The sequence below is a fragment of the Streptomyces morookaense genome, assembly GCF_013030945.1.
Taxonomy (GTDB): domain Bacteria; phylum Actinomycetota; class Actinomycetes; order Streptomycetales; family Streptomycetaceae; genus Streptomyces; species Streptomyces morookaensis.
In genome coordinates, this window is record NZ_JABBXF010000029.1 from 1 (window position 1) to 115,343 (window position 115,343).

Sequence of the window (115,343 nt, forward strand, 5' to 3'; positions counted from 1 at the left end):
GCACTGGCTGGGCGCCGAGGGCATGCCCCGCCGGTACGCCGACTATCTCGCCTCGGACGGCTTCACCGCGCTGAACACCATCTCCACCATCGGTTCCTTCCTCCTCGGCCTGTCGCTGCTGCCGTTCTTCTACAACGTCTGGAAGACCGCCAAGTACGGCAAGAAGGTCGAGGTCGACGACCCGTGGGGCTTCGGCCGCTCCCTGGAATGGGCCACCTCCTGCCCGCCGCCGCGGCACAACTTCGTGAGTCTGCCGCGCATCCGGTCCGAGTCCCCCGCGCTGGACCTGCACCGGCCGGAGATCGCCGCAGCCGAACTGACGCGCCGCTGAAGGAGGAGATGGACCACATGCCGCGCACTCTCCTCGCCCTCGGCGCCGCGGTGATCGGCGCAGCCGGCTGCGTCTGGTATCTGCCGGCCCTGTCCGACCTCCGGGCCGGCGACGACCGGCCGCCTGCCCTGCGGACCGCGGCCCTCGCCTGCCTGACGGGGTGGGGAACTCTTGCCGCCGTCGTGCTCCTGCTGCTCGCGCAGGCCCCGTGGCGCGTTGCCGGAGCCGTTGCCGCGGTCGGGGCGGCGGCCGCCTCGTCCCTCGCCGTGCGCGCCGGGCTGCTGCGGCGCCGCGACCGGCGCGAGGCCGGGCAGTGGGCGGAGCAGCTCGGGGCGCCGCCGGTCGCCGCCCCCGGGCGGCCCGGCCGGACCGCTCTGGCGTGGGGGCTGTCGGGGGTTGCCCTCGCGGCCGCGGGAACGCCGTTCCTGGTGCGGCAGTTGCTCTTGGCCTAGCGGCACCTCGCGTCAGGTGTGACCTGGTGGCGGGGTCCCCCGCAGCCCGATGCGCACGCAAGTGAGGCCCCGGGGACATTGCGTCCGCGGGGCCTTTCGTCATCCTGTCGGCACCGCCGAGGAATGGTGGTTGACGATGAACCACTTGCCCCGGCACCGCTCGTAGACGAACGTGTAGCGGGCGTCGACCTTCGACTTGCTGCCGTCCTTGTTGGTCAGCGTGAACTCGTACAGTCCGCTGTCGACGGCATCGTTGCGACCCAGGATCTTGATGTGCCGCTCCTGGATGCGGCCGACCGGCTTGCTCTCCAGGAAATGCTTGAAGTAGTCGACCCGCGCCGCCCGCGTGGTGCGGATCTCGGAGGAGACGGTCGGCAGCAGCACGGCGTCGGGGGCGTACAGGTCTGCGACACGGTTCGCATTGCCGGTGGCCAGAGCCGCGTTCCAGCGATCGAACAGGGCCTTGACCTGCCCCTTGGTGGGATGGTGCTTCCCGGTTCTCGATTCCGCGGCGTGCGCCGTCCCGGCTCCGGTGAACAGCGGCAGCGCCAGCACGGCGACGGTGGCGACAGCGGTCGAGGCGGAATGCCTGCGCCTCAGCATGGAATACCTCCTGCGTAGGAACAGGGTCAGCTTCCCCCGGCGCAGTCGATCCTGCATGTCGGCGCAGCAGCCGGGGGAACGGCCGGTTCCGTCGGGCGGGTCTGCGCCCAGTCAGGGGCGCGGGGAACTCCGCGCCCGCACGGCGGAGCTGTCCCTTACGGTGCCCCGCCCCACCCGCGTCGCGGGGCCCGGGTGCCCAGGCCGGGTTCGCGGGTGCGGTAGACGATGTAGGGGCGCCACAGGTAGCCCACGGGTGCCGTCAGCATGTGGACGAGCCGGGTGAAGGGCCAGAAGGCGAACAGCAACAGTGCGCTGACGGCGTGCAGTTGGAAGAGCACGGGTGCCCCGCTCATCAGCTGTGGGTCGGGGTGCAGGACGAACAGGGAGCGGAACCAGGGCGAGATGGTGCTCCGGTAGTCGTACCCCTCCCCCACCAGGTTGGCGACGACGGTGGCGGCCAGGCCGAGTGCGATCGTCGTGGTGAGCGAGAGGTACATGGCCTTGTCGTTGCGCGTCGTGGCGGAGAGGACCGGGCCGACGGTGCGGCGGCGGTGGACGAGGACGGCGAGGCCGCCCAGGGTGCAGACCCCGGCGGCCGTGCCGAGCGCGACGGCCGTGACGTGGTAGGTGTGCTCGCCGATGCCGGCGGCCTCGGTCCAGGTCTTGGGGACGATCAGGCCGCCGATGTGGCCGGCCAGGACGAGCAGGATGCCGAAGTGGAAGACGGGGCTGCCGATGCGCAGCAGGCGGTTCTCGTAGAGCTGGGAGGACCGGGTGGTCCATCCGAACTTGTCGTAGCGGTAGCGCCAGACGTGGCCGAGGACGAAGACGAGGAGGACGAGGTAGGGCAGGACCACCCACAGGAGCGTCTGCCAGATGGTCGGCGTGTGGCGCATCAGAGGCCTCTTGCGGGGTCGGGTGCGAAGGGGGCCAGACCCACCTGTTCCTCCGGGGGGCCTTCGGCTGCGAGGCGGGCGACGGCGGTGTGTTCGCCGCCGGTCAGTCGGGGCAGCGTGGCGCGGACGGAGTCGAGCACGTGGGACCAGGGCGAGCCGGTCTCGCGCAGGGCCAGGCGCAGGAGTTCGATGCCGGCGCGGTGGTCGCGGAGCAGGCGGCTGCCGTCGCGGGTGCCGACGGCGGCGGCGAATTCCAGGACGACGGCGAGGTGGTCGGGCAGTTCCTCGTCCGTCAGATGCCAACCGGCCGCGGCGTAGGTGCGTTTCAGGCGCAGCAGGGCGAGGCCTCGTTTGCGGGTGTCGCCGTGGGCGTAGTAGGTCAGGAACAGGCAGCAGCGCTTGCGGTGGTCGAAGGTGGCGACATACTCGGCGGCGGTGTCCTCCTGTGTCCGGCCGTCGAGGTGCTCGGCGAAGGCCAGCAGGGGGGCGCCGGCCCGGTCCGGCAGTGTGGCGGCGGCCCGGCGGGCCAGGGGCAGGCGGTGCTGCCGGAAGTGGTCGTCGGGGTAGGCCAGCAGCAGGGACTGGGTCTGCCAGGCGCGCGGCATCCAGGCGTCGGGCGGGGTCATGGCCGGGGTTCGCTCTCATCGTCCGTAGCGGAGGGCGGGAAGAGGCCGGCGGGCTGTCCCTTGCCGTCCCAGTTGAGCAGGTTGACGCGGCCGGTCCGGCCGGCGGGCGTGGTGGGGGCGTCGGAGGTCTGCCGCTCGTGCAGCGCCCGGAAGTTCTCGACGGCGACCGGCGCCGGGCCGCCGGAGGATTCCCCGAACGGGCCGGAGCCGCCCATGCCGGGGCCGCCCTCGTAATCCAGGGCGCACTCGGTGACCGACTCCTCCAGTGCGTGGGCCTGTTCGGCGTGCGCGGGCGGGATCACATACCGCTCGTCGTACTTGGCCAGGGCCAGCAGCCGGTACATGTCGTGGAGCTGTTCGCCGTTCATGCCGACGGCCTCCGGAATGGTGTCGTCGGGGTTCCTGCCGAGGTTGATGTCCCTCATGTACGCGCGCATGGCGGCCAGTCGCCCGAGCACCGCCTTGACCGGTGCGGGGTCTCCGGCGGTGAAGAGCTGCGCGAGGTAGTCGACGGGAATGCGCAGGGCGTCGACGGCGGCGAAGAGGTTGTGCCGGTCCTCGGCGTCGTGGCCGGTGGCGCGCAGGGCGTCGGCCACCGGGGAGAGCGGGGGGATGTACCAGACCATGGGCAGGGTGCGGTACTCCGGGTGCAGGGGCAGGGCCACTTTGTACCGGTTGATCAGTGCGTGGACCGGGGAGCGCTGTGCGGCGTCGATCCAGTCGCGCGGGATGCCGGCGCGTTCGGCCTCGCGGACGACCTGCGGGTCGGCGGGGTCGAGGAGGACCGAACGCTGGGCCTCGTACAGCCCGGTGGCCTCGGGGGTGGAGGCGGCGGCGAGGACGCGGTCGGCGTCGTAGAGGACGAGTCCGATGTACCGCAGGCGGCCGACGCATGTCTCCGAGCACACGGTGGGAAGGCCCACTTCGACGCGGGGGAAGCAGAAGGTGCACTTCTCCGCCTTGCCGGTGCGGTGGTTGAAGTAGACCTTCTTGTACGGGCAGCCCGTCACGCACATGCGCCACCCGCGGCAGCGGTCCTGGTCGACCAGGACGATGCCGTCCTCCTCCCGCTTGTAGATCGCGCCGGACGGGCAGGAGGCGGCGCAGGACGGGTTGAGGCAGTGTTCGCAGATGCGCGGCAGGTAGAACATGAAGGTCTGCTCGAACTCGAAGCGGATCTTCTCCGAGAGGTTCTTCAGCAGGACGTCCTTGTCACCGTGGTCGATCGAGCCGCCGAGGTCGTCGTCCCAGTTGGCCGACCAGGTGATCCTGGTGTCCTTGCCGGAGATCAGCGATGTGGGGCGGGCGACGGGCGTGTGCTCCTGGAGCGGGGCGCTGGTGAGGGTCTCGTAGTCGTAGGTCCAGGGTTCGTAGTAGTCGTCGAGGGCGGGCAGCCTGGGGTTGGAGAAGATCGTCAGGAGCTTCCTCAGCCTTCCGCCGCCCTTGAGAACGAGCCGGTTCCTGCTGTTCAGTTCCCATCCGCCGCGCCACGTCTCCTGGTCCTCGTAGCGGCGCGGGTAGCCCTGGCCGGGCCGGGTCTCGACGTTGTTGAACCACACGTACTCCACGCCGGTGCGGTTGGTCCATGCCTGCTTGCAGGTGACCGAACAGGTGTGACAGCCGATGCACTTGTCGAGGTTCATCACCATGGCCATCTGGGCCATCACCCTCATCAGTACTGCACCTCCTGCGAGCGGCGGCGGATCACGGTGATCTCGTCGCGCTGGTTGCCGGTGGGTCCCAGGTAGTTGAAGGCGTAGGAGAGCTGGGCGTAGCCGCCGATGAGGTGGGTGGGTTTGATCAGCAGCCGGGTCAGGGAGTTGTGGATGCCGCCGCGGCGGCCGGTGGTCTCGGTGCGGGGGACGTCGATGAGGCGGTCCTGGGCGTGGTGCATGTAGACGGTGCCCTCGGGCATCCGGTGCGAGACGACGGCCCGGGCGACGACGACGCCGTTGCGGTTGACGGCCTCGATCCAGTCGTTGTCGTGGATGCCCGTCTTCCCGGCGTCTTGCGCGCTCATCCAGATGGTCGGGCCGCCCCGGGAGAGGGAGAGCATGAAGAGGTTGTCCTGGTATTCGGAGTGGATGGACCACTTGTTGTGCGGGGTCAGGTAGCGCACGGTGAGGCCGAGTTCGCCGTTGTCGCCGATCTGCGGTTCACCGAAGAGGGCGTGCATGTTCAGCGGCGGCCGGTAGACGGGCAGTTGTTCGCCGAGTGCGGCGATCCAGTCGTGGTCGAGGTAGAAGTGCTGGCGCCCGGTGAGGGTGTGCCACGGCTTGAGGCGTTCGACGTTGACGGTGAAGGGCGCGTAGCGGCGTCCTCCGGCCTCGGAGCCGGACCACTCGGGCGAGGTGATGACGGGGACGGGCGCGCTCTGGGTGTCGGCGAAGGCGATCCGTTTCCCCTCGTGTTCGGCGGCGAGGTCGGCCAGCCGGGTGCCGGTGCGGGCCTGAAGGGTGCGGAACCCCTGGGTGGCCAGGCGGCCGTTGGTGGTGCCGGACAGGGCCAGGATCGCCTCGCAGGCGTCCACGTCGCGGGCGAGGGACGGGCGCCCGTCGGCGACTCCGCCGCGCACGGTGCCGTTCTTGCGGCGCAGGTGCTCGAGTTCGGCCTCCACCCGGTAGGTGATGCCCTTGGTGGTCAGCCCCCGGGTGTCCGGCAGCGGGCCGAGGGCGGCCATCTTCTCGGCGACGGCGGCGTAGTCGCGCTCGACGACCAGCAGTTTCGGCATGGTGCGGCCGGGCACCGGATCGCATTCCCCGGCCTTCCAGTCGCGGACGCGGCCGTGCGGGGTGGCCAGGGCGTCGGGGGTGTCGTGCGTCAGGGGTGCGGCGACGAGGTCCTGCCGGGTGCCCAGGTGGCCGGCGGCGAGGCGGCTGAAGGCGCGGGCGAGTGCGTGGAAGGCGTCCCAGTCGGTGCGGGTCTGCCAGGGCGGGGCGATGGCCGGGTTGAAGGAGTGGACGAAGGGGTGCATGTCCGTGGTGCTCAGGTCGTGCTTCTCGTACCAGGTGGCGGCGGGGAGCACGATGTCCGAGTGGACGGTGGTGCTGGTCATCCGGAAGTCCAGGGTGAGCAGCAGGTCGAGTTTGCCGGTGGGGGCCTCCTCCCGCCAGACCACGTCGCGGGGGCGGGCGCGGGGCGGGGTCTCGGTGGCGCGGACGGCCGAGTCGGTGCCCAGGAGGTGTTTGAGGAAGTATTCGTTGCCCTTGGCGGAGGAGCCCAGGAGGTTGGCGCGCCACACGGTCAGGACGCGGGGGAAGTTGCGCGGGTCGTCAGGGTCCTCGCCCGCGAACCGCAGCCTTCGTGCGGTGAGTTCGGCGACGACGTGGTCGGCGGGGCTGCGTCCGGCCGCCGTGGCCTCGTCGGCGAGGTCGAGGGGGTTGCGGTCGAAGGTGGGGTAGGAGGGCATCCAGCCCATACGGGCGGACGCGGCGATGACGTCGGCGGTGGACAGGCCCGCGAAGGGTGTGCCGCGGCCGGCTGCGGCGAGGGTGTCGGCGCCGAAGTGGTCGTAGCGGAACTGGTCGGTGTGCAGGTACCAGTAGGCGGTCTGGATCATCTGGCGGGCGGGCCGGTTCCAGTCGGACGCGGTGGCCAGCATGGAATAGCCGGTGACGGGACGGACCTTCTCCTGTCCGACGTAGTGGGCCCAGCCGCCGCCGTTGACGCCCTGGCAGCCGGTGAGGGTCGTGAGGGTGAGGAAGGCGCGGTAGATGGTGTCGGAGTGGAACCAGTGGTTCGTCCCCGCCCCCATGATGATCATTGAACGCCCTTGGGACTCCTCGGCGTTGGCGGCGAACTCCCGGGCGATGCGGGCGGCCACGGCGGCGGGTACGCCGGTGACCGTCTCCTGCCAGGCCGGGGTGTACGGCTGGTCCGGGTCGCCGTAGCCCGCGGGCCACGTCCCGGGCAGTCCGTCGCGGGCCACTCCGTACTGTGCGAGGAGCAGGTCGTACACGGTGGTCACCAGGCGGCCGCCGACGCGGCGTACGGGGACGCCGCGCAGCAGGCCGGCCGCTGCGCCGTCGGCCGCGTCGAAGCGCGGCAGCCGCACCGGCACCGCGCCGTCCGGTCCCCCGGCCGCCGACAGCAGCGGGTCGATGCCGCCGAGGTCGAGGTTCCAGCGCCCGGCCCCTGACTCGCCGAACCGGTCGCCCAGCGTGCCGTTGGGCACGACGGGCCGGCCGGTGGCGGAGTCCAGCAGCACGGTGCGGAAGGCGGCGTGCTCCGCACGGGCCGCCTCACCGCCGAGGTCCTCGGCGGTGAGGAACTTGCCGGGAACGTACGCCCCTTGGCCGTTCTCCTCCAGCGCGACGAGGAAGGGCAAGTCGGTGTACTGCTTGACGTAGCCGTCGAAGTAGGCGCACTGCCGGTCGGTGAAGAACTCCTTGAGGACGACATGTCCCATGGCCATCGCGAGCGCACCGTCGGTGCCGGGGCGGGCGGCCAGCCATTCGTCGGCGAACTTGACGTTGTCGGCGTAGTCCGGTGAGACGGCGACGACCTTCTGGCCGCGGTAGCGGGCCTCGGCCATCCAGTGCGCGTCCGGCGTACGGGTCACCGGCAGATTGGAGCCCCACATGATCAGGTATCCGGCGTCCCACCAGTCACCGGACTCGGGTACGTCCGTCTGGTCGCCGAAGACCTGCGGCGAGGCGACGGGCAGGTCCGCGTACCAGTCGTAGAACGACAGCATCACCCCGCCGAGCAGCGAGTAGAACCGGGCTCCGGCGGCGTGCGAGACCATCGACATCGCCGGGATCGGCGAGAATCCGGCCAGCCGGTCCGGCCCGTGCCCCTTGATGGTGTGCACATGGGCCGCGGCCGCCATCTCGACCGCCTCGTCCCAGCCCGCCCGCACCAGGCCGCCCCGGCCTCGCGCCGCCTTGTAACGGCGGGAGCGCTCCGGGTCGGAGACGATGTCCGCCCACGCCAGCACCGGGTCGCCGAGCCGGGCCTTGGCCTCGCGGTACATCCGCAGCAGGATGCCGCGCACATAGGGGTATCGGACGCGCGTCGGCGAGTAGGTGTACCAGGAGAAGGCGGCACCGCGGGGGCAGCCCCGGGGTTCGTACTCCGGCCGGTCCGGGCCGACACTGGGGTAGTCCGTCTGCTGGGACTCCCAGGTGATGATGCCGTCCTTGACGTACACCTTCCACGAGCACGAGCCGGTGCAGTTCACCCCGTGCGTGGAGCGCACCACCTTGTCGTGCGACCAGCGGTCCCGGTAGAAGTCGTCCGCCCGCCGCCCGCCCTTCCGGTGGACGGTGCGCAGGTCGTCGGAGATGTCGGCCCGGGTGAGGAACCTGCGGGCCCGCACGAGAGCCTCGGTCAACTCGCCGTCCAGGCGGGCCTGTTCACGGTCCGGCTCGGCGGCCACGGCCTCGCCCTCCTCCGGGCCTCGCGGCCCTTGTCGTCCGCGGCTCGCAGCATGGTGATACGCGAACCTCACGCGTCACCATGCCGCAGCGCCCGCGCTCCGGGGGCGCACGACGCGCTTCGGACCTCCGTTTGCCGGGCCTGCCGCCGTGCTCAGCCGGACGCGGCCGCTGCTCCTGCCGCCGTCGCGCGGGCCGCGTCCTTGCGCACCCGGGTCAGGGTGAAGGCCAGTGCGGCCGCCGCGATGACGGAGAGGAGGGCGAGGCCCAGGGCGTAGGAGCCGTAGGTCCCGTAGAGGGTTCCCATCAGCAGGGGCGGGACGAAGCCGCCCAGGCCGCCGGCGGCACCGACGACACCGGTGACCGAGCCGACCTGGTTCGCCGGTGTCAGCAGGGCGACCAGCGCGAAGGTGGCTCCGCTGCCTGCCCCCAGCGCGGCGGCCATCGCGAGGAACGCGGCCGTGCCCGCCGGCATCAGGGGCGGTGCGGCGGCCTGGGCGGCCGCACCGGCGACGACGACCGCCAGCGACGCGGCCAGGACCCGCGCCGGCCCGATGCGGTCCGACAGCCAGCCGCCCACCGGCCGCATGGCGACGGCGAGCAGCACGAATCCCGCCATGCGGTTGGCCGCGTCGGCCTGGGCGAGGCCATAGCCGGTCTTGAGGTACGTGGGCAGGTAGACGGAGAAGGCCACGTAGCCGCCGAAGGTCACCGCGTACAGGGCGGACGCCTGCCAGGTGACGCCGAGCCGGGCGGTGGCGGCCAGCCGCCGCGCCAGCGGCTCGGTGGGCACCGCGCGGCCGGGGGCGTCCCTGAGCAGGACGAAGGACAGGACCGCGTAGGCGGCCAGGACGCCGGCGGTGATCAGGAAGGGACAGGCCGTGCCGTGCGCGTCGACCAGGCGCACCGTGGTCAGCGCGCTGATGGCCGTGCCGCCCATGCCCGCGCCGAACAGGCCGATCGCCAGGCCGCGCCGCTCGGGCGGGAACCAGGCGCCGACGAAGGGCACGCCCACGGCGAAGGACGTGCCGCCGATGCCGAGGAAGAAGCCTCCGGCCAGCAGGCCCCACAGCGACGAGTGGCCCGAGAGCCCGAGGTACAGCACGGGGACGACGGTGGCGGCCGACACCAGGGGGAACATCACGCGCCCGCCGAACCGGTCGGTGAGCGCCCCGACCGGGATGCGGCCGAGCGACCCCACCACGACCGGTACGGCGACGAGCAGGGACTGTTCGAACGAGCTGAGCTCCAGGATGTCCTTGAACCGGGGGCCGAGCGGGCTGAGCAGTGCCCACGCCCAGAAGTTGACTGCGAACCCGACCGTGGCGAGTACCAGCATGACGCCCGGGCGGGCGGCCGGGGAGGCCCGGCGCGCGTCGGCGGGTCGTGCGTCGTGGGTCAGGTGCTGCGGAGCGCGCATGGCGTCCCTCTCCTCGGATGTGCAAGAGCCTGCCGCGCCGAGCGCGGCAACCCCCCGTATCAGGATCAGCGCGAACACACCGGGACACACGGGCTGAACGGGCCCATTCCCGGCCGGACGGCGGCCCCTTCCCCGGGGCCACCCGGACCATCCACCCGGGCCGAAGGTCCCCGATCTGCACCGGATCGCCCGTGCCGGCCCCTTCCGCGCAGTTTTGAACCAAGGCAAGCCTTACCTTTTCCGTGATCGACGCGGAGGTATCCATGACACTGCACGACTGCGCACCGGGTGTGCGCGTACGGCTGGGCAGGCTCCGCCTGCCCGGGCCCGACCGCCTCAGGCTCTCCGGCCTGGGGTTCCTGCCGGGCCACGAGGTCCTGGTCATCGGGCGGGGTGCGGCAGGAGGCCTGGTGGTGGCCCTCGGGGACGCCCGGTACGCCGTCGACGCGGACACCGCGCGCGGGATACGGGTGACCGCCGTCGTGGACTCCCATGTCTAGGGCGTGTGCCGCGGCCGGCCGCGGCTCCGCCTGCCGGCGCGACGGGGCCGTCCCGGTCGTCGCGCTCGTCGGCGCCCCCAACGTCGGCAAGTCCACCCTCTTCAACGCGCTGACCGGGGCACGCGGGCGCGTCGGCAACTGGCCCGGCACGACGGTCCACGTGGCCCGGGGCACATGGCGCCCGGACGGCGGCGCCCCGGTCGAGTTGCTCGATCTCCCCGGCACCCGCAGCCTCGTCCCGCACTCGCCCGACGAGGCGCTCACCCGGAGCCTGCTGCTCGCCCCGGACGGGGCGGAGCGCCCCGACCTCGTCGTCGTCACGGCCGATGCCGCGAACCTCGCCGGCAGCCTCTGCCTGATCGCCGAAGTGCTCGGGACGGGGGTGCCCTGTGCCGTCGCGCTCACCATGACCGACGTGGCGGCGGCGCGGGGAACCACGGTCGACGCCGGGGCGCTTGCCGCGCTGCTCGGGGTGCCCGTCGTGCCGGTCCTCCCCCGGCGGCGGCGGGGGCTCGCCGGGCTCGGCGACGCCGTGGGCCGTGCGCTCGCCGACGGCGGGACGCTGCCGCAGGACCTGCCCGATGTTCCGGCGTATGCGCCGGACGGTGACGACGACGGGGAAGCCGGCATCGCGCGGGCCGAGGCGCGCTACGCCTGGGCGCACGAGGTTCTCGCACAAGTGCGGACCCGGCAGGGCGCGTTCCGGCCGACCCTCTCCGACCGGGCCGACCGGGTGCTGACCTCCGGCCGGTTCGGCGGCCCGCTCTTCCTCGCCGTCATGTGGCTCGTGTTCACGGCGACCACGACCGTCGCCAAGCCGCTGCAGGACGGCCTGGCCGCGCTCTTCGCCGGGCCGGTGGCCGGGGGCGCCGCCGCGGCGCTCGGTGCGGTGCACGCTCCCGCCTGGCTGTCCGGCCTGGTCGTCGACGGGCTGATCGCGGGCGTCGGCCAACTCCTGTCGTTCGTGCCGCTGATGGTCGTCATGTTCGTCCTGATGGCCGTCCTGGAGGATTCGGGGTACATGGCCCGGGCGGCCTTCGTCGTCGACCGGCTGATGCGGTGGCTGGGCCTGCCCGGACGGGCCTTCCTGCCCGTCGTCGTGGGCTTCGGCTGCAATGTGCCCGCGCTCTCCGCCGTCCGTGTCCTCGGGGACCGGCGGCAGCGCATGCTCGTCGGAATGATCATCCCGTATGTGTCCTGCAGCGCCCGTCTGACGGTCTACGTCCTTCTGGCGAGCATCTTCTTCGGCAGCGCGGCGGGCACCGTGGTGTTCGCCCTGTACGTCCTGTCCGTACTGCTCGTCATCGGGGTCGGCATGCTGCTGCGGCGCACGCTCTTCCGCGAACTGCGCGGCGAGGCCCTGGTGCTGGAGCTGCCGCCCTACCGTCTGCCGGCCGTTCGCGTCGTGGGCGCCCAGACCTGGCAGCGGCTCGTCGCCTTCCTGCGGACCGCCGGCGGGGTCGTCGTCGCGGCCGTCACCGCGGTGTGGCTGTGCTCCGCCGTTCCGCTGGGTGCCGCGCCCGGCACGGAATTCGGTGCCGCCCCGGCCGGACACAGCGTCCTGGGTGCCGCCTCGCGGGCCGTGGCGCCCGCGTTCTCGCCGGCCGGCTTCGGCGACTGGCACGCGGCGGCCGCGCTGGGCACGGGGTTCGTGGCGAAGGAGGCGGTGGTGTCCACGCTCGCGCAGACCTACGGTGCCGACGATGCGGGCCGCCCACGGGAGTTGGGCGCGGAGCTGCGCGCAACCTTCGACCGGGCCTCGGGCGGGCACCCGTTGCCCGCGGTGCTGGCGTTCCTGGTCTTCGTGCTGGCCTACACACCGTGCATGACCACGATCGCCGCGCAGTGGCAGGAGATCGGACCGCGCATGACGCTCACCGCCACAGGGCTGCAACTGGCCGTCGCCTGGCTGCTGTCGGTCGCGGTCTTCCGCATCGGGAGCCTGTGGTGGTGAACCGGCCGGTCAGCCCGCTGCGGCACGTCCTGCAGCAGATCCTCCGGGCGCAGGGCGGTCTGCGCCTGGAGGAGATCGCCGAGCGGGCCGGAATCGCTCCGGACGAGGCCGCCTCGATGGTCGACTACTGGATCGGCCGCGGGCTGCTGACCCGCGAGGCGGTCGACGGCGGGTGCCCGACGGCCGGTTGCGGCGGGTGTGCGCTCGCGCGCTCCTGCGCATCGGCCCGCACCGGCGCGGTCACGCCGCCGCTCCTGCACATCGTCCGGCCGGTGCCGGACGGGCCCGCCGGCTGACCTTCCGGCCCGGGATGCAGTCCGGCCGTGGACGCGGCTCGGCCGTGCGCTTCGTCGGAAGCAGCAGCCCTTCTCATTCGGGTGAATCGGGCTACGGCACCCGGCTCAACGGCCGCAGGAGCCCGCAGGGCACGCTTGGATGACCGCGTGATCATTTCAGCAGCTGCAGAGGGGTCAACGCCCCTCGACCGCAGGGCGGATGGCGTTCTGCCCGTTCACCGCGCCTTCGCGGCCGTCGCACAGCACATGCCGGACGCCACGGCGGTCGTGGAGGAGACCGGCGGACGCTGGTCCTATCGCGAAGTCGGCGCCTGGGCCGCCGAGGTGGCGGCCGCCCTGCGAGGGGCGGGGGCGGGCCCGGGGACCGCGGTCGCGGTGCGGTTGCCCCGCTCGGCTCGGCTGATCGCCGCGCTGCTGGCGGTCTTCGAGACCGGTGCGGCCGCCCTGGTCCTCGATGCGCGCACGCCCGACGAGCGGCTGGCGGCCATCGAGGCCGACGCCGGCTGCACGGCGGTGGTCGTCCCCGCCGAGACGGCCGCCGGACCGGACGGCGCGCGCGGGCCCGTGCCCGTCCCGGTGCCGGCCTCCCCCGGTGCCGCGGCCCTCGGCGCGGTGCTGCCGCCGAGCGGACCGGAGGACGAAGCCGACCGTGTCGCCTGCGTGTTCTACACCTCGGGCTCGACGGGGCGGCCCAAGGGCGTCCAGGTCACCCACCGCAATCTGGGGTGCTTCGCCGCCGACCCGTACTGGGACGGGCCCGGCCACCGGGTCACCGCGCTGGTCTCGGCTCTGGGCTTCGACGCCCTCGGCCACGACCTGTGGCTGCCGCTCACCCGGGGCGGCACCGTCGTCGTCCCGGCCGAGGACCGGGTGGACGCGCACCGGCTGGCCGCCCTGGTCGCCGCGCACGGCGTCACCGGGGTCTTCCTCACCACCGCCTGGTTCAACCAGATCGCCGCCGACGACCCGGGCGCGCTGCGTGGGCTGCACACCGTACTCACCGGCGGCGAGGCCGCCGATCCGCAGGCCTTCGCCCGTGTCCGCGCCGCCTGCCCGGAATTGGCGCTGGGCCACGTCTACGGACCGACCGAGTGCACCACCTTCACCACCCGCCATCCGCTGCCGCCGGGGAAGCCGCTGCCCGGCGGCCGGGTGCCGATCGGCACCGCCCTGCCCGGGGTCACGGTGCGGCTGCTCGGCCCGGACCTGGCCGAAGTCCCCGACGGCGGGACCGGGGAGGTGTACGTCGCCGGGGAACAGGTCGCCCGGGGATATCTGGGCCTTCCCGCCCTCACCGCCGAACGCTTCGTCGCCGACCCGCACGGCCCGGCGGGCACCCGCATGTACCGCACCGGCGACCTCGCCGTGCGCGGGCCCGGCGGAGCGCTGGAGTATCTGGCCCGCGACGACGACCAGGTGAAGATCCGCGGGCATCGGGTCGAGCCGGGCGAGGCGCGCGCCGCTCTCGCCGCCCTGCCCGGGGTGGCGCAGGCGGCCGTGGTGGTGCGGGACGGGCGACTGGTCGGCTACGCGGTTCCCGAACCCGGTGCCGGCGCCACTGCGGAGGAACTGCGCGCCGGGCTGGGCCGGTTGCTGCCCGAGTACCTGGTGCCCTCGGCCGTGGTCCTGCTCGACGGGCTCCCGCTGACCGTGAACGGCAAGCTGGACCGGAAGGCGCTGCCCGCACCCGCAGCCGCCCGGGCCGGTGCAGGTGTGCCGCGCACGCCGGCCGAACAGGCCTTGTGCAGCGCGTTCGCGGAGGTTCTGGGCCTGCCCGGGGCGGGCACCGAGGACGACTTCTTCGTCCTCGGCGGCGACAGCATCACCGCGATGCGTCTGGTCAGCCGGGTCCGCCGGGAGAACGTGGCGATCAGCTCGCAGGATGTCTTCAGGCTGCGCACTCCCGCCGCCCTGGCGGCCGCCGCCCGGGTGGCGGCTCCGGCCGCGGACCTGCTGCACCAGTCGGCCACCGGCGCGTGGGACCTGCCGCCCATCGCGCTCTGGCTGCGCGAACAGGGCGAGGGCACGGCCGAGTTCGTCCAGTCGGTGCTGGTGGAAACCCCCGCCGGCCTGGAGCGCGAGGCGCTCGTCGCGGCCCTGCGGACGGTGCTGGACCGGCACGACGTCCTGCGCACCCGGCTGCCCGACCCGTCGGCCGGGGCCGTGTGGCAGCCCGAAGTGCTGCCGCCGGGCGAGGTGGCGGCGGGAGAGCTGCTGGACGTGGTGGACGTGCGTGCGCTGCCCGGTGCCCCGGCGCCGCGCGCCGTCCAGGAGGCGGTGCGGGGCGCCATGCGGTCGTTGGACCTGCCGGCCGGGCGGACGCTGCGCGCGGTGTGGTGGGACGCCGGTCCCGCGCGGCCGGGCCGGCTGCTGCTGGCCGTGCACCACTTGGTGGTCGACGGGGTCTCGTGGCAGGTGCTGCTGCCGGACCTGGCCCGGGCCGCCGAGGACCCGCGCGCGCTGGGTGCCTGGGGAGCCGCCACGCCCTACCGCCGGTGGGCGGAGGTGCACCATGCCCGGGCCGGCAGCCCAGGCGTACTGGCGACGCTGCCGCACTGGCGGGCGGCCGTCGCCCCGGCTCCCACCCCGTGGCCGGCGCGCGGGCCGCTGGCTCCGGAGCTGGACACCATCGCCGCCTCGCGCACCCTGGAGTCCGTCCTGCCGCCGGAGACCGGCCGGGCCCTGCTGACCACCGCCCCGGCGCATTTCGGTGCCACCACGCAGGAGTTGCTGCTGACCGCCCTGACGGTGGCCGCCGCGCGGTGCGGCGGATCGCGGACACTGGTGCTGGACACCGAGGGGCACGGCCGGGACGCGGCCGAGCCGCCCGTCGACGTCTCCGCCACGGTCGGCTGGTTCACCTGCCTGTATCCGCTCCGGCTGGAATGCCCCGAGCGCGCGGCCCGCCGCACAGAGGACCCGGGCGAGGAGGAGGCGGCCCTCGCCGGGGCCGTGCGCGCGATCCGGTCCCAGTGGCAGCGGGTGCCGGAGGACCGCTCGTCCTACGGGCTGCTGCGCCACCTGCACCCGCAGACCGCCGGCCTGCTGGCCGCCGCGCCGGGCAGGCCGCTGCTCTTCAACTACCTGGGGCGATACGCCGTTCCGGGCCGCGACCCCTGGCCGTACGCCGCCGAGGCGCCCGTGCTGGGCATCCACCGGGCCGCCCGGCAGCCGCTGTCGCACCCGCTGGAGATCAACGCTGTCGTCGACGAGCGCACCGGGGAGCCCCTCCTCACCGCGGTCTGGCGCTGGTCGGCACGGTTGGTGGACGGCACCGACGTGGCGAGCCTGGCCCGGGAGTGGGCCGACGTGCTGGCCTCGCTCGCCCGCATCTCGGCCACCGGCACGCGGGGACGGGCCGCGGGACCGGCCGTTCCGGCCCCGCGCGAGGAGGGTCAATGGCCCTGCTCGCCGCTCCAGGAGGGGCTGCTCTACCACGCCCACCGCGGCGAGGGCGCCCCGGACCCCTACCACGTGCAGACCGTGCTGGACCTGGAGGGACCGGTGAATGCGGCCGCGCTGCGCGCTGCGTTGTCCGCGCTCACCGCCCAGCATCCTGCGCTGCGTGCCGGGTTCCGGTGGAACTGCCGGGGCCAGGCGGTGCAGACCGTTCGCGGGACGGTGGAAGTCCCGCTGCGGGAGGCGGACTTGTCGCGGCTGACGGGGGAAGAGCGGGAAAGGGCTGCCGACGAGGAGGCCCGCCGGGACCGGGACGAACCGTTCGACCTGGCCGAGCCGCCACTGCTGCGGGCCGTACTGCTGCGCCTGGGCGAGGCGCGCTCCCGGCTGCTGCTGAGCTACCACCACATCCTCATGGACGGCTGGTCGATGCAGGTCGCCCTGGCCGACCTGGCCGAGCTCTACGGCCGGGCCGCTTCGGGTGCCGTGCCCACGCCCCTCCCGCGGCCGTCCGCGCTCGGCTACCTGCGCCATGTCGCCGGCCAGGACGCCCGGTTGGCCGGCAAGGCGTGGCAGGAGCTGCTGGCCGGCGTGACCGAGCCGACGCTGCTGACCTCCCCGGGTGGCGAGGAGCACGGCCGCCCGCGCACGGTGCTGCTGGAACTGCCGCCGGAGCGCACCGCAGCCCTGCGGTCCCGGGCGCGCGAGCGGGCCCTCTCGCTCAACACGTTGATCCTGGGCGCCTGGGGGCTGGTGCTGGCGCAGCTGACCGGCCGCAGCGACGTGGTGTTCGGCACGGTCGTCGCCGACCGTCCGCCGCACCTGCCCGGGGTCGAGTCCATGGTCGGGCTGATGAACAACGCGGTGCCGGTACGGGTGGACACCACGTCGGCCGGCGACCGGGGCGGTCTGCTGACGGCTCTTCAGGAGCAGCGCGCCGCGATGATGCCGCACCAGCACCTGGGCCTCGCCGAGATCACCCGGGCTGCCGGGCTGCGCGAGCTCTTCGACACCGTCGCCGTGCTGGAGACGTACACCGACGCGTTCGCCACCGCCTGGGGGAAGGACGTGCGGGTCGTGTCCAGCAGGGTGGAGAACGGCACGCACTATCCGCTGTGCCTGCTGGTCTCGCCCGGCGAACGGATCGCCGTCAGGGTCCAGTACCGGCCGGGGCGGCTGACCGAGGAGGGTGCGCGGGAGGTCGGTGCCCGGCTGCTGGAGGCGTTGGACGCCCTCGCCGGGGACCTGTCCGTGCCCGCCACGCTGCCCGTGGGCGCGGTGCGGCCGTCGGCGGCGGTCGAGCGCGGCCGGGCGGCGGCACCGGTTCCGGTGCTGAAGCGTTTCGCGGCGCAGGTGCGGGTGGCGCCCGGGCGGGCGGCCGTGGTGGACGGGGCCGGGGTGCTGGACTACCGGGGTCTGGACTCGGCATCCGACCGGCTGGCCGGGGAGCTGGCCGCGCGGGGTGTGGGTGCCGAGGACGTGGTGGCGCTGTGCCTGCGGCGCGGCCGGGACGCGGTGGCAGGGATGCTGGCCGTGCTCAAGGCCGGTGCCGCCTACCTGTGGCTGGATCCGCGCCACCCCGCGCAGCGGGTGGGGGTGCTGGCGGCCGAGGGCCGTCCGGCGCTGCTCCTGCACCATGCGGAGTTCGACGACGCCCTGGCGCTGGTCCCCGCCGAGGTGCCCCGGATGCTGCTGGAGCCGCGGCATGTGTCGCCCGGGCCGTCGCCGGCGGGGCACCGGCGGCCGGAGCGCCTGCCGGGTCACCCGGCGTACGTGGTGCACACGTCCGGGACGCAGGGCGTGCCGAAGGCGGTGGTGATGCCCGGCGCCGCCCTGGACCGGCTGGTGGACTGGCACGAGCAGCGCTTCCCGGCCGAACCGGGCGCGGTGACGGCCCAGTTCACCTCGATGGCGTTCGATGTCGCCACGCAGGAGGTCCTCACCGCGCTGTGCACGGGGCGGACGCTCGCGGTGCCGGATGCCGACACGCGTGCCGACGCGGTCGCGTGGACCGCGTGGCTGCGTGCCCACCGGGTGACCGAGCTGTTCGCCCCCACTCCCGTGCTGGCGGCCCTGTGCGAGTTCGCCGACGGAGAGCGGGAGTTGCTGCCCGACCTGCGGCACCTGGTGCAGGCCGGTGAAGCGCTCGTGGTCGGCCCGCAGCTGCGTGCGCTGTGCGCGCGGGGTGGCAAGCGGCTGCACAACCACTACGGCCCCGCCGAGACGCACGTGGTGACCGCGGGCGAGATCGCCGGGGACCCGGCGGACTGGCCCGCGCGGCCCGGAATCGGCGTCCCCGTGCCCGGCTCGCGGGTGATGCTGCTGGACTGCGGGCTGCGGCCGGTGCCCGACGGGCTGACCGGGGAGCTCTGGGTGGCGGGCGACCAACTGGCCCGCGGCTACCTGGGCCGGCCGGGGCCGACGGCCGCGCGGTTCGTCGCCGACCCGTGGGGGCCGCCCGGCTCGCGGATGTACCGCACCGGTGATCTGGCCCGCCGACTCCCGGACGGCACGCTGGAGTTCGTCGGCCGCAACGACGACCAGGTGAAGATCCGCGGGCACCGGATCGAGCCGGACGAGGTACGGGCCGCCCTTGCGGCCGTGCCCGGCGTGGTGCAGGCGGCCGTGGTGGCCCGTCCGGACGGTCGCGGCGGCAAGGAACTGACCGGTTACGCGGTGGTCCCGGACCAGGCCGGGCCGGCGCCGGACGGGGCCGCCCTGCGGGAGGCGCTCGCCGGTGTGCTGCCGGACTTCATGCTGCCCGCCCGGGTGGTGGTGCTGGACCGGATGCCGCTGACCGTCAACGGCAAGGTGGACCGCCGGGCCCTGCCCGAGCCCGACCGCGGGCCGGCCGAGGTGCGCGAGCCGCGCACGGCCGCCGAGCGCGCAGTCGCCGAGGCGTTCGCCGAGGTACTGGGCCTGGAGCAGGTGGACGTGGACGGCAACTTCTTCCACCTGGGCGGTCATTCGCTGCTCGCGGCCCGGCTGCTGCAACGCCTGCGGGAGCGCGTCGATCCCGCGGCCACTCTGTCCCAGGTGATGGAACGGGCCACCCCCGCAGCCCTCGCCGCCGTGCTCGCACCGGCGACTGGCCCGGCCGACGCCCCCACGCCCACCCGGAGTTGAGCACTGCCGGTCCGCCCGGCGCACCGCACATCACCCACCCGAGGAGACCCATGAACCCCTTCGACGACCCCGACGGCGTCTTCGTCGTGCTCGCCAACGACGAGGACCAGCACAGCCTCTGGCCCGCCCGCTTCGCCGTCCCGGACGGCTGGCGCGAGGTGCACCCCCGCGCCGACCGTGCCACCTGTCTGGCCTGGATCGAGACGGCCTGGACCGACCTGCGACCCCGTTCGCTGCGCACCGCCGGGACCGCCCGGTGACCGCCCCGGGCGTGGCGGATGCACCGTCGCTGCGGGTCGCCGTCGTGGCGGCGCTGCCGCAGACCGCTCCCCCGCTGGTCGATGCGCTGCGGGCACGGGGACACCGGGTCCCGGTGGTGATCGGCTTCCGGCGCCCGGCCGACTGGCCCGGGCACGTGCTCGGCGAACACGACCTGCCGCCGGGGGTGGACCTGGCCGTCCCCTCCCGCCCGGAGTCGGTCGCCGCGCTCCTGCGCGCCTACGCCCCGGACGCGGCCGTGAGCTACGGCTACCCGAGGAAGCTGCCGGCGGACGCCGTGTCCGCCCCCCGCCTGGGCACGGTCAACTGCCACCCCTCCGACCTGCCCTCCTACCGGGGGCCGAACCCGGTGGGGTGGGCGGTGCGCAACGGCGAGCGCACGATCGGCGTGACCTGGCACCGGATGGATGCGGAGCTGGACACCGGCTCCGTACTCGCCCGGACGACGATCCCGCTGGACGATGCGGTGTGGTCGTTCACCGGCGTCAACTCCCGTGTGCTGGAGGCGGCTTCGGCCATGCTGCCGCAGGTGCTGCGACGACTGGTGCGCGGGGATGCGGGCGAACCGCAGTCGCAGCGGGAGGGCAGCTGGGCCGGGTTCTTCGGGAAGGACTACGCCACCGTGGACTGGTCGGCCCCGGCTGCGCAGGTTCACACCCAGGTACGGGCGTGGAACATCGCCGGACATCACCCCCGGGTCGAGGGTCCGGTCGCGGTGATCGACGGGACCCGCTGGCGGCTGCGCCGCACCGCGCTGACGCAGCCTCCGCCGGGCACGGGCCGCAGGATCGCCTGCGGCGACGGCGACTTGTGGGTGCTGGCCGCCGACGCACTCGACTGAGCCGGCCCGTCCGCCGGGCCGGCGCGCCGGGGCGCCGCCGTGCGGTGCGCAGTCCGGTCATCCCTCCTTCCGGCTCCGGTACACCAGTGCCGGACGCCGCAGGTAACCGACGGGCGCACTCCACACATGTACGAGGCGGGTGAAGGGCCACACGGCGAACAGCAGGAAGGCGCTCAGGATGTGGAGCTGGAACAGCAGGGGTGCCGAGGCCATGGCATCGGGGTGCGGCTGCAGGGTGAACAGTCCCCGGAACCAGACCGAGATCGTGGCACGGTAGTCGTAGCCGCCTCCGGCCAGGTTGTGCACGGCGGTGGCCGAGACACCCAGCAGGACGGTCGCGAACAGCACCGGGAAGAGCACCCGGTCGCTGCGGTCGGTGGTGCGGCGGACGCGCGCGGACAGCAGGCGCCGGGCGCACAGCATGCCCAGCCCTGCCACCATGGCCGCCCCGGCAACCGAGCCGAGCGCCACCGCCGTGGTGTGGTAGGCGTGTTCGCCGATTCCGGCGGCTTCCGTCCAGGACACGGGTACGGCCAGGCCGACGACGTGTCCGGCGATGACGGCGAAGGCGCCCAGGTGGAACAGCGGGCTGCCGAGGCGCAGCCAGCGGTGTTCCAGCAGCTGGGTGGTGCGGCACGTCCAGCCGAACCGGTCCCGCCGGTACCGCCATATGTGCCCGGCGACGCACACCGTCAGGCAGACGTAGGGGACGGCGACCCACAGAAGGAGCTGCACGGCGGGCGGGGAGGCGTGGTGGTTCATCGGGGGTCTTCCGGGTTCGTGAGGGGGTCCGGCGCGGGCGGCGGCGTTCCGTAGGGGTGCAGGCCCACCCGTTCGCCGGGCGGGCCCTCGGCGGCCAGGCGGAGCACTGCTTCCCGGTCGGCGGCCGTCGGGGGCGGGAGCAGGGCGAGGAGGGCGGCGAGGAGGTGACGGTAGGGGGATTCCAGGTCGTCCAGGGCGTGGTGGATCAGCTGCAGTCCGCGCCGGTGGCGGCGCAGGGGGGCCTCCCCCGGCCCCGGCCCCACCAGGGCTGCGAACTCCAGCGCGACCGGCAGGTGGTCGGGGAGTTCCCCGTCGGCGACCTCCCAGCCGTGGGCGCGGTAGGACTGGGCGAGGGCGAGCAGGGCCATGCCGCGGCGGCGGGTGTCGCCGTGCAGGTAGTAGGTCAGGTGCAGCCCGCTCCGGCGGCGCAGGTCGAAGACCTCGACGTAGTGCATCTCCCGTTCATGGGCCGGCTGTCGGGCGAACCAGTCGGTGAACCGGGACAGGTGCTCGGCGGCGGGCGAGGGCGGCAGCTGCGCGACGGCTGCCGCCAGTTCCGGTGCGGCGGCGGCCAGTTCGGGGTCGGGGTACTGGAGCAGCAGGGACAGCAGGCGCATCGAACGGGCTCGTTCCGCGGTCTGTCGGGGGGTGGGCCGACGGTCGCGGGTGAACAGGCTCACGGCGCGCCCTCGTCCGTGCGGCGCCGGGTGGGCATGCCGAGCGGGGTGGGGCCCTGCCCCGCATCGACCGGGCAGCGGAATCCGGCCGCTCCCTGATCCTCGGTGGCCGCTTCCCGGTGTGCCGTGGGCACGACGAAGCGGTCGGCGTACCGGGCGACGGCCAGCAACCGGTGCAGGTCCTCGGCCTGTTCGGGGGTGAGTCCCACGGCATCGAGCAGGCCCCGGTCGGCCGGGTCGCCGAGGCTGCGGGCCCGCATGTGGCTGCGCAGGGCGGTGAGTTTCATCAGGACGCCGGCGACGGCGTCGGTGTCCCCGGCGGTGAAGAGGTTGGCGAGGTACTCCAGCGGGATGCGCAGCCGGGTGACGGCGGCGAAGACGTGGTCGGGGTCGTCGGCGCTGCCGCCCGCCGCGCCGACGGCGTCGAGGACCGGGGACAGCGGGGGCACGTACCAGACCATCGGGAGGGTGCGGTACTCCGGGTGCAGCGGGAGGGCCACCCGGTATTCGCTGATGAGGGCCCGTACCGGGGAGCGCCGTGCGGCGTCGATCCAGTCCTCGGCGATGCCGTCCGCGCGAGCGGCGGCGGCCACTTCGGGGTCGTAGGGGTCGAGGAAGAGGTCGCGCTGGGCGTCGAGCAGGTCCGTCTCCTCGGGGACGGCGGCCGCCCGTCCCACCCGGTCGGCGTCGTAGAGGACGACGCCGAGGTAGCGCAGCCGGCCGACGCAGGTCTCGGAGCAGATGGTGGGCTGTCCGGCCTCGATGCGCGGGAAGCAGAAGGTGCACTTCTCCGCCTTGCCGGTGGCGTGGTTGGCGTAGACCTTCTTGTAGGGGCAGGCGGAGACGCACATGCGCCAGCCGCGGCAGCGGTCCTGGTCGACGAGGACGATGCCGTCTTCCATACGCTTGTAGAGGGCCCCCGAGGGGCAGGCGGCGACACAGGCGGGGTTGAGGCAGTGCTCGCACAGCCTGGGCAGGTGGAACATGAAGGTCTGCTCGAACTCGAACCGGACCTTCTCCGCCAGGCCGCCGCCGAGGTTGGGGTCCCCGGCTCCGTGCTCCGGTGTACCGCCCAGTCCGTCCTCCCAGTTGGCGCCCCAGGTGACAGCGACGGGGCGGCCCGTGAGCGCCGACCGCGGGCGCGCGACGGGGACGTCCTGGCCTGCGGGGGCGCTGACGAGCGTGTCGTAGTCGTAGGTGACGGGCTCGGCGTAGTCGTCGATCGAGGGCAGTCCGGGGTTGGCGAACAGGGAGGACAGCCGCTTCAGCCGGCTGCCGGAGCGCAGGGCCGGCCGGCCTTTGCGGTCCAGCACCCAGCCGCCCTTCCAGCGTTCCTGGTCCTCGTAGCGGCGGGGGTAGCCCACTCCGGGCTTGGTCTCGACGTTGTTGAACCAGGCGTACTCCACACCGCTGCGGTTGGTCCACGTCTGCTTGCAGGTGACCGAACAGGTATGGCAGCCGATGCACTTGTCGAGGTTCATCACCATGGCCACCTGGGACATCACCCGCATCAGTACTCCACCTCCTGTGAGCGGCGGCGGATCACGGTGACCTCGTCGCGCTGGTTGCCGGTCGGTCCGTAGTAGTTGAAGGCGTAGGTGAACTGGGCGTATCCGCCGGCCAGATGAGTGGGCTTGATCAGCAGCCGGGTGAGGGCGTTGTGGATGCCGCCGCGCCTGCCGCTCACCTCCGTTCTGGGCACGTTCACGGTGCGGTCCTTGGCGTGGTACATGTACACGGTCCCCTCGGGCATGCGGTGGGTGACGACGGCGCGGGCGGCGACGACGCCGTTGCGGTTGTAGGCCTCGACCCAGTCGTTGTCCTCGGCTCCGATACGCGCGGCGTCGGCCGTGCTCATCCAGATCACCGGCCCGCCGCGGGACAGCGCGAGCATGTGGGCGTTGTCCTGATAGGTGGAGTGGACGGACCACTTGGAGTGCGGGGTGAGGTAGCGCACCGTGACCTCCGCGCGGCCGTCCTCGTGCAGGTGCTCGACGCCGTAGTGGCGGCGGGTGTCCAGGGGCGGGCGGAAGACCGGGAGTTGTTCGCCGAGTTCGGCCATCCAGGCGTGGTCGACGAAGAAGTGCTGGCGCCCGGTGAGGGTGTGCCAGGGCTTGCGGTGCTCGACGTTGATGACGAAAGGGGAGTAGCGGCGCCCGCCGGTCTCGCTGCCGGACCACTCGTAGGAGGTCATGACGGCGCGCGGCTGGGTTCGGGTGTCGGCGAAGGTGATGCGTTCCCCTTCCCGTTCGGTGGCGAGGTGGGCCAGTTCGGTGCCGGTGCGCTGTTCGAGGGCGCGGAAGCCTGCGGTGGCGATGCGGCCGTTGGTGGTGCCGGACAGGGCGAGGACGGCCTCGCACATCTCGGAGGCGGTGGCCAGCGAGGGCCGTCCGGCGGCGATGCCGTCGCGCACGGTGCCGCAGCGGCGGCGCAGTTCGTCCAGTTCGGGGCCGACCCGGACGGTGACGCCCTTGGTGGTGGTGCCGAGGTCGTCCAGCAGCGGGCCGATCGCGCGCATCTTCCGGGCGACGGCCGCGTAGTCGCGCTCGACGGTGACGAGCTTCGGCATGGTCCGGCCGGGTACGGGCGCGCAGGCGCCGGACCGCCAGTCCTCGACGGTTCCGCGGGGCTGGGCGAGTTCGTCGGGGGTGTCGTGCTGCAGGGGCACGGCGAGGACGTCGGTGCGGGTGCCCAGGTGCTCGGCGGCGAGTTCGCTGAAGCGGTCGGCGAGGGTGAGGAAGGTGTCGTAGTCGGTGCGGGCCTGCCAGGGCGGCGGGATGGCGGGGGTGAAGGCGTGGACGAAGGGGTGCATGTCCGTGCTGGACAGGTCGTCCTTCTCGTACCAGGTGGCGGCGGGCAGCACCACGTCGGAGTACAGCCCGGTGGAGGTCATGCGGAAGTCGAGGGTGACCAGCAGGTCGAGCTTGCCCTCGGGAGCCTCCTCGTGCCAGGTCACGTCCTTCGGGCGCATGCCGGGCGGCGACTGTTCGGAGCGCACGGCGGCGTCGGCGCCGAGCAGGTGGCGCTGGAAGTACTCGCTTCCCTTGCCGGAGGATCCCAGCAGGTTGGCGCGCCAGACGGTCAGGACGCGGGGGAAGTTGGCCGGGTCGTCGGGGTCCTCGGCGGCGAACTTGAGCCGCCCGGCGGCGAGTTCGTCCGTGATGTGGTCGGCGACGGGGCGGTGTGCGGCGGCGGCCTCGTCGGCGAGGTCCAGGGGGTTGCGGTTGAAGCCCGGGTGGCCGGGTGTCCAGCCGTTCCTGACGGCCTGGGCCAGGCAGTCGGCGAACGCCCGGCCCTCGAAGCGGCCTTCGCCGAGCGGCGACGCGAGTTCCGCGGGACCGAAGGCCTCGTAGCGCCACTGGTCGGTGTTGAGGTACCAGAACGAGGTGCCCGCCATGTGCCGGGTGGGCCGCTGCCAGTCGAAGGCGAAGGCCAGGTGCTGGAAGCCGGTGACGGGGCGGACCTTCTCCTGTCCGACGTAGTGCGCCCAGCCGCCGCCGTTGACGCCCTGGCACCCGGTCATGGTGGTGAGCGCGAGGAATGCCCGGTAGACGGTGTCGGAGTGGAACCAGTGGTTGGTGCCGGCCCCCATCGCGATCATCGAACGGCCGCGGGTGCGCTCCGCGTTGCGGGCGAACTCCCGGGCTATGCGTGCGGCCTGCTCCGCCGGGACGGAGGTGAGTGTCTCCTGCCAGGCGGGGGTGCAGGGCTGCCCCGCGTCGTCGTAGGAGCCGGGCCAGTCGCCCGGGAGTCCGTCCCGGTGCACCCCGTACTGGGCGAGCATCAGGTCGAAGACGGTGGTGACGAGGCGGCCGCCCACCCGGCGGGCGGGTACGCCGCGCACCATGACGGAGCCGCCCTCGGTGGGGCCCTCGTCGAACCGGGGCAGCGCGAGCTCGACGTTCTCCTCGGCCCGCTCCAGCAGGGACAACTCGGGGACGGTGTCGCCGAGTTCGAGGTTCCAGCGGCCTTCGCCGCTCTCGCCCCAGCGGAAGCCGAGGGAGCCGTTGGGGACGACCGGTTCGCCGCCGTCGCGGTCGAGCAGGACGGTCTTGAACTCGGCGTTCTCCTCCTGATGGCCGAGGTCGGCGGCGGTCAGGAAACGGTCCGGGACGTACCGCCCGTCGTCATGGGGGCGGAGGGCGACGAGGAAGGGCGCGTCGGTGAACCGGCGCAGGTAGTCCTCGAAGTACGGGGTCTGCCGGTCGACGAGGAACTCGCGCAGGATCACATGGCCCATGGCCATCGCAAGGGCCCCGTCGGTGCCGGGGTGCGGGGCGAGCCACTCGTCGGCGTGCTTGACGTTGTCGGCGTAGTCCGGGCTGACGGCGACGACCTTGGTGCCGTTGTAGCGCGTCTCGGTGAGGAAGTGGGCGTCGGGGGTGCGGGTGACGGGGATGTTGGAGCCCCACATGACGAGGTAGCCGGCGTTCCACCAGTCCGCCGCCTCGGGCACGTCGGTCTGGTCACCGAAGACCTGCGGGGAGGCGACCGGCAGGTCGGCGTACCAGTCGTAGAAGGACAGCAGCGTGCCGCCGATCAGCGACATGAACCGCGAACCGGCCGCGAAGGAGGCCATGGACATCGCGGGGATCGGGGAGAAGCCGGCCACCCGGTCGGGCCCGTAGGTCTTGACGGTGTGGACGTGGGCGGCGGCGACGAGTTCGGACACCTCGTCCCAATCGGCGCGCACCAGGCCGCCCTTGCCGCGGGCCCTCTTGTAGGCGCGCGCCTTGGCCGGGTCCCCGGTGATCTCGGCCCAGGCCGCCACCGGGTCGCCCAGCCGGCTGCGCGCCTCGCGCCACATCTTCAGCAGCGCGCCGCGCACGTAGGGGTGGCGGACCCGGCTGGGCGAGTAGGTGTACCAGGAGAACGAGGCGCCCCGCGGGCAGCCGCGCGGCTCGTACTCGGGGCAATCGGTGCCGATGGAGGGGTAGTCGGTGGCCTGGTGCTCCCACGTGATGATGCCCTGCTTGACGTGGACCATCCAGGAGCAGGAGCCGGTGCAGTTGACGCCGTGCGTGGAGCGCACGACCTTGTCGTGGGCCCAGCGGCTGCGGTAGAAGCCCTCCCACTGCGGGTCGCCGGGGGCGAACACGGCACGTCCGTCGGCCGAGGTCTCGCGCCGTCTCAGCAGTCTCCGCGCGGCGAGAGGACCGCTCCGCTCCCCGCGGGCACCGGGGTTACCGGCGGTCTCGTCGTTGTCCATGGGGTCGAACGCTAGGCGAGAAGGAAGCGGACAAGGCGGGGCAAAGGGTCCCTGTCCGGGTGGCCGCACGGCCCGGGAAACGGCGCCCGGCACGGGACCAACGGCCCGGGAGAGGGACCGCTCGGCCGCCGCCCGAGGGCACCCGGACACCGCATGCTGGGCGGCAACCGATACGGAGGTTCTCGTGTACGACCGCAGGCAGCGCCGGCCCGGCCACTCCCCCTCACCACCGCCCGGGCGGGCACCGCACGCGGCACGCCACGCGGCACCTCCCGTCGGTCACCGACCGGTCCGCCCGGGCCATGCCGACTCCCGGGCGGCCGGTCACGGCCGGTGGCCGCGATGAGCGCCCGCCGACCGGTGCGCTCGGTGCGCCGGGACGTGACGGACCGGCCGTTCATCGTCATCTGGGAGTCCACCCGGGCCTGTCCGCTCGCCTGCCGTCACTGCCGGGCCGAGGCGGTCCCCGACCGGGACCCCGGCGAACTCGACACGGCCGCCGCCAAGGAACTGCTGGACCAGGTCGCCGCGTTCGGCCGGCCGGCGCCCCTGTTCGTGATCACCGGCGGCGACCCCTTCCAGCGGCCCGACCTCCTGGAGCTGATCGCCTACGGCACCCTGTCCGGGCTGCACGTCGCCGTCGCACCCTCCGGCACACCCACCCTCACCCCCGAGAACCTGCGAGCCGTGCGCAACGCGGGGGCCGTCGGGCTCTCGCTGAGCCTGGACGGGTCGACCGCGGCGCTGCACGACACCTTCCGCGGGGTGCCCGGCGTGTACGACTGGACGCTGGACGCCTGGGACACGGCCCGTCGGCTGGGGCTCAAGGTGCAGATCAACACCACGGTCACCCGCCACAACCTGCTCGACCTGCCGGACATCGTGGCACTCGTGCGCGAGCACGGGGCCATGCTGTGGAGCGCGTTCTTCCTGGTGCCCACCGGACGCGGCCGGCTGCTGGACGCGCTCACGCCCCGCGAGGCGGAGGACGTCCTGAACTTCGTCCACGACGTGGGGCCGGCGGTTCCCGCCAAGACCACCGAGGCACACCACTTCCGCCGCGTCGCCCTGCAGCGCGCGGTGCTGGCGGCCAAGGGCGAGGACCACGTCGCGGCCCTGAGGCTCGGCCCGCTGTACGAGAAGCTGCGCGAGCGCGCCGCCGAACTCGGGCTGGACGTCGCCTCGCGGCACTCCCGGCGTCCCCCGCTGGACGTCAACGCCGGCCGGGGGTTCGCCTTCGTCTCCCACACCGGCACCGTGCACCCGAGCGGCTTCCTGCCGCTCGCCGCGGGCAACGTGCGTGCCCAGCCGCTGACTGAGATCTACCGCACCTCCGAACTGTTCACCGGCCTGCGCGATCCCGACCGGCTCGGCGGCCGGTGCGGCCGGTGCGAATTCCGCACGGTCTGCGGGGGTTCGCGCTCGCGCGCCTACGCCGCCACCGGCGACCCGTACGCCCAGGAGCCCTGGTGCGGTTACCGCCCTGGCTCCTTCCCCCACCGGCAGGAAGTGGCTCAGCTGCTGCTCGCGGCAGGGTGAGCGAGGAACGCGCACCATGAGAACGTCGCCCCTCGACGCCCCTGACCGGGCCCTGCTGCACACCCGGCAACCGGACGAGCGGTGGAACACGGTCCGGCTGGTGTCGGCCGCAGCCGCCCTCCACGGCCGGGCATACTCCCGCGGCCGGCCGGGGACCGCCCGGGCGCTCGCGGTCGCCTCTCTGGTCGGCTCCCGGGGAGCGGTTCTCCTCGCCACCGGGCTGCCGCCCACCTGACGCCCCGCGCGGGGACCCCTCCCGCCACCGACATCCGAACCGAACCGACCGGCCAGGAGGCCTCGTGCAATCAGTGATCATCATCGGCGGCGGCATCAGCGGCCTGACCGCGGCGTGGTACCTCAGGTCCGAGGCCGAGGTCACCGTCGTGGAGTCCGGCCCGCTGCCGGGCGGCATCCTGCGTTCCGGCACCGTCGCCGGCGTCCCCGTCGACGACGGCGCGGAGGCGATGCTGGCCCTGCGCCCGGAGGCGGTGGACCTCGCCGAGGCCGTCGGACTCGGCGACGACCTCGTCGCACCCGCGCGGGCTCCCGTCACCATGTGGACGCGCGGCACGCTGCGCGCGATGCCCGCGGGCCACGTCATGGGCATACCCACGGACCTCACGGCGCTCCGGGACACCGGCCTCCTGTCCGCCGAGGGCCTGGCCAGGCTCGCGCACGAGGAGGAGCTTCCCTCCGCGCCCCTGGACGGCGACACGAGCGTCGGCGCGTATCTCGCGGGCCGGCTGGGCCAGGAGGTGGTGGACCGGCTCGTCGAGCCGCTGCTCGGCGGGATCTACGCGGGGCGGGCGGACCGGATCTCACTGCGCGCCGCGCTGCCCGGGGTCGCGAACATCGCCGCCCGCGGCGGTTCGCTGCTCACCGCCCTGCGGTCCGGTGCGCAGTCGCGGACGGGGGCCCCGCCCGCCGTTATGCAGGGGCTGCGCGGCGGCCTCGCGCGGCTGCCCCGCGCCATCGCCGACACCTGCGGGGCACGGGTGCTCACCCGGACCCGGGTGCGGGAGCTGCACCGCACGCCCGACGGCTGGCGGGTGGTCCTCTCCGGCCCCGCGCCGTGCAGTCTGGAGGCGGACTCCGTGATCCTGGCCGCCCCGGCCTACGCCGCCGCCCCGCTGCTGCGGCCGCACGCGCCCGTGGCCGCGCGCGAGTTGGGCGCGGTCGAGCACGCGAGCATGGCGCTGGTGACCCTGGCCTTCGAGCGCTCGCGGATACCGGCCGGCGTGCCCCGGGGCAACGGCTTCCTCGTCCCGCCCGTCGAGGGCAAGGCCGTCAAGGCGGCCACCTTCCTCACCAACAAGTGGCACTGGCTCGCCGAGGCCCTCCCCGGAACGTTCGTACTGCGCGCCTCCGTCGGCCGGCTGGGCGAGGAATCCCTGCTCGGCCGGGAGGACGGCGAGCTGGCCGCCGTCTGCCTCGCCGAACTGTCCGACATCCTGGGCCCGTTGGGCCGCCCGGTCGACTTCCACGTCTCACGGTGGGCGCGGGGGCTGCCGCAGTACTCCGTGGGACACCTCGACAGGGTGCGCACGATCCGCGGCGCCGTGGCCGGCCTGCCCGGCCTGGAGGTGTGCGGGGCCGCGTACGAGGGCGTGGGCGTCGCCGCCTGTGTCGCGGGGGCGCGGGACGCCGCCCTGCGCACGCTGGGGCACCCCCGGCGGAGCAGCCGATGAACGCCAAGTCCCGTGGATACGCACGGTTCGGCGGTGCCACCGCCGCTGCCCTCGTGCTGGCGGCAGGCGCCGGCTGGTACCTGGGCCGCACGGCCGGGAGGCCGGCGGCCGCCGAACTGCCCGCCGCCGCCCCCGCACACACCTCCGGCGAGGGCGGCACCGTCGTCCCCTACGGCGAAGCCGATGCCGGGCACACCCTTTCCGTCTGGCTCGACCCGCGCTGTCCGTACTGCGCCGTCGTCGAGAAAGGGCTCGGAAAGACTTTCAAGGAACTCGCCGACAAGAAGACGCTCAGGATCGAATACCACTTCGCGACGTTCCTGGACGGCGCCCTCGGCGGCAAGGGATCGAAGCGTGCCCTCAACGCGCTCGGGGCGGCGGTGAACGAGAGCCCCGAGAAGTTCATGGCGTACGCCGACGCCCTGTTCGCCCACCAGCCGGACGACGAGAAGGACGACACGTTCGGTTCGACCGCGACCCTGTTGGAGCTGGCCGACCAGGTCCACGGGTTGCGCACGCCCGCCTTCAACAAGGCCGTCAAGGAACTCACGTACATGCCATGGGCGGAGAAGGTGTCATCCGCCTTCTACAAGAGCGGCGAGAAGGGCACGCCCGTCGTCAAGCTCGACGGGCGGCCCCTGAACGTGCTGTCCGGCGACGGCACTTCCTCCGTCACGCCTGCGGAGTTCACGGAGCTGGTCGGAAAAGCCTCCTGACCGGAAGATACTCACGGCCCGCGGGTGGTGAACCCGCGGGCCGTCGGCATGCTGTGCGCGTCCCCGTCACATCACGACCGCGCCGAGAACCATGAACCCCGTCACCGCGACGAGCAGGATGCCCATCAGCGGTGCCACGAAGCGCAGGTAGCGGTCGTAGCGCACCTTGGACAGGGCCAGGCCGCCCATCACGACCGCGGACGTCGGGGTGACGAGGTTCACCCAGCCCGACGCCGACTGGTACGCGGTGACGACCAGGGACCGGCTCACGCCGGCGAAGTCGGCGAGCGGGGCGAGGATGGGCATGGCCAGGGCCGCATGCCCCGAGGAGGAGGGGACCAGGAAGGCCAGCGGCATGTTGACCAGGAACATCAGCACGGCGAAGAAGCCCGACGACGTGCCCGCGACCACGCTGTGCAGCCCGTCGAGAATGGAGTCGGTGACGCTGGCGTTGTTCATGATGACGGTGACACCGCGCGCCAGCATGATGATGAGAGCCGCCCCGATGAAGTCCCCGGCGCCCGCGACGATGGCGTTCGCCGTGCCCTTCTCGCCGAGTCCCGCGATCAGGCCGACGGCGACGGCGGCGACGATGAACAGGGCGGCGAGTTCGGGGAAGTACCAGCCCAGAGTGGGCAGGAAGGTGACGTGCAAGTCGGCCCAGGGGATCACCGCGAAGATCATGAAGAGGAACGTGGCCCCGAAGACCGCGAGCACCAGCCGCTGCCGTGCCGGGAGCGGGCCCGCGGTGCCGCCCGCCGACTTGAGTTCCTCGTCCTCGGGTGTCGGTGCGATCAGGGAGCGCGAGGGGTCCGCGAACACGCGGTCGGCGTAGCGCACGAGGTACACCGCGGCGACGGCGGTCAGGACGGCCCACATCAGCAGGCGCAGCACGATGCCGTCCCCGGTGCCGATGCCGGCGCTGTCGGATGCCACGCCGGTGGCAAAGGGGTTGACGGTTGAGGCGAGGGTGCCCACTCCGGCGCCGACCATGATGACGGTGGCGCCGACCATCCGGTCGTAGCCGAGTTTGAGCATGAGCGGGATCATCAGCCCGTAGAAGCCGAGTGTCTCCTCGGCCATGCCGTAGGTGGTGCCGCCGAGCGAGAAGAGGGTCAGCAGCACCACGAGCAGCAGGGTCCGGTGGCGGCGGAGCCGTGCGGCGAGCCGGGCCACGCCGCTGGTGAGGGCGCCGGTCCGCAGGGTGACGGTGATGAAGGCGCCGACGGCGAGGACGAACAGGAACACCCCTGCCGCGCCGGCGAACTGGCCGTTGCCGCCCGGTGCGGTGAGTCCGGAGTGTGCGTCGGTGACGCCGTACAGGCCGTTCACGGGCGAGAGGAAGAGGTCCTTGAGCCGGCTCCCGAAGCCCTGGGTCAGTTCCACGGAGTGGTAGGTGCCGGGGACCGGCGCGCCGTCCTCGGTGTCGTAGCGGCCCGGGGGGATGACGAAGGTCAGGCCCCAGACCGCGACGGTCACCGCGGCCAGGACGGTGTAGGCCGAGGGGAAGCGGATTCCGCGCCGTGGCCGGCCCGGCCCGGGTTCCCCGTCCGGGCCCGCCGGGGCCGGTGCGGAGGCGGTGGCGGTCATGACCGGTCCTCCGCATCGTCGTTGCCGTCCTCCGGGTAGCGGCCGCTGGGCGTGACAAGGGTGCCCGCGGTGCCGTCGAGGATGGCCGGTGCGTCGGCGAGGGCGCCGATGGCGGCAAAGCCTCCAGTGAGTTCCACGAACCGGCATACCGCCTCCACCTTGGGTCCCATGGATCCGGCCGGGAACTGTTCCGCGCGCAGCCGGGCGGGGGTCGTGCGGCCGATGCGTTCCGCCTCGGGAGTGCCGTAGCCGCGGACGACTTGGGGCACGTCGGTCAGCAGGAGCAGCGCGTCGGCGTCGAGCGCCTCCGCGAGCAGGGAGGCGGTGAGGTCCTTGTCCACCACGGCTTCCACGCCGGTCAGTCGGCCCTGGTCGTCGCGGATGACGGGGACGCCTCCGCCGCCGGCGCAGACGGCGACCGCTCCGGAGGAGAGCAGGAGGCGGATCAGCCGTGTCTCGACGACGCGTTGGGGGTCGGGGGACGGTACGACCCGGCGCCAGTGCGGGCCGTCGGCCCTGACCGTCCAGTTGCGTTCGGCGGCGAGGCGTTCGGCCTCCTCGCGTTCGTAGACGGGGCCGACGAACTTGGTGGGGGCGGCGAAGGCGGGGTCGGCGGCGGAGACGAGGGTCTGGTTGAGCAGGGCGCAGACCTGGCGGCCGGGGAGGGCGTTCTGCAGGGACTGCAGCAGCCAGTAGCCGATCATGCCCTGGGTCTCGGCGCCGAGGACGTCGAAGGGGTAGGGGGAGGTGAGGGAGCGGTCGGCCGCGCTCTGCAGGGCGAGCAGGCCGACCTGGGGGCCGTTGCCGTGGGTGATGACGAGTTCGTGCTCGCGGGCCAGGGGGGCCAGGGCGGCCACGGCCGCCCTGACGTTGGCGTGCTGCACGGCTGCGTCGGGGCATTCTCCCCTGCGGAGCAGGGCATTTCCGCCGAGGGCGACGACGACGCGCATGGTTCTCTCCTGTGTGCCGGTGGTCAGTGGCCGAGGGTGGCGACGAGGACGGCCTTGATGGTGTGCACGCGGTTCTCGGCCTGGTCGAAGACGATGGAGTGCGCGGACTCGAAGACCTCGTCGGTGACTTCGAGGGCGGTCATGCCGGTGCGGGCCAGCACGTCGGCGCCGACAGTGGTCCCGGCGTCGTGGAAGGCGGGCAGGCAGTGCAGGAACTTCACCCGCGGGTTGCCGGTGGCGGCGAGCACTTCCGAGGTCACCTGGTAGGGCTTGAGCAGGGTGATGCGCTCGTCCCAGATCTCCTTGGGCTCGCCCATGGACACCCACACGTCGGTGTAGAGGAAGTCGGCGCCGGCGACGCCTTCTTCGAGGTTCTCGGTGAGGGTGATCCGGGCTCCGGTGGTCTCGGCGATGCGCCGGGCCTCCTTCTCCACCTCGGGCGCGGTGCGCAGGCTCTCGGGTCCGACCATGCGGACGTCCATGCCGAACATGGCGCCTGCGACCAGCAGGGAGTTGCCGACGTTGTTGCGGGCGTCGCCGAGGTAGGCGAAGGAGACGTCGTGCAGGGGCTTGTCCGTGTGCTCCCACATCGTCAGGACGTCGGCCAGGGACTGGGTGGGGTGCCACTCGTCCGTCAGGCCGTTCCACACGGGCACGCCCGAGTAGTCGGCCAGTTGCTCCACGATGTCCTGGCTGCTGCCGCGGTATTCGATGCCGTCGTACATCCGGCCGAGGACGCGCGCGGTGTCCTTGATGGACTCCTTGTGCCCGATCTGCGATCCGGACGGCTCCAGGTAGGTGACGTGGGCGCCCTGCTGGTGGGCCGCGGTCTCGAAGGCGCAGCGGGTGCGGGTGGAGGTCTTCTCGAAGATCAGGGCGATGTTCCTGCCCTGCAGTCTCTGCTGTTCGCTGCCCGCGCGGCGGGCGGCCTTCAGCTCGGCGGACAGGTCGAGCAGGAAGCGGAGTTCGGCCGGCGTGAAGTCGGTCTCCTTGAGGAAGCTGCGGTGGCGCAGGTTGAGGGCCATGACGGTGTCTCCTTGAGAAGTCGGTACCGGTAAGGGGCGTTCAGACGGCGTCGCGCTCGATGGGGCAGCTCATGCAGCGCGGTCCGCCGCGGCCGCGGCCGAGTTCGCTGCCGCGGATGGTGATGACCTCGATGCCGTTCCTGCGCAGGTGGGTGTTGGAGGTGACGTTGCGCTCGTAGGCGACGACGACGCCGGGTTCGACGGCGAGGACGTTGCAGCCGTCGTCCCACTGCTCGCGTTCGGCGGAATGGATGTCCTGGGTCGCCGTGTGCACGGTGATCGAGGACAGGCCGAGTGCGTCGGCGACGGCGTGGTGCATGTCCTGCGGGGCGTGGTCGGTGATGGTCAGCCTGGCGCCGTCCGTGCCGGGTTCGATGGTGCAGGAGGGCAGCATGCCGAGGCCGGCGTACTGCGTGAAGGTGTCGCCGCTGACCATGGTCATCACGGTGTCGAGGTGCATGAAGCTGCGCTTCTTGGGCATCTCCAGGGCCACGACGCGGCGTGCCGAGCCGGCGGCGAACATCCGCAGGGCCAGGGCCTCGACGGCCTGCGGGGTGGTGCGTTCGCTCATGCCGACCAGGACGGCGCCGTTGCCGATGACGAGGACGTCGCCGCCCTCGATCGTGGACGGGTGGTCGGCCTGGCCACCGGACCAGAGGTGGTGTTCCTGCTTCTCGAAGAGCGGGTGGTGCCGGTAGATCGCCTCGAAGTGCACGGTCTCGCGGCGGCGGGCGCGCTTCTTCATAGGGTTCACGCTCACGCCGTCGTACACCCAGCAGGAGGTGTCGCGGGTGAAGAGATGGTTGGGCAGCGGGGCGAGAACGAAGTCGTCCGGTGCCAGGGTGTGCAGCCGTACGCTGCGGATGGCGCCGAGGCGGTGCACCGCTTCGCGCTTGGTCATGCCGCCGATCAGGTGCTGCGCCATCTCGGCCGGTGCGAGGGCGTCGAAGGCGGTGCGCAGGCGGTCGGTGGCCAGCGGGCCGAAGTCCCGCTCGTCGAAGACACGGCCGAGGACGAGGTCGCGGGCGGCCGGAACGGCCAGTGTCTCGGTGAGCAGTTCGGCCAGGTAGTGGACGTGTACGCCGCGGTCGCGCAGGGTGTCGGCGAAGGCATCGTGCTCCTCGCGGGCCCGCTTGACCCACAGCACGTCGTCGAAGAGGAGGTCGTCCTTGTTGGTGGGGGTCAGGCGCTTGAGTTCCAAGTCGGGCCGGTGCAGGATCACTTGACGCAGCCGGCCGGCCTCGGAATCGACGTGGAAGTTCATGGCTCTCCTGGAACGGGAGCGACGGGCGTCGGCTCCGGTGCGTCGGATGCGCTCGCCCTCCGGAGGTCCGGAATCCGCCCCTGAAAGGGCTGTTTCCGGCTGACACTTGAACCGTGTCACACCGGCACCACCCGAACCGGGCGGCGAACGGGCCCCGGTGGGGGCCTGGCCGGTACCCATCGGGGGACCTGTTCAGCCACATGGCCGGGACCTTTCGGCCCATGTGCCGCACCGGCGGCGGAAATGACGCCCCGCCACAGAGGACAGCGCGAAGAGGCGCACGAGGCGCCTCTTCGTCGAGCCGTGGCCGGGGAACCGGCCGTCGGGTCAGCCGCGCTGCCGGGGCAGCACGGGACGTGCGGGCCGTCCCCCGCCGGCCTCCGGCAGCCGGGTGGCGATCACGGCGGCCTGCACCCGGCGCTCCACGCCCAGCTTGGCCAGCAGCCGGGAGACGTTGTTCTTCACCGTCTTCTCGGCGAGATAGAGCCGTTGGCCGATCTCCCGGTTGGTCAGGCCCGCTCCCACCAGTGCCAGGATCTCCAGCTCGCGCTCGCTGAGGTCGGGCAGGTCCCGTTCCGTTTCCTCCCGTCGGTGCTCACCGCGCAGCCGGGCCATCAGCCGGGTGGTGGTGCCGGGGTCGAGCATCGACTTGCCGGAGGCGACGACGCGCACGGCGCCGACGAGGTCGTTGCCGCTGATCTGCTTGAGGACGTAGCCGGCGGCCCCGGCCAGGACCGCGTCCAGCAGGGCCTCCTCGTCGTCGAAGGAGGTCAGCATCAGGCAGGCGAGTCCGGGCATCCGGGAGCGGAGTTCGCGGCAGACGTCCACCCCGTTGCCGTCGGGCAGACGGACGTCGAGCACGGCGACCCGGGGGCGGAGTGCGGGGATGCGGGCGAGCGCGTCCGCGGCCGTGGCCGCCTCGCCGATCACGGTGATGCCGGGCTCGGCCGACAGCAGGTCGTGGATGCCCCGCCGCACCACTTCGTGGTCGTCCAGGAGGAAGACCGTGACAGGCGCCTGCGCGCCGGTCCCTGCTGTGCTGTCGACCGTCATGACGTGCTCCGTACTCATTGACCGTCCCGGTGGGGCGGGACCCGCCTCATCCTGTCCCGCCGCCGGAACCCGCGGCATGGGCCGACCGGCCCTCCCGCCCGGGCCGGGAGACCTTCCCGCGTCTCCCTGTGCAGATCAGGGCCGGTCTCCAGGCCCTCCGGGCCCCCTGGACCATGGTCCGGAGCGCGCCCGTCGGCAAAGTCTGGGAGCAGCACCCGTACCGGCCGTCACGGCCCAGGAAGGAAGGACTGCGATGCGTGTCCCGGACATCGACGCCGCCGCCGTCGAGACGCTCGTCTCCGCCGCGGTGGCCGCGCCATCGATCCACAATTCCCAGCCGTGGCGGTTCCGGCTGGATCCGGACACCCCCGCCGTGGAGGTCCGTGCCGCGCTGCGGCGCTCGCTGCCGCTGGCGGACCCGGTGCGCCGGGCCCTGCATCTCTCCGTGGGGGCCGCGGTGTTCAACCTCCGGGTGGCGGCCGCGCACCTGGGCTGGGAACCGGACGTGCACCTGCTTCCGGAGGGGGACGATCCCGAACTCCTCGCCACCGTGCGCCTGTCGGCCGCCCGGGGCACCGGCTCCGGCTGTGCGGACCTGTACGACGCCATTGCGCGGCGGCACACCAGCAGGTTGCCGTTCACGGGCCGTCCCGTGGCGGAGCCGGTGGTGGCGGCGATGGCCTCCGCCGTGCGTGCGGAGGGCGCCCAGGTCCACCTTCCGGGCATCGTGGAGACCAAGGCCCTGCTGGGCCTGACCGCCGAGGCCGAGCGGCGCAACCACGCCGACCGCTGGCGCATCGCGGAGAGCCGGGCGTGGGTCGTCCCGTCCGGGGCGGGGCCGTACGGCGTGCCGGTCACGGCACTGGGCTCCTGGGACACCGCGCAGCGGATGCCGATCCGGGACTTCACGGGGGCCGCGGGCACCCCCCGCCTGCCCGCCCTGCGTTTCGAGCGCCATGCGCAGCTGGCGCTGCTGTGGACGCCCGACGACCGGCCGGTGGACTGGCTCCGGGCCGGGCAGGCGCTGGAGCGCATGCTCCTGGTGGCGACCGCGCGCGGCGTGCGGACCTCCGCGCTGCACCAGGCACTCGAGTGGCCGGATCTCCGCGAGCGCCTGATGCGGCGGCGGTCGCGGTACCCGCAGTTCCTGGTCCGCTTCGGCTACGGGCCCGAGGGCGGCCGGACGCCGCGTGCGCGGGTCGGGCCGGTGTGAGGGAGCGGGAGAGGCCGGTGGTGCCCGTCGCCGCGTGCGGGGCGACGGACACCACCGGCCGGCCTGGTGGACGCTCTCACTCCGCGGGCGTCGTCCGGGGAGCTCCGTAGTAGGCGGTCCGCATGATCTCCTGCATGTCGTCGAGCATCGGCATGCGGGGGTTGGCGGGGGCGCACTGGTCCTCGAAGGCGTTCAGGGCCTGGCGCGGCAGTGCACCGGTGAAGACGGTCTCGTCGATGCCGACGGCGCGGAAGGAGGGTTCGATGCCGACCGCGTCCCGCAGCCGTTCGACCGCGGCGGCGTAGGAGGCCACCCCCTCCTCCGGGGTGTCCGCCGGGAGACCCAGCATCCGGGCGATGTCCTGGAAGCGCTGCGGGGCACGGTAGTTCTCGTACTTGGGCCAGCCGGTGAGCTTGCCGGGCACGGTGCCGTTGTAGCGGATGACGTGCGGCAGCAGGATCGCGTTGGTGCGCCCGTGCGCCACGTGGAAGGTGGCGCCGAGGGTGTGGGCCATGGCGTGGACGATGCCGAGGAAGGCGTTGCCGAAGGCCATGCCGGCGATGGTGCTCGCGTTGTGGACCTTCTCCCGCGCGACGGGCTGTGCCGCCCGGTCGTTCACGGCCTGTTCGAGGTTGTCGAAGATCAGCCGGATGGCGTGCAGGGCGAGGCCGTCGGTGAAGTCGTTGGCGTAGACCGACACATACGCCTCGGTGGCGTGGGTGAGGGCGTCGAAGCCGCTGTCCGCGGCCAGGGCCGGGGGCAGGTCCTTGGTGAGCAGCGGGTCGACGATCGCGACGCTCGGGGTGAGCGCGTAGTCCGCCAGCGGGTACTTGCGGCCCGTGGCCGGGTCGGAGATGACCGCGAACGGGGTGACCTCCGCGCCGGTGCCGGAGGTGGTGGGGATGCACACCAGCCGGGCCCGCTTGCCGAGTTCGGGGAAGCGGAAGGCCCGCTTGCGGATGTCGGAGAACTTCTGCCGCATGTCGGAGAAGTCGACGTCCGGCTGTTCGTACAGCAGCCACATGACCTTGGCCGCGTCCATGGGCGAGCCGCCGCCCAGGGCGATGATGGTGTCCGGGCGGAACTCGCGCATCAGGCGGGCTCCGCGCTGGACGGAGTCGATGCTGGGCTCCGGTTCGACGTTGTCGATGATCTGCACCGTGACCGGTTCGGGCCGGTGCTGCAGCACGCGGTTGACGCGGTCGACGTAGCCGAGGCGGGTCATGGTGGCGTCGGTGACGACGGTGACCCTGCGGACCCCGGCCATGGCGGCGAGGTAGCGGATGGCCTGCGGCTCGAAGTAGATCTTCGGCGGCACCTTGAACCACTGGAGGTTGTTCCGCCGGGCGCTGACCCGCTTGATGTTCAGCAGGTTCGCCGCGGAGACGTTGTCGGAGACCGAGGTGTGTCCCCACGACCCGCAGCCCAGGGTCAGCGACGGCAGCAGCTGGTTGTAGACGCCGCCGATCGCTCCTTGCGACGACGGGGCGTTGACGATGATGCGCACGGTCTTCATACGGCGGCCGTACTCCTCCGCCAGTGCCGGGTCGCCGGTGTGGATGACCGCGCTGTGGCCCTGCCCGTGGAAGGCGACCATGTCGGCGGCCAGGTCGAAGCCTTCGTGCTGCGAGCCCGCACGGAGCACGGTCAGCACCGGGCAGAGCTTCTCGCGGGTGAGGGGCTCGTCGGGGCCCACGCGGCCGGCCTCGGCGAGGATGACGGAGGTGTCCGCGGGGACGGTGAAGCCCGCCTGTCCGGCGATCCATGCCGGACTCCGTCCCACCGCGGCGGGGTTGACGCGGGTGCCGTCGGCGCCGGCCGGCGAGACGGGGAAGAGGAAGGCCTCCAGCTTCCGCTTCTCCTCCGCGCTGGCCACGTGGGCGTGCAGCGTGCGGAATTCCGCGAGCGCCTCGTCGTAGATCTCCGTGTCCAGGATGACGGCCTGTTCGGAGGCGCAGATCATGCCGTTGTCGAAGGACTTCGACAGCACCAGGTCGTTCACGGCACGGCGCAGATCGGCGCTGCGGTGCACGTAGGCGGGAACGTTGCCGGCGCCGACGCCGATGGCGGGCTTGCCCGCCGAATAGGCGGCCTTGACCATGCTGTTGCCTCCGGTGGCCAGGATCAGCGCGACTCCGGGATGGTTCATGAGTTCGCCGGTCGCCTCGATGGACGGGGCCTCGATCCACTGCACGCAGTGTTCGGGGGCGCCCGCCGCGACGGCCGCGTCCCGTACGACGCGGGCCGCCTCGGCGCTGCAGCGCTGGGCGGAGGGGTGGAAGGCGAAGACCACGGGGTTGCGGGTCTTCAGCGCGAGGAGGGCCTTGAAGACGGTGGTGGAGGTGGGGTTGGTGACCGGGGTCACCGCGCACACGACGCCCACCGGTTCGGCGATCGCGGTCATGCCGTCGGTGTCGTCGCGGGCGATGACGCCCACGGTCTTCATCCGGGACATGCTGTCCGTGACGTGCTCGCAGGCGAACATGTTCTTGGCGGCCTTGTCCTCGAAGACGCCCCGGCCGGTCTCCTCGACCGCCAGCCGGGCCAGGCCGGTGTGCTGGTCGAGGGCCGCGACCGAGGCCTTCGCGACGATGCGGTCCACCTGTTCCTGGGTGAAGGACTCGTAATCCGCCAGGGCCTTCAGTCCGTTGGTGACCAGGCGGTCGACGGCGATCGCCGTGTCGGAGGGCGCGTTGCCGGCGGCTCGTCGTCCGGTGTCCTGTCGTTTCATGGTGGGCTCTCCGTCGTCGGAAGTGCGCTGCCGGAGACGTCCGGCGCGGCTGTTCCGGGCGGTGTGCCTCGGCGGTCACCGCCCGCGCCCCCAGCGTTGCGCACGCCCCTCCGGTGCCCGGTGGTCCGAAGGTCCCCGGTCGGGGCCCGGTGGTCCGTCGCCGGGGGCCGTCCGTGGACCACCCGGCCCGGCGCTTCGGGCCGCCGGTCGGGGACGCTCGGCCCCTGCATCGGCCGGGCCCGCGCGCGAAGCTGGAAGGACGCCGCGTGTTCGCGGCGCACGAGGATCGGCGAGAGGGAAGGTCTGCGGTGAAGTCCCGGACAGTCGGTGAGGTGATGACGCGCGAGGTCGCCCATGCGTGCGGCGACACCACGTTCGCGGATCTGATGCTTCTGCTCGACCGGCGGCGCGTCAGTGGTGTGCCGGTGGTGGACGACGACGACAAGGTGCTCGGCGTCGTCTCGGAAGCGGACCTGATCCGCCATCAGGCGGCCGGTGTGCGGGCGAACGGCCGGCCCGGCGCGGGGACGGTGCAGGGGCTGATGTCGACCCCTGCCGTCACCGTCCACCCGGAGCAACGGGTCTCGGACGCCGCGCGGGTCATGGAGCGCCACCACGTCAACCGCCTTCCGGTGGTGGACGAGGAGGACCGGCTGATCGGCATCGTCACGCGGCACGACCTGCTGCGGGTCTTCCTGCGGACGGACGAGGAGATCCGCGCCGACGTGGCGGAGATGCTCGGCCGCCCCCTCGGCCCGCCGCCCGGCTCCGTGGCCGTCTCCGTCGCGGACGGGGTGGTCACTCTGGACGGACGCGTGGACCGCGGCCCGGACGCCTGGGCCGCGATCCGGCTCGCCTGGCGGGTGGACGGCGTCATCGGCGTGGTGAACCGGCTGGTTCCCGCCGTGGAAACCGCGGACTGACGGCCCCGGTCGGGTCAGTCCGCCCTGAGCCCGTGCGCCCGGAACTGCTCGCACACCCGCTTCACCAGGTCCGGCTGCGGCGCCGGGGTGTCGCGCAGGGGGAAGGGCAGGCCGAGTGCCGTGTACTTGGCGGCGCCGAGCTTGTGGAACGGCAGGACGTCGACGCGTTCGACGGCGGACAGCCCCGCCACGAAGGCGGCCAGGCCGTCGACGTCGGCCTCCTGGTCGGTCCAGCCGGGGACGAGTACGTACCGCACCCAGACCGGGATCCCGAGCGCGTCCAGTCGCCGGGCGAAGCGCAGGGTGGGCGCCAACTCGCCGCCGGTGAGCCTGCGGTAGCGGGCGCTGTCGAAGGACTTGATGTCGAGCAGCACCAGGTCGGTGTCGCCGAGCAGGGCGTCGCCGGCCCGGTCCCCCAGGTTCCCCGAGGTGTCGAGGGCCGTGTGCAGGCCGGCCTCCTTGCACCGGCGCAGGATCTCGCCGGTGAAGGCGGGCTGGAGCAGGGGTTCGCCGCCGCTGAGGGTCACTCCCCCGCCCGAAGCGGCCAGGAATGCACGGCACTTGGTGATCTCCGCCATCACCTCGTCCACGGTCGTCGTGCGGCCGTCGCGCATGTGCCAGGTGTCGGGGTTCTGGCAGTACAGGCAGCGCAGCGGGCAGCCGCTGGTGAACAGGACGAAGCGGGTACCGGGCCCGTCGACGCCGGTGGACAGGTCCCAGGAGTGGATCCTGCCCACCGGCGGTGCGGCGTTGTTCACGCGGCACCGTGGAAGGTGCGGCTGATGACGTCCTGCTGCTGCTCGCGGGTGAGCCGGACGAAGTTCACGGCGTATCCGGAGACCCGGATGGTCAGGTCCGGGTACTTCTCCGGGTGTTCCATCGCGTCCTCCAGCGTGGCGCGGTCCAGGACGTTGACGTTCATGTGGAAGCCGCCGGAGGCCATGTAGCCGTCGAGCAGGCCCACCAGGTTCGTCACCCTGTCCTCGGGACTGCGTCCGAGACCGGCGGGGGTGATGGTGGAGGTCAGCGAGATGCCGTCGCGGGCCGCCTCGTAGGGGAGTTTGGCCACCGACAGGGCGGAGGCGGCCATGCCGTGCCGGTCCCGGCCGTTCATGGGGTTGGCGCCCGGAGCGAACGGCTGCCCGGCCCGGCGTCCGTCGGGGGTGTTGCCGGTGTGCTTGCCGTAGACGACGTTGGAGGTGATGGTGAGGACGGACTGGGTGTGCTCGGCGTCCCGGTACGTGGGATGCCGACGGATCTTGCCCATGAAGGACCGTACGAGCCCGACGGCGAGCTCGTCGGCACGGTCGTCGTTGTTGCCGTAGGCCGGGTAGTCGCCCTCCACCGCGTAGTCGACCGCGAGCCCGCTCTCGTCGCGGATCACCTTCACGCGCGCGTACTTGACCGCGGAGAGGCTGTCGGCGGCCACCGAGAGCCCGGCGATGCCGCAGGCCATGGTCCGGCGCACCGGGTGGTCGTGCAGCGCCATCTCGATGCGTTCGTAGGCGTACTTGTCGTGCATGAAGTGGATGACGTTGAGGGCGTCGACGTATGTGCCGGCGAGCCAGTCGAGGACACGGCCGTAGGCCTCCGTGAGCTCCTCGTAGTCCAGGTACTCGCCCGTCAACGGGGTCATGGGCGGGGCGACTTGTTCACCCGAGATCTCGTCCCGGCCGCCGTTGACCGCGTACAGCAGCGCCTTGGCGAGGTTGACGCGGGCTCCGAAGAACTGCATCTGCCTGCCCACGGCCATCGCCGACACGCAGCAGGCGATGGCGGTGTCGTCGCCGGTGCAGGGCCGCATCAGCTCGTCGGACTCGTACTGGATGGAGCTGGTGTCGATGGAGACGCGGGCGCAGAAGCGCTTGAAGCCGTCGGGCAGACGGGGCGACCACAGCACGGTGAGGTTGGGCTCGGGTGCCGGTCCCAGGTTGTAGAGGGTCTGCAGGAAGCGGAAGGAGGTGCGGGTGACCAGGGGGCGGCCGTCGGTTCCGATGCCGCCGATGGACTCCGTCACCCAGGTGGGGTCGCCGGAGAACAGCTCGTCGTACTCGGGGGTGCGCAGGAAGCGGACGATGCGCAGCTTGATGACGAAGTCGTCGATCAGTTCCTGGGCACGCTCCTCGTCGATCCGGCCTTCGGCCAGGTCGCGTTCGAGGTAGATGTCGAGGAAGGTCGAGGTGCGGCCGAGCGACATGGCGGCGCCGTTCTGCTCCTTGACCGCCGCCAGGTAGCCCAGGTACAGCCACTGCACGGCCTCATGGGCGGTGGCGGCCGGACGGGAGACGTCGCAGCCGTAGCCGGCGGCCATGCGCGTGAGTTCGTCCAGGGCGCGCAGTTGTTCCGCCAGTTCCTCGCGGTCGCGGATCACGGCCTCGGTGGAGGGCTGGTCGTCGAGCAGTGCCCGTTCGGCCTGCTTGGCCTCGATCAGGCGGTCCACGCCGTACAGCGCCACGCGGCGGTAGTCGCCGATGATCCGGCCGCGGCCGTAGGCGTCGGGCAGCCCGGTGATGATGTGGGCCTTGCGGGCCCGGCGCATCGCGGGGGTGTAGGCGTCGAAGACACCGTCGTTGTGGGTCTTGCGGTAGGTGCCGAAGACCCTGGTGACGAACGGGTCGGGCTCGTACCCGAAGGCGCGGAGGCCGTTCTCCACCATACGCAGGCCGCCGTTGGGCATGATGGCGCGCTTGAGCGGGGCGTCGGTCTGCAGGCCGACGACGAGTTCGCGGTCGCGGTCGATGTAGCCGGGGGCGTGCGCGGTGATGGTGGAGGGCGTGGCGGCGTCGACGTCGAGGACGCCCTTGCGGCGTTCCTCGGGAAACAGTGCGGTCACCTTGCCCCACACGGCCCGGGTGCGCCCGGTCGGGCCTGCCAGGAAGGCGGAATCGCCTTCGTAGGGCGTGTAGTTGGCCTGGATGAAGTCGCGCACGTCCACGTGTTCGCGCCAGCACGTCCCGGCGAAGCCGCGCCAGGGCTGCGCGGAGGTGTCCACGGTCGGTTCGGCCACTGCGGTCATCTTCTGTCTCCGTACTCGTCGGCGACGCCGGTCGCGGCGGTCGGGCCGGCGTCCGCACAGCCGATGCTCGTCGCCCGGCCCCGGCTGCGCACAGGGCCGCCGGGGTCCGGCTCCCCGCCGACCGGTCCCCTTCCGGGGCGCCGGTGGCGGGTCGCAGGTCCCGGGGCGGGAAGGACTTTCGGCCCGGAAGCCGGTCACGGCGTCGGGCCGCTGCGGGTGTCCGGCACGAGCGCCACGGGGCAGTGCGCGTGGTGCAGCAGGGTGTGGGTGACGGGCCCGAGCTGGAGGCCGAGCCGGCGGGCGCGGCGGTGGGCGGAGACCACGACGACGTCGGCCGTCCGGCTCGCCTCGGTGAGCGCGTGCCCGGCACCGAGGCACATGGCCACCGTGTCGACCTCGACCCCGGGGTGTTCGCCGCGCAGGGCGGCGACCGCGTACTCCGGCACGGCCTCGGCGGACTTCGCCAGCAGTTGCACGTCGTCCCACTGCAACGGCGCCGGGGGGCACAGGCTCGGGGCCGCGGGGTAGCGCCAGGCGTGCAGCACGCGCAGAACCGCACCGCGGCGGGCCGCTTCCTCGAAGCCGAAGCGGAGCGCGCCGAGGTCGGCCTCCGACTCCAGGCCCACCAGGACGCAGTTCCGCTCGTTCGTCGCCGAACCGCGGACGACGAGCAGGGGGCCGGTGCAGTGGGCGGCCACGCGCAGGGTGACCGATCCCAGCAGCAGCTCGCCGAAGCCTCCGTGGCCGCGGGTGCCGACGACGGTCAGTGCTGCGGTGCGTCCGGCGCGCACCAGTGCCCTGGCGGCGGGCTCTGTGGTCAGCGTCGGCACGACGGGCAGGTGGCGTGCGCGGCCGTGTACGCGGGTGACGGCCCGGTCCAGGGAGGCGCGGGACAGCTGGTGGAGCGAGGGGCCGCCGGGTGCCATGGCCATGTCGGGAGACCGGTGTCTGCCCCAGGGCCAGCCGCACAGGATCTCCAGGGTGGTTCCGCGCCGTAAGGCCTCGTCGGCGGCGAGGTCCAGCGCGGGAAGGGCGCGTGCCGAGCCGTCGAAGCCGACCAGGACCCGGCTCTTGCGGGCAGTGGTGGCACCGGACATGTCTGTCTCCTCGGGTCCTCGGGACTGAGGTGCGGGACGAGGCCAGCGTCCGCCGCGCGCCCGGAGTGCGGCAGGGGCCGGCCCGGACCGCCGGGTGGGCCGACCGGCCCATGGCGGCTTGTACTGCTTTGGCCCATCCTCGGAAGCAGGAGACGTGCGCAGGGCACGGGAACGAGCCGACGGGAGCCGGGAGCTGTGGACAGGTCAAGGACGTTCTCGGCGGAGCAGCCGGTCCGGGTGTTCCTGCTGGACGACCACGAGGTCGTCCGGCGCGGCATCCAGGATCTGCTGGACGCCGAGGACGACATCACGGTCGTCGGCGACGCGGGCACCATCGCCCAGGCGCTCGTCCGGGGTCCGGCCCTCCGGCCGGACGTCGCGGTGCTGGACGTGCGGCTGCCGGACGGTGACGGCATCACGGTCTGCCGGGAGCTGCGGTCGCGGATGCCCGGTCTGGCCTGCCTGATGCTCACCTCGTTCGACGACGACGACGCGCTGCTCGACGCGATCATGGCGGGGGCCGCCGGCTACGTCCTCAAGCAGATCAAGGGCTCCGACCTGGTGACCGCCGTCCGCACGGTCGCGACCGGCCAGTCGATGCTCGACCCCGCCACCACCGCCCGTCTGATGACCACGCTGCGCGGGGCGCAGGACGCCGGGAGCGAGCCGGAGGACGAGCGGCTGGCAGACCTCTCCCCGCGCGAGCGCGACATCCTCGCGCTGATCGGCGAGGGGCTGACGAACCGTCAGATCGGTGAGCGGCTCTTCCTCTCGGAGAAGACGGTCAAGAACCACATCTCCCGGCTGCTCGCCAAGCTGGGCGTGGAGCGGCGCATCCAGGCGGCCGTGATCGCCACGGAGGCGGCCAAGGGCGGCAACACGCCGTAGGAGGGCGCCCCGTCAGGGGCGCTACCCGGTGAGCGGGATCCGCCAGGTGAGGACCGTGCCGCCGCCGGGGCGCCCGGTGAACTCGAGTGCGCCGCCGTGCTGTTCGGCACGTTCGGCAAGGTTGCGCAGCCCGCTGCGCCGCCCGCCCTCGGGTATGCCGACACCGTTGTCGGCGACGGTCACCACCAGCTGCTCGCCGGTGTTGACGACGGACACGTCCACGGACGTCGCCTGCGCGTGCCGGGCCACGTTGGCCAGCGCCTCCTCCAGCACGGCGGCCGCGTCCTCGGCGGCCGCACGGGGCACCTGCGTGTCCAGCAGGCCTTCCATCCGCAGGCTCGGGGCGAAGCCCAGGATCCGGCCGGCCTCGCCCGTCTTCTGGACGACCCGGGTGCGCAGGCCGTGCTGGGGAGCGGCCTCCCTGGCCCGCAGGCCGAAGATCGCCGACCTGATGATCTTGATCGTCTCGTCCAGGTCGTCGACGGCCCGCCGGACGCGTTCCGACGCCTCGGCATGGTCGATGAACCGGTCGGCGCTCTGCAGCGTCATCCCGGTGGCGAACAGCCGCTGAATGGCCAGATCGTGCAGGTCACGGGCGATCCGGTCGCGGTCCTCGAGCAGCACCAGCTGCTCGGCGTCCGCGCGCCGCTCGGCCAGCTCCAGGGCCAGGGCCGCCTGCCCGGCGAACGAGAGCAGCGGCCCGGTCTCCTGCTCGGAGAAGCCCGGCCGGCCGCTGCCGCGTACCAGGAACAGCACGCCCCGCACCGTGGCACCCGACATGACCGGCACCGCCACCGCGGGCCCGAACCCGGCGAGGACCCGCGATGCCGCGACGGCGCGCGGATCCGCACCGATGTCACGGCTGTGGACCGGCTCCCCGGCCTCGTACGCGGCACCCACCAGCGAGCCGTCGGCCGGCAGCACCAGACCGCGCAGCGCATCGGCCCGGGCGCCCACGGCGACCTCCACGGTCAGTGCGGAGTCCCCGTCCAGCGGCAGGGAGAACGTCGCCAGTTCCGCGCCCGTGATCTCCCTGGCCAGCTCGGCGATCAGGACCATGACATCCGCCGACGGGCTGCCCGACATCAGGCTCGTGGTCACCTCGGCGCTCGCCCGCAGCCACCGCTCGCGCCGCGTGGACTCCTCGTACAGGCGGGCGTTGTCGATCGCCACGCCGGCGGCCACGGCGAGCGTGGAGAGCACCGCCTCGTCCTCGTCCTCGAAGTCCGCGCCACCGCGCTTCTCGGTGAGGTACAGGTTGCCGAAGACCTCGTCGCGCACCCGGATCGGCACCCCCAGGAAGCTGTGCATCGGCGGGTGGTTCGGCGGGAAGCCGTACGAGGCCGGGTGTTCGGAGAGCTTGGGCAGGCGCAGCGGCTCCGGGTGGCGGATCAGCTCGCCGAGGATGCCGTGCCCCTCCGGGAAGGGGCCGATGGCCTCGATCTGCCCGTCGGTCAGGCCCACGGTCAGGAACTGCGACAGCGTGCGGCCGTCCGGCCCGATCACGCCCAGGGCGCCGTACCGGGCGTCCACCAGCACGACGGCCGCCTCCACGATGCGCCGCAGCACATGTTCCAGGTCCAGCTCGCGCCCCACCGAGAGCACGGCCTCCAGCAGGCTGTGCACCCGGTCCCGGGTACCGCGTGCGGCGTCCAGCCGCGCCTGCAGCTCCTCCAGCAGCTCGTCCAGCCTGAGCTGCGGCAGCCGCACCGGCTCTTGCCCGGTGTTCCTCAACACGCCTCCTCCGACCCGTACCCGGCCCACCCCCCTGGTGCAACCGTACCGAGCCCCGGCGCAGGGAACGCCCCGGTATGCCCAAGATCTCCGGATGCCCGGCGGCGTGCCGGGCGGGCCGGGGCCCGGAATGCGCCCGGCGAGGGCCGTTCGCCCTCGCATCGGGACCGGCCGGCCCACCCCGTGGGCACCGGCACCGGCGGAGGCTGGGGGCCGACGGAGGCATCGGGCACGTGGTCGCGGGGCGACCGGGCAGGAGGAGCACAGCCATGGCCAGGACCGGGGTTCTCGCCGCCCTCTCGGCGGACCAGGAGCGGCAGTTGACGGCCCTCGCCCGCGAGGTGTCGTTCCCCGTCGGGACCCGCATCTTCGAGGAGGACGGCGAGGCGGACCGGTTCTGGGTCCTGCGCACGGGCACGGTCCACCTCGACCTCCGGGTGCCGGGCCGCAGGCCCGCCGTCGTCGACAGCGTCGGACCCGGCGGGCTCCTCGGCTGGTCGTGGCTGTGCCCGCCGCACGAGTGGCACCTCGGCGCCGAAGCCGTCAGCCCCGTGCGGGCGTGGGAGTTCGAGGCGGCCCCGGTCCGCGCCCTGTGCGAGCGCGACCCGCTGCTCGACCACGCCCTGCTGACGCATGTCGCCACCGTCATCGGCCGCCGGCTCCGCGCGGCCCGTACGCGGCTGCTCGGCCCCTGAGGCGCGGATTCCCGCTCGCCCGGGGCCGGTTGCGGCCGAAGAGCGCCCAACAGGCCCTCCGGACAAGGCCGGTGGCCTCTGGCGCCCTGGCGCGACACGGCCGATGGTGGGAACGAACCGGCACAGCAGGACCTGGAGGCGGTGGCAACAATGGACCTTCCCGTCGTCGTGGGAACCGACGGATCCCGTGCGAGTCTGGAGGCGGTGGACTGGGCGGCCGACGCGGCCGTCCTCCGCGAACTGCCCCTGTGGATCGTCCATGCAGGCTCGGACGGTACGCGCTCCGGACGTTCCGCGGCACGGGCCGAGGAGGTCTGCGACCTCGCTGCCGAGCGTGCCGCGCTGCGCTCCTCCCGGCTCAAGGTGACGGCCGAATCCGTGTGGGGCGCGGCCACCATGGCCCTGCTGGAGGCCTCGCACGGCGCGTCCCTCGTCGTCGTCGGACACCGCGGACAGGGCGGAGGGGTGACCTCGCTGTTCCTGGGCCCGGTGGCCACGGCGGTCGCGGCCCACGCGCACTGTCCGGCCGTGGTCGTCCGCGGCCGCCCGGACAACGTCCACGGCCGCACCCACCGGATCACCGTGGGGATCAGCAGGCAGCACCCGGAGGAATCGGCCGTGTCCTTCGCCTTCGCCGAGGCGGCGCTGCGGCGGTGCGAGGTGGAAACGGTGTTCGCCTGGTCCGGCACCGGCGGTGACCCGCGGGACGCGGGCCGGCTGCGGCGCGAACACGCCACCGACGAGGCGCTGCGGTCGGCGACCCGGGCCCACCCCGGCGTGCCCCTGCTGGCGTACCCCGTCGGGGGGCCGACGCACACGGCCCTGCTCCGGGCCTCCGCCGCGTCGGACCTGCTCGTGCTGGGCGCACGCCCGCACGGCTCCCCCGGGCCCCGGCTGGGCGTGGTGAACGGCACGGTGCTCCAGCACGCGCACTGCCCGGTCGCTGTCGTCCCGCGCTGGTGAGCCGTCTGCTCACCGGGGCAGCTCGGCCGACCGGTCGGGGACGAACGTCTGGAGGTCCCGGGAGGGCCGCTGGTAGCCGGTGGAGGGCGGGCGGGGCGGGAGTTCGAGGTCGGGCCGGGGGACGTCGTGGTACGGAACCGTCGAGAGCAGGTGGGCGATCATATTGATGCGGGCCGCGCGCTTGTCGTCGCCCTCGACGACGTACCAGGGCGCCTCGGGGATGTCGGTGTGCGCGAACATCTCGTCCTTGGCCCGGGAGTAGGCCTCCCAGCGGGTGATCGACTCCAGGTCCATCGCCGACAGCTTCCAGCGCCGCGTCGGATCCTCCAGCCTGCTGCGGAACCGCTGCTCCTGCACCTCGTCGCTCACCGAGAACCAGTACTTGCGCAACAGGATCCCGTCCTCGACGAGGAGCCGCTCGAAGACCGGGCACTGGCGCAGGAACCGCGCGTGCTCCGCCTCCGTGCAGAAGCCCATGACGCGCTCGACGCCGGCGCGGTTGTACCAGCTGCGGTCGAACAGCACGATCTCCCCCGCGGCCGGCAACTCGGCCGCGTAGCGCTGGAAATACCACTGCGTGCGCTCCCGGTCGTTCGGCACGGGCAGTGCGGCGATCCGGGCGACCCGCGGATTCAGCCGCTCGGTGACCCGCCGGATCGCGCCGCCCTTGCCCGCCGCGTCGCGGCCCTCGAAGACCACGACGAGCCGCTCGCCCTCCGCCCGTACCCACTCCTGCAGCGTGACCAGCTCGGCCTGGAGCCGGCGCAGCTCCCGCTTGTAGGCCCGGCCCGGCAGGTGCTCCGGCCGTTTGTTCCCGGTCACTGCCGCCACCTCCCGTGTGCCCTCCGCCGCCGCGTCAGCGGATGCGGCAGCCGGTGACCATGTCCAGGCTGATGCTGATCACGTGGTCCATCTCCTCGCCTATCCACGGTTCGAGCGCCGCCCGGTAGTGCCGCTGCAGGGCGGGGTCCCGCACCAGGTGCGCCTCGCCGGTGACCACGACGCTCCAGCCGGTGCACTTCTCAGTGTCGAACTCGTCGGCTTCGTACGCCACCACGGCCCCGTCCCGGGCCGGGCCGAGCATGGCGGCACCGGTGTGGGTCCGGATGATGATCTGGTCGTCCAGGAGGACGTGGTTGACCGGCCGGATCGCGGGCAGCGCCTGGTGGCTGAAGACCAGGCGGCCGATCCGTGCGCCGTCGAGGAGCTCCAGCGCCTCCTGCCGGGAGAGCTCCGCCGGGGCCGGCGGACCCGGCCGGGAGTCGTCGGGGGTGGAAATCCGTGCCATGCGACCAGTCAGGCACGGCCCGCGCCGGTCCGGCTAGGGCTGAACGGCCCCGGGGAGAGGCCGCCCGGCCGCGGGGCCGGGCCGGTGTCCCGGCCCGTTCGCCTGCGCCGCCCATGGTGGTAGGCCCGGTGCCCGCCGGACAGGGACCGTTCGGTCCCCGGCCACCGCCCGCGCGGCCCCACCGCAGGCCCTTCGGCCCCGTGACCGCGCCCTCCCGGTCGGCCGACCGTGGACTCGCACGAGCCGGACAGGACGACTGCCGCTCAGGGAGGCACAGGATGAACGTACGAGGCACCTCCCGCCCGCGAGGGCCACTCCCGCACCGCTTCCGCCTGCGGGCGGCCAACCCGCTGCGACGGCGTTCCGACCGCTGCCAGTCGTGGCTCGGCACCTGTCTCCTGCTGCTCCTGATCCTCGCCGTGCCGACGGTCCCGGTCCTGGTCGCCCAGGACGTCTACGCGTCCGAGATGCGCACGCTGCACGCGCAGTCGGCACAGCGACACCGGATCGCCGCGCGCGTCACCGCGGACGCACAGGGCTCCTCCGCCGGGGACAGCCTGCAACGGGCACCCGTCCGCTGGACGGATGCGACGGGTGCGGCACGGACCGGCACTGCGGACGTCCCCGCAGGATCGGCCAAGGGCGACAGGGTCTCGATCTGGGTGGACCGCGCGGGACGGCCGGCGAAGCCGCCGATGCGGCGCGAGGAGGCGCTGACGGCCGGCTGGTTCGCCGCGTGCCTGACAGGGGCGGGACTCGTCCTCGTGTACTGCGGCGCCCGCGCGGCGCTCGTCGGGATGCTGAACCGCCGGCGGTACGCCCGCTGGGAAGCGGAGTGGGAGGCGGTGGAGCCGCGGTGGTCGGGGCGGTCGCGCGGGTGACGGAGCCACGCGGTGCCGGGGCCTCAGCCGGTCGGGACGAGGACCACCGGGCAGTGCGCGTGGTGCAGCACCGCATGAGTGACCGGCCCCAGTTGGAGGCCGAGGCGGCTGCTCGCGCGGTGGGCGGCGATGACGACGACGTCCGCCTCCCTGCTCGCCTCGGTCAGGGCATGGCCGGCCCCCGTGCACAGGGCCTCGGTGCGGACGCGGACACCGGGGTACGCGTCGCGCAAGGGTGCGACCGCGAACTCCGGAACGGCTTCGGCCGCCTTCGCCAGTACGCGCACGTCGTCGCGGAAGAGCGGTCCCGGGGGCTGCGTGCCGGGCGAGGCGGGGTACTGCCAGGCGTGCAGCACCCGCAGGTCCGCGCCGAGCCGTACCGCTTCCTCGAAGCCGAAGCGCAGGGCGTCGGTGTCGGCGTCGGACTCGACGCCGACGAGGACGCTCCTGCGCGTGCCCCGCACGTCGTCGCGGACGACGAGCAGGGGGCTCGTGGTGTGGGCGGCCACCCGCAGGGTGACCGAGCCCAGCAGGAGCCCGGCGAATCCGCCGTGGCCCCGGCTGCCGAGCACGGTCAGACAGGCGGAGTGCCCGGACCGGACGAGTGCGCGGGCGGGCGCTTCGACGGTCAGGGTGGGGGTCACGGACAGGCCGGGGGCGCGCCTGTGGACCCGTATGACGGCCCGCTTCATGGCCAGCCCTGCCTGTTCGTGGAGGACTTGGCCGTCCCCGCACCTCATCACGGACTCGGGGACCAGGTTCCTTCCCCAGGGCCAGCCGCACAGGACCTCCAGCCCGGTGCCGCGGCGCGCGGCTTCGTCGGCGGCACGGTCCAGGGCTCGCAGGGAATGCTCGGAACCGTCGTAGCCGACGAGGACCCGGCCCTGCCGGGGAGTTGCCGTACGGGACACGATGTGCTCCTTCAGGTCTCAGAACTGGGGTCCGACGACGGGCGGTTCGGGGATCCGGCGCCCGGCCGGGGGCGCGTCGAGGCGCAGTTCGACGTTGACGACGCCTGCCACGGCCCGTACCAGCCGGGCCATGACCGGCACCATGGCCGGGTCGGGAAGCCGTCCGGTCACGGTGACCACCCCTTCCGTCACCGCCACCTCGGCCGTGGGCCTGCTGTTGCGGAAGAAGTGGCCCACGATCTCGTCCTGCACCTCGCGGGCGATGTCCTCGTCGTCGCGCAGGTAGACCCTGAGCAGGTCGCTGCGGCTGACGATGCCCGTCAGCCGCCCGTTCCCGTCCACGACGGGAAGCCGTTTGACGCCCTTGCGGGCCATCAGGCGCGCGGCCTCCGCCAGGGTCGCGTGTCCGCCGATGGTGACGGCGGGGGTGCTCATCAGCTCCCCGGCCGTCCCGGCCCCGGCCTTGACCAGGTCGTCCAGGTGGCGCAGCTGCTCGATGCGGGAGGGGTCGCAGTCCTTGAACTGCTGTTTGGGCAGCAGGTCGGCCTCGGAGACCATGCCGACGACGTGTCCTTCGCCCTCGACCACCGGTACGGCGCTCACCTTCCACTGTGCGAGCGTCCTGATGATTTCCTTGTAGGCGGCGCTGCGGCTGACCGCCACGACCGTCTGCGTCATCACATCGCCGACCGTGCACGGAGTGTCCTTCATCGTGGCCTCCCTCTCCGACCTCTGCGATGCCGGAGTTCACCGGCGCTCCCACATTCGGCCCGGCGGGCGGCTCCGGCCATGTGCCGATGGGCCCTGCCCGGCGGGCTGCCCGGCCCCGCCGCGAAGCCCGGCACACGGCCCGGTCAAAAACATGCAGCAGGCGTTCAACTTCCTTCTTCGTCACCAACGGATCAGCCAATCGGGGACGTTGGTGGCCAATCACCCTGTCTGCATGCGCCAGGGTCGTGCACGGGTGCTGAGATCGGCTCCTGACCAGAAGGAGCCGTCCATGCCACAGAACTGCAGCTGCGACGAACACGGGGCGGCGGAGGCCCGGTTCCAGGGGCTGCTGGAATCGGCTCCGGACGCGATGGTCATCGTGGACGACACGGGAACGGTCCAGCTCGTCAACGCCCAGACCGAGGCCGTCTTCGGCTACTGCCGGGAGGAACTCCTCGGCCGGCCCGTCGAGATCCTGGTGCCCCGGCGCTTCCGGGGCCAGCACCCGGCCCACCGCCGGGACTACGCGGGCAACAAGCAGGTGCGCCCCATGGGAGCCGGGCTCGAACTGTACGGACTGCACAAGGACGGACACGAATTCCCCGTCGAGATCAGCCTCAGCCCCCTTGAGACGGCCGACGGCCTGCTCTTCTCCGCGGCGGTGCGCGACGTCGGCGAACGCAAGGCCGCGGAAAGGAGGATCAGCGAACTGGCGGCCCTCGTGGAGTCCTCCCAGGACGCGATCCTCGCCCACACCCTCGAAGGCCGCATCACCTACTGGAACGCCGCGGCCCGCCGGCTCTACGGCTACACGGCGGAGGACGTCGTCGGCCGCCATGTGTCGCTGCTCGCCCCGCCCTCGTGCAAGGCCGAGGTCGGCGTGCTGCTGGACCGGCTGAGCCGGGGCGAGAAGGTCGAGCACTTCGAGACGCTCCGGGTGACGAACACCGGCGCCCTCCTCGACGTGGACGTCACCCTCTGGCCGACCCGTGACGCCCGCGGCACCGTGATCAGCGCCTGCGCGATCGTCCGCGACATCAGCGAGCGGAAACGCGCCGAGGCCGAACTGACCCGGCTCTACGAACAGCAACGGCACGTCGCCCTGACCCTGCAGCGCAGTCTCATGGGCACCCCGCCGGACGTCCCCGGCCTGCACTACGCCAGCCGCTACCTGCCCGCCACCCAGGGAGCGGGCGTCGGAGGGGACTGGTTCGACCTCGTCCCGCTCGGCGGCGGTCAGGTCGGCGTCCTCATCGGGGACGTGATGGGCCGGGGCCTCGAAGCCGCCGCCGTCATGGGGCAGTTGCGTTCCGCGGCCAACGCCCTGGCCCGCACGGGGATGCCGCCGCGGCAGCTCATGCAGGCGCTCGACACCATCGTGGCCGATCTGCCCGACCAGCTGGTCACGTGCAGCTACCTGGTCATCGACCCGGATGCCGGCCAGATGGCGATCTGTTCGGCCGGTCACCTGCCCCCGCTGCTGGCAGCCCCGGACCACCGGGTCGGTCCGATCCCCGTACCGGTCAGCGTGCCGCTCGGCGTCGGGGACATCCCTCACCAGCAAGTGGTCGTCGACGTGCCGCCCGGCTCCACGCTCGCCCTCTACACCGACGGCCTCGTCGAGACGCCCGCCACCGACATCGAGCAGCAGATCACCGCACTCGCCTCGGAGCTGAGCCGCTCCTTCGCCTCCACCGGCGATCTCGAGGCTGCGGCGGACCGGGCCCTCGCGGCTCTGCTGCCCGATGCCGCGGGCCACAACGACGACGTCACCCTGCTCCTGGTCCGGCTCCCGCCCGCCCCGCTCGCCTGGGCCTGCACCGAGCTGCCGTCGGAGCCCTGCGCGGCTGCCGACGGGAGGCGGTTCCTCACCGTCACCCTCGCCGCGTGGAACTGTTCCGAGGCACTCGACGACGCCCGGCTGCTGACCTCCGAAGTGCTGACGAACGCGATCTGCCACGCCTCCGGCCCGATCCAGCTGCGGGTGCGCAGGGGCGAGGGCGAGCTCACCGTCGAGGTGACCGACCGCAGTCCCCAGCCGCCTCAGCCGCGGCTCGCGGAGGCGGGGGACGAGTCGGGCCGGGGCCTGCTGCTGGTGGACACCCTGGCGGACAGCTGGGGCACCCGGCCCGTCGCTCCGGGGAAGACCATCTGGTTCACCCTCCGCCTGACGTCGGCGGACCGGAGCGGGTGCGCAGGGTCCTCACGAGAATGTGACCGCTGACGGCCAGCATCCAGACCGGGAAGGCGAGTTCGAGGTGGCCGGTGCTGCTGACGGAGAAGAGCAGCACCAGCGCGACGAGATAGCCGAGCCAGGACAGCCAGCGCGGGAAGACGCCCAGGCGGTGCCCGATCGTGGTGGTGGACAGGACGAACACGGCGGCCATCCGCGTGAAGTAGCCGGACAGCAGCGTGAGGACGAAGTGGCGCCCGTACTGCCAGAGTTCGTCACGGCCCGGTGCCGGGGGCCGCATCGCGAAGCCGGTCACCGCCAGCAGGCTGCCCGCCGTCACCGCGAGGACGAACAGCGTGGCCAGGAACAGCAGTCCGCTGCCCAGGAACAGGGTGGCGAAGAACCGGTCCTCCGCCGCGCCGACGTAGTCGCGGAAGCAGCCCATGAACCACAGGAAGAAGACCCCGGCGAACGGCACCATCGCCAGCGCCGTGTGCAGGCTGTCGCGCCGGGAGCCGTCGGCGAACCAGTCCGCGGCGTCCTGGGGGTGCTCGGGCACGGCCAGGCGCACCAGGACGACGACTCCGCCCAGCAGCAGTGCGGAGACGATGCCCGCCACCGCGGCGACGCGTGGTGTCCGCAGCCCCTGCCCCGCGGCCCTTCTGCTGGTTCGCATGACGCTCCCGCTCTCCTCCGGCAGACGCTCGCTCCGTGCCGAGCCCTCATCGTGCAGCAGATCCCCCGCGGGCACGGCCCGGCGACACCCGCACGGGCGACGGTCACTCCCCTGGCCCGCCCGCACCGCGCACCCGTCGTGCGGACGGGTCCGTCCCCGGTGATCCTGGGGACGTGACAGGTCGCGCCGACACGGACGACGCAGCGGACGACAAGGGCCGGCACCGGCCGGAGCGGCCGCGGACCGACTACGGGGGCGCGGTGTACGGCGCGCTCCTGGCCGCCTCCGTCGTGGCCGGCACCGGGGCGCTCGGGCCGTACCACCGGGTGGGGCTCGTGGTGATCCTGCTGGTCACCGGTCTGGTGTTCTGGGCCGCGCACGCCTACTCCCGCCTCGTCGGCGAGCGGGACACCTACCGGCACCCGACCTGGGCCGTGATCGGCCGTGTGGCGCGCGACGAGTGGCCGATCTTCCAGGCGGCGGTGCCACCGGCCCTGGCCGTGGCGATCAGTCCGCTGCTGGGGCTGGACCTGGAGGGGACGGCCTGGTTCGCCCTCTCCGTCGCCCTGGCCGAACAGATCGGCTGGGCCGGCGCGGCGGAGGTCCGCGCCGGCGGCTCCCGGCGGCGCGTGCTCGCCTCGGGGGTCGTCAACCTGGTGCTCGGCCTGGTCATCGTGATCCTCAAGGCTTTCCTGCACGAGCATTGAGGAGCGGATCGGGACAGACGGCCGGGATGCGGGCCGGCGCGGGACGACGTGTACTGGAGGAGACCTCGTCCGCCCCTGCCGCCGGTCCTGCCGGAGGAACGATGACCACCGACCCGGGCGAACTGCTGCTGATCCGGCACGGCGAGACCGAATGGAGCCGTACCGATCGGCACACCGGCCGCACCGACGTGCCCCTCGCCCCGGACGGCGAGGCCCAGGCCCGCGCCCTCGTCCCCGTGCTCGCCGCGCGGCGCATCACCGCGGTGCTGTGCAGCCCGCTGCAACGTGCCGTGCGCACGGCGGAGTTGAGCCTGCCCCGCGGGACGGGTGTCGTCCTGGAGCCGGGGCTGATGGAGTGGGACTACGGCGCGTACGAGGGCATGACCACCGCACAGATCCGGCAGACCCGGCCCGGCTGGGACCTGTGGCGCGACGGCGTACCGACCGACGGCGCCGAACGCCCCGGCGAGACCCTCGCCCAGGTCGGCAACCGCTGCGACAACGTCCTCGCCCGTGCCTGCGCGGCGCTGGAGGAGACGGGCGGCGACGTCGCCCTCTTCGCCCACGGGCATGTGCTGCGGGCCCTCACCGCCCGCTGGCTGGGGCAGGGGACGGAAGCGGGGGCGCTGTACCGGCTGGGGACCGCGACGCTGTCGGTACTCGGCACCGAGCATTCCCGGCGGGTGATCACCGGCTGGAACATCCCGGCCTGACCACGGCCTGACCCGGCCGGCCCGGCGACTTCGGTGGCTTCGGTGGTCCGCACTCTTCACACATGCGACACAGGTAATTTGCCCTTCCGTTCTCTCGCGATGTTGATCTTTGCGACGGCACGCCCCCCACCGGAAGGACCTGGATCGATGTCCGTCGCAAAGTCCCGCATCGCTGCTCTCGCCGCCCTGGCAGCGGTCACGCTGCCGGCCGCGTCCCTGGCCGGCGCCACCGCGGCGCAGGCCGCTCCGGTACGGGCGGTGCCCGGCTACCAGACGTGGCAGGCCGATGTGGAGCAGGCCGTCGCCCCCGTGATTCCGTGGCTGCAGAATCGCCTCGGCAAGGGCGTCGAGAAGCCGGCCATCGTGCTGGACATCGACAACACCGCGCTGGAGACGTACTACCACGCGGGCCGGGCCAACGGGCCGGTGCTGAACGTGGCCCGGTGGGCGGAGGAGCACGGCGTGGCCGTGCTGTTCGTCACCGCCCGCACCTCGTCCGCTTCCGCCCGGCAGCAGCTGGAGGACGCCGGCTACCCCGTGGACGCGGTCTGCACGCGCGACCACGGGGAGAGCAAGGGCGAGGGCAAGGCGCGCTGCCGGGAGGAGCTCACCGGGGACGGGTACACGATCACCGCCAACATCGGCAACCGCTCGACCGACTTCGAGGGCGGATACTTCGAGAAGGGCTTCAAGCTGCCCGACTACAACGGCCAGTTGTCCTGACCCGTCCTGACCCGTCTGCCCCTTCCTGGCCCTTCCTGACCGGGCAGCCCCGCGCCCGTGCGGCGCGGGGCTACGCCTTGCGCAGCCGGTCGATGATGCCGTCGAGGTCGCGGAGCATCATGTCGGGGCGGATGAAGTGGCCGCCGGGCTCCTCGTGCCACTCGTGCGGGATGCCGGCCCGGTCGAGAAGGCCACGGAACTCCCGCTGGCCGGCGAGCACCTGGGTCTCGTTGAACACGTCGAAGGGGTTGGTCCTGTCCGGGCTGGTGCCGGCGACCAGGAAGATGCGCTTGTTGCGGTAGCTCTCCAGGCGCTCGACCGGGTTGTCGGCCGTGACCCTGGCCTGGTCCCACAGCGGCGCACCGTAGACCGTGCCGCCGCCCAGGTCCTTGGCGGCGGAGGACACGTTGGCCCAGTGGACGACCGCGCCGAAGTCGCGGCGCAGGCTGGCAGGGCCCGAGTGGGCGCTCACCGAGGCGAAGTGGCCCCAGTACTTGGCCGCGTACTTCAGGGCACCGAAGCCGCCCATGGAGAATCCGGAGACGGCGCGGCCGTCGTATTCGGCGTACGTCCGGAAGTTGGCGTCGATCCAGGGGATCAGCTGGTTGATGTGGAAGCTCTCCCAGTTACGGGGGCCGACGTTGGAGCTGACGGGGTTGGAGTACCAGCCGACCTGGCCGCCGTCGGGCATCACGACGATGATCGGCTTGCCGGCGGTCCAGGCGCGGACGCCCTGGCGGTCGAATTCGATGAAGTCCTGGAGCCCGCCGTGGAGCAGGTAGAGGACGGGGTAGGTGCGTCCGCTGGTGTGGTAGTCGTCGGGGAGCAGGACGTTGACGGCGGGCTTCCAGCCGATCTCGGCGGTCTCGAAACGGTAGTACCACATGCGGGGATCGGCCTCGCCGCGTTCCGCGATGCGCAGCCCGAAGCCGTCGCCGGCGGCGTGGGCGGCCGAGGCCGTGGCGACGACGCCTCCGGCGCCGAGGGCCACCGCCGCGGAGAGACCTCCGGCGGCCTTCAGGATGTTCCTGCGGGTGGGGCGGTACTCGCTCAACATGACCTCCGGGTGGTGAAAGGGAAGGAAACAGGGAAGAAAAACAGGGGAGGAAAACGTCGTCAGTTGTCGGTGATCCAGGTGCCCCTGGAGGGGTTCCAGTGGATGGTGGACTTCTGGAACTTCTGGGCCTTGCCGCCCGCTTCGTCGACCTCGTCCGTCACGGGATAACCCAATGCGGCCTCATGCCCGGACTTGTCGAACGCCTTGTAGATCTCGCCATGGACCACATGCGCACCGGTCTGCTGCGACCACAGGAACAAACCCTTTTCGAAGAACTGATACCGACCCCGCGTCCCGTTCGGCGCCGCAGCAGCATCCGCCTCGTCCATCGTCGGAAAACCCCAGGCACGCTCCGCATCCGTCGCCCAGAACTTCGACAGAATGTCGCCGTATATCGCAAACGCCGCATCCGGATGCCAGATGACGATGCCGTTGCGGAACAGCTGGAACCGGCCGCCGAGCGAGGAGTTCTCCTCGGCGCGGACAGGGTCGCCGAGCGGGCCGCCGGGGCCGCCGAGTTGGCCGTACTTCGCGCCGATGGTGCCGTACGGCTGGAAGGCCTCGTCACGCATCGTCCGGGCGATGCCCTCGGCCTGGTCGTATCGCGCGGGATAGGCGGAGCGCTGGACCGCCTGGGCGAGTTGCCCTGCGGTGCCGCCCTCCAAGCGGGGCTCCATCTGCTGGGCGACGTCGAAGAACTTGTTCGCCGCGTAGTCGACGTCGAGGATCTGCTCGCGCGTGCCCCAGCCCTGCGAGGGGCGCTGCTGGAAGACGCCGAGCGAATCCCGGTCCCCGCAGGCGAGATTGTTCATGCGGGACTCGACCCAGCCCGTCTCGAAGCCGGCGAGCATGACCTTGTCGGAGACGTTCCGGCGCTGCCCGACCTCGTAGACCTTGCGGGTCACCGCGATGTCCCGTTCCGCGGGGATGTCGCAGTACGCATCGGCCGGCGCTGCGTGTGCCAGGGGACCCGGTATGCGGCCCGCGGGCTGCGCCTGGGCCGGGGTTCCCAAGGCGGAAACGGCGGAAACGGCTGTGACGACGGACAGGATCGTCGCTCTCCATCTGGCGCGTCGTGTACGTGGGTCACGCACGTCCTTGCTCCTCCCGTTCGGGCCGCGGTGGGCGCGGGCCGTGGACCGACGGCCCGGAAGGTAGCCGTGGTGCGTCCGGGCACGGAACCCGGAACGCTCCGGGGTGACGGCGCCCGGCGGCCGGCGATAGAAAGGGGGGTGCCGCCTCACCGCAGGGGCGTGGGGCGCGGGCACGGCGGAAGGGCGGGGCGGTCCTTCGTGCGCACGGCGGGCAGCCAGGCGGTGGGCCGTGCGGAGCCGCGCGGGAGGCGGACGCGGAACCACTGGGCGGACCATGTGCCGGCTTCGTCGACGATGGGAACCCCTTGGGAGAACTGGCAGTCGGCGGCGAGGACGTCACCGTGCCATACGCGGGTCGGGACGACGTTGTCGACGGTGTAGGGCCGGAGGGGGTCGACCGCCAGGCCGAGACTGCAGTCCGGGATGCGGTCCGTCCGCTCCTTGCAGGCCTGCTCGGTGTTGAACACCCGGACCCGGCCGGGGGTTTCGGCTGCCGTCGGTGCGGCGGGCGCACCGGCTTCGCTGTCGTGCGTGGCGTACGACCAGCTCGCCACCGCCGCCCCGCAGACCGCAGCGGCCATGAGAGCGACGCGGGGAAGTCGCCACCGGCGTCCCCCTGTTGACCTGGTCGCCACCTGCCGGTCGGTGATGCGGGCCAGCAGGGTCTCGGCGGTGTGGGCGGCGCGTGCCGTGTGGGTGGGGGCCAGGCAGTCGGCGGCCAGTGCGCGCCAGAACGGCGGTACGGCGTTGTCCATGCGCAGCGGTGCCCGTCCGTCGGCGTACTCCTGCGCCGCGGCGGCGCGCGAGACCGGCGTGGCACCGGGGAACGGCGAGGCGCCGGCCGCGAACACCTGGTGGATCATGATGCCCAGGGCCCAGATGTCGGTGCTGGGCCGGACCTGTACGCCGTGTTCGCCGAGCGGGGCCTTCCAGCGTTCGGGGGGCAGATAGTCGAACGTGCCCATGGGCAGCGCGTATCCGTGGGTGCCCCGGGTGCCGGTCAGTTCGGTCGCGAGGCCGAAGTCGGCGAGCTTGGCGGAACCGTCCGCCATGAGCAGGACGTTGTCCGGCTTGAGATCGCCGTGGACCCAGCCGGTGCGGTGCAGGTGTGCCAGGCCCTCGCATACGTCGGCGATCAGCCGGGCGCCTTCGGCCTCGGTGGGACCGGCGTCGATCAGGTCGCGCATACTGCGTGCGGCCCGTTCCATGACGAGGACGATCGCGCCGTCCAGGAAAGGCCGGTCCGGTTCGCTGATCACGACGGAGTCCAGGATGCGGATCAGCCGCGGATGCCGGGCCCGGCGGCCGAGTTCGGCCTCGCGCCGGGCGGTGTCGGCGACCTTGCGGGCCTGGCGGGGTGCGAGCCCCTCGGTGGACAGGATCTTGAGCGCGACGTCGTCCTCCTGGGAGCCGCCGCCAACACGCCTGCCCGCGTAGACCGTTGCCCAGCCGCCTGCCCCGATCGGCGTGGTGACCTCCCAGTCGCCGATGCGGTAGCCGGGCGGGAGCGGTTCCGTGCCGTCGCCCCCCGAAGTGTCGCGCCTCATGCGACCGTCCTCGGCGGCAGCAGCGCGAGGTGTTCCTCGCGTACGAGCCCGAAGCGCAGGGCGAGGCCGACGACGGCCTCCCGCTTGCCGTTGCGGCGGGCTGCCCTGCTGCCGGGTTCGCACCCGGCCGGAGTGCTGATGCGCATCTTCTCCTCGGCGAGGTAGTCGATGTGCGAGCTGACGGCACGGGCCGTCAGCCGGGCGCAGGCGGCATGGCCCTTGAGCCGCTCGACGATCTGCGGGGTGGTGGGCACCGCGACCGGCGACTCGTCGCGCAGCCTCGGTTCGCAGAGCGCCGCCAGCACCAGGAAATAGGTGGCGGTCTCGTCCAGGGAGTACGCGGTGACCGTGCGACTCCCCCACGGTCCGCCCATGGCGTCCGGGTCCAGGTAGACGTGGTCGGGCGCGAACACCTGGAAGGCGACGGCGGTGTTGCGGCGGGTGGGCAGCACGACCCGGGAGAACTCGAAGGGGATGGGCGTCCCGGCCCGGCGCGGCGGCACCCTCAGATACTCCCCCGCCCCTTCGGGGTTCTCCACCAGATAGCTCTGGGTCGCGCTGTGGTTGGTGAGCTGCCAGTGGTCGTCGGTCACACGGATCTCGCCCGCCAGCCGGGAGATCGCCTCGTCGACGAGGCGCAGTTCGACCGGTGTCGTCGCGGAGCCCCGCCCGAACCGTGCCACCTCCCCCGGTCCGAGCCGCAGCGTCACCGCGTCCTCCGCGTACGGTTCCGCTCCGGCGTCGCCGCTCCCCTGCGGCAGATGGATCACTATCCCGCCCACTACCCCCTCCTCACACCCCGTCACAGCCGTCACACGAGGTCAAACCTTACCCATCCCCCACAGGGACATCTTTCCGGGTCACGTCGGGCCAATGGGACGAGCTGCTCCGGCCGCACGCCGCGGTGAGCATGATCTCCCGGACGCGGTCGAGGTACTTGGGCACACCCGACGCGGCCTGCACGGTGTCCGGCATGCTGACCACGAGATCGGCCCGGTCGTGGAACCAGTTGAGCCACAGCGACGCGCCGTTGGCGTTGTCGGGACCGGTCAGGACGGTCGCGTCCGCGCTCAGGTAGTCGCGGGAGCCCGGCGCGGTCCGCCCGTCCACGTAGGACGCCATCGGCGGGATGCTGGGAACGCCAGGGATACGACCGCCGTCGAGGAGCAGTTCGAGCGCCCGGTGCAACGGCACGTCGTATCCGGCGCGGGCCCGCTGGAAGCCCTGCTGCGCGGTGCCGATCGCTTCGGCGAGCGTCGGCGAGGAGGGCAGCCGGAACAGCAGCGGTACGAGGTTGACGAGCCAGCCGTGCACGGGGAGCAGCCGGGGGTAGGCCCTGGTCGAGACGGCGGTGAGGACGCGGTGGACGTCGTTGCCGGTGAACTCCCGCTGCGCGAGGGCCAGTGCGGCGAAGGCGCCCGCGGCGAACCCGCCGCCGTGCCGGGCGCAGTAGGCGCGGAACGCACGTGCCTCGTCGCCGGTCAGCACCGGGAATTCGAGCCGGGCGGCGGGCAGCAGTGTGTCGGTGTCGTTGCCCAGGTCCACGGGGAAGTCGGGGAATCCGCCGTCCTCCGCGGCCAGGAACTCCGACCATGCGGCGAGTTCCGGCGAGGCCGCGGTCAGCGATGCGGAGCGCGCGTGCTCGCGACGGTTGCAGTCCAGGTAGCCGGGGGCCGCGGCCGGGCCGAACGAGGTGCTGCCGCAGGCGGCCCGGTACCGGGCGCGGATCTCGTGGAACAGCAGCGCCAGGGAGTGCCCGTCGCTGTAGGCGTGGTCGATCGCGGCGTACACGGTGGAGACGGTGTCCCGGCGGATCACACCGGCCAGCAGGCCGGGCCCGGTCGTGGCGGTCTGCTCGTCGATCCGGCGGTGCAGGTGGGCGCGCAGATCGGCCGTGCTCGTGAAGTCGCCGGTGCGCACCGGGTGCACGGTGAGCGATTCGGGCGGTATGCGGAATCCGGCGAGGTTCCCGGCATCGGGCTCGTACCAGGTGTGGAACGCCTCGTGCCGGCGTACGAGCCCTTGCCATGCCTCGGCGAGGGCGGGGAGATCGGCCCGGCCTTCCAGGTCGAACGCCAGGGCCACCCAGGGCGATTGCCGCCGCCCGGCGGCGCGCTGGGCGGCAGCGAGGCGCAGGTGCGCCTGCTGGAAATGCGACGCGGGCACGTCGTGGGCCACGGGCGCGTGGTCGGTGGCCAGTTGGAACTCGACGACTTCGCCGGGGTCGGGCTGCCAGTCGAGAATCTGGGTCATACGCATGAGTGGGTCTTCTCCTTGACATTGACGTCTGCCGCGCCCCGCCAGGGGCGCTGGGGGCACCTCCCAGCGGTAGCCGGGGGAGGAACTGCGCGCCCAGCCACAACAAACCCGCAGCCGAACAGCTAGGCCAAGAGAGGCACCGCATCGGCCACGGCACCGGCAACGGCACGGGCAACCGCCCGGACAAACCGCCCCACGCCGGCGCGAGCAACCCCCGTGTCCGGAAAGCGCATCGAAAGATGCACACCACGCTCGCTCCTGGTCAGCCACACATACACCTCGGCCGCACCATGGATCCGGCTGCGCAGCATCCGGTCCTCCGGCCGGGGCGGAGTGCCGACGACACGGCGTACGTCGAGGTAGGACACCACGAACCGGGGGTGCACCTCCCTGCGCAGCATCCGGCTGATGTGCGGCAGCGAACTGCCCGGCCCCGGCGGGCGACGGCGCAGTTCGGCGGCGGCCAGGGCGAGGGTGTCGGCGAAGGCCGCCCCGGGATGCGCCGGGATCTGCACCGGGTGCAGGCCGACGAACCAGCCGGGTGCCCCGCGCCACCGGTCGGGCCGGGTGTCGGCCAGGCCGACCGCGGACAGGTGCGGCTCGCCCGCGACGTCCGCCACGGCGAGCGCGAGGCAGGCGAGCAGTCCTGCGGCGGTCGTGCCGCCGCCCGCGCGTGACGCGTCGGCGAACCTGGCGGCCGCCGGTCCGTCGAGCAGCCAGCGGTAGGCGCTGCACTGTGCGACCGGCGCCTCGGGCACGCCGAGGGGCAGCGGAAAGGCCGGGGCCCTGCCGTGGGCGGTGCCGAGCAACGCCTTCCACTGATCAGCGTGTTCGGGCCCGGGCGGCAGCCGGCCGACCAGGTTCCGTTCCTCGGCGCCGAAGTCGAGGTAGGTCGGCCCGGGCGCGTGCGCGGCGCGGCCTGCCAGGGCGTCGCGGATCTGCCCCGGGATCATGGCGAGCGTGCAGCCGTCCGCGATGCCGTGGTCCGCGCCTGCGAACACCGTCGCTCCGCCTGCGCCTTCGACCGTTGCGAAGACCACGTGCGGCCAGTCCAAGGGGCCGGCACTGCGGTCGAAGAAGGCCTCGATCTGCCGGCGCACCGAGGCGCCGTCGGCGAAGTCGCCGATGTCCTCCTGGTGCAGGGTGACTGCGCTTGCGGGGAGTGTGCGGCGCAGGCAGCGCCCGCGGGCCGGTTCCAGTCTGCTGCGCAGGTGTTCGTGGCGGCGCAGCCAGTCCGTCAACGCGGAACCGATCCGGTGCCGGGCGGCCCGGCCCACTCCGAACGACACCCCGATCCAGGCCGGGTCGACATGCCGCAGTCCGCGCGCGGCCGCGCCGCGCACGTGGTGCTCGTGGACGAGCGCGGGCCCGCGCGGGTCGTCGGCCCAGGCCGCGGCCGGGGCGGTGGGTGTCCAGAACACCAGCCGGCCGGCCGGAACCGCGTCGTCCATCAATTCCGTGAACTCCAACGGACTTACCGGCCCGACGGATCGAGAAGCCGGAATCTATTCGCCGACACAATGTTCTCCTCACGAGTTCCCGATGCTGGGTGATCAAGTTATCCGGCGGCGATGAAGCGAGAATGAAACCGGGATGTGTTTGCTGGTCAGGCAGTTCGGGCGACTGCCGGGGCATACACCCCGCTTGTTGCACATGGAATGCACTGCTAGCGTCTGCGCCGATTCGTCGACCGCATCGCCGGAGGGCAATTCATGAACGCACGAGCAGACACCGGGTCGTCGCGTGCCGGAGGAGGTGGAGAACCGTCCACGGAATACGCCGCACTGCGTCGCGATCCGGAATACGCCGAGCTGAACGGCATGCTGCTCGACCTGGTCCCGGTCGGTTCCGGGCGGACCGTCCTCGATCTGGGGTGCGGGGACGGAGCCGTCAGCGAGCAACTGCTGCTGCGCGACCCGGACATGTCCCTGGTCGGTGTCGATCCGGATCCGGCCCTGCTCGACGCGGCACGGGCCCGGCTGGGTGACCGGGCCCGTTTCGTCGCGGGGGACGCGGCCGCCGTCTCCCGGCTGTTCCCGCCGCACGCCTTCGGCACCGTCGTGCTGGCGAACTGCATCCATCTCGTCCCCGGGCTCGACGAGGCGCTCGGCGCGATCGGGCAGGTACTCGCCGGCGGCGGCCGTCTGGTGTTCAACTCGGCCTTCTACGCGGGCTCGGAGACCGCCGCGGACCTGCCGCTGTACGCCGAGCTGGTGGGCACGGCCCGCAGCACCGCCCGGAAGCGCGGGCTCCCGCTGGCCCGCTCGGGCGGCGGCCGGGACCCGGGGCTGCGCAGGAGCGCCGGGGACTACCGGGCCGCCCTCGGCGCGGCCGGATTCACCGACCTGGTCACCACCGAGCGGGAGTTCACGCTGGGCCCGCGCTTTCTCACCGCATTGTGCTCGACCCCGATGTTCGCCACCGCCGCGCTGCCCGGGATCGACAGGGTCACCGCTGCGGAACTGCTCGCCGAGACGCTGGAACAGCAATACGAGCGCGCCCCGTTCACCATCACGCGGCGCTGTGTCCATTTCTCCGCCACCCGGCCGTGAAAGACCTGACGAAAGGAATGCCTCATGACCGAGGTGCTGAACGTGGTGACCCGGGCCGTCCTCGATATCCGGCCGGAACTGGGCGCTGCGGGGACGGAGATATCCCGGGACGCGGCCCTTTTCTACTCCGATGAGCCCGGCCGGCCGGTGCTGGGGCTCGACTCCATGGAGGCGCTGGAGCTGATCTCCGTACTGGAGCGGGAATTCGGGGTCGAGCTGGCGGACACGGACATCAGGATCGCCGATCTCCGCACGGTCGGGGATGTGGTCGACGCGATGTCGGGGCCGCTGCGATGACCGGAGGCGCGCGCCGCCGTGTGCTGGTGACCGGTATCGGCGTCGAGTCGTGCGCGGGCGGCACCCCGGAGGCGTTGTGGGACGCCCTGTCCGCGGGGCGCCCGGCGATCTCGGCCCTGGAACTCGAGGAACCGCTGCCGTGCCAGGTGGGCGGTGTGATCAAGGGGTTCGATCCGCGGGACTACTTGTCCGCCCCGCAGGTCCGCCGTACGTCGCGCTTTCAGCAACTGCTGTTCGCCGCGGCGGTGAAGGCCCGGGCGGACGCCCGGCTGCACAGTGCGCCGGGGGCGCTGTACGTCGGCACCGGTGGCGGCGGGCTCGACGAGACCGCGCAGCTCGTGACGGTCCTGCGCCGCAGCGGGTGGCCGCAGATGAACCGGCTCGGCCTGCTCCGGCTGCTGCCCAACCAGGCGGCCGGGCTGGTCGCCCAGGAACTGGGCATCACGGGGCCGGTGCTCACGCTCTCGAGCGCCTGTGCCTCGTCGACGGACGCCATCGGGGCCGGGATGCGCGCGGTGCGCGACGGTATCGCGGACGTGGCCCTGGTCGGCGGGGTCGAGAGCTGGCTCGAACTGCCGTGCCTGGCACCGTTCTCCCTGCTGGACGCGCTCTCCCGGCGCCCTGCGACGGAGGCCGCCCGCGCATCCCGGCCGTTCGACCGGGACCGGGACGGCATGGTGCCGGCCGAGGGCGCCGCCGTGCTCGTCCTGGAGTCCGAGCGGTCCGCCCTGCGGCGCGAGGCGACCGTGTACGGCGAGGTGCTCGGTGCCGCGTCCACCTGCGACGCCCACCATCCGCTGGCGCCCCGGGCGGACGGCGCGGTGGCGGCCCGGACCATCGAACTGGCCTGCGCCGATGCCGGAGTCGACACCGGCGCCGTGGACCTGGTCAGCGCGCACGGGACGTCGACACCGCTCAACGACCTGGCGGAGACCGCGGCCATCAAGCGCGCTTTCGGCCCGCGCGCGCCGCACGTGGCGATCACGGCGCCCAAGTCCGTCATCGGCCACGCGTGCGGCGCGAGCGGGGTGTTGGAGAGCGTCGGCGTGCTGCTCGCGATGCGCGAGAAGTACGTGCCGCCCACCGCGAACCTGGAGTACCCGGACCCCGGCTGCGACCTGGACTACACCCCGCTCGTGGGCCGGCCCGCCTCGATCGGCGTCGCCGTCAAGCAGAACTTCGGGTTCGGCGGCCAGAATTCGGCGGTGGTGTTCGGCGCGGCGTGACGGCTGCGGAGGGAGGCGGTGCGGAGGAGGCGGTGCCGGGCAGGCCTCACCCGTCGGACATCGCCTCCTCGGCCTTCCCGGCCTCGGCGACCATGTGCAGCAGGGCGTCCACCTCGGCCGGGGTGGTGTGCGGGTTGAGCAGGGTGAGCTTGAGCCGTACCCGGCCGGGGCCCTCGCCGGGGAGTTCGGTGCGGCCGACCACGGCCCGGCCCTCGTGCAACAGGCGCCGCCGCAGCGCACCGTTGATCCGGTCGGTCCCGTCCGGGCCGGCGGAGGCCGGCCGGTAGCGGAAGACCACGGTGGTGAGCACGGGGGCCGTGTGCAGTTCGAGCGCCGGGTGGTCCGCGACCGTCGCGGCCGCGTGCCGGGCGAGGTCGTGACAGGCGTCGACGAGCCGGCCCAGGCCGGACCTGCCCAGCGTCCGCAGCGTCGCCAGGATCTTGAAGGCGTCGGGGCGGCGGGTGGTGCGCAGGGACAGTCCCAGCAGGCTGGGGTAGCCCGCCTCCTCGTCGTCGGCGGGGTTGAGGTAGACGGCCCTGCGCGCCAGCGGGGCGTACGTCTCGGCCCGCCGGACCAGGAACACCCCGGCCGGGGCCGGCTGCCAGCCGAGCTTGTGCCAGTCCAGGGAGACGGAGTCGGCACGTGCGAGGCCGTCGAGCAGGGGGGCCAGGCGGTCGGAGAGCAGGGCGCCGCCGCCGTACGCGGCGTCCACGTGCAGCCAGGCGCCGTACTCTGCGGCGAGATCGGCGATGCGCGGCAGCGGGTCGATGCCGCCGGTGTCGGTGGTGCCCGCGGTCGCCACGACCGCCACCGGGATCTCGCCCTCGGCGACGGAGTGCTTGAGGCGCTGTTCCAGGGCGTCGGGGTCCATGCGCAGGTCGGCGTCGACGGGGACGGAGACGACGGCCGCCTCCCCGAGGCCGAGCACCGCGGCGGCGCGCTGCACGGAGAAGTGGGCTGCGGCGGAGGCGAAGAGACGAGGCGTCAGATGACCGGGCACGCCTGTCAGTTCGGTGGGCCGCCCGCTCTCGCGGGTCAGCTCCCGGTCGCGGGCGAGCATGAGGCCCATCAGGTTGGACTCGGTACCGCCGGAGGTGACCACACCGGCTGCCTGCGCCGGGTCGTACCCGACCAGGGCGGCGAGCTCCCGCACCAGCGCGGTTTCGAGCTCGGTCGCGGCGGGCGCCTGGTCCCAGGAGTCCTGGGAGGGATTGAGCGCACTGACCGCCAGATCGGCGGCGACGGCCACGGCGAGCGGCGGGCAGTGCAGGTGGGCTGCGCAGGCCGGTTCGGCGGGGTCGGCGCTGCCCTGGGCGAGCAGGGTGGTGAGCTGTGCGAGGGCGTCCGTACTTCCGCACGCGGCAAGGGAGTCGGCGACGTCCGCGGCCGTCCGTGCAGGCCCGCCCGCCGGCAGCGGCCCGTTACGACGCCGTGCGCCCTCGGCGAGGGCATCGAGAACGGTACCGAGCAGGGGCCGGAGGGCGTCGGAACCGCTGACGCCGCCCGCGAGGGGCGGGGCGTCGGGGACGGCGTGGTGAGCGTGTCCCGTCACAGCCGGCCCCCCGCCAGGGCGGCCGCGGCCTCCGTGATGGCGTCCGTCAGGCGGTCCAGCACCGTCTCGGCCTGTTCGTCGGTGATGGTCAGCGGCGGCAGCAGGCGGAGCACCGCGTCGTGCCGGCCGCCGAGTTCGACGATGAGGCCTCGGGACAGGCAGCCGGCCCGGACCCGGGCGGCGAGTTCGGGGGCGGCCGGGTGCGCGCCGCAGGCGTCCGGCGCGGCGGCGGGGTCGACGAGCTCGACGCCGATCATCAGGCCGCGCCCGCGGACGTCGCCGATGACCGGGAGTTCGTCGCGCAGTGCCGTCAGCCGTGCCGTCATCCGGGCGCCGACGTCCGCGGCGCGCTCGGCCAGGCCGGACTCGGCGATGTGGCGCAGGGTCGCGGCGCCGGCCGCCATGGCGAGGGTGTTGCCGCGGAAGGTGCCGGTGTGCGCTCCGGGCTGCCAGCCGTCGTAGTCCTCGTGGTAGAGGACCACCGCCATGGGCAGGCTGCCGCCGATCGCCTTGGAGAGCACCATGACGTCGGGCACGATCCCGCTGTGCTCGACGGCCCACATCCTGCCCGTCCGCCCGGCCCCGGTCTGGACCTCGTCGACGATGAGGGGGATGCCGCGCTCGGCGGTGATGCGCCGCATCTCGCGCAGCCACCCGTCGGGGGCGGGGATCACGCCGCCCTCGCCCTGGACCACTTCGAGGATCATGGCCGCGGGCGGCAGCACGCCGCCCGACGGGTCGTCCAGCAGCCGCTCGACGTAGGCGGCCGAGAGTTCGGCGCCGCGTTCGCCGCCGACGCCGAAGGGGCAGCGGTAGGCGTAGGGGTAGGGCAGCCGGGTCACTTCGCCGCCGGTGGGCAGCGGTTGCTTCACGGCGACGTTGCCGGTCGCGGCGAGCGCGCCGGCGGTCATGCCGTGGTAGGCGCCGGTGAAGGCGAGGACGCCGCGCCGGCCGGTGGCGGTCTGGGTGAGTTTCAGGGCGGCTTCGACGGCGTCCGTGCCGGCGGGGCCGCAGAAGTGGACCTTGGCGGTCTCGGCGAAGCCGCGGGGCAGGCTCTCGAAGAGGGCGCCGGTGTAGTCGTCCTTCTCGGCCGTGGCGAGGTCGAGCACGTGGAGCGGGGCTCCGCTGTCGAGGGTGCGCCGGAGGGCGTCGAGCACCACGGGGTGGTTGTGGCCGAGGGCCAGCGTCCCCGCGCCGGAGAGGCAGTCGAGGTAGCGGCGACCGTCGGCTCCTTCGACCGTCATGCCGTCGGCGCGGACCGGCACGATGGGGAACGTGCGGGCGTAGGTCCGAGCGGCGGACTCGCGGGTGTGCTGGCGGTGCAGGACGGCGTCCCGGGTCTCGTGGGGGGTGCCGGTGGCGAGGGTCATCGCGGTAACTCCTGGGAATCCGGGCAGGGGTGGGCGCCCGGTGAGCTGAAGTGCGGACCTGCGCTCCGCAAGGGGCGCGGGACTGTTGACATATGCGGCTCCGCCGCGTGGGCGCGACCGGCCACCGACGGCCTGCAGCTCCCCGCGCCCTGACGGGGCGCCTAAAGCGGCCGGTGTTCCCGGCCGGTGAGGTGGGCAGGGGCGCCGATGCCGTCGGCGAGCGCCGGGTCCGGCTCCAGGGCGCCCCAGTGCTGACGGAGCGGCAGGATGCCTGCCCAGAGGCCGAGTTCCGCATCGGGTCCGTCCCCGTCGTCCGGCGGTCCGGTGCGGATCTTCACCGAGGCATCCGTCAGCTCCAGCGCGAGCAGGGCGGTCGCGGCGAGCTCCTTGCGGCTGGGCCGGCGCGCGTAGTCCCACTGGCCGGGGGCGACGTGCTCGGTGAGGCGGCGCAGGCCTGCGAGCTGCTCCTCGGGGTCGGTGACGAGCCGGGGCACTCCGTAGACCATGGCGCTGCGGTAGTTGACCCCGTGCTCGAAGACCGAGCGGGCCAGCACCAGGCCGTCGACGTGGGTGACGGTCACGCAGACGGGCGCCTGCGGCGAGGCGACGAGGCTCCGGCTGGCGACCGAGCCGTGGAAGTAGAGCGTCTCGGCGGTGGCCCCGTACACGGTCGGTACGACCATGGGGGTGCCGTCGACCACCACGCCGAGGTGACACAGGAATCCGGCCTGCAGCACGGCGTCGAGGTCGGCCCGGCTGTGGCTGCCCTGCTCCCGCAGGCGCCGGTGCCGGGTGCGTTCGGTCTCGGCAAGGACGTCGGGCGGCACGTTCGGCGCCTGCTCGGTCATATCGCGGCTTTCTCATCGGTACGACTCGAACGAACCGTTCGAAGACGAGCGCCAGCCTGCCCGCATCGAGGGCGTTTTGGCAAGGGAGGTCCTGATCACCCGGGCCGGTGCGGGCCGCGCGGCCCGACAGTTGATCAAGTCACCTTGGACCGCTTGCCATTGGGCCTCGACTGCGCAAGGGTGTGCGAGCGGAACCGCGTTATGACGCCTTGATGACGAAAGTACGGGGATGACGACAGAACTACACCCCGCGGCGGAGCCGCTCGACCTCCTGGGCGTGGGAGTAGGCCCGTTCAATCTCTCGCTCGCCGCACTGGCCGACGGAGTCCCCGGCCTGCGCACCGCGTTCTTCGAGCGGAACCACGAATTCCGCTGGCACCCCGGTCTCCTGATCGAGGGCACCACCCTCCAAGTGCCCTTCCTGGCCGACCTCGTGAGCCTGGTCGACCCGTCCAGCCCCTGGTCGTTCCTGGGCCACCTCAAGGCGACCGGGCGGCTCTTCCCGTTCTACTTCGCCGAGAAGTTCCACATCGACCGGGCCGAGTACGACACCTACTGCCGGTGGGCCGCCGAGGCACTGCCCCACTGCCGCTTCGGCCACCAGGTCGACGCGGTCGCCTGGGACGAGGAGCGCCAGGCGTTCGCCGTCGACTACACCTACGAGAGCGCGGGCGGCGAAGAAGTGCTGGCGGGCCGGGAGTTCACCCGGAATCTCGCCCTCGGCATCGGAACGGAACCGTCCGTTCCCGCACTGTTCCGTCCCCTCGTGGAGGACGCGGCGGTCACGGCCCTGCACTCCGCCGACTACCTGACGCACCGCCAGTCCCTGCTCGCCAAGCGGCACGTCACCGTCGTCGGTTCGGGGCAGTCCGGCGCCGAGGTCTTCCTCGACCTGCTGCGCGCCCGCCCGGCCGGCGCCGAGGGTCTCCAGTGGATCAGCCGCTCCCCCGCCTTCGCGCCCATGGAGTACTCCAAGCTGGGCCTGGAGCAGTTCACCCCCGACTACACCCGCTACTTCCACCGCCTGCCCGAGCGGACCCGTGACGAACTGCTGCCCGCGCAGTGGCAGTTGTACAAAGGGGTCAGCGCCGACACCCTCGGCGACATCCACGACGAGCTGTACCGGCGCACCATCGGCGGCGGCTGGCCCGACGCCGTCCTGCGTCCTGCCACGGGTGTCGTCGGTGCCCGCCGCCCGGACGGCTGCGACGGCCGCATCGAGCTGGAGCTGGAGCACACCCAGGAGGGCGGCTGTGAGACCCTCACGACCGACGCGGTCGTCCTCGCCACCGGCTACACCGAGCGCCCCGCCGACGCCCTCCTGCACGGCCTGGCCCCCTTCCTGGTACGGGACTCCGCCGGACGGCCGGAGGTGGACGCCGACCAGCGGCTCGTGCTCGACGGCCCCGTCCGCGGCTCGGTCTTCGTCCAGAACGCCGAGCGGCACACCCACGGCGTCGGCGCACCGGACCTCGGGCTCGCGGCCTGGCGGTCGGCGGTCATCCTCAACGCGCTGACCGGCCGCGAGGTCCACCGCCTGCCGTCCCGGACCGCGTTCACCACCTTCGGGATCCCCCCGGTATCCGGACCGTCCGGCACCGCCGCATCCGGCACCGGCGCGTCCGACCGGGCCGCCGGATCCGCCGCCCGGGCCTGACCCCCGCCCGGGGGTACCTCCCAGCGGTAGTTGGGGGAGCGCCCACCGCACCCCGTCCCATCCGAGCACCCGGAGCAGCCATGCTGATCAGAAAGACGGGCGACGACCAGCTCGTCGACGCCTACGGCATCCGCTTCCAGCAGATCTACCCCCACGGCGGGGAGGAGCTGGCCCCCTGGGGCGTCGGCCGCGCCGTCGTCGAACCCGGAGGCGCCACCGAACCGCACAGCCACGACGACCACGAGATGTTCGTGTTCCTCTCCGGGCGCGGCATCCTCACCGTCGACGACGAGGAGTGCGAGGTCGGCCCCGAGGTCACCGCCCTCCTGCCGGCCGGCAGCCTGCACCACGTGCGCAACGCCAGCGACACCGAGCGGCTGGTCTTCCTCTCGGTGTACTGGCCCGTCCCGCACGGACCGATCGACCTCTGATCCACCCGGTGCCGCCCCGGGCCGCCCGCCCCGGCACCTCGCTTCCGACCGGAGCCCACCATGCCCTCCTTCACCCTGGTCACCGCAGCCCCTCCCACCCCCAACGGCGACCTCCACCTCGGCCATCTGTCGGGCCCCTACTCGGGCGCGGACATCAGGATCCGGGCCCACCGGCTGCTCGGCGGGGAGGGCCTGTTCCTCACCGGCTCCGACCTCCACCAGAGCTATGTGCCCACCAAGGCCCGGCGCGACGGCAGCGACCCGCTGGAGATGGCGGAGGGCTTCGCCGACGAGATCGCCCGCATCTTCGACTCGGCCGGCTTCGCCCCCGACGTCTACGTCCGGCCCTGGCGCTCGGAGCTGCACACCGAGCTCGTCAGCGAGTTCTTCGCCCGCCTCCACGCACAGGGGGCGCTGCGCGTCCGTACCGAACAGGCCCTGTTCTGCGCCGACTGCGACCGCTACCTCTTCGAGGCGCACCTCACCGGCAAGTGCCCGCACTGCGGCGCCGGCAGCGACGGCAACTCGTGCGAGAACTGCGCCCTGCCCAACCGGGTCACCGACCTGGTCGCCCCGGTGTGCAACGCGTGCGGCGGCAGGCCCGTGGAACGTGCCGTCGAGCGGCTGGTGTTCCCGCTCAGCGAGTACGCCGAGCGGCTGCGCGCCTTCCATGCGGCCACCGCGATGAGTCCCCAGCTGGAGGCGCTGTGCGCCGACATGATCGACCGGGGGCTGCCCGACATCCCGGTCGGCCACCCCACCGACTGGGGCCTGCCGATGCCCGTCCCCGGCTTCGAGGACCACCGCATCTACGTCTGGGCCGAGATGATGCCCGGCTACTTCGCGGAGCTGGCCGAGGCCCTGCGCGCGGCGGGCCGGGATCCCGAGGAGTGGCGCACGGTCTGGAACCACCCGGAGACCGAGATCGTCCAGTATTTCGGCTTCGACAACGGCTACTTCCACGCCCTGCTGCAGCCCGCCCTGCTCATGGCCTACGACCCCGACTTCCAGCTGCCCAAGGCGCTGGTGACCAACGAGTTCTACCAGCTGGGCGCGTCCAAGTTCTCCACCAGCAGGCGCCACGCCATCTGGGCCAACGACCTGCTGGCAGCGGTCCCCGCGAGCACCGCGCGGTTCGTCCTGGCCCACGACCGGCCCGAGAACGAGCGCACGTCCTTCACCTGGAGCCGCTTCCACGAGCTGGCCGACGACGAGCTCGCCGGGCGCTGGCAGTCCTGGCTCACCGGTCTGTTCTCCCGGCTCGCCACCCGGACCGACGGCGCGATACCGGCCGGTACCACCCCGCTGCCCTCGCAGGAGCGGTTCCTCCGCCTGCTGGAGGGCATCGCCGAGGAGTGCCTGGCGGCCTACTCCCCCGCCGCCTTCTCGCCCCGCCGCGCCACCCGGCTGCTGTGCGAACTCGTCACCTGCGCACAGGACTTCGCCGCCGCCCAGAGCCGCACGCGCGACGCGGGACGGGCCGCCGGCGCACTCGCCGCGGAGGCCGCCGCCGCCCGGCTGCTCGCCCAGCTCGCCCACCCCGTCATGCCGGAGTTCGCCGAACAGCTGTGGGCCGCGCTCGGCGAGACCGGCACCCCGCGCTGGGACGGCGTGCGGCCGCCGGCCGCCGGGCAGCGCGTCGCGACCGGGGCCCGCTTCTTCGAGGCGCTGCCGGCCGACCTCGAAGAGCAGGTCATGAAGCCGTGACGGGACACCTTCGGGACGAGGCCGTGGTGACCCTCAAGTGATGGTGACCGTCAAGTGAACAGAACCGCCCTGGTCGTCGGAGCCGGCGTCTTCGGCCTCTCCGTCGCCCGTGCACTCGCCCTGCGCTCCTGGTCGGTACGGGTCGTCGACCCCAACGCGCCCGGGACGCAGGGCCCTTCGAGCGCGGAGACCCGCATCCTGCGCTGCGCGCACGGTGCGGACGCCTGGTACACGGAGCTGGTCCGCCGGGCGACGACCGCATGGCGGGCCCTGGAGCGGGAGTCCGGCCGCCGGCTCCTGCTCCCGACGGGGGTGCTCACCCTCGGCCCGCCGGACGACGACACGTGGGAGCGGGCCGCCGCCGCGCACTTCGACCGTCTGGGCATCCCGGCCGACGTCCTGGCGGCGGGCGCCATCGGCCGCCGCTTCCCCGGCTTCGAACCCTCGGGCGGCACCGCCCTGTTCGAGCCGGAGGCCGGGGTGCTCCTGGCCCGGCAGGCGGTGACCGCACTCGCGGAGTCCGCCGCCGAACACGGCGCCGAGCTGCTCCGGGCCACGGCCCGGCCCGACGGCGGCACCGCCCTCGTGGACGGCGAGCCCTGCCGCGCCGACCTCACCGTCTGGGCCGTCGGCACCGCCCTGCCCGCGCTCTTCCCCGGGCTGACGACCGTCCGCCCGGTGCGCCAGGACAGCTGGTACCTGCCGCCGAAGGGCCCCTGGGCGGCGGGCACCGGCCGGCCGGCCTGGCTGGACCGGGCCCACGGCTGCTACGGCATCCCCGCCGTGGGCATCCACGGCGTCAAGGTCGTGCCCGACGTGGAGACGCACCCCGGCGCGCCGGCCGACCCCGTACCCGCCGAGATCCCCGAAGCGCTCCGCACCTACCTCCGCGCCCGTCTGCCGGATCTCGCCGGCTCCCCCGTCGCCCGCCGCGAGGTGTGCTCGTACGCGCTCACCGCCGACGAGCACTTCCTCCTCGACCGCCATCCGGGCCGCGGCGACGTCTGGATCGTCGGCGGCGACTCCGGGCACGGCTTCAAACACGGCCCCGCCTGGGGCGAGTTCGTCTGCGACGTCGTCGAGGGCCGGCGTACGGCCCCGCGGCGCTTCGCCCTCCGCTGACGCCGGCCCGCCCCGGAGAAGACCCACCCCGGAGAAGACCTGTGCCATCTGTCCTGTGGATCCTCACCGCCGCCGCGTTCACCGTCGGCACGGACGCCTATGTGATCGCCGGGATCCTCCCGGACCTGGCCCGGGACCTCGGGGTCACGGTCGGCGCGGCCGGCCAGCTGGTCACCGTGTTCGCCGCGGTCTACGCCCTGGCCGCTCCGGTCGTCGCCTCGCTCACCGCCTCGCTCTCCCGCCGGAGCGCCCTGGCCCTCGCGCTGGCGGTGTTCACCGCCGGGAACGCGCTGACCGCCGTCGCCCCCGGCTACGGGCTGGTCGTGCTCGGCCGGATCGTGGCGGCCGCCGGTGCGGCCGGGTTCACGCCCGCGGCCTCGGCGGCGGCCGCGGACCTGGTGCCGCCCCGCCACCGGGCGAAGGCCCTGGCCGCGGTGATCGGCGGGATCACCACCGCCACGGCACTCGGCGTACCGCTGGGCACCCTGGCGGCGGGGGTGCTCGGCTGGCGGGCCACACTCGGTGCCGTGGCGCTGCTCGGCCTGACGGCACTCGCCGGCGTGGCCGCACGCCTGCCGGCCCTGCCGCCGGGCACCCGGCACACGCTCGCCGAGCGCTTCGCGGGTCTCAGGAACCCCGCGGTCCTCGCCGTGCTCGCGGTCTCGCTGTTCACCGTCACCTCGGAACAGGTGGTCTACACCTACATCGGCACCGCCCTCGCCCCGGCCACCGGGGCCAGGGCCGGCGTGCTCGCCGCACTCCTGCTCGTCTTCGGTTTCGGCGCACTCGTCGGCAACGCGGCTGCGGGCTGGGCCACGGACCGCTTCGGCAGCCGGATCACGCTGCTGCTCGCGGTCGGCGGAATGACAGCGGACCTGGCCCTGCTGCCCTGGTGGTGCCGGAGCCTGCCGACCGCGGCGGCGGCGATGTTCTGCTGGGGCCTCACGGCCTGGATGTACGTAGTGCCGCAACAACACCGCCTGCTGTTCCTCGCCGACCCGGGCGGCCCCCTGGCCGTGGCGCTGCACAGTTCCGTGCTCTACCTGGGCATGGCGCTGAGCGGCGCACTGGGCGGCGCGGTCCTGCAGTTCGGCGCACCACCCTGGCTGGCTCTACCGGCCGTGCTGCTGGGCGCACTTGCGGTGGGGGTCGCGGCCGTGGGGTACGGGAAGGAGCGGGGCTCCGTGTGAGCGGTTCGCAGGAATGCCCATACGGAGCCCCGCTCAGACCGTTTAGGACCACGTCTGGTCGTCTGCCCCGTTGCAGTCCCAGACGATCGCCTTGGCCCCCCAGTCGGTCCGGCCACCACCAATGCTCATGCACAGATCAATGGCGCCACCGTTGGCCCTGTTGTTGGCGCTCATCATCGGGTAGTACGCGCCGCCATCGGGCATGTACCACATCTGATCGCCGTTGCCGTTGCACTCCCACTGGATCACATCGGCGCCCCGGTCCCAGCTGCCGCCTCGGATTCCCAGGCACAGGTTGGACCCGACGTTATGGAGCCTGTAGTAACCATTGCCCAGAGCCTCGTACCGCCACTTCTGGTCATCGTTGCCATTGCAGTCCCACTGAATGGCCATCGCTCCCCAGTCCTTGCTTCCTCCCTGAATGCCGAGGCACCAGCCGGAGTGCTTGTTGCGAATTTCAACACCGGTGGCAGCTGAAGCAGTCGGAGCGGACACCACTCCCGCAACTGCAAGCATGAGACCGGAAACAACTGCGCCCACGCGCCTGAGAGTCATGAACCCTTACCTTGACTTGAGAAGAATCGACAAAGGCTCCGCCCGAGGTCGTCTGATCCCTCGAAGGCGCAGCAAGCAAAACGGCGAACGTTGTACGGCGACGCCACGGCGGCCCGCTTCCAAACATGATCATGCCACAACTTGACCATCTGTGAGGTTCCTTGACATACACCGCACTTGGCGACCTACAGGGTCGCTTGGACCGGGAACTCGACAAAGCCGACTGCGGATCGTCTCCGGCGCCGTGCAGGATGCCTCCGAACTGCACAGTGGCCCGACGGGCCTGCCAGGGCGGCGAGTTGCAAGATGCTGTCCCGAGACGGCCGGCACCTCCGAACACATCGGAACCCTCGGCTCCGGAAATCCTTCGGGGGTTGATCACGCTGCCGGCGCGACGGAGGATTCTTCCTGGTGACCGGTGGTGTGCCGGTCGAGTCCGGCCAGCAGACCGTCCAGGTCGGAGGTGGTGAACTTCCACTGGAACGGCTGTGCCGTGGCGTTGTAGCGGTCCCGCGGTGGGAGGAGCCGTTGTCGACAATCCGGAAGACGCGCTTGGCGCTGACGTACGGTTCCTGGCTCATGACCTGGGCGGCCAGGGCTTGAGCGCGTCCTCGGCCAGCCGGCGTCGCACGGTGGAGGGCGACACTGCGGTGACGATCTGGCGGGTGATGGCCTCGCGGGCCAGTTCCGGGCACGACCAGCGTGAGAGCAGCATTCCGGTCTCGGCGGGCAGTCGGCAGGCCAGCGCCTTGACCTCGGTGGCCTGCAGCGGTGTGAACGAGGCGGGACGGCCGCAGCGTTGACGGTCTTTGAGTCCGGGCAGGCTCGCCTGGGCAAACCGGCCACGCCAGCGGCGCACGGTGTCCAGGTGCAGCCCCGTCTCCCGGGCGATACGCGCGTTGGAGCGTTCGGCGGCGCTCAGGGCTATCGGACAGGCAGTGCGGACGGGCATGGCGGGCGAACCGATCGGCTGAAGTGGATCACTGGCACGCCACAGCCTGCCCCGCCCGCCGCGGGGACGGCCGATACTCCTGTCCTGTTTCAGGGCCGGTAGATGCACTCCGCCAGCGTGGTGTGCTTCTTCCAGCCCAGCGTCTCGTACAGCGTGCGCCCGGCGTCGGTCGCGCCGAGAACGCCGAGGACCGCGCCCGTCTCCAGGGCGTGGTCGGCAAGCGTACGCATCACGAAGTTGCCCAGCCCGCGCCGCCGATGAGCCTCCTCGGTCATCACCCGGTCCACGACCACGGCTTCCCCGAGGGATGCCATCTGCCCCTGGGCCGCCTGCTCGCCCACCGCGTCCAGCACCCGAGCGTAGGTGACGGCTCCAGTGGTCTCCACGGTCACGGTGTACCCCTCAGGCGCGACCGGGTCCGTGGCCATCAGGTCAACGGCCATCAGATGGCCGGTCTCCTCCCAGGCCACCACCCACCCCGGGGACAGCCAGGACTCGATCTCCTCCGGCTCCGCAGGCATCTTCATCCAGGTCCGCGGCACGGACACCGAGGCCGCGGCGCTGCGGACCAACGACTCCTCGGCCTCGGGCAGGACATGACGCCCCACTTCGTCGGCGTTGCCGGCCACTTCGATATAGAACCCCCACGGCTTCTCGACAGGCGGAGGCGTCCGCCGGGACACGGCCCAGCCCGCCACCCAGGTCCTGACTATGTCCGCAACCATCAAGCCCTCCCGAAGCTGCGGCCGCACCAACGGCCAGGTAATAGACAGCAGTCGGGATCACACATTACGTTGCCGTCAGCCTGCGGCATCTGTTTTGCCGGGCTGCAGCTCCTGAAGGCAGGAGTCAACCCCCGGGCCGTCGCCTACTACGAAGCCACCCTCGCCAACGCCGCGGCCCAGGACGGCGACCGCAAGACGGCCACCCACCATCTCGCCCTCTCCGAGACCGCCATCGGCCGCCAGGAGCAACGGCCGGCGAGTCCTGGGCAGCCCACTGCTCCCCCGGCCGATGGGCCCATGAATCCGGCATGATCTTCGCCCGCCTCGGCGATCTCGATACAGCCCGAAGAACACCTCCGCCTCGCCCTCGACATCCACGGCCTCGACCGCCGCCGAAGCCGCGCGATCGTCCTCGCCGACCTCGGCGGCGTCCGCCTTCGCCAAGGCGACCTCGACGGTGCCCTCGCCACCTGGAACGACTTCGTCGACTGCGCGGACGGCATCCGCTCCATCAAGGTCCACACAGCGGCCGACGACATGTGCACCCGGCTCAACCGGTTCAAGCACCTCGCCGGATCGGACGAACTCCGTCGGAAGGCGGCCCTGCTGGTGTCCTGACGCAACATAGAACCACGGCCGGCCCCCGGTCCGGCCGTCCGGCGTTCCACAGGAACGACAAAAGCGAGGAGTGGAACCACTCCTCGCCACTCTTAACTTATAGCGCACTGGGGGCCTTGCGGCAAGGCCCCCGTCATGGCGCAGAATCTCCGGCCGAGGCCAGAAACGCGCAGAGCGCTGGCCCGCGTTCAACCTGCTCATGGGGGATTTTGTGATCGACGTGATCGTGGTCGGCAGCGGACCGACCGGCCTGATGCTGGCGAGCGAGTTGCGGCTGCACGGCGTGCGGGTGGTCGTGCTGGAGAAGGAAGCGGAGCCGGCCGCGTACGTCCGTGCGCTCGGCCTGCATGTGCGCAGCATCGAAGTGATGGACCAGCGCGGGCTGCTGGAACGGTTCCTGGCCAACGGAAAGCAGTACCCGCTCGGCGGCTTCTTCGCCGGCATCCCCAAGCCCGCACCCCAGGGGCTGGACACCACCCACTCCTACGTGCTGGGCATACCGCAGCCCGTCACCGAACGGCTGCTGACCGAGCATGCCACCGAGCTCGGTACCGAGATCCGGCGCGGCTGTGCACTGGCCGGGCTGAGCCAGGACGAGCACGGGGTGACCGCCGAGCTGGAGGACGGGACGCGGCTGCGCTCGCGCTACCTCGTCGGCTGCGACGGCGGCCGCAGCACGGTGCGCAAGCTGCTCGGCGTCGGTTTCCCCGGCGAGCACAGCCGGAACGAGACGCTGCTGGGCGAGATGGAGGTGGGCGTCCCGCCGGAGACGGTGGCCGAGGTGGTGGCCAAGGTCCGCGAGACGCAGAAGCGGTTCGGCCTCGGGCCGTTCGGGGAAGGGATCTACCGCGTCGTCGTGCCCGCCGCAGGGCTGGCCGAGGACCGCACGGTCCCGCCGACCCTCGATGAGTTCAGGCAGCAGCTGCGGGCGGTCGCCGGCACCGACTTCGGCGTGCACTCGCCGCGCTGGCTGTCCCGGTTCGGCGACGCGACCCGGCTGGCCGAGCGCTACCGGGTCGGCAGGGTGTTGCTGGCCGGCGACGCCGCGCACATCCACCCGCCGACCGGCGGGCAGGGGCTCAACATGGGCGTCCAGGACGCGTTCAACCTCGGCTGGAAACTGGCAGCCGAGGTCAACGGCTGGGCCCCGGAAGGTCTGTTGGACACCTACCACGCCGAACGGCACCCGGTGGCCGCCGACGTGCTGGACAACACCCGCGCGCAGATGGAGCTGATGTCCACCGAGCCCGGTGCCCGGGCGGTGCGCCGACTGGTGTCGGAACTGATGGACTTCGAGGAGGTGAACCGGTACCTGACCGAGAAGATCACGGCACTTGGGGTCCGTTACGACTTCGGCGAGGGCCACGAGCTGCTCGGCCGGCGGATGACGGACATGAAGCTGGAGCAGGGGCGTCGTCTCTACGAACTGATGCACGGCGGCCGCGGGCTGCTGCTCGACCGGACGGGCCGGCTCTCGGTGGCGGGCTGGGCGGACCGCGTCGACCACGTCGCCGACGCCGCCGAGGAACTGGACGCACCGGCAGTGCTGCTGCGGCCGGACGGCCATGTGGCGTGGGCCGGTGAGGATCAGGAGGACCTGGTGGGACAGCTGTCCCGGTGGTTCGGCACGCCCAGCCACGACGAGCCCGCAGCCGGAGCACTGCGCTGAGCACAGCTCACGCCGCCGTCCCCCACCCACCGCGGCAGTAGCCGCCACGCACCACGCGGTAGCCGGGCACCTGCACAGCAGCCAGAAGCCCGCCCCAGGCAGCGGCGTTCGCCTCGATCGTCCGTGGGACCTCCCGGTACTCCGCCGCGCTGCGGGCCCCCGCCAAGCCCCGTGCGTAGTACCAGGCGTTCTGGCGCCACATCACGAACAATTCGTGTGCGCTGAGGCCGGCGACCGGGTTCCAGCGGTCGTCCGCCGTGGCGACCAGCGGGTCGTAGCGGCGGGCGACGTCCTGGACCGCGGGCCCGTACGCGCGGTCCAGGACCGACTGGAGCCTGTCGTGGTCGGGCTTGCGGCTCGTGCCGTCGGGCCGGGTGAGGCCCGACCCGGCCAGCGCGTACGGTTCGTCGCGCTGGATGTGGGCGTTGACGGCCAGCAGGACGTCCTGCCCGGCGTCGGTCTGCCCGTTGCGTGCCGCGGCGAACGCGATGCGCCACGCCTCCGGCACCGGGCGCCCGTCCTGGTCTGCGCGCAGGGCCCGCAAGTAGAGGCCGGCGAAGCGGGCGTTCAAGTCGCGGGCCACCCAGGCCGGATCCGCGAAGAACCCGGGCCGTTCCTGCACCGTCCGGCGCAGGGTGGACTGCACCCAGACGTACACCGCCGCGAACGGCGCCCGGTGGTCGCATCCGAACCGGTCGCGCAACGTGCCGAACGCGTGCTCCAGTTCCCCGGCGCAATCCGCGGCGGGGCGGCCTCGGCCCGCGAGCACATGGCTTCCGCCGAGCGCACCAAGCGCCGTCGCCGCCCACACCGGTAGGTACCCCCGTTTCCGCCCGCCTCCCCGCGCGCAGTATCGAGAGAGGGACACGGCAGCATCGGGCCGGAGGGGGAGATCATGACGGTGATCGTGGGGCTCGTGCACGACGGGCGGGTGCATCTGGGCGGCGACTCGGCCGGTGTCGCCGGTCTCAGTCTCACCGTCCGCCGGGATCCGAAGATCTTCCGCAACGGCCCCTACGCCATGGGGTTCACCACCAGCTTCCGCATGGGGCAGCTGCTGCATCACGCGTTCAAGGCGCCCAGGCCAAAGGGTGACCTGGACCGGTTCATGACCACCGTCTTCGTCGACAAACTGCGCGCCTGCCTCAAGGACGGCGGCTGGGCGCGCAAGGACTCCGAGCAGGAGAAGGCCGGGACGTTCCTCGTCGGTGTCCACGGCCGGCTGTTCGCCGTCTACGACGACTACCAGATAGGCGAACCCGCCGACGGATACGCGGCCGTGGGGTGCGGGGGCGAGTTCGCGCTCGGTGCCCTGCACGCCACCGCGGGCCTGGATCTCAAGCCCCGCGAGCGGCTGGAGATGGCGCTCGCGGCCGCCGGCCATCACAGCGCCGGGGTCTCCTCGCCGTTCACCTACGTCACCGCGCGCAAGGTACGCACCTGAGCCGCCGGGCACCCCGCTCCCTACCCCCTTCCCTCCGCCCCCTCCTACGATGAAGTCCTCTCGGGGGGAGGGTTGTTGACGTTGACAGACGGAACTGGGAGGGCCGGCCGACGGGTCGAGAACGCCGTCGCCTGGACCATCAAGAACCTCGACGCGGTCGTCGCCATGGGTGCGGCCCTGGTCATCGGGCTGATGGAGATCTTCGATCACCATCTCGGGCCGGGCGTCGGTTCCGGCGCGACCCTGCTGGTGCTCGGCGCGCTGGTCTACGGGAACCTCGCCGAGCGGCGGCACCGGATGGCCGACATCCGCGAGGCGACGCTCGGGGCCCAGCGGGCGATCGAGGATCTGGTGATGGTGAAGTCGCTGTCGGGCGACGATCTCGAACGGGCGCTGGACCGGGCCCGGCAGACCACCCAGGGCTGGGTGTTCAAGGGCGGGACGGGGACGTATCTGCGGGCGGTGACCCTGCCGGTCTGCGTGCAGCAGGCGCGGATCCATCGCCGCCCGCTGTCCATGAAGATCGACATCGTGAATCCGGCGGACGAGCGGGCCTGCGCGGCATACGCGCGGTTCCGGCAGACCTTCGCCCACCGGCTGGAGTTCCTGCCGCCCGACCCGTGGAGCGTCGACCGGGCCCGCAAGGAGTCCTTCGCCACGGTGCTCGCCGTCTGCTGGTACCGGCAGCGGCTGGACACCCTGGAGGCGGGCGTCTACCTGTCGTCGGGCGTTCCCACACTGCGGTTCGACCTGTCCGACTCGTGCCTCATCATCACCCAGGACGATCCGAGACGGGCCAATCTGCTGGTGGAACGCGACCGGCCGCTCTACGACTACTACGTCACCGAGCTCCATCAGAGCCGGGAGCAGGCGGCCACCGTCGATCTGCGCAACGCCGAACCGCTGAGCGAGGAACCCACCGTCGACGAGGCCCACCGGCTCTTCGAGAGCATCGGGCTGCCCCTGCCCACCGCCTTCTCCGACCGGGACGTGGGCGAGATCATCGACAAGGCGCTGCATGCGGAGAACCCGTACCGGAGGTGACCTGCGCAGCGGGAGGCGCCGTGGACGACCGATCAGTGGACCACCGGCTCTTCGAGGAGGCGGCGGCCGGCCGGTGCGGTACGGAGCCGCTGGTCCGGGCCGCCTGTGCCGCGCTCGGCGACATCGCCGCCGGGCGACGGGAGGTGCGCGCCGTCCGGCATCCCCTGGGCTTCCTCTGCTTTCCCGTGGAGCGCGGCGGCGACTGCGGCGTCTGCATCCACGCCTTCGGCGCCGAGGCCCACGAACCAGCGCCCCCGCTCACCACATCGCCGGTGCATGCCCACAGCTGGGACCTGACCAGTTGTGTGCTGTACGGCCAAGTGATCAATGTGTCAGTAGAGGTGACGGAGCATCAGCAGAGCCCGATGCATCGCGTCTTCGAGATCGTCAGCGATCCCGCGGGAGTCGACGAACTCCGGCCGACGTCCTGCCTGGTGACCCACGAGGCGGGCCCGGCACAGACCAGCGGCGCCGGAGACATCTACACCCTCCCCGCCGGGCAGTTCCACACCACTCTCGTGTCCGGCCCGGGCGCCGCGACCTTCCTGCTGGGCTGCTCCCGGCCGGGCGGCCGTGACCTCTCCCTCGGACCGCTGCATGGCACCGGGCACCGGGTGGTACGACAGCAGTGCGACGCCGAGCAGTCCGCCCGTATCGCGGGCTCCGTCCTCAGGAGGATCCATGCTCCTCACCGCCGATGACGCGCAGGACCTGCCGCTCCCCGCCTCCCGCTTCGCCGGCGAGCACCGGCTGGCGGTGAGTGCCGCGCGCGAGGCCGGCGCGCTGCTGCGCTCGCATCTGAGGGGCGAGGCCCCCCAGCAGTACGCGGTCAGGTCCAAGGGGTCCCTCGGGGATGTCGTCACCGATCTGGACACCCTGGCCGAGACCGCCATCGTGCAGCGCATCCGGGCATGCTTCCCGCACGACCGGATCCTCGCCGAGGAAGCCGGTGAGCTGGCCGGTGAGCCGGCGGGCGCCGCCGCCAACGGCCGTACGTGGCTGGTGGATCCGCTGGACGGCACCAACAACGTGGCCATCGGGCTGGCCGCCTGCGTCGTCGGCATCGCCCTGTGCGCGGGCGACGAGCCCGTCGTCGGCGTGGTGCACGACCCGGTCACCGGCAGGACCTGGTCCGCGCTGCGCGGCTGCGGTGCCCGGGGCCCGCACGGGCCGCTGCGGGCCGCCTCCCGCGCGTCCTCGCCGGCCGGTCCGCTGCTGGGCTGGACCCAGGGGTACGGGGTGGCCCGCGACGACCCCCGGGCACGGAGCCTCAGGACGGGCCTCGAACGCGGCTCCCGGCGGCTGCTGCAGTTGTGGGCCCCCTTGCTGACCTGGTCCATGCTGGCCCGCGGCGACATCGACGGGTTCGTCGGCTACCGCGCGGAGGCCATCGACCTGCCGGCCGGGGCGCTGCTGGCGACGGAGGCGGGGGCGGAGATCCGTGCCCTGGACGGGGGGCCGTTCCGTGCCGGGGTCACCGGCCCGGACACCGACCGCAGTTTCGTCGCAGGGCGGCCGGAGGAGATGCCGCGGCTGCTCGACCTGGTCAACCGCTGTCACATGAACTCCTGACGAACGCACTGCCGAACCGCGGGGAGCGGTTGCCGAGTTGCCATAAGTGATCCGGCCGCTGCCGGGACATGGGACGCGTGTGCCCTCTTGTGCCTGAGAGCTGCGTGGTGTGTGCTGGCGCGCGTTCCCGAACCCGGCACCGAGGTGGAACCATGACTGAACTCTCCCGTCGGCGGCTGCTCGCATCGACTCTGGGCGGTGGCGGTCTCGCGGCCGCGCTCTCCGTGCTCCCGCCCAACCTCAGACGCGCGATGGCGGATGCACCGAGACGGCTGGAGAAGCTGGACGACATCGAGCACGTCGTGATCCTGATGCAGGAGAACCGGTCGTTCGACCACTACTTCGGCACGATGCGCGGGGTCCGGGGGTTCGACGACCCGCACGCCGTGACCCTGCCCGACGGGCGTCCGGTCTTCTACCAGCCGGACCCGGCCAACCCCGAGGGCTATCTCCTGCCGTTCCATCTCGACACCCGGAACACCAGCTCGCAGGCCATCCCGTCGACGAGCCACGCGTGGACCGTGCAGCACAGCGCGATCAACGGCGGCGCCATGGACAACTGGGTCCCCGCGCACCGCAAGGCCGACGGCGAGCGGAACGGCCCGTACACCATGGGCTATTACCGGCGCGAGGACATCCCTTTCCACTTCGCGCTGGCCGAGTCCTTCACCCTCTGCGACGCCTACCACTGTTCGGTCCTGGGCCCGACCTGGCCGAACCGGCTCTACCACTGGACGGGCACCATCGATCCGGGCGGACGGTACGGCGGGCCCGTCATCAGCAACTCGATCCCGTCACCCTTCCGTTGGACGACCTACCCGGAGCGGCTGACCAAGGCCGGCGTGTCCTGGCACGTCTACCAGGAGGAGGACGACTACGGCTGCAACCCCCTGGAGTTCTTCCAGGCGTTCCAGGACGCCCGGCCCGGGGATCCGCTCTACGAGCACGGCCTGACCATCGGCCCGGCCGGTGCGTTCGAACGCGACGCGCGGGCCGGGCGGCTGCCCACCGTGTCCTGGATCATCCCCCCGTCCCCGCTGTGCGAGCACCCGGACTACCTCCCCGCGGTGGGTGCCGACTTTCTCGCCGGGCTGCTGGACGCCGTCGCCGCGAATCCGGACGTGTGGCGCAAGACCGTGTTCATCATCAACTACGACGAGAACGACGGGCTGTTCGACCACGTGGTGCCGCCGCTGCCGCCGCAGGGCACGCCGGACGAGTTCGTCGGCGGACAGCCGATCGGGGGCGGCATCCGGGTGCCGTGCATCATCGTCTCGCCGTGGACCCAGGGCGGTTTCGTGGCGAGCGAGCCCTTCGACCACACCTCCGTCCTGCGCTTCCTGGAGCGCCTCACCGGGGTGCGCGAGCCGAACATCAGCGACTGGAGACGCCGGACCTTCGGCGACCTGACCTCCGCGCTCGGCCTGCCCGGCTCCCGGTCCTTCCCGCCGCTGCCGCCGACCAGGGACCAGCTGTGGGAGGCGGAGCACAATGTCGCCACGCTGCCGCCGGTGACCGTCCCGGGCGAGGACCAGACCCCGCCGCACCAGGACGACCCCGGCGCACGCACGAACTCCCCGCACGCCCCGGCACCGCGCAGCAGGACGAAGAGCCTGATCGGCGCCGTCCCCTCGTACACCATGAGCCGCATCGTCGAGAACGCCACCACGCACAAGGACGACTTCCCGCACGGCACCGCGGGAAGCGACTTCCCCGGCACCCAGGACGCGGCGCCGAAGAGCGCCCCGCGCACGGGACCGCACGTCTATGCGGCCTGCATCGTCAGCAACACCATCTCGGTCGTCGACCCGGCGAACCGCAAACTCGTCGCCAGCATCCATGCCGGCACCAACCCCTTCGGCGCGGCCAGGACCCCCGACGGCCGCAAGGTCTACATCAGCAACTCCGGCGCGAGCAACGTCTCGGTCCTGGACACCGCGAAGGGCCGCATCGTCACCACGGTCCCCGTCGGTCTCTTCCCGCACGGGATGGCGGTCTCCCCGGACGGCGCGTATCTCTACGTCGCCGCCACCGGCCCGGCCACCGGGGCGGACGGGTCGCGTTCCCTCTCGGTGGTCGACACCGGCTCCGACAAACTCAGCGACACGTGGGAGACCGGCACCGCCCCGCGCTGCGTGGCCGCGGGTCCTGACGGGCGGACGCTGTATGTGACCTGTTCCGACGGGCTGTCCGTGATGGACGCCGAACAGGGCGAGGTCCGGCACACACTGACCGACCAGGCGCAGGCCAATGGTGTGGCGGTGCACCCCGACGGGCAGCGCGTGTACGTCGTCAACACCCTCGGGAACACGCTGTCGGTCGTCGACGCCCGCACCCACCGGACCGCCGAACGCATCCGCGTCGGCACGTCCCCCTGGCAGGTCGCCGTGAGCCCGGACGGCTCGCGGGTCTACGTGACGGGTGCCAACGACGACACGGTGACGGTGCTCGACGCCCGCACCCATCGGGTCGTCACCACGGTGCGCGTCGCCCACGTGCCGACGAGCATCACGGCCGTCGGCGACACGGTCTGGGTGTCGACGAACGCCTCCAGCACCGTCGACGCCGTCGACGCGCGGACCTTGAAGGTCGTCGGCAGCACGCCGCTGGGACTGGCCGCCTCCCCGAGCGGGCTGGTGGTCGCCTGACGGGACTGTTCAGCCACGACGCGCCCGCAGATGACGTACCCGGGGCTCCGCCCCGGACCCCTGGCCGGTGCATCGACTGCGGGCCGTCGGCGGCTGGTCGCGGATGACGCACTGCACTTTGTGGTGCGCCTCACCTCGTCACCGCCAGCGCCGCGACGGCCGCCAGCACCGACCCCGTCGCCAGTACCGCGCCGGTGCCCAGGAACCGTGTCAGCGGTACCGTCACCCCCTGCGCGCGGCAGCGCTCGAACCACAGCAGGGTGGCCAGTGACGCCCACGGGGTGATCACCGGGCCCGCGTTGGTGCCGATCAGCAGGGCCAGCAGCTGGTCGTGATTGGCCGCCGGGACGGCGGACTCGCCGGCCAGGTAGACGGGCAGGTTGTTCAGGACGTTCGACATGCCTCCGCCGACCGCCCCGGCCCGGAACTGGCCGAGCAGTCCGCCGTCGGAACCCACCGCCGCGGACAGCACGCGGTGCAGGCCGTGGACGTCGAGCGTCTCCACCACCAGGAACATCCCCGGGACGAGCACCAGCAACCGCCACGGCACCAGGGACGGGCGCAGCGCCGACCGCTGTCGCACCGCGTAGACCGCGACCACGACCGCCGCGGCCGAGGCGGACGCGGCCCACAGCGGGACGACGTCGAGCAGGAGCACCAGCAGGAACGCGGCGCACGCCGCCCCGCACACCCAGAACAGCACCCGGTCGGCGGGCCGGTACGGCTCCGGCGGCACGTAGGTCTGCGCCCCGCGTCTGCCGGACCGCCAGTAGAACAGCCACAGGCATCCCATGGTGACCGCGATCGCGGCGAGTTGGGGTGCCCACATCCGGGCGGCCAGGCCCAGGGGGCTGAGCGCGACCCGGTCGGCGGCCAGCAGGTTGGTCAGGTTGGACACGGGCAGCAGCAGGCTCGCCGTGTTCGCCAGCCACACGGTCGTCATGGCCAGCGGCACCGCCGCGATGCCCACCCGGGAGGCCAGTGCCAGCATGACCGGGGTCAGCAGCACCGCCGTCGTGTCCAGGTTGAGTGTGATCGTGGTCACCGATGCGAACGCCACGCACAGCACGAACAGCGCTGCGTAGCTGCCCCGGCCCGCGCGGGCCACGCCCGTCGCCACCACGTCGAACACACCGGCCCGCCCCGCCAGTTCGGCGAGGACGATGACGGTGCCGAGAAAGGCCAGCAAGGGTGCAATGCGCTCCATGGCGTCCCGTGCGGGAGCCGTCGGCAGCGCACCGGTGGCGAGGCACAGCAGACCGCAGAGCAGTATTCCCCCGGCCAGCCAGTCCAGCCGGTGGAGACGTTTCAGGGCAGCCAGAGCCCGAGCAACATACATGGTCAGAGCATCGCACGGGCGTCGCACGGGCCTCGCACGATCCGGTGACCCGCGTGACGACGGTCCGTACCATGGGTATATGACCCAGAGGCGTGAACGCGCGGTGCAGCAAGGGTTGTTGGACTTCTTCATCAGCTATTCGCCGGCCGACGAACGCTGGGCGACGTGGATCGCCTGGACACTGGAGGAGGCCGGCTACCGCACCGTCGTCCAGGCCTGGGACTTCGTGCCCGGAACCAATTTCGTCGACTTCATGGACCGTGGTGTGAGCCAGTCCGCGGCCGTGATCGCGGTGCTGTCCCACCACTACGAGAACTCCCGCTACGGCCGCATGGAGTGGCAGGCCGCCCTCCGTGCCGACCCGGACGCCCCCGACCGCAGGCTGATCACGGTGCGCGTCGAGGACATCCCCGTCGAGGGCCTGCTGGCCACCATCACCTATGTGGATCTTGTCGGCGTGCAGGAGGGTGCGGCCGCCCGTGACCTGCTGCTGACCCGGGTCGGCCAGGCGCTCGCCGGGCGGGCGCGCCCGGATCGGCATCCCGGGTTCCCCGGCGGTCCGGCCGGGCCGCCCGCCCCGGTCCCGGACCCGGACCCGCAGCCGTCGTCCGGCCCGCAGCCCGGCGGACCGGGCTGGCCGGGGCGGCGCCGTCCCGCCGCACCGCCCGGCTATCCCCTGGCGGCCGACAGCGGCCACGCCCGCCAGGCCGTGTCCGTCCTGCACCTGGCCGGGCCCGGGTTCGGCCGGGGTGCCGACCCCGCCGATCTGCAGGCCGCGGTCTGGGGCGATCTCGTCGAGCTCACCGACGCGGGGGCGCCGGCGCCCGACCTCCTCGTCGTCACCGGTGACCTGACCGCCTCCGGCGGCCCGCGCGAGTGCGACCAGGCGCTGACCTTCCTCACCGGGCTGCGCGCCCGTCTCGGCCTGGCGGCCGACCGGCTCGTGGTGGTGCCCGGTGAGCAGGACGTCAACCTGGCCGCCTGCCAGGCGTACTTCAGCACCTGCGAGGCCGACGAACTGCAGCCCAGACCGCCCTACTGGCCCAAGTGGCGCCACTACGCCCGCCTGTTCCAGGAGCTCTACCAGGGCCTGGACGCGGTCTTCGACGCCGACCAGCCCTGGAGCCTGTTCCCCGTGCCGGCCCTGCGCACCGTCGTCGCCGGCCTCAACTCCTCGATGGCGCACAGCCACCGGCCGGACGACAGGTATCCCTGGCTCGGCCCCGAGCAGGCGGCCTGGTTCGCGCAGGCCCTGCGCCGCTACGAACAGGACGGCTGGCTGCGGCTGGGGGCCGTGCGCCATCCGCCGGAAACCCACCGGTGGCTGGACGGCGGACGGGGCGCCGCCACGCCGCCCGGCGGCACCGGCGAACGGGGGCGCCGTCAGGGTGCCGCCGTGCTGCGCGACACCGATGTCCTCGCCCGCCTCGTCGCCCCGCGCCTCCACGTGCTGCTGCACGGCCCCCACGGCGCCCCGCGGGCCACGTCGGGCGCGCCCACCGCCGCCGCGCTGTCACTGGCATCGGGCGAACTGCCGGTCCTCGGCGCCTCCGCGCCGGGCCGGTACCAGCTGCTCCGCATCACCTCCGAGGGGCTCACCCGCTGGCCCGGCCGACCGCCCTGGCGGTGGGAGACGCCGTGGCGCGCAGCAGGGCACGTCTTCGGGCCGCCGCGTCCGTCGCCCCTCTCCGCCGCCGAGGAGCCTGAGCCGTCCGGGGGCCTCGGCTCCGCGCTGCCGTCCGGGAACGACGACACGGAAGCCGAGAGCCGTGACGTGCAGAGCCCGTTGGACTCCCTGGTGGCACGGGTCGCGGAGGTCTGCCGCGTGCGGTACGAGGGCGTCCACCTCCGGCGCGTCCCCGGCGACGCGCCCGGGCTGCTGGCCACCTGGACCGAGGCGGGCTTCGTCCGGCAGCAGCGCATCGCCGTCTGCGCCGGTGCCCTCGGCACCGAGGAGGCGCGGCAACTGGTCGACACGCTCCGTGCGTCCGGCACCGACACCGACGCGGTCCTCGTCCACGAGGGCCCGCCGCTGCCCTCGGAGGTGCGCGAACTGGCTCGTCGCCGCGGCGTCCTCGTCCGCAGTTTCACCGAGTTCCAGGGCCTGCTGGACCTCCGCGACCACGTGGCGGCGCAGACCGCGCGCCTCGGCGCCGACCCGCAGTACCCGCCCGGCCTCTATCTGCCCCAGCGCTACCGGGAGATCGAGCGGCCGGGAGCGGTGGAGCGGGACGCGGTCGTGGACGACCTGCTGCAGCTCCTGGAGGCCGAGCACGGTCGCTTCATCCTGCTGCTGGGCGAGTTCGGCCACGGCAAGACGTTCGCCCTGCGGGAGCTGGCCCGCCGGCTCCCGGCGGAACTCCCGCATCTGACCCCGCTGTTCATCGAGCTGAACACGCTGGACAAGGCGCATTCGCTCGACGGTCTCGTCGCCGCCCACCTGGCCACGCACGGTGTGGACAGCATCGACCTGCGCGCCTTCCGCTACATGCTCCGGCAGGGCCGGATCGTGCTGCTCTTCGACGGGTTCGACGAGCTGGTCCGTCACGTCAGCTACGACCGGGCCGCCGACCATCTGCAGGTGCTCCTCGACGCGGCCGTCGACAACGCCAAGATCGTGGTCACCAGCCGCACCCAGCACTTCAGGTCGCAGGCCCAGGTGCTGACCGCGCTCGGCGAGCGTGTCGGGCTGCTGCCGCAGCGCCGGCTGCTGGCGCTGCAGGAGTTCAGCCCGGCGCAGATCCGTGCCTACCTGGCCGCCCGGTACGGCGACGAGGCGGCCGCCGACCGGCGCGTGCGGCTGCTGGAGGCCGTTCCCGATCTGCTCACGATGTGCCGCAATCCGCGGCTGCTCAGCTTCGTCGCGGGTCTCGACCACGAGCGGCTGCGGACCGTGACCGGTGCCGGGCGCGCGCTGAGTCCCGCCGGGCTGTACGAGGAAGTGTTCACCACGTGGCTGGAGTTCGAGGAGCGGCGCGGCCGCGGCGGCCCGGGCGGCCCTCCCGGCCTCAGCCTTGAGCAGTTGTGGCGTGCCGTGACGACGCTGGCCCTGCGGATCTGGGAGAGCGGCGAGAGCGGCCTGCGCATGGACGAGCTGACCGATGTGGCCACCGCTCTCACCGAACTGGCCGACAGCAGGCTGTCGGTGCCGCAGGCGGCGCACGCGGTCGGCTCCGGAAGTCTCCTCGTGCGCAGTGACGAGGGGCAGTTCCGGTTCATCCACGGCTCGGTCGTCGAGTGGCTGGTGGCGCGCGAGGTGGCGGCCGGTCTGGACGGGCCGGACGAGGGTGCGCCGGCGCTGCTGGCCCGTCGCCCGCTGAGCCAGCTGGCGGTCGAGTTCCTGTGCGACATCGCCGACCACCGCACCGTCCGCGAGTGGGCCGAACGCACCCTGGTGGACTGGCCGGACGGCGGCGGGGAGGCGCAGGGCACCGCCCGGGCCAACGCGATCAAGGTTCTCAGCAGGCTGCGCGTCCCCGCCCATGCGGATCTGCGGGGCGCGCTGCTGGCCGGCGAGGACCTCTCGTACCGGGACTTCTCCGGCGTCGATCTCACCGGTGCCGATCTGACGGGGGCGAGCCTGGTCGGTGCGGGGCTGTCCCGCGCGGTGCTGCGGGGTGCCCGGCTCGCGGGCGCGCGGCTGGCCGACGCCGATCTGACCGGTGCGGATCTGCGCGACGCGGACCTGCGCGGCGCCCGGCTGATCCGTACCGCGCTCGACGGGGTGCGGGTGGCCGGGAGCCGCTGGTACCAGTCGGCGCTGATCAACGCCACGGCCGGGCAGGATGTGTTGGCCAGTCCCGAGCTGCGGTACGCCTCCATGTCGCCCGGGCTGCCCGCCGAACCCGGCCTGCGGCCCTCGGCGGTCGGCGTGCCGTACGGCTACGGCATGCGCACCGGCCGGCTGCCCGAGCCCGTCGCCTTCAGCCCCGGCGGCGAACTCCTCGCGCTGGGCAGCGACGACGGCAGCGTCCTGGTGTGCGACGCGGCCACCGGCACGGCGCTGCGCACGCTCCAGGGCCACACCGACCGGGTCTATGCGGTGAAGTTCCGGGGGCAGGTGCTGGCCACCGGCGGGGCGGACGGCGTCGTGCGGCTGTGGGACCCGGTCGCCGGGACCTGCCGTCATGAACTGGACGTGCACCGGGACGGGGTGTGGCCCGTCTCCCTGGACCGGTCCGGCACCCGCCTGGCGACCGGCGACGCGGAGGGCACCGTCACCCTGTGGGACACCGCCACGGGAGCCGTCGCCCACCGGCTCCCGGGCCACCGGGCGCCTGTCTACACCGCGGTGTTCGGCCCGGACGGCACCGTGCTCGTCACCGGGGACGCCGACGCGGCGGTACGGCTGTGGGACACCGCGACCGGCCATCTGCTGGGCGAGCTGAAGGGACACCGAGGGGCCGTCTACCGTGCCGCGTTCAGCCCGGACGGGACACTGCTGGCGACCGGCGACCGGGGCGCGGATCACAGCCGCGGCACGGTGCGCGTCTGGAACGTCGCGGACCGGCAGCTGCTGCACCGGCTCGCCGGGCACACCGGCCGCGTCTACACCCTCGCCTTCCACCCGGGCGGGCGGCTGCTGGCCAGCGGGGACACCGACGGGCAGGTGCGGCTGTGGGACCCGGTGGCCGGCACCGCCGTCGGCGATCCCGTCAAGAGCCGGGGCGGAGCGGTCTACCAGGTCGTCTTCGACCTGGCGGGCGCCCTCCTCGCCGCGGGCGACAGCGACGGCGAGGTGTGCCTCTGGCAGGTCGCACTCGACGCGGACACCTGGTCCGTCACCCCGCTGCGCCGGCAGCCCGACGAGCACCAGGGCTCCGTCTGGGCCTGCCACTTCCGCCCCGGGGACGGCACCCCGGACGCCGGCCCGCTGCTGGTGTCCGTGGGCAACGAGGGCGTGGTGCGCATGTGGGACGCCTCCACCGGACAGGGCCGGCGCATCCTGCGCGGCCACGGGCGGAAGGTGACGGGGCTGGCGTTCAGCGCCACGGGCCACCACCTGGCCGCCTGCGGCAACGACGGCGTGGTGCGGCTGTGGGACACCGCGACCGGGTGCCGGGTGCGGGAACTGTGCGGCCGCAACGACCGTCTGGTCTCGGCCGTCTTCCACCCCAGCGGCACGGTGCTCGCCACCACCAGCAGCGACGGCGACGTCTACCTGTGGGACGCCGCCACCGGCGAGTACGAGCGCGAACTCGACGCCGAGACCGACCACGTGTGGGCCGAGGCCTTCAGCGGCGACGGCGAGCTCCTCGCCACCGCCAACGACGACGACACCGTCCGGCTGTGGTACCGCAGCACGGGCACCCTGGTGACCAGCCTCACCCAGCATCGCGGCCGGGTACGGTCGATCGCGTTCCGCAAGGACGGCACGGGCCTGGCCACCGGCTGCGACGACCGGTACGTGCGCCTGTGGGACTTCGCCGCGGGCCGCCTCGTGGCCGAACTCGGCGGCCACGGCGACCGCGTGTACGCGGTGGTCCACGGCCCCGACGACGCGTGGCTGGCGAGCGCCTCCTGGGACGGCCAGGCCATCGTCTGGCGCGAGGGCGCCGTCGCCCACCGGCTGCGCGGCCACACCGGCCGGCTGTGGACCGCCGCGGCCCACCCGACCCGCCCGCTGCTGGCGACCGGGGGCGACGACCGTGTCGTGCGCCTGTGGAACCCCCTGACCGGCGAGGAAGCCGGCCGCCTCACCGGCCACACCGGCCGGATCCTCGCCCTCGCCTTCAGCCCCGACGGCTCCCTGCTCGCCAGCGGCGGCACGGACGGCACGGTCCGGCTGTGGACGGTGCCGGAGGACGGCACCCCGGCGGCACGGGCCACGCTGATCGGCGTCGAGGGCGGCTGGGCCGCCCTGACGCCGGCCGGCGGCTACAAGTACGACGGCGACATGGCGGGCGAGTTCTGGCACGTGGTGGGCATGTGCCGCTTCGAGCCGGGCGAACTCGACGACCATGTGCCGGGGGTGCGGCGGCTGGGCGTGGACGACGTGATCCCGTAGCGGCCGGGCGGTCCGCCGGGCGTGCCACCCGAACAGCCCACGTTCGGTGGCCCCGGCCGGGCCGGCGGGGCCACGGTGGAGCGAGGGCGTGTCCGATGGGTCGGTGCGGACGCAGCGCGCGTCCCCTCCCCCGCGACCCCCGTGACCGAAGGACGGCCATGACCGACACCGCCGCTGCCGCCCGCGCCCATGGTGTGCACTCGGAGGTCGGCCGGCTGCACAAGGTCCTGGTCTGCGCGCCGGGGCTGGCCCATCGCCGTCTGACGCCCACCAACGCGGAGGACCTGCTGTTCGACGACGTGATGTGGGTGGAGAACGCCCAGCGCGACCACGCGGACTTCGTCGGCGAGCTCACCCGGCGCGGGGTGGAGGTCGTCGAGCTGCACGACCTGCTGGCGCAGACCATGGCGATTCCCGAGGCCCGCTCGTGGCTGCTGGACCGGAAGATCACCGCGAACCAGGTGGGTGCCGGACTGACCGACGGCACCCGTGCCTACCTGGACTCCCTCCCGCCGCGCGCGCTCGCCGAGTTCCTCATCGGCGGACTCGCCACCTCCGATCTGCCCGAGGACTACCGCACCGGGCACATCGCCCTGGCCCGGGAGGCGGCGGGCGCCCGCGAGTACCTCATGCCGCCGCTGCCCAACACCCTCTACACCCGTGACACCACCTGCTGGCTCTACGGCGGTCTCACCCTCAATCCGCTGTACTGGCCCGCACGCCACGACGAGACCTTGCTGATGAAGGCGGTGTACGCCTTCCACCCCGGCTACGCGGGATCCACCGTCTGGTGGGGCGACCCCGAACAGGACTGGGGCCAGGCCACGTTCGAGGGCGGTGACATCATGCCCGTCGGGAACGGGGTCGTCCTGATGGGCATGAGCGAGCGCACCTCCCGCCAGGCCATCACCCAGGTCGCCGCCGCCCTGTTCCGGGCCGGCGCGGCCCGGCACGTCGTCGTCGCCGGCATGCCCAAACTCCGCTCGGCGATGCACCTGGACACCGTGTTCACCTTCGCCGACCGGGACATCGTCACCCTCTATCCCGCGATCACCGACAGCATCCACACCTTCTCGCTGCGCCCCTCCGACGACGCCACCGGCGTCGGGATCACCGACGAGGGCTCACGCCCCTTCACCGCCGTGGTCGCCGACGCGCTGGGCCTCGGCAAGCTGCACGTGATCGCCACCGGCGGCGACGTCTACGCGTCCGAGCGCCAGCAGTGGGACAGCGGGAACAACGCCGTCGCCCTGGAACCGGGCGTGGTCTTCACCTACGACCGCAACACCACCACCAACGCCCTGCTGCGCGCGGCCGGCGTCGAGGTCATCACCATCGTCGGCGCCGAACTGGGCCGCGGCCGCGGCGGCGGTCACTGCATGACCTGCCCCCTCATCCGCGAACCGGTCGCGTACTGACCGCCCGACGGAGCGAGACATGACGCAAATCCATGACAGCGGTGGGGTCCGGAGCGCCGACGGCGCGTCACCGGCTCCGGCCAAACTGACGCTGCTGACGATGACGTCGATGGTCGTCGGCTCGATGGTGGGCGCCGGGGTGTTCTCGCTGCCGAGCCGCTTCGCGCAGGCGACCGGCGTGGCCGGTGCGCTGATCGCCTGGACGGTCGCCGGTCTGGGCATGCTGATGCTCGCCCTCGTCTTCCAGACCCTCGCCGTGCGCAGGCCGCAGCTGGATGCCGGTGTGTATGCCTACGCCAAGGCCGGGTTCGGCGAATACCTGGGATTCTTCTCGGCGTTCGGGTACTGGGCCAGCGCGTGCGTGGGGAACGTCACCTACTGGGTGCTGATCATGTCCACCCTCGGGGCCGTCGCACCGGCGCTCGGGGAGGGTCAGACGCTGCTCGCGGTGGTGCTCTCCTCGATCGGGCTCTGGGCGTTCTTCCTGCTGATCCGGCGCGGGGTCAGGGAGGCCACCGCGATCAACCGGATCGTCACGGTCGCCAAGCTGGTTCCCATCCTGGTCTTCATCGTCCTGGCGCTCTTCTGTCTCGATCCGGCCGTCTTCGCCCGGAACATCACCGGCGCCGACTATGGGGGTTCGCTCTTCCCGCAGGTCCGCAGCACCATGCTGGTGACCGTCTTCGTCTTCCTCGGTGTCGAGGGTGCCAACGTCTACTCCCGCCACGCCAGGCGCCGCGAGGACGTCGGGCGGGCCACCGTCCTGGGATTCCTGAGCGTCTTCGCCGTTTTCGCCTCGGTCACCATCGTCTCCTACGGCATCCTGCCGCTGCGCGAGATCGCGGCGCTGCGTCAGCCCTCGATGGGACAAGTGCTGCAAGCGGCCGTCGGCACCTGGGGAAACGTGTTCGTGAGCGCCGGCCTGATCATCTCCGTGCTCGGCGCCTACCTCGCCTGGAGCCTGATGGCCGCGGAGGTGCTGTTCGTCGCCGCACGGGACGACGACATGCCCCGCTTCCTGCGGCGCTCCACCGTCGCCGACGTGCCGGTTGCGGCCCTGTTCCTGAGCACCTGCCTGTCGCAACTCGTCCTCGTCATCACCTTCTTCTCCGGCGACGCCTTCAACTTCGCCCTCGACCTGACCAGCGCGCTGTCGCTCATCCCGTACCTGCTGGCCGCCGCGTATGCGCTGAAGATCGCCCTCCACCGCCCGCCGGGCGCCACCCGGCGGGAGGGCACCACCCGCGAACTGGCCGTCGCCGCGCTGGCCACGCTCTACACCGTGTTCCTGCTGTACGCGGCCGGGCTGACGTTCGTCCTGATCGCCTTCGTCGTCTACGCGCCCGCCACCGTGCTGTTCGTCATGGCCCGCCGCGAGCAGGTCCGGACCGTGTTCACGCCGCGCGAACTCGTCATCTTCGCCGTCTCGGTGGCCGGTGCCGTCGCCGGCATCGTCGCGCTCGCGACAGGAACGATTCACCTGTGACCGACTACCGTGTCCCTCCGGCACGCCTGCTCATCGACCGGAGGCCCTCATGGACAGCACCGTTCACCCGCTCGCCGACCTCGTGGCCCTGGGCAGCCGGGCGCTGGCGGCAGCAGGCCACGGCGACATGGTCTGGGGGCACTTGGCGCTGCGCGACGACGAGGGCCGCGGGGTGTGGCTGAAGGAGCCCGGCTGGGGCCTGGAGGAGATCCGGCCCGAGCGGGTCCAACTGGTCTCCTGGGAGGGCGACGTGCTGGTCGGCACGGGCGCGCCGCACAAGGAGTATCCGATCCACACCGAGATCATGCGGGCCCGCCCCGAGGTCCGGGCGACCGTGCACACCCATGCGGCCACCGTGAACGCCTTCAGCGCGCTGGACGTGCCGCTGCGGCCGATCAGTCACGACGCCGTGCTCTTCGCCGAGCACGGGCTGCCGCGGTTCACGGCGACCGCCGACCTGGTCCGCTCCCCCGGACTCGGCCGGGCGCTGGCCGACGACCTGGGCGGGGCGCGTGCTTGTCTGATGCCGCAGCACGGGCTGGTGGCGGTCGGCCCGGACGTCGCGCACGCGGTGATGACGGCGATCCTGCTGGAACGCGCCTGCGCGGTGCAGCTCACCGCGCTGGCGGCGGGCGGGATCCGGGAGTTCACCGGCCACGAGGAGAGTGTGGAGAAGGCTTCGACGGTCTGGGCGGCTCAGCAGATGGAGGCGGGCTGGCGTTACTGGGCCCGGCGGGCCGCCGCGGTCCCGGGCGTCTGACGCCCGGCCCCGTGGTCAGGGGGTGACCAGCCGGCCGGGGCGGCGGTCGGTGAACGCCGTGGTGCCGGCGGGCTGGTCGGCCGCCAGGGCGGCGGCGCCGGTTGCGGGCCAGTGGCCGCTGTCGATGCGGCGGACGAGCGCGTGCAGGCCCGCGAGGATTTCATTCGTGGTGAAGGCGCAGTGGCCCTGGCGGGCTATGAACGCCTGCCGCAGCAAAGGGCCGTTGCCGGTGGCGCGGACGCGGGCGGCGAAGGCGGTTTCCTGTTCGGCGGGGGCGAGCGGGTCGGCGGTGGTGTGCAGGTCGAGCAGCGGTACGTCCAACCGCCCGTCCGCCGTGGAGGTTCGGCGCATCCAGCGGGCCGCGGCCGGGTCCGCGCGGTGGGCGGGGGCCCGGGACAGGGCCGCCAGGTCGGCGTCCAGGTCGAGGCCGGCTGTCCGGTAGAGCGCGAGGACTTCGCGGAAGTGGGGTGAACGTGCGAGCAGGGCAGGCCAGTTCAGGCCTTCCGTGGAGCCGCTGTCGCCGCCTGCGGCCTGTTCGATGTCGTAGCGTGCGGTCATGATGAAGCGGAGTTGTCCGGCTGCGAGCCATTGGTACTGCTGTGCCTCCTGTCCGGCCGGGTCGTCCGTGTCGGGCGGGTTCTGGCCGGGGGACCAGGCCGGCAGGTTGAGGTAGGCGGCTGCCAGGGCGATGCGGGCGCGGCCCTGCGGAGTGCGCTGGGCGGTTCCGGCCGCTGCGGTCAGGGAGTTGGCGGCAGCGGTGGCCGCGGCTGCGCTCGGGTAGCCGGTCAGGGGGATCCGGTCGGCCGGGGCGAGGAGTGCGGCGAGGGCGGTCTCGGCGGCGAGTTGGTAGTTGTCGAGGTCGGTCCCGCCTGCGACGAGGCCGCACAGGCCGAGTGCGCCCGCGATCCTGCCGTGCGGGTCGCCGGCGATCCGGGCGTTGACGAGGCCGCCCATGGACTGGCCGACGGAGACGGTGCGTCGGGGGCGGCCGACGGCGGCGGTGAAGGCGTCGAGGGTGGCGAACTGGTCGCGTTCGGCGCTGCCGAGGGCCCACCGTGAGCCGTGCGGGTCGTAGGAGGAGCCGGCGAGTGCATAGCCCTCGGCGAGCAGGGCGGCGCCCGTGGCCGGGTCGGGGGCGTCCTGGGCCCGGAGGGGGCCGTAGCCGTGGCTGTACAGCAGCAGTGTGCCGTTCCAGTGCGGCGGGATGTCGGCGGTCCAGTTCGCGCCGTCGGCGAGGGTGCCGGTGCGGTGGTCCGCGGCCGTTCCGGCGCGGGCGGCGGCGGGCGGGGCGGGGGTGAGGGCGAGGGCGAGGGTGAAGGCGGCGCCGGCAAGGGCGATGCGGCGTGCGAGGCGTGTGCGCATGGCGGAGTGCTCCTGGGGCGGTGGGCGGGGAGGAGCGGTACGGGTCGCAGCGATGCGCCGGCGCGGCGGAGAGCGCGTCGAATGTAGGGCGGAATTTCAACAGCGGTCAAGGGGTTGCCGAGGGAAAGGGAGCGGGGATGGTGTCCAGTATCCGTTCCGCTTCCGCGCGGGCCGCGGCTGCGCAGCGCCGGGCCAGGGTGTGGAAGAGCTGCTCGGCGCGGATCGCGGGCCAGTCGGCCGGCAGGTGTTCGGCGGGGAGACGGGGGTCGCGCCGGACGAGTTCCAGCCAGTCCGTGTGCAGCAGCAGTTGGCCGCTCAGCGGGTCCCCGCCGAGGGCGCCTGGCGGGCTCCAGCGGTCCAGGAAGGTGCGGTACTGGGCGGCGATCGCGACGGTGTCGAAGGCGGACTCGACCACCTGTCCGGCCTCCGTCGGCGCCAGCACCGTGCCGCGGAAGACCCGCAGATGGGCGTCCAGCCCGAGGTCGCCGAGCAGCGCGGCCACGTCCACCACGCCGGGTGCCACCCACAGCCCGTTCTGCAGGATCCCGAAGCCGCCCCAGGTCAGACGGGAGCGCAGGTCGTGCCGTTCGCGCCGCCAGGCCTCCGGCAGCGAGTAGCCGACCAGGGTCCACTGCCCGTCCCAGTCGCGGTTGACGGCCCCGGTGCGCCAGATGCGGTCGTGCCCGTTCTGAAGGACCGTCACCGCGCGCGGGGTGAGGGCGAAGTACGCCTTGCGTCCCCTGCGATGGCGCTCCAGCAGCCCGCGGCCGGCCATGCGGGTCAGGGTCGAGCGGACCGCCTCCTCGGTGACGCCGACACGGGCGAACACCTCGATCACGGAGCCGGAGGACAGGGCGGTGTCCCGGCCGAGCACATGGATGCCGAAGAAGTTCAGCATCAACGACTGGGGGCGCGGGGCAGGTTCGAGGCTGGTCACGCGCACAGCGTAGGCGGTGCCGCGGCCACCGTGCGGGGCAGGCCGAAATATTGGGCAGATCATTGACGGCCTACAAGTCAAGTGCCTAACGTGAACGCCTCCCTCCACTCTCGGTCGAGGAGCATTCCATGCATTTCATGCCATCCATGCGCCCCTTACATCTGAACGGGAAAGTGGCTGTCGTCACGGGCAGCGGACGCGGGTTGGGGCTCGCCTACGCCAAGGCCCTCGCCGCAGCCGGAGCGGCCGTCGTGGTCGACGATGTGGACGCGCAAGCGGCGGCCGCCGCCGTCAAGGAGATCGAAGCAGCCGGCGGCCGGGCCGTCGCCGAGACCGCCGAAGTCGGCGGCACCGAAGCGGCCGAGGCGCTCGTCGCCCGCGCCGTGGACGCCTTCGGGCGGCTGGACGTGATGGTCACCAACGCGGGCGTCCTGCGCGACCGTGTGCTGTGGAAGATGACGGACGACGACTTCGACACCGTCGTCCGGGTCCATCTGCGCGGCACCTTCACCTGCGTCCGCGCGGCGGTACGGCGCATGCGCGAGCAGGGCGGAGGCGGCCGTGTCGTCGTCGCGGGCTCGCCCGCCGGGCAGCGCGGCAACTTCGGCCAGACCAACTACGCAGCCGCCAAGGCCGGTATCGCGGCGATGGTCCGCACCTGGGCGATGGAGCTGGCGCGCGACGGCATCACCGCCAACGCCGTGATACCGGTCGCCGCCACCGCCATGACCCGCACCATTCCGGCCTTCGCCCCCTACGTCGACGCCCTGGAGCGGGACGGCACCCCGCTGCCCGACGCCCTGCGCAAGGGCGAGGGCTTCGGCACCACGGAGGATGTCGCCCCGCTGGCCGTCTTCCTCGCCTCCGACGCCGCCGCGGACGTCACCGGCCAGTGCATCGGCATCGGCGGCGACAAACTCGCCCTGTGGTCCCACCCGCAGGAGACCGCCGTCGCCTACGCGGACGGCGGCTGGAGCGCGGAGGCGATCGCCGCCGCCTGGCCGGTCTCCGTCGGGCGCACGCCCGAGACCTGCGGCATCCCTGCGCCGCGCATCGCGCAGGAGGCCTCCCGGTGAACGTCGACGAGCTCGTCGCCATCGACGTGCACACCCACGCCGAGGTCTCCTCCCGCGGGCAGGCCTCCCTCTCCGACGGACTCGACGCCGCGGCCGGGGCGTACTTCAAGGCCGCACACCGCCGTCCCACACTCCCCGAGATCGCCGCCCACTACCGCGAACGCAGCATGGCCTGCGTCGTCTTCACCGTGGACGCCGAGGCCGCCACCGGCACCCCGGCCGTCCCCAACGAGGAGGTCGCCGAGGCCGCCCGGCAGAACCCCGACGTCATCATCCCGTTCGCCAGCATCGACCCGCACAAGGGCAGGACCGGCGTCCGTCAAGTGCGCCGTCTGGTCGACGAGTTCGGCATCAGGGGCTTCAAGTTCCATCCCATCCTGCAGGAGTTCCGTCCCAACGACCGGCTGGCCTACCCGCTGTACGAGGCGATCGAGGAGGCGGGCGCCGTAGCCGTCTTCCATACCGGCCAGACCGGCATCGGCGCCGGAATGCCCGGAGGCGGCGGGATCCGGCTGAAGTACGGGAACCCGATGGACGTCGACGACGTCGCCGCCGACTTCCCCGGCATGCCCATCGTCCTCGCCCACCCCTCCTTCCCCTGGCAGGACGAGGCGCTGGCGGTCGCCACGCACAAACCGCAGGTGCACATCGACCTGTCCGGCTGGTCCCCGAAGTACTTCCCGCCGCAGCTGGTCCGCTACGCCGACAGCCTGCTGCAGGACAAAGTGCTCTTCGGCTCCGACTACCCGCTCATCAGCCCCGACCGCTGGCTCGCCGACTTCGCCGCGCTCCCGCTCAAGGACGAGGTCCGTCCCAAGATCCTCAAGGAGAACGCCGCCAGGCTGCTCGGCCTGGGCCGCCACCAGTGACACCGACCAAGCGAAGCCGACCAGGGGAGTTATGCGTTGCAGAACCACGGCATCGGTTCCTGGCCCGCCCGGCGGGCCCGCAGGACCCCGCACCGCACCGCCCTGCTCCACGAGGAACACGCCACCAGTTATGCCGAGCTCCACGACCGCTCCACCCGCCTCGCGCACCTGCTGCGCGCGCACGGCATCCGGCAGGGCGACCGGGTGGCCTTTCTCGGCCCCAACCACCCCGCCTTCCTGGAGGCCCTGTTCGCCACCGGATCGCTGGGCGCGGTCTTCGTGCCGCTCAACACCCGCCTCGCACCGCCCGAGCTGCGCCACCAGCTCCAGGACTCCGGCAGCCGGCTGCTGCTGAGCCTGCGGCACCCGGCCGCACCCGGACTCGACGACTGCACCGAAGTGCTGGAGGCGGAGGGTGGGACGTACGAGACGCTGCTGGCCGGGTCCCGGGACGAGCCGGTCGACCAGCCGGTGGGCCCCGACGACCTGTGCATGATCATGTACACCTCGGGGACCGGCGGCCGGCCCAAGGGCGCCATGCTCACCCACGGCAACGTCCTGTGGAACAGCCTCAACGTCCTCGTCGACACCGACCTCGCCGGCGACGAGATCACCCTCGTCAGCGCGCCGCTGTTCCACACCGCCGCGCTCAACATGACGTGCCTGCCCACCCTCCTCAAGGGCGGCACCGCCGTCCTCGAATCCGCCTTCGACCCCGGGCGCACCCTGGAACTGGTCCAACGGCACCGGATCACCAGCCTGTTCGGCGTCCCCGCCATGTACGACGCACTGGCCGCCGCCCCCGGCTGGGACGGCGCCGACCTCGGCAGCCTGCGCACCCTGATCTGCGGCGGTGCGCCCGTCCCGGACAGGACCATCCGCCGCTACCTCGACCGCGGTCTCGCCTTCGTCCAGGGCTACGGCATGACCGAGACCGCGCCCGGCGTCCTGCTGCTCGACCGGAACGACGCGGCCGAGCACGCCGGTTCGGCGGGCGTTCCGCACTTCTTCACCGACGTCCGGCTGCTCGGCCCGGCCGGTGAGCAGGTCCGTCCCGGGGAGCCGGGCGAGGTCCTGGTCGCCGGGCCCAATGTCGGCCCCGGCTACTGGGGCCGCCCGGCGGAGAGCGCCGCCGCCTTCCGCGACGGGTGCTGGTTCCGCTCCGGCGACCTCGCCACCGTCGACGCCGAGGGCTACGCGTATCTGGTGGACCGGCTGAAGGACATCTTCATCTCGGGCGGCGAGAACGTCTGTCCCGCCGAGGTTGAAGCAGCCCTGCTGGAGCACCCGGCCGTCGCCGAGTGCGCGGTCTTCGGCGTTCCCGACCCGACCTGGGGAGAGGCCGGCCGTGCCGTCGTGGTCCTGCGCCCCGGCAGCACCGCGTCCGCGGAGGAGCTCACCGCGCACCTGGACGGACAGCTGGCCCGCTACAAGATCCCCAAATCGGTGGTCTTCACCGACTCCCTCCCGCGCAACGGCGCGGGCAAGCTGCTCAAGCGCCTGCTCCGGGCCGCCCACGGGCAGTACTGACCAACTCCTCCGTCCCTCCTCCGGAGAGGAATCGCCATGCCCCGTACCGTCAACGGCATCACCGAACTGCTCGCCCTCACCGGCACCGACCTCGGCCACAGCGACTGGCTGGAGATCGAGCAGGAGCGCGTCGATCTCTTCGCGGACGCCACCGATGATCACCAGTGGATCCATGTCGACGTCGAGCGCGCCAAGAAAGGCCCTTTCGGCGGCACCATCGCCCACGGCCATCTCACCCTCGCCCTGCTCATCCCGCTGTGGAACCGGCTGCTGGAGGTCCGGGGCGTCGGCATGGCCGTCAACTACGGCCTGAACAAGGTGCGTTTCCCCGCGCCCGTCCCCGTCGGGTCCCGCATCCGTGCCCGCGGCGTCATCGCCGCCGCCCGGGACGTCCAGGGCGGCGCGGAGCTCACGGTCGACCTGACCGTCGAGATCGACGGGCAGCCGAAACCGGCCGCCGTCGCCCAGGCCGTCTACCGCTTCGCCGCATGACGGGCAAGACGGTGCCCACCGCCGCCGAGGCGGTGGCGGACATCGGGGACGGCGCCTCGATCGCCGTCGGCGGCTTCGGTCTCACCGGTGTGCCGCACACCCTGATCCGGGCCCTGTACGAGCAGGGCGCCGGCGGACTGAGCGTGGTCTCCAACAACTGCGGCGCGGACGGCCACGGTCTGGGCATCCTGCTCGAGGCCGGCCGGATCCGCGAGGTGACGGGCTCGTACATCGGCAACAACGCGGAGTTCGCGCGCCGTTACCTCCACGGCGAGCTGGACGTGACGCTCACCCCGCAGGGCACCCTCGCCGAACGCCTGCGGGCCGGCGGCTGCGGCATCCCCGCGTTCTACACCCCTGCGGGCATCGGCACTCAGGTCGCCGAGGGCGGGCTGCCCCGGCGGCACACCCCCGACGGCCGGGTCGCGGCCGTCTCCCGGCGCAAGGAGCTCCGGGAGTTCGACGGCCGCCCCTACGTCCTGGAACACGCCATCACCACCGACTTCGCCCTCGTCCGCGCCGCCCGGGGCGACCGCCACGGGAACCTGGTCTTCGCCAGGACCGCCCGCAACTTCAACCCGCTCGCGGCGATGGCCGGGCGCATCACCATTGCCGAGGTCGAAGCACTCGTGGAACCGGGCGAGTTGGACCCCGACCATGTGCACCTGCCGGGGGTGTTCGTCCAGCGCGTGGTCGCCCTGACGCCGCATCAGGCCGCGTACAAGCCCGTCGAGCGCAGGACGGTGCGGGCCGCATGAGCTGGACCAGACATCAGATGGCGGCCCGTGCGGCCCGGGAGCTGCCGGCCGGTTCGTATGTCAACCTCGGCATCGGACTGCCCACCCTCGTCGCGGACTTCCTGCCCGCGGACGCGGGGGTCGTCCTGCACTCGGAGAACGGGCTGCTCGGTGTCGGCCCGTACCCGGACGAGGACTTCGTCGACCCGGACCTCGTCAACGCCGGCAAGGAGACCGTGACGGCGCTCCCGGGTGCGGCCTTCTTCGACTCCGCGCTCTCCTTCGGGATGATCCGGGGCGGCCACATCGACACCGCGGTCCTCGGCGCGATGCAGGTCTCGGCCCACGGTGACCTGGCCAACTGGTCGGCCCCCGGAAGAACGGTCAAGGGCATGGGCGGCGCCATGGATCTCGTGCACGGGGCCCGCCGGGTGATCGTGCTGACGGAACACACCGCCAAGGACGGCTCACCGAAGATCGTCGAGGAGTGCTCGCTGCCGCTCACCGGCCGGGCCTGCGTGCACCGGATCATCACCGATCTCGGCGTCCTCGACGTCACCGGCGCAGGACTGGTCCTGGTCGGCACCGCGCCGGGGGTCGACGCCGCCGAGGTCGCGCGCCGGACCGCGGCGCGGGTGACGCCAGGCCCCGCCTTCTCCCCCGAAAGGTGACTCCGTGCCCTCCAACCTCCCCACCCAGCAGGGTATTTCGTGCGAGATCGACCAGCAGGCCAAGGCCTACGCGGCCTCCGGCGCCGTCCGCCATCATCCCCCGCGCGACTACCCGCCCTACCGCAGCAGCCTCCTGCGCCATCCCCGGCAGCCCCTCGTCCCGGTCCGGGACCCCGAGGCGGCCGAACTCTCCGGCCCGGTCTTCGGTGCCACCGACGTCACCGAGTCCGACGCCGACCTGACCCGCGGGCAGGCGGGCGAGCCGCTCGGCGAACGCATCACCGTCACCGGCCGCGTCCTCGACCGGGCCGGACGCCCCGTCGCCGGACAGCTCGTCGAGATCTGGCAGGCCAACGCCTGCGGCCGCTACGCCCACCGCCGCGACCGGCACCCCGCGCCGCTCGACCCCCACTTCACCGGCACCGGCCGCTGCCTGACCGACCGCCAAGGGCGCTATTGCTTCACCACGGTCAAGCCGGGCGCCTACCCCTGGCACAACCACACCGGCGCCTGGCGGCCCTCCCACATCCACTTCTCGCTCTTCGGCACCGCGTTCACCCAACGCCTGGTCACGCAGATGTACTTCCCCGGCGACCCGCTCCTGCCCTACGACCCCATCCTGCAGTCCGTCACCGACGCCACCGCCCGCTCCCGTCTGGTCGCCGCCTACGACCACGACCTCTCCACGGCCGGGGACGCGCTCGGCTACCGCTGGGACATCGTCCTCGACGGCCCCGCCGCCACCCGCACCGAGGGAAGCCGCCCATGAGCCCTCTCCCCACCCCTTCCCAGACCGTCGGCCCGTTCTACGGCTGCGCCCTGCCCTCCCCCGACGGCCACCGAGTCGCCCCTGCCGGGCACCCGCAGGCGATCACCGTGCACGGGTACGTCCGCGACGGTGCCGGATCCCCGGTCCCCGACGCGCTGTTGGAGTTCTGGCAGCCCGCCCCGGACGGCAGCCGCGGCGGAGCGCCCGGTTCCCTGCGCCGCGACCCGGCCACGGGCGGCCATGCCGGCCGTGACGGTGTGACGTTCACCGGTTTCGGCCGCGTCGCCACCGACGCCGACGGCCACTACGTCCTGCACACCCTGCCGCCGGGCGGCGTGCCGTACCTTTCGGTGTGCGTCTTCGCCCGCGGCCTGCTGCATCATCTCTTCACCCGGGCCTACCTGACGGGGGGTCAGGTAGCAGAACCATGGTTGGCGGCCTTGCCCGCCGAACGCCGGGCAACGCTCCTGACCCGGCCGGAGGGCGCCGGCGTGCACCGGTTCGACATCCGTCTGCAGGGCGAGAAGGAGACGGTCTTCCTTGCCTTCGACTGACGAACCCGCCGCGCGGCTGCCCGACGACGTCGGCCTCCTCACCCCCGTCACAGCGGGAGCCCCGGTGGCCGTGGCCACCGGCGATGCGGCGGTCCTGGCCGCCATGCTGCAGGCCGAGGCCGCCCTGGTACGAGCCCGGGCCGACCTCGGCCTCGCACCCGGCACGGCCGCCGATGCCGTCACCGCCGCCGCCCGTGAGCTGGACGTCCGCACGATCGCGGCACGTGCGGGCTCCGGCGGCAATCCCGTGCTCCCCCTGGTCGCCGACCTCACCGCCGCCGTCGCGGCCCGCGACCCCGACGCCGCCGCCCGGGTGCACGAGGGCGCCACCAGCCAGGACATCCTCGACACCGCGCTGATGCTCGTCGCCGCCCACGCCCTGGACCTCACCCTCGCCGACCTGGACCGCACCGCCGGGGCGCTGGCCCGGCTGGCCGCTGCGCACCGGGACACCGTGATGGCGGGGCGCACCCTCACCCAGCACGCCGTGCCGACCACCTTCGGGCTCAAGGCGGCCGGCTGGCGCAGCCTCGTCCGCGAGGCGCACCGCCGCCTGGCCGCGACCCGGGCCGCCCTGCCCGCCCAACTCGGCGGCGCCGCAGGGACCCTGGCCTCCTTCCACGCCCACGCCGAGGCGGCGGGCGCGGCCCCCGACCCCGGTCTCGGCCTGCGGCTGACCGCCGCGTACGCCCGGCGGACCGGGCTCGCCGAACCCGTCCTCCCCTGGCACACCCTGCGTACCCCCGTCGCCGACCTCGCCGGCTCGCTCGCCTTCACCGCGGGCGCACTCGGCAAGATCGCCACCGATGTGCTCGGTCTGTCCCGCACGGAGACCGGCGAGCTCACGGAGGCCGACGGCGGCGCGTCCTCGGCCATGCCGCACAAGTCCAACCCGGTGCGTGCCGTGCTCATCGCGGCCACGGCGCGCCAGCTCCCCGCGCTCGCAGCCGTCCTGTTCGGCTCCCTCATGGCCGAGGACGAACGGCCGGCCGGGGCCTGGCACGCCGAGTGGCAACCGTTGCGCGAGGCCCTGCGCCTGACGGGAGCCGCCGCCCGGCACGCGGCCGAGCTCACCGGGACCCTGTGCGTCCACCCGCACCGCATGCGCGAGAACCTCGCCCGGACCGGCGGCCTGATCGGCGCCGAACGCCTCGCCATCGCCCTCACGCCGCTGATCGGCCGCCGCGCGGCCAGGAGCGCGCTGTCCAGGGCCGCACGCCGGATCGCTGCGGAGGGCTGCACCCTCGAAGAGGCCCTCCGGGCCGAGCTCCCCGCGGTCGAACTGCCCGACTTGCACGAACTCACCGATCCTGCGGGCTACTTGGGTGCCGCCCAGGCCCTGACCGACCGGGCCCTCGGGGAACGCCCGTGAACCGCCGCCGTCTCCTCCACCACCGCGTCGACGGTCCGCACGACGCGCCGGTGCTGGTGCTCGGCCCGTCGCTGGGCACCTCGCTCGCCGTCTGGGCCCCGCAGCTTCCCGGCCTCGCCCGCCGGCACCGGACCGTACGCTGGGACCTGCCCGGACACGGCGGTTCACCCGCCTCCCTCCTCGGCCCGGACGCCACCGTGGACGACCTCGCCGGTCTGGTCCTCGATCTGGCCGACTCCCTCGGCGCCGAACGCTTCGCCTACGCCGGGATCTCCCTCGGCGGCGCGATCGGCACCCACCTGGCGGCCCGCCATCCCGAGCGCGTCACCTCGCTCGCCCTGATCTGCTCCGCCGCCCGGTTCGGCACGCCGCCGGCATGGCACGAACGCGGCCGTCTGGTGCGGGAGAAGGGCATCGCCGCGCTCGCCGCCTCGGCGCCCGACCGCTGGTTCACCCCGGCCTTCCGGCAGACCGCCGCCGCCGAGGCCCTGATACAGGACCACCGGTCCGTCGACCCGGGCGGCTATGCGGCCTGCTGCCATGCCCTGGCGGCCGTCGACCTGCGCGACGCCCTGCCCCGCATCACCGCGCCGACCCTGATCGTCGCCGGCCGCGCGGACCGGGCGGTCCCCCCGGACCGGACCCGTGAACTGGCCGACGGCATCGCGGACTCCACCCTCGTCGTCCTCCCCCGCGCCGCCCACCTCGCCACCGTCGAACAGCCGCAGGCCGTCCTCGCCGCCCTGCACCACCACTTCGCCGGAGCCCCGGAACACCCCGGAGCCGGGGAGGCGATGCGCCGCGCCGTCCTCGGCGACGACCACGTCGACCGGGCGGCCGCCGCGACGACCGCCTTCACGGCACCGTTCCAGGACTTCATCACGCACTACGCGTGGGGCGGGATCTGGACCCGCCCCGGCCTGGACCTCCGGACGCGCAGCTGCATCACCCTCACCGCCCTCGTCGCGGGCGGCCGGCACGAGGAACTCGCCCTGCACGTACGGGCGGCGCTGCGCAACGGGCTCACGCCGGAGGAGATCTCGGAGGTGCTCCTCCAGACCGCGGTGTACTGCGGGGTGCCTGCGGCCAATGCGGCTTTCGCAGTTGCGCGGCGCGTCGTGGAGGGGTGAGATCCTCGGCCGGACGCTCGGGCCCGATCAGCCCGACAGGCCTCCGGCGTCCGTGCCGTGTACGAAGTCGCGTTGCGGAACCACCGCGTGCCGGGCCGACGTCACACCGGCGTCTTCTCCGCAGCACGCTCCGGCCGGGCCTCCCAGCACTCCACACCGACCAGGTCCGGCAGCCGGTCGCGGGTGAACACCGGGTCCAGGCCCAGCCGTCGCTGTGCGACGTAGTCGTCCAGCAGGCGGAAGGCGATGGCCGAGAGGGGAAGGATGGCGAGGAGGTTGACCAGGGCCATGAGGCCCATGAAGACGTCCGCGAGGTTCCACACCACGCTCACCGAGCCGAGCGCGCCGAGGAAGACGACCACCAGGACCAGGGCGCGGTAGGCGGGCAGCACCCAGCGTCTGGCGGTCATGAACTCGATGTTGGACTGGCCGTAGTAGTAGTTGCCGATCATCGAGCTGAAGGCGAGCATGAAGACGACGAGGGTCAGGACGTGTCCGGCCCAGCCGCCCAGGGTGTCGGTGAGGGCGCTCTGGGTGAGGTCCGCGCCCTGGCGTCCGCCGAGGCCGGGGTTGGTCGTCAGGATGATGAAGGCCGTCATCGAGCAGATCAGCAGGGTGTCGAAGAAGACGCCCAGCGACTGGACGAGGCCCTGCTTGACGGGGTGGGAGACCTCGGCGGTGGCACCGGCGTTGGGGGCGGAGCCCAGGCCCGCCTCGTTGGAGAACATGCCGCGCCGGATGCCCTGCTGGATGGCCGCGCCGATGCCGCCGGCCGCCAGTTCCCGGAAGCCGAAGGCACCGCCGACGATGTCGCCGAACACCCGCGGCAGATCGCCGAGGTTGAGCAGCACCACGGCGCTGCCGAGCAGCAGGTAGACGACGGCCATCACGGGGACGAGCACGGTGGTCACCGAACTGATGCGCTTGACGCCGCCGAAGACCGCGAGCCCCAGAAGCGCCGCCAGCAGCAGGCCGATTGCCGGGCCGAACCACTCCGCCTCGGAGGCGGGCAGCGAGGCCGTGGCGACGGAGGTGATGGTGTTGGACTGGACGGCGTTGAAGACGAAGCCGAAGGTCACGGTGATCGTGACGGCGAAGAGGACGCCGAGCCACCGCTTTCCGAGGGCGCGCTGCATGTAGTAGGCCGGGCCGCCCCGGTAGGTGCCGCCTGCGCCGCGGACCTTGTAGAGCTGTGCGAGGGCCGATTCGACGAAGGCCGAGGCGCCGCCGATGACGGCCATCACCCACATCCAGAACACGGCGCCCGCGCCGCCCAGCGTGATGGCGGTGGCGACACCGGCGATGTTGCCGGTGCCGACCCGCGCGGCAGCGGAGATCGTGAACGCGCCGAAGGACGAGACCGCCTTGCCGCCGTCCTCGCCCGGCTGCGGCCGGCCCTTGAGGACGCGCAGCATCTCGGGGAACAGCCGCAGCTGCACCGCTTTGGAGCGGACGGTGAAATACAGACCTGCGCCGATCACCAGCGGTATCAGCAGGTAGGTCCAGAAGACGTCGTTGATGTCGACGACGAATGAATCGATCGGGCTCATGGGCGTCCTTCGGGGCGTCCGGAAGCAAAAATTCCGTCAAGGCTTCGAAAAATTATTGCTTCACGGGGAGGTGTGGACCAGAGAACCCCTCTGTGACGAATCGCACATATCCGGATACCTTCCCTTCCCGCCCTTCCAGCCCTTCCTCCTACACCTGGTACCGCTGCGGCGCGAACAGGTGGAGGTGCTCCGCAACCCAGGCGGACGTCCGCTTCAGGCCCTCCTCCAAGGACACCCGCGGTTCCCAGCCCGCCCACTCACGGGCACGCGAGTTGTCGGAGAGCAGCCGCTGCACCTCGCTGCCGGCGGGCCGCAGCCGTGCCGGGTCCACGACCACCTCCGCCTCGCGGCCCGACGCGGCGACGAGGGCACGGGCGAGGTCGCCGATGGCGATCTCGCGCCCGGTGCCCAGGTTGACCACCTCGCCGAGGGCGCGGTCGCAGTCCGCCACCGCCAGGAAACCGGCGGCGGTGTCGGTGACGTATGTGAAATCGCGCGTGGGCGTCAGCGACCCCAGCCTGATCTCCCGTGCGCCTGAGTGGAGTTGGGCGAGGATCGCCGGGATGACGGCGCGGGCCGACTGGCGCGGGCCGTAGGTGTTGAAGGGCCGTACCACGGTGACGGGCAGGCCGAAGGCGTGCCGGTGCGAGAGGGCCATCATGTCCGCGCCGATCTTCGAGGCGGAGTAGGGGGACTGGGGCTGGAGGGGGTGGTCCTCGCCGATGGGGGCGGTCAGGGCGGTGCCGTAGACCTCGCTGGTGGAGGTGTGCACCAGGCGGCGCACGGAGTGCCGGCGGCAGGCCTCGGCGATGTTCTCGGTGCCGACGACGTTGGTGTGCACATAGGCGCCGGGCGAGTCGTAGCTGTAGGGGATGCCGATGAGGGCGGCGAGATGGAAGACGGTGTCGCAGCCCTCGACGGCGTCCATCACACGGCCCGCGTCGCGCACGTCGCCCGCCAGCATCTCGACGGGGCCGGCCTGCCCCAGGTGGTGGGCGAGGTGGCCCTTCTCGGCGTACGGCTTGTAGTGGACGAACGCCCGGACGTGCGCGCCCTGTTCGACGAGCAGGTCGACGAGGGTGGAGCCGATGAAGCCCTCGGCGCCGGTGACCAGGACCGTGCGGTCCTTCCATGCGGTGTGCGGCGTGTTCGTGCGTGCCGTCGTGGCCCGGGTGTTCATGCGGACTCCTGGAACGGGATTGCGGTGTGAGCGGGTCGAGGGTTCGTGGCCAGGGCGATGACCTTGGCGGCCAGCAGATCGGCGGCCTGTGCGTGCGTGCCGGGATCTGCTGCGTGGCTCATGGCGGCGAGCCGGGCGGGGTTGTCGAGCAGCGGGGTGACGAGCGCGTCCAGGCTCCCGGCGTCGGTCTGTGCGTCGGGCAGCAGGAGGGCCGCACCGGCGTCCGACAGGACGCGGGCATTGTGGGTCTGGTGGTCGCCGGGGGCGTGCGGATACGGGACGAGGACGGCCGGCATGCCGGCGCTGGCCAGTTCCGCGACGGTGGCCGAGCCGGCCCGGCACACCACGAGG

The 115,343-nt window shown here is 72.8% G+C and carries 93 protein-coding genes and 3 pseudogenes (1 of these 96 running past the window's edge); 51 read left to right on the forward strand and 45 right to left on the reverse strand.

What is annotated here, in order from left to right; all coding sequences use genetic code 11:
• Both HG542_RS13765 and HG542_RS13770 read left to right on the forward strand, forming a co-directional pair.
• Positions 1–331, forward strand: a pseudogene (locus HG542_RS13765) (aa3-type cytochrome oxidase subunit I); the annotation flags it as partial.
• Positions 332–348: 17 nt separating this feature from the next.
• Positions 349–783 carry a hypothetical protein gene (locus tag HG542_RS13770; RefSeq protein WP_176606541.1) on the forward strand — a complete coding sequence of 145 codons (435 nt, stop codon included), beginning with the start codon at positions 349–351 and terminating at the stop codon, positions 781–783.
• A 99-nt stretch (positions 784–882) separates the two neighbouring features.
• Here the strand turns inward: HG542_RS13770 and HG542_RS13775 are convergent, their stop codons facing one another.
• From HG542_RS13775 to HG542_RS13800, 6 genes are all read right to left on the reverse strand, one after another.
• Entirely contained in the window at positions 883–1,386 is a 504-nt protein-coding gene (locus HG542_RS13775; protein WP_171081130.1) for an SgcJ/EcaC family oxidoreductase, read from the reverse strand.
• Between the two features lie 155 nt (positions 1,387–1,541).
• A complete protein-coding gene (gene narI / locus HG542_RS13780; protein WP_171081131.1) occupies positions 1,542–2,282 on the reverse strand; it encodes a respiratory nitrate reductase subunit gamma in 741 nt (246 codons plus the stop codon).
• On the reverse strand, positions 2,282–2,908 hold the full coding sequence (gene narJ, locus HG542_RS13785) for a nitrate reductase molybdenum cofactor assembly chaperone (RefSeq protein ID WP_171081133.1): 627 nt from the start codon (positions 2,906–2,908) through the stop codon (positions 2,282–2,284). Before narJ (HG542_RS13785) ends, narI (HG542_RS13780) begins: the two co-directional genes overlap by 1 nt.
• A complete protein-coding gene (gene narH / locus HG542_RS13790; RefSeq protein ID WP_171081134.1) occupies positions 2,905–4,581 on the reverse strand; it encodes a nitrate reductase subunit beta in 1,677 nt (558 codons plus the stop codon). The genes narJ (HG542_RS13785) and narH (HG542_RS13790) overlap by 4 nt, the downstream gene beginning before the upstream one ends.
• Positions 4,581–8,288 carry a nitrate reductase subunit alpha gene (locus tag HG542_RS13795; RefSeq protein WP_229922713.1) on the reverse strand — a complete coding sequence of 1,236 codons (3,708 nt, stop codon included), beginning with the start codon at positions 8,286–8,288 and terminating at the stop codon, positions 4,581–4,583. The genes narH (HG542_RS13790) and HG542_RS13795 overlap by 1 nt, the downstream gene beginning before the upstream one ends.
• Positions 8,289–8,440: 152 nt before the next feature.
• Positions 8,441–9,625: an MFS transporter gene (locus HG542_RS13800; RefSeq protein ID WP_171081339.1), complete on the reverse strand. Its 1,185-nt coding sequence runs from the start codon at positions 9,623–9,625 to the stop codon at positions 8,441–8,443.
• 344 nt (positions 9,626–9,969) lie between these two features.
• On the opposite strand from HG542_RS13800, the gene HG542_RS13805 reads away from it, so the two are divergent.
• The 6 genes from HG542_RS13805 to HG542_RS13830 all read left to right on the forward strand — a co-directional run bounded on the left by HG542_RS13805 (position 9,970) and on the right by HG542_RS13830 (position 20,101).
• Positions 9,970–10,206: a FeoA family protein gene (locus HG542_RS13805; RefSeq protein ID WP_171081137.1), complete on the forward strand. Its 237-nt coding sequence runs from the start codon at positions 9,970–9,972 to the stop codon at positions 10,204–10,206.
• Positions 10,199–12,160, forward strand: a complete 1,962-nt coding sequence (gene feoB / locus HG542_RS13810) for a ferrous iron transport protein B (RefSeq protein ID WP_171081138.1) — start codon at positions 10,199–10,201, stop codon at positions 12,158–12,160. Before HG542_RS13805 ends, feoB begins: the two co-directional genes overlap by 8 nt.
• Positions 12,157–12,456 (forward strand): FeoC-like transcriptional regulator, encoded by a 300-nt coding sequence (locus HG542_RS13815; RefSeq protein ID WP_171081141.1) that lies wholly within the window; start codon positions 12,157–12,159, stop codon positions 12,454–12,456. Before feoB ends, HG542_RS13815 begins: the two co-directional genes overlap by 4 nt.
• Before the next feature lie 147 nt (positions 12,457–12,603).
• Positions 12,604–18,981: a non-ribosomal peptide synthetase gene (locus HG542_RS13820; RefSeq protein ID WP_171081143.1), complete on the forward strand. Its 6,378-nt coding sequence runs from the start codon at positions 12,604–12,606 to the stop codon at positions 18,979–18,981.
• 50 nt (positions 18,982–19,031) lie between these two features.
• A complete protein-coding gene (locus tag HG542_RS13825) occupies positions 19,032–19,241 on the forward strand; it encodes an MbtH family protein (RefSeq protein WP_171081145.1) in 210 nt (69 codons plus the stop codon).
• An 11-nt stretch (positions 19,242–19,252) separates the two neighbouring features.
• Complete coding sequence (locus tag HG542_RS13830) at positions 19,253–20,101, forward strand: methionyl-tRNA formyltransferase (protein WP_171081148.1); 849 nt, start codon at positions 19,253–19,255, stop codon at positions 20,099–20,101.
• A gap of 57 nt (positions 20,102–20,158) precedes the next feature.
• On the opposite strand, the gene narI (HG542_RS13835) is transcribed toward HG542_RS13830, so the two are convergent.
• From narI (HG542_RS13835) to HG542_RS13850, 4 genes are read right to left on the reverse strand one after another with little or no spacing between them, the layout of a single operon-like run.
• Entirely contained in the window at positions 20,159–20,863 is a 705-nt protein-coding gene (gene narI / locus HG542_RS13835) for a respiratory nitrate reductase subunit gamma (RefSeq protein WP_171081150.1), read from the reverse strand.
• A complete protein-coding gene (gene narJ / locus HG542_RS13840) occupies positions 20,860–21,480 on the reverse strand; it encodes a nitrate reductase molybdenum cofactor assembly chaperone (protein WP_171081152.1) in 621 nt (206 codons plus the stop codon). Before narJ (HG542_RS13840) ends, narI (HG542_RS13835) begins: the two co-directional genes overlap by 4 nt.
• Positions 21,481–21,539: 59 nt before the next feature.
• Entirely contained in the window at positions 21,540–23,051 is a 1,512-nt protein-coding gene (narH, locus tag HG542_RS13845; protein ID WP_171081154.1) for a nitrate reductase subunit beta, read from the reverse strand.
• Positions 23,051–26,749, reverse strand: a complete 3,699-nt coding sequence (locus tag HG542_RS13850) for a nitrate reductase subunit alpha (RefSeq protein ID WP_171081157.1) — start codon at positions 26,747–26,749, stop codon at positions 23,051–23,053. Before HG542_RS13850 ends, narH (HG542_RS13845) begins: the two co-directional genes overlap by 1 nt.
• 342 nt (positions 26,750–27,091) lie before the next feature.
• On the opposite strand from HG542_RS13850, the gene HG542_RS13855 reads away from it, so the two are divergent.
• The 4 genes from HG542_RS13855 (at position 27,092) to HG542_RS13870 (ending at position 30,692) form a co-directional block, all read left to right on the forward strand.
• Positions 27,092–28,288 (forward strand): TIGR04053 family radical SAM/SPASM domain-containing protein, encoded by a 1,197-nt coding sequence (locus tag HG542_RS13855; RefSeq protein ID WP_171081159.1) that lies wholly within the window; start codon positions 27,092–27,094, stop codon positions 28,286–28,288.
• Between the two features lie 16 nt (positions 28,289–28,304).
• Positions 28,305–28,523, forward strand: a complete 219-nt coding sequence (locus HG542_RS13860) for a hypothetical protein (protein ID WP_171081160.1) — start codon at positions 28,305–28,307, stop codon at positions 28,521–28,523.
• 64 nt (positions 28,524–28,587) lie between these two features.
• A complete protein-coding gene (gene hemG / locus HG542_RS13865) occupies positions 28,588–29,976 on the forward strand; it encodes a protoporphyrinogen oxidase (RefSeq protein WP_229922714.1) in 1,389 nt (462 codons plus the stop codon).
• Positions 29,973–30,692: a thioredoxin domain-containing protein gene (locus HG542_RS13870; protein WP_171081162.1), complete on the forward strand. Its 720-nt coding sequence runs from the start codon at positions 29,973–29,975 to the stop codon at positions 30,690–30,692. The genes hemG and HG542_RS13870 overlap by 4 nt, the downstream gene beginning before the upstream one ends.
• 66 nt (positions 30,693–30,758) lie before the next feature.
• On the opposite strand, the gene HG542_RS13875 is transcribed toward HG542_RS13870, so the two are convergent.
• The 5 genes from HG542_RS13875 to HG542_RS13895 form a co-directional block, all read right to left on the reverse strand.
• Complete coding sequence (locus HG542_RS13875) at positions 30,759–32,282, reverse strand: YfcC family protein (protein WP_171081164.1); 1,524 nt, start codon at positions 32,280–32,282, stop codon at positions 30,759–30,761.
• Positions 32,279–33,232 carry a carbamate kinase gene (locus HG542_RS13880; RefSeq protein WP_171081166.1) on the reverse strand — a complete coding sequence of 318 codons (954 nt, stop codon included), beginning with the start codon at positions 33,230–33,232 and terminating at the stop codon, positions 32,279–32,281. Before HG542_RS13880 ends, HG542_RS13875 begins: the two co-directional genes overlap by 4 nt.
• A gap of 23 nt (positions 33,233–33,255) precedes the next feature.
• A complete protein-coding gene (gene argF, locus HG542_RS13885; RefSeq protein WP_171081169.1) occupies positions 33,256–34,257 on the reverse strand; it encodes an ornithine carbamoyltransferase in 1,002 nt (333 codons plus the stop codon).
• A 40-nt stretch (positions 34,258–34,297) separates the two neighbouring features.
• Complete coding sequence (locus HG542_RS13890) at positions 34,298–35,521, reverse strand: arginine deiminase (protein WP_171081170.1); 1,224 nt, start codon at positions 35,519–35,521, stop codon at positions 34,298–34,300.
• Positions 35,522–35,848: 327 nt separating this feature from the next.
• Positions 35,849–36,574, reverse strand: a complete 726-nt coding sequence (locus HG542_RS13895) for a response regulator (RefSeq protein WP_171081172.1) — start codon at positions 36,572–36,574, stop codon at positions 35,849–35,851.
• Between the two features lie 253 nt (positions 36,575–36,827).
• On the opposite strand from HG542_RS13895, the gene HG542_RS13900 reads away from it, so the two are divergent.
• Positions 36,828–37,787, forward strand: coding sequence for an Acg family FMN-binding oxidoreductase (locus tag HG542_RS13900; RefSeq protein ID WP_171081174.1), 960 nt, complete (start codon positions 36,828–36,830; stop codon positions 37,785–37,787).
• Between the two features lie 76 nt (positions 37,788–37,863).
• Here the strand turns inward: HG542_RS13900 and adhE are convergent, their stop codons facing one another.
• Positions 37,864–40,518 (reverse strand): bifunctional acetaldehyde-CoA/alcohol dehydrogenase, encoded by a 2,655-nt coding sequence (gene adhE / locus HG542_RS13905; RefSeq protein WP_171081176.1) that lies wholly within the window; start codon positions 40,516–40,518, stop codon positions 37,864–37,866.
• A 308-nt stretch (positions 40,519–40,826) separates the two neighbouring features.
• On the opposite strand from adhE, the gene HG542_RS13910 reads away from it, so the two are divergent.
• Entirely contained in the window at positions 40,827–41,441 is a 615-nt protein-coding gene (locus tag HG542_RS13910; RefSeq protein WP_229922715.1) for a CBS domain-containing protein, read from the forward strand.
• Between the two features lie 14 nt (positions 41,442–41,455).
• On the opposite strand, the gene pflA is transcribed toward HG542_RS13910, so the two are convergent.
• From pflA to HG542_RS13925, 3 genes are all read right to left on the reverse strand, one after another.
• Positions 41,456–42,199, reverse strand: coding sequence for a pyruvate formate-lyase-activating protein (pflA, locus tag HG542_RS13915; protein WP_171081178.1), 744 nt, complete (start codon positions 42,197–42,199; stop codon positions 41,456–41,458).
• Positions 42,196–44,457 (reverse strand): formate C-acetyltransferase, encoded by a 2,262-nt coding sequence (gene pflB / locus HG542_RS13920; RefSeq protein ID WP_171081179.1) that lies wholly within the window; start codon positions 44,455–44,457, stop codon positions 42,196–42,198. The genes pflA and pflB overlap by 4 nt, the downstream gene beginning before the upstream one ends.
• 194 nt (positions 44,458–44,651) lie before the next feature.
• A complete protein-coding gene (locus tag HG542_RS13925) occupies positions 44,652–45,554 on the reverse strand; it encodes a universal stress protein (RefSeq protein WP_171081181.1) in 903 nt (300 codons plus the stop codon).
• Positions 45,555–45,749: 195 nt separating this feature from the next.
• Between HG542_RS13925 and HG542_RS13930 the strand changes: the two genes are divergently transcribed.
• Complete coding sequence (locus HG542_RS13930; protein WP_171081183.1) at positions 45,750–46,442, forward strand: response regulator; 693 nt, start codon at positions 45,750–45,752, stop codon at positions 46,440–46,442.
• 21 nt (positions 46,443–46,463) lie between these two features.
• On the opposite strand, the gene HG542_RS13935 is transcribed toward HG542_RS13930, so the two are convergent.
• Positions 46,464–48,176, reverse strand: a complete 1,713-nt coding sequence (locus HG542_RS13935; protein WP_171081184.1) for a sensor histidine kinase — start codon at positions 48,174–48,176, stop codon at positions 46,464–46,466.
• A gap of 269 nt (positions 48,177–48,445) precedes the next feature.
• Here HG542_RS13935 and HG542_RS13940 point away from each other — a divergent pair, with 269 nt between their 5' ends.
• The gene (locus HG542_RS13940; protein WP_171081186.1) at positions 48,446–48,871 is read left to right on the forward strand and encodes a cyclic nucleotide-binding domain-containing protein; all 426 of its coding nucleotides are present in this window, start codon (positions 48,446–48,448) and stop codon (positions 48,869–48,871) included.
• A 150-nt stretch (positions 48,872–49,021) separates the two neighbouring features.
• Positions 49,022–49,834: a universal stress protein gene (locus tag HG542_RS13945; protein WP_176606542.1), complete on the forward strand. Its 813-nt coding sequence runs from the start codon at positions 49,022–49,024 to the stop codon at positions 49,832–49,834.
• A 9-nt stretch (positions 49,835–49,843) separates the two neighbouring features.
• Here HG542_RS13945 and ppk2 read toward each other — a convergent pair whose 3' ends face one another.
• Both ppk2 and HG542_RS13955 read right to left on the reverse strand, forming a co-directional pair.
• The gene (gene ppk2 / locus HG542_RS13950; protein ID WP_171081191.1) at positions 49,844–50,656 is read right to left on the reverse strand and encodes a polyphosphate kinase 2; all 813 of its coding nucleotides are present in this window, start codon (positions 50,654–50,656) and stop codon (positions 49,844–49,846) included.
• A gap of 34 nt (positions 50,657–50,690) precedes the next feature.
• On the reverse strand, positions 50,691–51,122 hold the full coding sequence (locus HG542_RS13955; protein ID WP_171081193.1) for a pyridoxamine 5'-phosphate oxidase family protein: 432 nt from the start codon (positions 51,120–51,122) through the stop codon (positions 50,691–50,693).
• Positions 51,123–51,400: 278 nt separating this feature from the next.
• On the opposite strand from HG542_RS13955, the gene HG542_RS13960 reads away from it, so the two are divergent.
• Entirely contained in the window at positions 51,401–52,003 is a 603-nt protein-coding gene (locus tag HG542_RS13960) for an Rv1733c family protein (protein ID WP_171081195.1), read from the forward strand.
• A 23-nt stretch (positions 52,004–52,026) separates the two neighbouring features.
• Here the strand turns inward: HG542_RS13960 and HG542_RS13965 are convergent, their stop codons facing one another.
• Together HG542_RS13965 and HG542_RS13970 are read right to left on the reverse strand one after the other, a co-directional pair.
• Positions 52,027–52,914, reverse strand: coding sequence for a universal stress protein (locus tag HG542_RS13965; protein WP_171081197.1), 888 nt, complete (start codon positions 52,912–52,914; stop codon positions 52,027–52,029).
• Positions 52,915–52,932: 18 nt separating this feature from the next.
• Positions 52,933–53,625 (reverse strand): CBS domain-containing protein, encoded by a 693-nt coding sequence (locus HG542_RS13970; RefSeq protein WP_171081199.1) that lies wholly within the window; start codon positions 53,623–53,625, stop codon positions 52,933–52,935.
• A gap of 289 nt (positions 53,626–53,914) precedes the next feature.
• Between HG542_RS13970 and HG542_RS13975 the strand changes: the two genes are divergently transcribed.
• Positions 53,915–55,849, forward strand: coding sequence for a PAS domain S-box protein (locus HG542_RS13975; protein WP_227722256.1), 1,935 nt, complete (start codon positions 53,915–53,917; stop codon positions 55,847–55,849).
• Here the strand turns inward: HG542_RS13975 and HG542_RS13980 are convergent.
• On the reverse strand, positions 55,782–56,474 hold the full coding sequence (locus HG542_RS13980) for a hypothetical protein (RefSeq protein ID WP_171081203.1): 693 nt from the start codon (positions 56,472–56,474) through the stop codon (positions 55,782–55,784). The genes HG542_RS13975 and HG542_RS13980 overlap by 68 nt on opposite strands.
• A 173-nt stretch (positions 56,475–56,647) precedes the next feature.
• Here HG542_RS13980 and HG542_RS13985 point away from each other — a divergent pair, with 173 nt between their 5' ends.
• From HG542_RS13985 to HG542_RS13995, 3 genes are all read left to right on the forward strand, one after another.
• Positions 56,648–57,181: a hypothetical protein gene (locus tag HG542_RS13985; RefSeq protein WP_171081205.1), complete on the forward strand. Its 534-nt coding sequence runs from the start codon at positions 56,648–56,650 to the stop codon at positions 57,179–57,181.
• A 101-nt stretch (positions 57,182–57,282) separates the two neighbouring features.
• Positions 57,283–57,894: a histidine phosphatase family protein gene (locus HG542_RS13990; RefSeq protein ID WP_171081207.1), complete on the forward strand. Its 612-nt coding sequence runs from the start codon at positions 57,283–57,285 to the stop codon at positions 57,892–57,894.
• A gap of 147 nt (positions 57,895–58,041) precedes the next feature.
• On the forward strand, positions 58,042–58,617 hold the full coding sequence (locus HG542_RS13995) for an HAD family acid phosphatase (RefSeq protein ID WP_171081209.1): 576 nt from the start codon (positions 58,042–58,044) through the stop codon (positions 58,615–58,617).
• 70 nt (positions 58,618–58,687) lie between these two features.
• On the opposite strand, the gene HG542_RS14000 is transcribed toward HG542_RS13995, so the two are convergent.
• The 6 genes from HG542_RS14000 to HG542_RS14025 form a co-directional block, all read right to left on the reverse strand.
• On the reverse strand, positions 58,688–59,674 hold the full coding sequence (locus HG542_RS14000) for an alpha/beta hydrolase-fold protein (RefSeq protein WP_171081210.1): 987 nt from the start codon (positions 59,672–59,674) through the stop codon (positions 58,688–58,690).
• A 59-nt stretch (positions 59,675–59,733) separates the two neighbouring features.
• Entirely contained in the window at positions 59,734–60,687 is a 954-nt protein-coding gene (locus HG542_RS14005; RefSeq protein ID WP_255315918.1) for an LGFP repeat-containing protein, read from the reverse strand.
• Between the two features lie 227 nt (positions 60,688–60,914).
• A complete protein-coding gene (locus HG542_RS14010) occupies positions 60,915–62,315 on the reverse strand; it encodes a serine/threonine-protein kinase (RefSeq protein ID WP_171081214.1) in 1,401 nt (466 codons plus the stop codon).
• A complete protein-coding gene (locus tag HG542_RS14015) occupies positions 62,312–63,097 on the reverse strand; it encodes a serine/threonine protein kinase (RefSeq protein WP_171081216.1) in 786 nt (261 codons plus the stop codon). Before HG542_RS14015 ends, HG542_RS14010 begins: the two co-directional genes overlap by 4 nt.
• A 46-nt stretch (positions 63,098–63,143) precedes the next feature.
• On the reverse strand, positions 63,144–64,574 hold the full coding sequence (locus HG542_RS14020) for a condensation domain-containing protein (protein WP_171081218.1): 1,431 nt from the start codon (positions 64,572–64,574) through the stop codon (positions 63,144–63,146).
• 122 nt (positions 64,575–64,696) lie between these two features.
• Complete coding sequence (locus HG542_RS14025) at positions 64,697–66,025, reverse strand: hypothetical protein (RefSeq protein ID WP_171081219.1); 1,329 nt, start codon at positions 66,023–66,025, stop codon at positions 64,697–64,699.
• 261 nt (positions 66,026–66,286) lie between these two features.
• On the opposite strand from HG542_RS14025, the gene HG542_RS14030 reads away from it, so the two are divergent.
• From HG542_RS14030 to HG542_RS14040, 3 genes are read left to right on the forward strand one after another with little or no spacing between them, the layout of a single operon-like run.
• The gene (locus tag HG542_RS14030) at positions 66,287–67,126 is read left to right on the forward strand and encodes a class I SAM-dependent methyltransferase (protein ID WP_171081221.1); all 840 of its coding nucleotides are present in this window, start codon (positions 66,287–66,289) and stop codon (positions 67,124–67,126) included.
• A 24-nt stretch (positions 67,127–67,150) separates the two neighbouring features.
• Positions 67,151–67,423, forward strand: a complete 273-nt coding sequence (locus HG542_RS14035) for an acyl carrier protein (RefSeq protein ID WP_171081223.1) — start codon at positions 67,151–67,153, stop codon at positions 67,421–67,423.
• Entirely contained in the window at positions 67,420–68,649 is a 1,230-nt protein-coding gene (locus tag HG542_RS14040) for a beta-ketoacyl-[acyl-carrier-protein] synthase family protein (RefSeq protein ID WP_171081225.1), read from the forward strand. The genes HG542_RS14035 and HG542_RS14040 overlap by 4 nt, the downstream gene beginning before the upstream one ends.
• Before the next feature lie 46 nt (positions 68,650–68,695).
• Here HG542_RS14040 and HG542_RS14045 read toward each other — a convergent pair whose 3' ends face one another.
• The 3 genes from HG542_RS14045 to HG542_RS14055 form a co-directional block, all read right to left on the reverse strand.
• Entirely contained in the window at positions 68,696–70,201 is a 1,506-nt protein-coding gene (locus HG542_RS14045; RefSeq protein ID WP_171081226.1) for a pyridoxal phosphate-dependent decarboxylase family protein, read from the reverse strand.
• A complete protein-coding gene (locus tag HG542_RS14050) occupies positions 70,198–71,571 on the reverse strand; it encodes a diaminobutyrate--2-oxoglutarate transaminase (protein WP_171081228.1) in 1,374 nt (457 codons plus the stop codon). The genes HG542_RS14045 and HG542_RS14050 overlap by 4 nt, the downstream gene beginning before the upstream one ends.
• 161 nt (positions 71,572–71,732) lie before the next feature.
• Positions 71,733–72,419, reverse strand: coding sequence for a pyridoxamine 5'-phosphate oxidase family protein (locus HG542_RS14055; protein ID WP_171081230.1), 687 nt, complete (start codon positions 72,417–72,419; stop codon positions 71,733–71,735).
• A 229-nt stretch (positions 72,420–72,648) separates the two neighbouring features.
• On the opposite strand from HG542_RS14055, the gene HG542_RS14060 reads away from it, so the two are divergent.
• From HG542_RS14060 to HG542_RS14080, 5 genes are all read left to right on the forward strand, one after another.
• The gene (locus HG542_RS14060) at positions 72,649–74,076 is read left to right on the forward strand and encodes a lysine N(6)-hydroxylase/L-ornithine N(5)-oxygenase family protein (RefSeq protein WP_171081231.1); all 1,428 of its coding nucleotides are present in this window, start codon (positions 72,649–72,651) and stop codon (positions 74,074–74,076) included.
• Positions 74,077–74,156: 80 nt separating this feature from the next.
• Positions 74,157–74,507, forward strand: coding sequence for a cupin domain-containing protein (locus HG542_RS14065; protein WP_171081233.1), 351 nt, complete (start codon positions 74,157–74,159; stop codon positions 74,505–74,507).
• 60 nt (positions 74,508–74,567) lie between these two features.
• Complete coding sequence (locus HG542_RS14070; RefSeq protein ID WP_171081235.1) at positions 74,568–76,214, forward strand: methionine--tRNA ligase; 1,647 nt, start codon at positions 74,568–74,570, stop codon at positions 76,212–76,214.
• Positions 76,215–76,268: 54 nt separating this feature from the next.
• Positions 76,269–77,336, forward strand: a complete 1,068-nt coding sequence (locus HG542_RS14075) for an FAD-dependent oxidoreductase (protein ID WP_171081237.1) — start codon at positions 76,269–76,271, stop codon at positions 77,334–77,336.
• 41 nt (positions 77,337–77,377) lie between these two features.
• The gene (locus tag HG542_RS14080) at positions 77,378–78,526 is read left to right on the forward strand and encodes an MFS transporter (RefSeq protein WP_171081239.1); all 1,149 of its coding nucleotides are present in this window, start codon (positions 77,378–77,380) and stop codon (positions 78,524–78,526) included.
• A gap of 42 nt (positions 78,527–78,568) precedes the next feature.
• On the opposite strand, the gene HG542_RS14085 is transcribed toward HG542_RS14080, so the two are convergent.
• The 4 genes from HG542_RS14085 to HG542_RS35780 all read right to left on the reverse strand — a co-directional run bounded on the left by HG542_RS14085 (position 78,569) and on the right by HG542_RS35780 (position 81,325).
• A complete protein-coding gene (locus HG542_RS14085; RefSeq protein ID WP_171081241.1) occupies positions 78,569–79,081 on the reverse strand; it encodes an RICIN domain-containing protein in 513 nt (170 codons plus the stop codon).
• A gap of 577 nt (positions 79,082–79,658) precedes the next feature.
• On the reverse strand, positions 79,659–80,033 hold the full coding sequence (locus HG542_RS14090) for a helix-turn-helix domain-containing protein (protein ID WP_229922716.1): 375 nt from the start codon (positions 80,031–80,033) through the stop codon (positions 79,659–79,661).
• Between the two features lie 89 nt (positions 80,034–80,122).
• Positions 80,123–80,758: a GNAT family N-acetyltransferase gene (locus tag HG542_RS14095; RefSeq protein WP_171081243.1), complete on the reverse strand. Its 636-nt coding sequence runs from the start codon at positions 80,756–80,758 to the stop codon at positions 80,123–80,125.
• A 75-nt stretch (positions 80,759–80,833) separates the two neighbouring features.
• Complete coding sequence (locus HG542_RS35780) at positions 80,834–81,325, reverse strand: hypothetical protein (RefSeq protein WP_171081245.1); 492 nt, start codon at positions 81,323–81,325, stop codon at positions 80,834–80,836.
• A 262-nt stretch (positions 81,326–81,587) separates the two neighbouring features.
• On the opposite strand from HG542_RS35780, the gene rox reads away from it, so the two are divergent.
• On the forward strand, positions 81,588–83,045 hold the full coding sequence (gene rox / locus HG542_RS14105; protein WP_171081346.1) for a rifampin monooxygenase: 1,458 nt from the start codon (positions 81,588–81,590) through the stop codon (positions 83,043–83,045).
• 7 nt (positions 83,046–83,052) lie between these two features.
• On the opposite strand, the gene HG542_RS14110 is transcribed toward rox, so the two are convergent.
• Positions 83,053–83,814, reverse strand: a complete 762-nt coding sequence (locus tag HG542_RS14110; protein ID WP_171081246.1) for a DUF5995 family protein — start codon at positions 83,812–83,814, stop codon at positions 83,053–83,055.
• Between the two features lie 126 nt (positions 83,815–83,940).
• Between HG542_RS14110 and HG542_RS14115 the strand changes: the two genes are divergently transcribed.
• The 6 genes and pseudogenes from HG542_RS14115 (at position 83,941) to HG542_RS34990 (ending at position 89,753) form a co-directional block, all read left to right on the forward strand.
• Positions 83,941–84,489, forward strand: a complete 549-nt coding sequence (locus HG542_RS14115; protein WP_171081248.1) for a hypothetical protein — start codon at positions 83,941–83,943, stop codon at positions 84,487–84,489.
• 81 nt (positions 84,490–84,570) lie between these two features.
• Positions 84,571–85,533 carry a hypothetical protein gene (locus tag HG542_RS14120; protein ID WP_171081250.1) on the forward strand — a complete coding sequence of 321 codons (963 nt, stop codon included), beginning with the start codon at positions 84,571–84,573 and terminating at the stop codon, positions 85,531–85,533.
• Between the two features lie 20 nt (positions 85,534–85,553).
• Complete coding sequence (locus tag HG542_RS14125) at positions 85,554–86,234, forward strand: hypothetical protein (protein ID WP_171081252.1); 681 nt, start codon at positions 85,554–85,556, stop codon at positions 86,232–86,234.
• Complete coding sequence (locus HG542_RS14130; protein WP_171081254.1) at positions 86,215–87,105, forward strand: inositol monophosphatase family protein; 891 nt, start codon at positions 86,215–86,217, stop codon at positions 87,103–87,105. Before HG542_RS14125 ends, HG542_RS14130 begins: the two co-directional genes overlap by 20 nt.
• A gap of 152 nt (positions 87,106–87,257) precedes the next feature.
• A pseudogene (locus tag HG542_RS34985) lies at positions 87,258–88,673 on the forward strand (alkaline phosphatase family protein); the annotation flags it as partial.
• Positions 88,674–88,745: 72 nt separating this feature from the next.
• A complete protein-coding gene (locus tag HG542_RS34990) occupies positions 88,746–89,753 on the forward strand; it encodes a YVTN family beta-propeller repeat protein (protein WP_229922747.1) in 1,008 nt (335 codons plus the stop codon).
• Positions 89,754–89,883: 130 nt separating this feature from the next.
• On the opposite strand, the gene HG542_RS14140 is transcribed toward HG542_RS34990, so the two are convergent.
• Positions 89,884–91,092 carry an SLC13 family permease gene (locus HG542_RS14140; protein WP_171081258.1) on the reverse strand — a complete coding sequence of 403 codons (1,209 nt, stop codon included), beginning with the start codon at positions 91,090–91,092 and terminating at the stop codon, positions 89,884–89,886.
• A 79-nt stretch (positions 91,093–91,171) separates the two neighbouring features.
• On the opposite strand from HG542_RS14140, the gene HG542_RS14145 reads away from it, so the two are divergent.
• The 4 genes from HG542_RS14145 to HG542_RS14160 all read left to right on the forward strand — a co-directional run bounded on the left by HG542_RS14145 (position 91,172) and on the right by HG542_RS14160 (position 100,763).
• On the forward strand, positions 91,172–97,099 hold the full coding sequence (locus HG542_RS14145; RefSeq protein ID WP_171081260.1) for a WD40 domain-containing protein: 5,928 nt from the start codon (positions 91,172–91,174) through the stop codon (positions 97,097–97,099).
• 158 nt (positions 97,100–97,257) lie between these two features.
• Positions 97,258–98,517, forward strand: a complete 1,260-nt coding sequence (locus tag HG542_RS14150; protein WP_171081262.1) for an arginine deiminase — start codon at positions 97,258–97,260, stop codon at positions 98,515–98,517.
• Positions 98,518–98,536: 19 nt separating this feature from the next.
• Entirely contained in the window at positions 98,537–100,003 is a 1,467-nt protein-coding gene (locus HG542_RS14155) for a basic amino acid/polyamine antiporter (protein WP_171081264.1), read from the forward strand.
• A gap of 49 nt (positions 100,004–100,052) precedes the next feature.
• On the forward strand, positions 100,053–100,763 hold the full coding sequence (locus HG542_RS14160; protein ID WP_171081266.1) for a class II aldolase/adducin family protein: 711 nt from the start codon (positions 100,053–100,055) through the stop codon (positions 100,761–100,763).
• 15 nt (positions 100,764–100,778) lie between these two features.
• Here the strand turns inward: HG542_RS14160 and HG542_RS14165 are convergent, their stop codons facing one another.
• Positions 100,779–102,125 (reverse strand): alpha/beta hydrolase, encoded by a 1,347-nt coding sequence (locus tag HG542_RS14165; RefSeq protein WP_171081268.1) that lies wholly within the window; start codon positions 102,123–102,125, stop codon positions 100,779–100,781.
• Between the two features lie 106 nt (positions 102,126–102,231).
• A complete protein-coding gene (locus HG542_RS14170) occupies positions 102,232–103,062 on the reverse strand; it encodes a PaaX family transcriptional regulator (protein ID WP_229922717.1) in 831 nt (276 codons plus the stop codon).
• A 146-nt stretch (positions 103,063–103,208) separates the two neighbouring features.
• On the opposite strand from HG542_RS14170, the gene HG542_RS14175 reads away from it, so the two are divergent.
• The 10 genes from HG542_RS14175 to pcaDC are packed head-to-tail and all read left to right on the forward strand — an operon-like array spanning position 103,209 to position 112,262.
• Positions 103,209–104,138 (forward strand): SDR family NAD(P)-dependent oxidoreductase, encoded by a 930-nt coding sequence (locus HG542_RS14175; protein WP_373313168.1) that lies wholly within the window; start codon positions 103,209–103,211, stop codon positions 104,136–104,138.
• Positions 104,135–105,007, forward strand: coding sequence for an amidohydrolase family protein (locus HG542_RS14180; RefSeq protein ID WP_171081270.1), 873 nt, complete (start codon positions 104,135–104,137; stop codon positions 105,005–105,007). The genes HG542_RS14175 and HG542_RS14180 overlap by 4 nt, the downstream gene beginning before the upstream one ends.
• Positions 105,008–105,043: 36 nt before the next feature.
• A complete protein-coding gene (locus tag HG542_RS14185; RefSeq protein WP_171081272.1) occupies positions 105,044–106,537 on the forward strand; it encodes an acyl-CoA synthetase in 1,494 nt (497 codons plus the stop codon).
• A gap of 36 nt (positions 106,538–106,573) precedes the next feature.
• Positions 106,574–107,029, forward strand: coding sequence for a MaoC family dehydratase (locus HG542_RS14190; protein ID WP_171081274.1), 456 nt, complete (start codon positions 106,574–106,576; stop codon positions 107,027–107,029).
• Entirely contained in the window at positions 107,026–107,787 is a 762-nt protein-coding gene (locus tag HG542_RS14195; RefSeq protein WP_171081276.1) for a CoA transferase subunit A, read from the forward strand. The genes HG542_RS14190 and HG542_RS14195 overlap by 4 nt, the downstream gene beginning before the upstream one ends.
• Positions 107,784–108,437 carry a 3-oxoacid CoA-transferase subunit B gene (locus HG542_RS14200; protein WP_171081278.1) on the forward strand — a complete coding sequence of 218 codons (654 nt, stop codon included), beginning with the start codon at positions 107,784–107,786 and terminating at the stop codon, positions 108,435–108,437. Before HG542_RS14195 ends, HG542_RS14200 begins: the two co-directional genes overlap by 4 nt.
• Before the next feature lie 4 nt (positions 108,438–108,441).
• Positions 108,442–109,206: a protocatechuate 3,4-dioxygenase subunit beta gene (gene pcaH / locus HG542_RS14205; protein ID WP_171081280.1), complete on the forward strand. Its 765-nt coding sequence runs from the start codon at positions 108,442–108,444 to the stop codon at positions 109,204–109,206.
• Positions 109,203–109,760: a protocatechuate 3,4-dioxygenase subunit alpha gene (pcaG, locus tag HG542_RS14210; RefSeq protein ID WP_171081282.1), complete on the forward strand. Its 558-nt coding sequence runs from the start codon at positions 109,203–109,205 to the stop codon at positions 109,758–109,760. Before pcaH ends, pcaG begins: the two co-directional genes overlap by 4 nt.
• Complete coding sequence (gene pcaB / locus HG542_RS34510; RefSeq protein ID WP_171081284.1) at positions 109,747–111,132, forward strand: 3-carboxy-cis,cis-muconate cycloisomerase; 1,386 nt, start codon at positions 109,747–109,749, stop codon at positions 111,130–111,132. Before pcaG ends, pcaB begins: the two co-directional genes overlap by 14 nt.
• On the forward strand, positions 111,129–112,262 hold the full coding sequence (gene pcaDC, locus HG542_RS14220) for a bifunctional 3-oxoadipate enol-lactonase/4-carboxymuconolactone decarboxylase PcaDC (protein ID WP_171081287.1): 1,134 nt from the start codon (positions 111,129–111,131) through the stop codon (positions 112,260–112,262). Before pcaB ends, pcaDC begins: the two co-directional genes overlap by 4 nt.
• A 101-nt stretch (positions 112,263–112,363) precedes the next feature.
• Here the strand turns inward: pcaDC and HG542_RS14225 are convergent, their stop codons facing one another.
• The 3 genes and pseudogenes from HG542_RS14225 to HG542_RS14235 form a co-directional block, all read right to left on the reverse strand.
• Positions 112,364–113,812 carry an alanine/glycine:cation symporter family protein gene (locus HG542_RS14225; RefSeq protein WP_171081289.1) on the reverse strand — a complete coding sequence of 483 codons (1,449 nt, stop codon included), beginning with the start codon at positions 113,810–113,812 and terminating at the stop codon, positions 112,364–112,366.
• A 148-nt stretch (positions 113,813–113,960) separates the two neighbouring features.
• A complete protein-coding gene (locus HG542_RS14230; protein ID WP_171081291.1) occupies positions 113,961–114,992 on the reverse strand; it encodes an SDR family NAD(P)-dependent oxidoreductase in 1,032 nt (343 codons plus the stop codon).
• Positions 114,989–115,343: pseudogene (locus HG542_RS14235) on the reverse strand (UDP-N-acetylglucosamine--N-acetylmuramyl-(pentapeptide) pyrophosphoryl-undecaprenol N-acetylglucosamine transferase) (it continues 841 nt past the right edge of the window). Before HG542_RS14235 ends, HG542_RS14230 begins: the two are co-directional and overlap by 4 nt.

What these genes read in the sequence shown, in the direction of transcription:
- HG542_RS14060 (WP_171081231.1), top strand. Translation starts at nt 72,649, where the DNA reads ATGACGACAGAACTACACCCCGCGGCGGAGCCGCTCGACCTCCTGGGC.
- pcaG (WP_171081282.1), top strand. Translation starts at nt 109,203, where the DNA reads ATGAGCCCTCTCCCCACCCCTTCCCAGACCGTCGGCCCGTTCTACGGC.
- HG542_RS13895 (WP_171081172.1), bottom strand. Translation starts at nt 36,574, where the DNA reads ATGACGGTCGACAGCACAGCAGGGACCGGCGCGCAGGCGCCTGTCACG.
- narJ (WP_171081152.1), bottom strand. Translation starts at nt 21,480, where the DNA reads ATGCGCCTGCTGTCCCTGCTGCTCCAGTACCCCGACCCCGAACTGGCC.
- HG542_RS14020 (WP_171081218.1), bottom strand. Translation starts at nt 64,574, where the DNA reads ATGCGTATGACCCAGATTCTCGACTGGCAGCCCGACCCCGGCGAAGTC.
- pflB (WP_171081179.1), bottom strand. Translation starts at nt 44,457, where the DNA reads ATGACCGCAGTGGCCGAACCGACCGTGGACACCTCCGCGCAGCCCTGG.
- HG542_RS14160 (WP_171081266.1), top strand. Translation starts at nt 100,053, where the DNA reads ATGGACAGCACCGTTCACCCGCTCGCCGACCTCGTGGCCCTGGGCAGC.
- HG542_RS14150 (WP_171081262.1), top strand. Translation starts at nt 97,258, where the DNA reads ATGACCGACACCGCCGCTGCCGCCCGCGCCCATGGTGTGCACTCGGAG.
- HG542_RS14195 (WP_171081276.1), top strand. Translation starts at nt 107,026, where the DNA reads ATGACGGGCAAGACGGTGCCCACCGCCGCCGAGGCGGTGGCGGACATC.
- HG542_RS14140 (WP_171081258.1), bottom strand. Translation starts at nt 91,092, where the DNA reads ATGTATGTTGCTCGGGCTCTGGCTGCCCTGAAACGTCTCCACCGGCTG.
- HG542_RS13970 (WP_171081199.1), bottom strand. Translation starts at nt 53,625, where the DNA reads ATGAAGGACACTCCGTGCACGGTCGGCGATGTGATGACGCAGACGGTC.
- HG542_RS13980 (WP_171081203.1), bottom strand. Translation starts at nt 56,474, where the DNA reads ATGCGAACCAGCAGAAGGGCCGCGGGGCAGGGGCTGCGGACACCACGC.
- narI (WP_171081150.1), bottom strand. Translation starts at nt 20,863, where the DNA reads ATGAACCACCACGCCTCCCCGCCCGCCGTGCAGCTCCTTCTGTGGGTC.
- HG542_RS14010 (WP_171081214.1), bottom strand. Translation starts at nt 62,315, where the DNA reads ATGAGGCGCGACACTTCGGGGGGCGACGGCACGGAACCGCTCCCGCCC.
- HG542_RS13825 (WP_171081145.1), top strand. Translation starts at nt 19,032, where the DNA reads ATGAACCCCTTCGACGACCCCGACGGCGTCTTCGTCGTGCTCGCCAAC.
- narJ (WP_171081133.1), bottom strand. Translation starts at nt 2,908, where the DNA reads ATGACCCCGCCCGACGCCTGGATGCCGCGCGCCTGGCAGACCCAGTCC.
- HG542_RS13945 (WP_176606542.1), top strand. Translation starts at nt 49,022, where the DNA reads ATGGACCTTCCCGTCGTCGTGGGAACCGACGGATCCCGTGCGAGTCTG.
- HG542_RS14115 (WP_171081248.1), top strand. Translation starts at nt 83,941, where the DNA reads ATGACGGTGATCGTGGGGCTCGTGCACGACGGGCGGGTGCATCTGGGC.
- HG542_RS14230 (WP_171081291.1), bottom strand. Translation starts at nt 114,992, where the DNA reads ATGAACACCCGGGCCACGACGGCACGCACGAACACGCCGCACACCGCA.
- HG542_RS14175 (WP_373313168.1), top strand. Translation starts at nt 103,209, where the DNA reads ATGCGCCCCTTACATCTGAACGGGAAAGTGGCTGTCGTCACGGGCAGC.
- HG542_RS13870 (WP_171081162.1), top strand. Translation starts at nt 29,973, where the DNA reads ATGAACGCCAAGTCCCGTGGATACGCACGGTTCGGCGGTGCCACCGCC.
- HG542_RS34990 (WP_229922747.1), top strand. Translation starts at nt 88,746, where the DNA reads ATGAGCCGCATCGTCGAGAACGCCACCACGCACAAGGACGACTTCCCG.
- HG542_RS14035 (WP_171081223.1), top strand. Translation starts at nt 67,151, where the DNA reads ATGACCGAGGTGCTGAACGTGGTGACCCGGGCCGTCCTCGATATCCGG.
- HG542_RS14190 (WP_171081274.1), top strand. Translation starts at nt 106,574, where the DNA reads ATGCCCCGTACCGTCAACGGCATCACCGAACTGCTCGCCCTCACCGGC.
- HG542_RS13805 (WP_171081137.1), top strand. Translation starts at nt 9,970, where the DNA reads ATGACACTGCACGACTGCGCACCGGGTGTGCGCGTACGGCTGGGCAGG.
- HG542_RS14155 (WP_171081264.1), top strand. Translation starts at nt 98,537, where the DNA reads ATGACGCAAATCCATGACAGCGGTGGGGTCCGGAGCGCCGACGGCGCG.
- HG542_RS14050 (WP_171081228.1), bottom strand. Translation starts at nt 71,571, where the DNA reads ATGACCCTCGCCACCGGCACCCCCCACGAGACCCGGGACGCCGTCCTG.
- HG542_RS14085 (WP_171081241.1), bottom strand. Translation starts at nt 79,081, where the DNA reads ATGACTCTCAGGCGCGTGGGCGCAGTTGTTTCCGGTCTCATGCTTGCA.
- HG542_RS13995 (WP_171081209.1), top strand. Translation starts at nt 58,042, where the DNA reads ATGTCCGTCGCAAAGTCCCGCATCGCTGCTCTCGCCGCCCTGGCAGCG.
- HG542_RS14055 (WP_171081230.1), bottom strand. Translation starts at nt 72,419, where the DNA reads ATGACCGAGCAGGCGCCGAACGTGCCGCCCGACGTCCTTGCCGAGACC.
- HG542_RS13880 (WP_171081166.1), bottom strand. Translation starts at nt 33,232, where the DNA reads ATGCGCGTCGTCGTCGCCCTCGGCGGAAATGCCCTGCTCCGCAGGGGA.
- HG542_RS14065 (WP_171081233.1), top strand. Translation starts at nt 74,157, where the DNA reads ATGCTGATCAGAAAGACGGGCGACGACCAGCTCGTCGACGCCTACGGC.
- HG542_RS14095 (WP_171081243.1), bottom strand. Translation starts at nt 80,758, where the DNA reads ATGGTTGCGGACATAGTCAGGACCTGGGTGGCGGGCTGGGCCGTGTCC.
- HG542_RS14000 (WP_171081210.1), bottom strand. Translation starts at nt 59,674, where the DNA reads ATGTTGAGCGAGTACCGCCCCACCCGCAGGAACATCCTGAAGGCCGCC.
- HG542_RS13855 (WP_171081159.1), top strand. Translation starts at nt 27,092, where the DNA reads ATGAGCGCCCGCCGACCGGTGCGCTCGGTGCGCCGGGACGTGACGGAC.
- HG542_RS13975 (WP_227722256.1), top strand. Translation starts at nt 53,915, where the DNA reads ATGCCACAGAACTGCAGCTGCGACGAACACGGGGCGGCGGAGGCCCGG.
- HG542_RS14165 (WP_171081268.1), bottom strand. Translation starts at nt 102,125, where the DNA reads ATGCGCACACGCCTCGCACGCCGCATCGCCCTTGCCGGCGCCGCCTTC.
- HG542_RS14145 (WP_171081260.1), top strand. Translation starts at nt 91,172, where the DNA reads ATGACCCAGAGGCGTGAACGCGCGGTGCAGCAAGGGTTGTTGGACTTC.
- HG542_RS14090 (WP_229922716.1), bottom strand. Translation starts at nt 80,033, where the DNA reads ATGCCCGTCCGCACTGCCTGTCCGATAGCCCTGAGCGCCGCCGAACGC.
- narI (WP_171081131.1), bottom strand. Translation starts at nt 2,282, where the DNA reads ATGCGCCACACGCCGACCATCTGGCAGACGCTCCTGTGGGTGGTCCTG.
- HG542_RS14225 (WP_171081289.1), bottom strand. Translation starts at nt 113,812, where the DNA reads ATGAGCCCGATCGATTCATTCGTCGTCGACATCAACGACGTCTTCTGG.
- HG542_RS13990 (WP_171081207.1), top strand. Translation starts at nt 57,283, where the DNA reads ATGACCACCGACCCGGGCGAACTGCTGCTGATCCGGCACGGCGAGACC.
- HG542_RS13890 (WP_171081170.1), bottom strand. Translation starts at nt 35,521, where the DNA reads ATGAACTTCCACGTCGATTCCGAGGCCGGCCGGCTGCGTCAAGTGATC.
- adhE (WP_171081176.1), bottom strand. Translation starts at nt 40,518, where the DNA reads ATGAAACGACAGGACACCGGACGACGAGCCGCCGGCAACGCGCCCTCC.
- narH (WP_171081134.1), bottom strand. Translation starts at nt 4,581, where the DNA reads ATGAGGGTGATGGCCCAGATGGCCATGGTGATGAACCTCGACAAGTGC.
- feoB (WP_171081138.1), top strand. Translation starts at nt 10,199, where the DNA reads ATGTCTAGGGCGTGTGCCGCGGCCGGCCGCGGCTCCGCCTGCCGGCGC.
- HG542_RS14025 (WP_171081219.1), bottom strand. Translation starts at nt 66,025, where the DNA reads ATGGACGACGCGGTTCCGGCCGGCCGGCTGGTGTTCTGGACACCCACC.
- HG542_RS13925 (WP_171081181.1), bottom strand. Translation starts at nt 45,554, where the DNA reads ATGTCCGGTGCCACCACTGCCCGCAAGAGCCGGGTCCTGGTCGGCTTC.
- HG542_RS13960 (WP_171081195.1), top strand. Translation starts at nt 51,401, where the DNA reads ATGAACGTACGAGGCACCTCCCGCCCGCGAGGGCCACTCCCGCACCGC.
- HG542_RS13775 (WP_171081130.1), bottom strand. Translation starts at nt 1,386, where the DNA reads ATGCTGAGGCGCAGGCATTCCGCCTCGACCGCTGTCGCCACCGTCGCC.
- HG542_RS13770 (WP_176606541.1), top strand. Translation starts at nt 349, where the DNA reads ATGCCGCGCACTCTCCTCGCCCTCGGCGCCGCGGTGATCGGCGCAGCC.
- HG542_RS13860 (WP_171081160.1), top strand. Translation starts at nt 28,305, where the DNA reads ATGAGAACGTCGCCCCTCGACGCCCCTGACCGGGCCCTGCTGCACACC.
- argF (WP_171081169.1), bottom strand. Translation starts at nt 34,257, where the DNA reads ATGGCCCTCAACCTGCGCCACCGCAGCTTCCTCAAGGAGACCGACTTC.
- HG542_RS14030 (WP_171081221.1), top strand. Translation starts at nt 66,287, where the DNA reads ATGAACGCACGAGCAGACACCGGGTCGTCGCGTGCCGGAGGAGGTGGA.
- HG542_RS13875 (WP_171081164.1), bottom strand. Translation starts at nt 32,282, where the DNA reads ATGACCGCCACCGCCTCCGCACCGGCCCCGGCGGGCCCGGACGGGGAA.
- HG542_RS14040 (WP_171081225.1), top strand. Translation starts at nt 67,420, where the DNA reads ATGACCGGAGGCGCGCGCCGCCGTGTGCTGGTGACCGGTATCGGCGTC.
- HG542_RS13940 (WP_171081186.1), top strand. Translation starts at nt 48,446, where the DNA reads ATGGCCAGGACCGGGGTTCTCGCCGCCCTCTCGGCGGACCAGGAGCGG.
- narH (WP_171081154.1), bottom strand. Translation starts at nt 23,051, where the DNA reads ATGCGGGTGATGTCCCAGGTGGCCATGGTGATGAACCTCGACAAGTGC.
- HG542_RS13850 (WP_171081157.1), bottom strand. Translation starts at nt 26,749, where the DNA reads ATGGACAACGACGAGACCGCCGGTAACCCCGGTGCCCGCGGGGAGCGG.
- HG542_RS14200 (WP_171081278.1), top strand. Translation starts at nt 107,784, where the DNA reads ATGAGCTGGACCAGACATCAGATGGCGGCCCGTGCGGCCCGGGAGCTG.
- HG542_RS14130 (WP_171081254.1), top strand. Translation starts at nt 86,215, where the DNA reads ATGCTCCTCACCGCCGATGACGCGCAGGACCTGCCGCTCCCCGCCTCC.
- HG542_RS13800 (WP_171081339.1), bottom strand. Translation starts at nt 9,625, where the DNA reads ATGCTGGTACTCGCCACGGTCGGGTTCGCAGTCAACTTCTGGGCGTGG.
- HG542_RS14070 (WP_171081235.1), top strand. Translation starts at nt 74,568, where the DNA reads ATGCCCTCCTTCACCCTGGTCACCGCAGCCCCTCCCACCCCCAACGGC.
- HG542_RS13955 (WP_171081193.1), bottom strand. Translation starts at nt 51,122, where the DNA reads ATGGCACGGATTTCCACCCCCGACGACTCCCGGCCGGGTCCGCCGGCC.
- HG542_RS13900 (WP_171081174.1), top strand. Translation starts at nt 36,828, where the DNA reads ATGCGTGTCCCGGACATCGACGCCGCCGCCGTCGAGACGCTCGTCTCC.